This window comes from Serratia sp. OS31 (genome assembly GCF_014164835.1).
Taxonomy (GTDB): domain Bacteria; phylum Pseudomonadota; class Gammaproteobacteria; order Enterobacterales; family Enterobacteriaceae; genus Serratia; species Serratia liquefaciens_A.
This window is the reverse complement of sequence record NZ_JACJFQ010000003.1, coordinates 1-114,219: the sequence shown is the minus strand read 5'-3', so window position 1 is coordinate 114,219 and position 114,219 is coordinate 1. Positions and strand designations below refer to the sequence as shown.

At 55.0% G+C, this 114,219-nt stretch carries 106 protein-coding genes and 5 tRNA genes (1 of these 111 only partly in view); 49 read left to right on the top strand and 62 right to left on the bottom strand.

What is annotated here, in order from left to right; all coding sequences use genetic code 11:
• From mukE to H5P17_RS04380, 5 genes are all read left to right on the top strand, one after another.
• On the top strand, positions 1-299 hold the end of the coding sequence (mukE, locus tag H5P17_RS04400) for a chromosome partition protein MukE (protein ID WP_044549558.1). 430 nt of this gene lie to the left of the window's left edge; the window shows 299 of its 729 coding nt (coding positions 431-729); its start codon lies off the left edge, out of view; its stop codon occupies positions 297-299.
• Positions 296-4,747 (top strand): chromosome partition protein MukB, encoded by a 4,452-nt coding sequence (mukB, locus tag H5P17_RS04395; RefSeq protein WP_182821493.1) that lies wholly within the window; start codon positions 296-298, stop codon positions 4,745-4,747. The genes mukE and mukB overlap by 4 nt, the downstream gene beginning before the upstream one ends.
• 222 nt (positions 4,748-4,969) lie before the next feature.
• The gene (gene ldtD, locus H5P17_RS04390) at positions 4,970-6,811 is read left to right on the top strand and encodes a L,D-transpeptidase (protein WP_044549561.1); all 1,842 of its coding nucleotides are present in this window, start codon (positions 4,970-4,972) and stop codon (positions 6,809-6,811) included.
• 181 nt (positions 6,812-6,992) lie between these two features.
• Positions 6,993-7,541, top strand: a complete 549-nt coding sequence (locus H5P17_RS04385; protein ID WP_020826147.1) for a YcbK family protein — start codon at positions 6,993-6,995, stop codon at positions 7,539-7,541.
• A 66-nt stretch (positions 7,542-7,607) separates the two neighbouring features.
• The gene (locus H5P17_RS04380) at positions 7,608-8,255 is read left to right on the top strand and encodes an MBL fold metallo-hydrolase (protein ID WP_182821491.1); all 648 of its coding nucleotides are present in this window, start codon (positions 7,608-7,610) and stop codon (positions 8,253-8,255) included.
• 70 nt (positions 8,256-8,325) lie between these two features.
• Here the strand turns inward: H5P17_RS04380 and H5P17_RS04375 are convergent, their stop codons facing one another.
• The 5 genes from H5P17_RS04375 to H5P17_RS04355 form a co-directional block, all read right to left on the bottom strand.
• A complete protein-coding gene (locus H5P17_RS04375; protein WP_044549564.1) occupies positions 8,326-9,516 on the bottom strand; it encodes an amino acid aminotransferase in 1,191 nt (396 codons plus the stop codon).
• Positions 9,517-9,761: 245 nt separating this feature from the next.
• The gene (ompC, locus tag H5P17_RS04370; RefSeq protein WP_044549566.1) at positions 9,762-10,886 is read right to left on the bottom strand and encodes a porin OmpC; all 1,125 of its coding nucleotides are present in this window, start codon (positions 10,884-10,886) and stop codon (positions 9,762-9,764) included.
• Between the two features lie 303 nt (positions 10,887-11,189).
• The gene (gene asnS, locus H5P17_RS04365; protein WP_044549569.1) at positions 11,190-12,590 is read right to left on the bottom strand and encodes an asparagine--tRNA ligase; all 1,401 of its coding nucleotides are present in this window, start codon (positions 12,588-12,590) and stop codon (positions 11,190-11,192) included.
• Between the two features lie 226 nt (positions 12,591-12,816).
• A complete protein-coding gene (gene pncB / locus H5P17_RS04360; RefSeq protein ID WP_182821489.1) occupies positions 12,817-14,022 on the bottom strand; it encodes a nicotinate phosphoribosyltransferase in 1,206 nt (401 codons plus the stop codon).
• Between the two features lie 254 nt (positions 14,023-14,276).
• A complete protein-coding gene (locus H5P17_RS04355) occupies positions 14,277-15,977 on the bottom strand; it encodes a GGDEF domain-containing protein (RefSeq protein ID WP_182821487.1) in 1,701 nt (566 codons plus the stop codon).
• A 446-nt stretch (positions 15,978-16,423) separates the two neighbouring features.
• On the opposite strand from H5P17_RS04355, the gene pepN reads away from it, so the two are divergent.
• The gene (gene pepN / locus H5P17_RS04350; protein ID WP_182821485.1) at positions 16,424-19,039 is read left to right on the top strand and encodes an aminopeptidase N; all 2,616 of its coding nucleotides are present in this window, start codon (positions 16,424-16,426) and stop codon (positions 19,037-19,039) included.
• A 31-nt stretch (positions 19,040-19,070) separates the two neighbouring features.
• On the opposite strand, the gene ssuB is transcribed toward pepN, so the two are convergent.
• Genes ssuB through ssuE form a run of 5 tightly spaced genes read right to left on the bottom strand, consistent with a single transcriptional unit; the run spans position 19,071 to position 23,385 of the window.
• Positions 19,071-19,847 carry an aliphatic sulfonates ABC transporter ATP-binding protein gene (gene ssuB, locus H5P17_RS04345; RefSeq protein ID WP_044549577.1) on the bottom strand — a complete coding sequence of 259 codons (777 nt, stop codon included), beginning with the start codon at positions 19,845-19,847 and terminating at the stop codon, positions 19,071-19,073.
• A complete protein-coding gene (ssuC, locus tag H5P17_RS04340; RefSeq protein ID WP_182821483.1) occupies positions 19,844-20,638 on the bottom strand; it encodes an aliphatic sulfonate ABC transporter permease SsuC in 795 nt (264 codons plus the stop codon). Before ssuC ends, ssuB begins: the two co-directional genes overlap by 4 nt.
• Positions 20,639-20,649: 11 nt before the next feature.
• Positions 20,650-21,798, bottom strand: a complete 1,149-nt coding sequence (ssuD, locus tag H5P17_RS04335) for an FMNH2-dependent alkanesulfonate monooxygenase (RefSeq protein ID WP_044549581.1) — start codon at positions 21,796-21,798, stop codon at positions 20,650-20,652.
• A 16-nt stretch (positions 21,799-21,814) separates the two neighbouring features.
• Positions 21,815-22,780 (bottom strand): sulfonate ABC transporter substrate-binding protein, encoded by a 966-nt coding sequence (locus H5P17_RS04330; protein ID WP_182821480.1) that lies wholly within the window; start codon positions 22,778-22,780, stop codon positions 21,815-21,817.
• A 26-nt stretch (positions 22,781-22,806) separates the two neighbouring features.
• Complete coding sequence (ssuE, locus tag H5P17_RS04325; RefSeq protein ID WP_044549586.1) at positions 22,807-23,385, bottom strand: NADPH-dependent FMN reductase; 579 nt, start codon at positions 23,383-23,385, stop codon at positions 22,807-22,809.
• A 259-nt stretch (positions 23,386-23,644) separates the two neighbouring features.
• On the opposite strand from ssuE, the gene pyrD reads away from it, so the two are divergent.
• Entirely contained in the window at positions 23,645-24,655 is a 1,011-nt protein-coding gene (gene pyrD / locus H5P17_RS04320) for a quinone-dependent dihydroorotate dehydrogenase (RefSeq protein ID WP_020826160.1), read from the top strand.
• Between the two features lie 175 nt (positions 24,656-24,830).
• Positions 24,831-25,379 (top strand): cell division protein ZapC, encoded by a 549-nt coding sequence (locus H5P17_RS04315; protein WP_044549587.1) that lies wholly within the window; start codon positions 24,831-24,833, stop codon positions 25,377-25,379.
• Positions 25,380-25,385: 6 nt separating this feature from the next.
• Here the strand turns inward: H5P17_RS04315 and H5P17_RS04310 are convergent, their stop codons facing one another.
• Positions 25,386-26,489: a YcbX family protein gene (locus H5P17_RS04310; RefSeq protein WP_182821478.1), complete on the bottom strand. Its 1,104-nt coding sequence runs from the start codon at positions 26,487-26,489 to the stop codon at positions 25,386-25,388.
• Positions 26,490-26,592: 103 nt separating this feature from the next.
• Between H5P17_RS04310 and rlmKL the strand changes: the two genes are divergently transcribed.
• From rlmKL to rmf, 6 genes are all read left to right on the top strand, one after another.
• Entirely contained in the window at positions 26,593-28,713 is a 2,121-nt protein-coding gene (gene rlmKL / locus H5P17_RS04305; protein WP_104410963.1) for a bifunctional 23S rRNA (guanine(2069)-N(7))-methyltransferase RlmK/23S rRNA (guanine(2445)-N(2))-methyltransferase RlmL, read from the top strand.
• Between the two features lie 5 nt (positions 28,714-28,718).
• A complete protein-coding gene (locus H5P17_RS04300) occupies positions 28,719-30,623 on the top strand; it encodes an ABC transporter ATP-binding protein (protein ID WP_182821476.1) in 1,905 nt (634 codons plus the stop codon).
• A gap of 73 nt (positions 30,624-30,696) precedes the next feature.
• Positions 30,697-32,013 (top strand): membrane integrity-associated transporter subunit PqiA, encoded by a 1,317-nt coding sequence (pqiA, locus tag H5P17_RS04295; protein ID WP_044549595.1) that lies wholly within the window; start codon positions 30,697-30,699, stop codon positions 32,011-32,013.
• Positions 32,000-33,643, top strand: a complete 1,644-nt coding sequence (pqiB, locus tag H5P17_RS04290) for an intermembrane transport protein PqiB (protein ID WP_182821474.1) — start codon at positions 32,000-32,002, stop codon at positions 33,641-33,643. Before pqiA ends, pqiB begins: the two co-directional genes overlap by 14 nt.
• On the top strand, positions 33,640-34,197 hold the full coding sequence (gene pqiC / locus H5P17_RS04285; RefSeq protein WP_044549599.1) for a membrane integrity-associated transporter subunit PqiC: 558 nt from the start codon (positions 33,640-33,642) through the stop codon (positions 34,195-34,197). Before pqiB ends, pqiC begins: the two co-directional genes overlap by 4 nt.
• A gap of 271 nt (positions 34,198-34,468) precedes the next feature.
• Positions 34,469-34,639, top strand: a complete 171-nt coding sequence (gene rmf, locus H5P17_RS04280) for a ribosome modulation factor (RefSeq protein WP_071827009.1) — start codon at positions 34,469-34,471, stop codon at positions 34,637-34,639.
• Positions 34,640-34,703: 64 nt separating this feature from the next.
• Here rmf and fabF read toward each other — a convergent pair whose 3' ends face one another.
• The 4 genes from fabF to H5P17_RS04260 all read right to left on the bottom strand — a co-directional run bounded on the left by fabF (position 34,704) and on the right by H5P17_RS04260 (position 38,970).
• On the bottom strand, positions 34,704-35,978 hold the full coding sequence (fabF, locus tag H5P17_RS04275; protein WP_182821472.1) for a beta-ketoacyl-ACP synthase II: 1,275 nt from the start codon (positions 35,976-35,978) through the stop codon (positions 34,704-34,706).
• The gene (locus H5P17_RS04270) at positions 35,975-36,502 is read right to left on the bottom strand and encodes a helix-turn-helix domain-containing protein (protein WP_182821470.1); all 528 of its coding nucleotides are present in this window, start codon (positions 36,500-36,502) and stop codon (positions 35,975-35,977) included. The genes fabF and H5P17_RS04270 overlap by 4 nt, the downstream gene beginning before the upstream one ends.
• Before the next feature lie 129 nt (positions 36,503-36,631).
• Positions 36,632-37,150: a bifunctional 3-hydroxydecanoyl-ACP dehydratase/trans-2-decenoyl-ACP isomerase gene (fabA, locus tag H5P17_RS04265; RefSeq protein WP_012006178.1), complete on the bottom strand. Its 519-nt coding sequence runs from the start codon at positions 37,148-37,150 to the stop codon at positions 36,632-36,634.
• A 68-nt stretch (positions 37,151-37,218) separates the two neighbouring features.
• Positions 37,219-38,970 (bottom strand): Lon protease family protein, encoded by a 1,752-nt coding sequence (locus H5P17_RS04260; RefSeq protein WP_182821469.1) that lies wholly within the window; start codon positions 38,968-38,970, stop codon positions 37,219-37,221.
• Between the two features lie 209 nt (positions 38,971-39,179).
• Between H5P17_RS04260 and matP the strand changes: the two genes are divergently transcribed.
• Positions 39,180-39,638, top strand: coding sequence for a macrodomain Ter protein MatP (gene matP, locus H5P17_RS04255; protein WP_182821467.1), 459 nt, complete (start codon positions 39,180-39,182; stop codon positions 39,636-39,638).
• A gap of 107 nt (positions 39,639-39,745) precedes the next feature.
• Here matP and ompA read toward each other — a convergent pair whose 3' ends face one another.
• Together ompA and sulA are read right to left on the bottom strand one after the other, a co-directional pair.
• Positions 39,746-40,822 carry a porin OmpA gene (gene ompA, locus H5P17_RS04250; RefSeq protein ID WP_020826172.1) on the bottom strand — a complete coding sequence of 359 codons (1,077 nt, stop codon included), beginning with the start codon at positions 40,820-40,822 and terminating at the stop codon, positions 39,746-39,748.
• Between the two features lie 358 nt (positions 40,823-41,180).
• Positions 41,181-41,687: an SOS-induced cell division inhibitor SulA gene (gene sulA / locus H5P17_RS04245; RefSeq protein WP_044549608.1), complete on the bottom strand. Its 507-nt coding sequence runs from the start codon at positions 41,685-41,687 to the stop codon at positions 41,181-41,183.
• 232 nt (positions 41,688-41,919) lie between these two features.
• Here sulA and H5P17_RS04240 point away from each other — a divergent pair, with 232 nt between their 5' ends.
• Positions 41,920-42,579, top strand: a complete 660-nt coding sequence (locus H5P17_RS04240) for a TfoX/Sxy family DNA transformation protein (RefSeq protein ID WP_182821465.1) — start codon at positions 41,920-41,922, stop codon at positions 42,577-42,579.
• Here the strand turns inward: H5P17_RS04240 and yccS are convergent, their stop codons facing one another.
• Positions 42,580-44,715 (bottom strand): YccS family putative transporter, encoded by a 2,136-nt coding sequence (yccS, locus tag H5P17_RS04235; protein WP_182821463.1) that lies wholly within the window; start codon positions 44,713-44,715, stop codon positions 42,580-42,582.
• A 26-nt stretch (positions 44,716-44,741) separates the two neighbouring features.
• Positions 44,742-45,194 carry a YccF domain-containing protein gene (locus H5P17_RS04230; protein WP_044549611.1) on the bottom strand — a complete coding sequence of 151 codons (453 nt, stop codon included), beginning with the start codon at positions 45,192-45,194 and terminating at the stop codon, positions 44,742-44,744.
• 166 nt (positions 45,195-45,360) lie between these two features.
• Between H5P17_RS04230 and helD the strand changes: the two genes are divergently transcribed.
• Positions 45,361-47,415, top strand: coding sequence for a DNA helicase IV (gene helD / locus H5P17_RS04225; protein WP_182821462.1), 2,055 nt, complete (start codon positions 45,361-45,363; stop codon positions 47,413-47,415).
• A 33-nt stretch (positions 47,416-47,448) separates the two neighbouring features.
• Here the strand turns inward: helD and H5P17_RS04220 are convergent, their stop codons facing one another.
• Positions 47,449-47,907, bottom strand: a complete 459-nt coding sequence (locus H5P17_RS04220; RefSeq protein WP_020826178.1) for a methylglyoxal synthase — start codon at positions 47,905-47,907, stop codon at positions 47,449-47,451.
• Between the two features lie 120 nt (positions 47,908-48,027).
• Complete coding sequence (locus H5P17_RS04215; protein ID WP_182821460.1) at positions 48,028-48,699, bottom strand: DUF2057 family protein; 672 nt, start codon at positions 48,697-48,699, stop codon at positions 48,028-48,030.
• A 261-nt stretch (positions 48,700-48,960) separates the two neighbouring features.
• On the opposite strand from H5P17_RS04215, the gene H5P17_RS04210 reads away from it, so the two are divergent.
• Positions 48,961-49,374 carry a CoA-binding protein gene (locus H5P17_RS04210; RefSeq protein WP_182821458.1) on the top strand — a complete coding sequence of 138 codons (414 nt, stop codon included), beginning with the start codon at positions 48,961-48,963 and terminating at the stop codon, positions 49,372-49,374.
• Positions 49,375-49,440: 66 nt separating this feature from the next.
• On the opposite strand, the gene hspQ is transcribed toward H5P17_RS04210, so the two are convergent.
• Both hspQ and rlmI read right to left on the bottom strand, forming a co-directional pair.
• Positions 49,441-49,758 (bottom strand): heat shock protein HspQ, encoded by a 318-nt coding sequence (gene hspQ / locus H5P17_RS04205; protein WP_044549618.1) that lies wholly within the window; start codon positions 49,756-49,758, stop codon positions 49,441-49,443.
• Positions 49,759-49,819: 61 nt separating this feature from the next.
• Positions 49,820-51,010, bottom strand: coding sequence for a 23S rRNA (cytosine(1962)-C(5))-methyltransferase RlmI (gene rlmI, locus H5P17_RS04200; RefSeq protein ID WP_182821456.1), 1,191 nt, complete (start codon positions 51,008-51,010; stop codon positions 49,820-49,822).
• A gap of 92 nt (positions 51,011-51,102) precedes the next feature.
• Here rlmI and yccX point away from each other — a divergent pair, with 92 nt between their 5' ends.
• Positions 51,103-51,381 carry an acylphosphatase gene (yccX, locus tag H5P17_RS04195; RefSeq protein ID WP_020826183.1) on the top strand — a complete coding sequence of 93 codons (279 nt, stop codon included), beginning with the start codon at positions 51,103-51,105 and terminating at the stop codon, positions 51,379-51,381.
• 4 nt (positions 51,382-51,385) lie between these two features.
• On the opposite strand, the gene tusE is transcribed toward yccX, so the two are convergent.
• Both tusE and yccA read right to left on the bottom strand, forming a co-directional pair.
• On the bottom strand, positions 51,386-51,715 hold the full coding sequence (gene tusE / locus H5P17_RS04190) for a sulfurtransferase TusE (protein WP_020826184.1): 330 nt from the start codon (positions 51,713-51,715) through the stop codon (positions 51,386-51,388).
• 111 nt (positions 51,716-51,826) lie between these two features.
• A complete protein-coding gene (gene yccA, locus H5P17_RS04185; RefSeq protein WP_004942825.1) occupies positions 51,827-52,486 on the bottom strand; it encodes an FtsH protease modulator YccA in 660 nt (219 codons plus the stop codon).
• Between the two features lie 229 nt (positions 52,487-52,715).
• On the opposite strand from yccA, the gene H5P17_RS04180 reads away from it, so the two are divergent.
• Positions 52,716-52,803: transfer RNA gene (locus tag H5P17_RS04180), tRNA-Ser, on the top strand.
• Between the two features lie 123 nt (positions 52,804-52,926).
• Here the strand turns inward: H5P17_RS04180 and H5P17_RS04175 are convergent.
• Positions 52,927-54,921, bottom strand: coding sequence for a choline BCCT transporter BetT (locus tag H5P17_RS04175; RefSeq protein ID WP_182821454.1), 1,995 nt, complete (start codon positions 54,919-54,921; stop codon positions 52,927-52,929).
• Between the two features lie 475 nt (positions 54,922-55,396).
• On the opposite strand from H5P17_RS04175, the gene H5P17_RS04170 reads away from it, so the two are divergent.
• The gene (locus H5P17_RS04170) at positions 55,397-55,612 is read left to right on the top strand and encodes a hypothetical protein (RefSeq protein ID WP_182821452.1); all 216 of its coding nucleotides are present in this window, start codon (positions 55,397-55,399) and stop codon (positions 55,610-55,612) included.
• Positions 55,613-55,708: 96 nt separating this feature from the next.
• Here the strand turns inward: H5P17_RS04170 and H5P17_RS04165 are convergent, their stop codons facing one another.
• From H5P17_RS04165 to H5P17_RS04130, 8 genes are all read right to left on the bottom strand, one after another.
• Positions 55,709-57,118: a cytochrome c gene (locus tag H5P17_RS04165; RefSeq protein WP_182821450.1), complete on the bottom strand. Its 1,410-nt coding sequence runs from the start codon at positions 57,116-57,118 to the stop codon at positions 55,709-55,711.
• On the bottom strand, positions 57,115-58,770 hold the full coding sequence (locus tag H5P17_RS04160; protein WP_182821448.1) for a GMC family oxidoreductase: 1,656 nt from the start codon (positions 58,768-58,770) through the stop codon (positions 57,115-57,117). The genes H5P17_RS04165 and H5P17_RS04160 overlap by 4 nt, the downstream gene beginning before the upstream one ends.
• Before the next feature lie 15 nt (positions 58,771-58,785).
• Positions 58,786-59,346 carry a sorbitol dehydrogenase family protein gene (locus H5P17_RS04155; protein ID WP_044549631.1) on the bottom strand — a complete coding sequence of 187 codons (561 nt, stop codon included), beginning with the start codon at positions 59,344-59,346 and terminating at the stop codon, positions 58,786-58,788.
• 409 nt (positions 59,347-59,755) lie between these two features.
• The gene (locus tag H5P17_RS04150) at positions 59,756-60,553 is read right to left on the bottom strand and encodes a DNA/RNA non-specific endonuclease (RefSeq protein WP_182821446.1); all 798 of its coding nucleotides are present in this window, start codon (positions 60,551-60,553) and stop codon (positions 59,756-59,758) included.
• 165 nt (positions 60,554-60,718) lie between these two features.
• A complete protein-coding gene (locus tag H5P17_RS04145) occupies positions 60,719-62,179 on the bottom strand; it encodes a TrkH family potassium uptake protein (RefSeq protein ID WP_182821444.1) in 1,461 nt (486 codons plus the stop codon).
• A gap of 139 nt (positions 62,180-62,318) precedes the next feature.
• Positions 62,319-62,630 carry a hypothetical protein gene (locus H5P17_RS04140; protein ID WP_020826192.1) on the bottom strand — a complete coding sequence of 104 codons (312 nt, stop codon included), beginning with the start codon at positions 62,628-62,630 and terminating at the stop codon, positions 62,319-62,321.
• Between the two features lie 229 nt (positions 62,631-62,859).
• Positions 62,860-63,459 carry an NAD(P)H:quinone oxidoreductase gene (gene wrbA, locus H5P17_RS04135; protein ID WP_044549635.1) on the bottom strand — a complete coding sequence of 200 codons (600 nt, stop codon included), beginning with the start codon at positions 63,457-63,459 and terminating at the stop codon, positions 62,860-62,862.
• Between the two features lie 77 nt (positions 63,460-63,536).
• Positions 63,537-64,154 (bottom strand): LysE family transporter, encoded by a 618-nt coding sequence (locus tag H5P17_RS04130; protein ID WP_044549636.1) that lies wholly within the window; start codon positions 64,152-64,154, stop codon positions 63,537-63,539.
• 68 nt (positions 64,155-64,222) lie between these two features.
• Between H5P17_RS04130 and H5P17_RS04125 the strand changes: the two genes are divergently transcribed.
• Positions 64,223-65,146, top strand: coding sequence for a LysR family transcriptional regulator (locus H5P17_RS04125; RefSeq protein ID WP_182821442.1), 924 nt, complete (start codon positions 64,223-64,225; stop codon positions 65,144-65,146).
• On the opposite strand, the gene H5P17_RS04120 is transcribed toward H5P17_RS04125, so the two are convergent.
• The gene (locus H5P17_RS04120; protein WP_182821441.1) at positions 65,130-65,600 is read right to left on the bottom strand and encodes a helix-turn-helix domain-containing protein; all 471 of its coding nucleotides are present in this window, start codon (positions 65,598-65,600) and stop codon (positions 65,130-65,132) included. The two genes, H5P17_RS04125 and H5P17_RS04120, sit on opposite strands and share 17 nt — an antisense overlap.
• A gap of 119 nt (positions 65,601-65,719) precedes the next feature.
• Positions 65,720-66,295 carry a helix-turn-helix domain-containing protein gene (locus tag H5P17_RS04115; RefSeq protein WP_182821439.1) on the bottom strand — a complete coding sequence of 192 codons (576 nt, stop codon included), beginning with the start codon at positions 66,293-66,295 and terminating at the stop codon, positions 65,720-65,722.
• A 67-nt stretch (positions 66,296-66,362) separates the two neighbouring features.
• Between H5P17_RS04115 and H5P17_RS04110 the strand changes: the two genes are divergently transcribed.
• Entirely contained in the window at positions 66,363-67,280 is a 918-nt protein-coding gene (locus H5P17_RS04110) for a DMT family transporter (RefSeq protein WP_182821437.1), read from the top strand.
• Positions 67,281-67,304: 24 nt separating this feature from the next.
• On the opposite strand, the gene rutG is transcribed toward H5P17_RS04110, so the two are convergent.
• The 6 genes from rutG to rutA form a co-directional block, all read right to left on the bottom strand.
• Positions 67,305-68,624: a pyrimidine utilization transport protein G gene (rutG, locus tag H5P17_RS04105; RefSeq protein ID WP_182821435.1), complete on the bottom strand. Its 1,320-nt coding sequence runs from the start codon at positions 68,622-68,624 to the stop codon at positions 67,305-67,307.
• A gap of 66 nt (positions 68,625-68,690) precedes the next feature.
• The gene (gene rutF / locus H5P17_RS04100; protein WP_182821432.1) at positions 68,691-69,218 is read right to left on the bottom strand and encodes an NADH-dependent FMN reductase RutF; all 528 of its coding nucleotides are present in this window, start codon (positions 69,216-69,218) and stop codon (positions 68,691-68,693) included.
• Between the two features lie 14 nt (positions 69,219-69,232).
• The gene (rutD, locus tag H5P17_RS04095) at positions 69,233-70,036 is read right to left on the bottom strand and encodes a pyrimidine utilization protein D (protein WP_182821431.1); all 804 of its coding nucleotides are present in this window, start codon (positions 70,034-70,036) and stop codon (positions 69,233-69,235) included.
• Positions 70,037-70,053: 17 nt separating this feature from the next.
• Positions 70,054-70,440 carry a pyrimidine utilization protein C gene (gene rutC, locus H5P17_RS04090; protein ID WP_044549653.1) on the bottom strand — a complete coding sequence of 129 codons (387 nt, stop codon included), beginning with the start codon at positions 70,438-70,440 and terminating at the stop codon, positions 70,054-70,056.
• 46 nt (positions 70,441-70,486) lie between these two features.
• Positions 70,487-71,233 carry a pyrimidine utilization protein B gene (rutB, locus tag H5P17_RS04085; RefSeq protein ID WP_182821628.1) on the bottom strand — a complete coding sequence of 249 codons (747 nt, stop codon included), beginning with the start codon at positions 71,231-71,233 and terminating at the stop codon, positions 70,487-70,489.
• The gene (rutA, locus tag H5P17_RS04080; protein ID WP_182821429.1) at positions 71,233-72,333 is read right to left on the bottom strand and encodes a pyrimidine utilization protein A; all 1,101 of its coding nucleotides are present in this window, start codon (positions 72,331-72,333) and stop codon (positions 71,233-71,235) included. The genes rutB and rutA overlap by 1 nt, the downstream gene beginning before the upstream one ends.
• A gap of 295 nt (positions 72,334-72,628) precedes the next feature.
• On the opposite strand from rutA, the gene rutR reads away from it, so the two are divergent.
• Positions 72,629-73,267, top strand: a complete 639-nt coding sequence (rutR, locus tag H5P17_RS04075; protein WP_044549657.1) for an HTH-type transcriptional regulator RutR — start codon at positions 72,629-72,631, stop codon at positions 73,265-73,267.
• Between the two features lie 51 nt (positions 73,268-73,318).
• On the opposite strand, the gene cycA is transcribed toward rutR, so the two are convergent.
• A complete protein-coding gene (gene cycA, locus H5P17_RS04070; RefSeq protein WP_044549660.1) occupies positions 73,319-74,719 on the bottom strand; it encodes a D-serine/D-alanine/glycine transporter in 1,401 nt (466 codons plus the stop codon).
• Positions 74,720-75,068: 349 nt separating this feature from the next.
• On the opposite strand from cycA, the gene H5P17_RS04065 reads away from it, so the two are divergent.
• Positions 75,069-75,144: transfer RNA gene (locus H5P17_RS04065), tRNA-Lys, on the top strand.
• A 378-nt stretch (positions 75,145-75,522) separates the two neighbouring features.
• Here the strand turns inward: H5P17_RS04065 and H5P17_RS04060 are convergent.
• Positions 75,523-75,894 carry a helix-turn-helix domain-containing protein gene (locus tag H5P17_RS04060; RefSeq protein ID WP_182821427.1) on the bottom strand — a complete coding sequence of 124 codons (372 nt, stop codon included), beginning with the start codon at positions 75,892-75,894 and terminating at the stop codon, positions 75,523-75,525.
• A gap of 83 nt (positions 75,895-75,977) precedes the next feature.
• On the opposite strand from H5P17_RS04060, the gene H5P17_RS04055 reads away from it, so the two are divergent.
• A complete protein-coding gene (locus H5P17_RS04055; RefSeq protein ID WP_182821425.1) occupies positions 75,978-76,760 on the top strand; it encodes an NAD(P)H-dependent oxidoreductase in 783 nt (260 codons plus the stop codon).
• On the opposite strand, the gene H5P17_RS04050 is transcribed toward H5P17_RS04055, so the two are convergent.
• Entirely contained in the window at positions 76,757-77,590 is an 834-nt protein-coding gene (locus tag H5P17_RS04050; RefSeq protein ID WP_044549669.1) for a hypothetical protein, read from the bottom strand. The two genes, H5P17_RS04055 and H5P17_RS04050, sit on opposite strands and share 4 nt — an antisense overlap.
• A 149-nt stretch (positions 77,591-77,739) precedes the next feature.
• Here H5P17_RS04050 and H5P17_RS04045 point away from each other — a divergent pair, with 149 nt between their 5' ends.
• Together H5P17_RS04045 and tolA are read left to right on the top strand one after the other, a co-directional pair.
• Positions 77,740-77,940, top strand: a complete 201-nt coding sequence (locus H5P17_RS04045; RefSeq protein ID WP_182821423.1) for a hypothetical protein — start codon at positions 77,740-77,742, stop codon at positions 77,938-77,940.
• 119 nt (positions 77,941-78,059) lie between these two features.
• The gene (gene tolA / locus H5P17_RS04040) at positions 78,060-78,506 is read left to right on the top strand and encodes a cell envelope integrity protein TolA (RefSeq protein WP_182821421.1); all 447 of its coding nucleotides are present in this window, start codon (positions 78,060-78,062) and stop codon (positions 78,504-78,506) included.
• Between the two features lie 13 nt (positions 78,507-78,519).
• Here tolA and H5P17_RS04035 read toward each other — a convergent pair whose 3' ends face one another.
• Together H5P17_RS04035 and H5P17_RS04030 are read right to left on the bottom strand one after the other, a co-directional pair.
• On the bottom strand, positions 78,520-79,014 hold the full coding sequence (locus H5P17_RS04035) for a DedA family protein (protein ID WP_182821419.1): 495 nt from the start codon (positions 79,012-79,014) through the stop codon (positions 78,520-78,522).
• A gap of 81 nt (positions 79,015-79,095) precedes the next feature.
• Positions 79,096-80,409 (bottom strand): MFS transporter, encoded by a 1,314-nt coding sequence (locus H5P17_RS04030; protein ID WP_269933854.1) that lies wholly within the window; start codon positions 80,407-80,409, stop codon positions 79,096-79,098.
• A gap of 397 nt (positions 80,410-80,806) precedes the next feature.
• Here H5P17_RS04030 and H5P17_RS04025 point away from each other — a divergent pair, with 397 nt between their 5' ends.
• Entirely contained in the window at positions 80,807-81,106 is a 300-nt protein-coding gene (locus tag H5P17_RS04025; protein WP_182821625.1) for a putative quinol monooxygenase, read from the top strand.
• A 104-nt stretch (positions 81,107-81,210) separates the two neighbouring features.
• On the opposite strand, the gene H5P17_RS04020 is transcribed toward H5P17_RS04025, so the two are convergent.
• From H5P17_RS04020 to H5P17_RS04000, 5 genes are read right to left on the bottom strand one after another with little or no spacing between them, the layout of a single operon-like run.
• The gene (locus H5P17_RS04020) at positions 81,211-81,930 is read right to left on the bottom strand and encodes an enoyl-CoA hydratase-related protein (protein ID WP_182821417.1); all 720 of its coding nucleotides are present in this window, start codon (positions 81,928-81,930) and stop codon (positions 81,211-81,213) included.
• Positions 81,923-83,095 carry an MFS transporter gene (locus tag H5P17_RS04015; RefSeq protein WP_182821415.1) on the bottom strand — a complete coding sequence of 391 codons (1,173 nt, stop codon included), beginning with the start codon at positions 83,093-83,095 and terminating at the stop codon, positions 81,923-81,925. Before H5P17_RS04015 ends, H5P17_RS04020 begins: the two co-directional genes overlap by 8 nt.
• Positions 83,092-84,309, bottom strand: a complete 1,218-nt coding sequence (gene hemA / locus H5P17_RS04010) for a 5-aminolevulinate synthase (protein WP_182821414.1) — start codon at positions 84,307-84,309, stop codon at positions 83,092-83,094. Before hemA ends, H5P17_RS04015 begins: the two co-directional genes overlap by 4 nt.
• A gap of 15 nt (positions 84,310-84,324) precedes the next feature.
• The gene (locus H5P17_RS04005; RefSeq protein ID WP_182821623.1) at positions 84,325-85,536 is read right to left on the bottom strand and encodes an acetyl-CoA C-acyltransferase; all 1,212 of its coding nucleotides are present in this window, start codon (positions 85,534-85,536) and stop codon (positions 84,325-84,327) included.
• A gap of 9 nt (positions 85,537-85,545) precedes the next feature.
• Positions 85,546-87,075, bottom strand: a complete 1,530-nt coding sequence (locus tag H5P17_RS04000; protein WP_182821412.1) for a 3-hydroxyacyl-CoA dehydrogenase NAD-binding domain-containing protein — start codon at positions 87,073-87,075, stop codon at positions 85,546-85,548.
• 350 nt (positions 87,076-87,425) lie between these two features.
• Between H5P17_RS04000 and H5P17_RS03995 the strand changes: the two genes are divergently transcribed.
• A complete protein-coding gene (locus tag H5P17_RS03995) occupies positions 87,426-88,142 on the top strand; it encodes an autoinducer binding domain-containing protein (protein ID WP_182821410.1) in 717 nt (238 codons plus the stop codon).
• A 177-nt stretch (positions 88,143-88,319) separates the two neighbouring features.
• Positions 88,320-88,748, top strand: a complete 429-nt coding sequence (locus H5P17_RS03990; RefSeq protein WP_020826219.1) for a universal stress protein — start codon at positions 88,320-88,322, stop codon at positions 88,746-88,748.
• A 52-nt stretch (positions 88,749-88,800) separates the two neighbouring features.
• Here the strand turns inward: H5P17_RS03990 and H5P17_RS03985 are convergent, their stop codons facing one another.
• From H5P17_RS03985 to H5P17_RS03965, 5 genes are all read right to left on the bottom strand, one after another.
• Positions 88,801-89,814: an Ldh family oxidoreductase gene (locus H5P17_RS03985; protein ID WP_255477858.1), complete on the bottom strand. Its 1,014-nt coding sequence runs from the start codon at positions 89,812-89,814 to the stop codon at positions 88,801-88,803.
• An 18-nt stretch (positions 89,815-89,832) separates the two neighbouring features.
• Entirely contained in the window at positions 89,833-91,398 is a 1,566-nt protein-coding gene (locus H5P17_RS03980) for an APC family permease (RefSeq protein WP_182821409.1), read from the bottom strand.
• A gap of 44 nt (positions 91,399-91,442) precedes the next feature.
• On the bottom strand, positions 91,443-93,053 hold the full coding sequence (locus H5P17_RS03975) for an aldehyde dehydrogenase (NADP(+)) (protein WP_182821407.1): 1,611 nt from the start codon (positions 93,051-93,053) through the stop codon (positions 91,443-91,445).
• 57 nt (positions 93,054-93,110) lie between these two features.
• Positions 93,111-94,031, bottom strand: a complete 921-nt coding sequence (locus H5P17_RS03970) for a dihydrodipicolinate synthase family protein (RefSeq protein ID WP_182821405.1) — start codon at positions 94,029-94,031, stop codon at positions 93,111-93,113.
• A gap of 207 nt (positions 94,032-94,238) precedes the next feature.
• Entirely contained in the window at positions 94,239-95,084 is an 846-nt protein-coding gene (locus H5P17_RS03965) for an AraC family transcriptional regulator (protein WP_182821403.1), read from the bottom strand.
• Between the two features lie 388 nt (positions 95,085-95,472).
• Between H5P17_RS03965 and H5P17_RS03960 the strand changes: the two genes are divergently transcribed.
• From H5P17_RS03960 to H5P17_RS03940, 5 genes are read left to right on the top strand one after another with little or no spacing between them, the layout of a single operon-like run.
• The gene (locus H5P17_RS03960; protein ID WP_182821401.1) at positions 95,473-96,420 is read left to right on the top strand and encodes a 4-hydroxyproline epimerase; all 948 of its coding nucleotides are present in this window, start codon (positions 95,473-95,475) and stop codon (positions 96,418-96,420) included.
• Positions 96,420-97,544, top strand: a complete 1,125-nt coding sequence (locus tag H5P17_RS03955) for an FAD-binding oxidoreductase (RefSeq protein WP_182821399.1) — start codon at positions 96,420-96,422, stop codon at positions 97,542-97,544. The genes H5P17_RS03960 and H5P17_RS03955 overlap by 1 nt, the downstream gene beginning before the upstream one ends.
• Complete coding sequence (locus H5P17_RS03950) at positions 97,541-97,801, top strand: (2Fe-2S)-binding protein (RefSeq protein WP_182821398.1); 261 nt, start codon at positions 97,541-97,543, stop codon at positions 97,799-97,801. The genes H5P17_RS03955 and H5P17_RS03950 overlap by 4 nt, the downstream gene beginning before the upstream one ends.
• Positions 97,794-99,056, top strand: coding sequence for an FAD/NAD(P)-binding oxidoreductase (locus tag H5P17_RS03945; RefSeq protein WP_182821396.1), 1,263 nt, complete (start codon positions 97,794-97,796; stop codon positions 99,054-99,056). The genes H5P17_RS03950 and H5P17_RS03945 overlap by 8 nt, the downstream gene beginning before the upstream one ends.
• A 48-nt stretch (positions 99,057-99,104) precedes the next feature.
• A complete protein-coding gene (locus H5P17_RS03940; RefSeq protein ID WP_182821394.1) occupies positions 99,105-99,260 on the top strand; it encodes a hypothetical protein in 156 nt (51 codons plus the stop codon).
• Positions 99,261-99,309: 49 nt separating this feature from the next.
• On the opposite strand, the gene H5P17_RS03935 is transcribed toward H5P17_RS03940, so the two are convergent.
• Positions 99,310-99,666 (bottom strand): hypothetical protein, encoded by a 357-nt coding sequence (locus H5P17_RS03935; RefSeq protein WP_044549709.1) that lies wholly within the window; start codon positions 99,664-99,666, stop codon positions 99,310-99,312.
• Positions 99,667-100,128: 462 nt separating this feature from the next.
• Between H5P17_RS03935 and H5P17_RS03930 the strand changes: the two genes are divergently transcribed.
• Entirely contained in the window at positions 100,129-100,443 is a 315-nt protein-coding gene (locus H5P17_RS03930) for a hypothetical protein (RefSeq protein ID WP_182821638.1), read from the top strand.
• 231 nt (positions 100,444-100,674) lie between these two features.
• Positions 100,675-101,106: a hypothetical protein gene (locus tag H5P17_RS03925; RefSeq protein WP_182821391.1), complete on the top strand. Its 432-nt coding sequence runs from the start codon at positions 100,675-100,677 to the stop codon at positions 101,104-101,106.
• Positions 101,107-101,120: 14 nt separating this feature from the next.
• On the opposite strand, the gene H5P17_RS03920 is transcribed toward H5P17_RS03925, so the two are convergent.
• A complete protein-coding gene (locus H5P17_RS03920; RefSeq protein ID WP_044549716.1) occupies positions 101,121-101,462 on the bottom strand; it encodes a GlpM family protein in 342 nt (113 codons plus the stop codon).
• Between the two features lie 109 nt (positions 101,463-101,571).
• On the bottom strand, positions 101,572-101,796 hold the full coding sequence (locus tag H5P17_RS03915) for a DUF2594 family protein (RefSeq protein ID WP_020826235.1): 225 nt from the start codon (positions 101,794-101,796) through the stop codon (positions 101,572-101,574).
• A 778-nt stretch (positions 101,797-102,574) separates the two neighbouring features.
• On the opposite strand from H5P17_RS03915, the gene uvrY reads away from it, so the two are divergent.
• The 6 genes from uvrY (at position 102,575) to H5P17_RS03885 (ending at position 106,112) form a co-directional block, all read left to right on the top strand.
• Positions 102,575-103,231, top strand: coding sequence for a UvrY/SirA/GacA family response regulator transcription factor (gene uvrY, locus H5P17_RS03910; RefSeq protein WP_041414407.1), 657 nt, complete (start codon positions 102,575-102,577; stop codon positions 103,229-103,231).
• The gene (uvrC, locus tag H5P17_RS03905; protein WP_044549720.1) at positions 103,224-105,056 is read left to right on the top strand and encodes an excinuclease ABC subunit UvrC; all 1,833 of its coding nucleotides are present in this window, start codon (positions 103,224-103,226) and stop codon (positions 105,054-105,056) included. Before uvrY ends, uvrC begins: the two co-directional genes overlap by 8 nt.
• Before the next feature lie 58 nt (positions 105,057-105,114).
• Positions 105,115-105,663, top strand: a complete 549-nt coding sequence (gene pgsA / locus H5P17_RS03900) for a CDP-diacylglycerol--glycerol-3-phosphate 3-phosphatidyltransferase (RefSeq protein WP_020826238.1) — start codon at positions 105,115-105,117, stop codon at positions 105,661-105,663.
• A 145-nt stretch (positions 105,664-105,808) separates the two neighbouring features.
• A tRNA-Gly gene (locus H5P17_RS03895) sits at positions 105,809-105,884 on the top strand.
• 58 nt (positions 105,885-105,942) lie between these two features.
• Positions 105,943-106,016, top strand: a tRNA-Cys gene (locus H5P17_RS03890).
• A gap of 10 nt (positions 106,017-106,026) precedes the next feature.
• Positions 106,027-106,112 (top strand) — tRNA-Leu (locus H5P17_RS03885).
• 607 nt (positions 106,113-106,719) lie between these two features.
• Here the strand turns inward: H5P17_RS03885 and H5P17_RS03880 are convergent.
• Both H5P17_RS03880 and H5P17_RS03875 read right to left on the bottom strand, forming a co-directional pair.
• Complete coding sequence (locus H5P17_RS03880; protein WP_044549721.1) at positions 106,720-106,950, bottom strand: biofilm development regulator YmgB/AriR family protein; 231 nt, start codon at positions 106,948-106,950, stop codon at positions 106,720-106,722.
• Between the two features lie 246 nt (positions 106,951-107,196).
• Positions 107,197-108,339 (bottom strand): MurR/RpiR family transcriptional regulator, encoded by a 1,143-nt coding sequence (locus H5P17_RS03875; protein ID WP_182821389.1) that lies wholly within the window; start codon positions 108,337-108,339, stop codon positions 107,197-107,199.
• Between the two features lie 402 nt (positions 108,340-108,741).
• Between H5P17_RS03875 and H5P17_RS03870 the strand changes: the two genes are divergently transcribed.
• The 5 genes from H5P17_RS03870 (at position 108,742) to eptB (ending at position 114,079) form a co-directional block, all read left to right on the top strand.
• Positions 108,742-109,047, top strand: coding sequence for a PTS sugar transporter subunit IIB (locus H5P17_RS03870; RefSeq protein WP_044549723.1), 306 nt, complete (start codon positions 108,742-108,744; stop codon positions 109,045-109,047).
• Between the two features lie 134 nt (positions 109,048-109,181).
• Positions 109,182-109,484 carry a PTS lactose/cellobiose transporter subunit IIA gene (locus H5P17_RS03865; protein WP_044549724.1) on the top strand — a complete coding sequence of 101 codons (303 nt, stop codon included), beginning with the start codon at positions 109,182-109,184 and terminating at the stop codon, positions 109,482-109,484.
• On the top strand, positions 109,477-110,778 hold the full coding sequence (locus H5P17_RS03860) for a 6-phospho-beta-glucosidase (RefSeq protein WP_182821387.1): 1,302 nt from the start codon (positions 109,477-109,479) through the stop codon (positions 110,776-110,778). The genes H5P17_RS03865 and H5P17_RS03860 overlap by 8 nt, the downstream gene beginning before the upstream one ends.
• A 55-nt stretch (positions 110,779-110,833) precedes the next feature.
• A complete protein-coding gene (gene celB / locus H5P17_RS03855) occupies positions 110,834-112,195 on the top strand; it encodes a PTS cellobiose transporter subunit IIC (protein ID WP_044549727.1) in 1,362 nt (453 codons plus the stop codon).
• Positions 112,196-112,426: 231 nt separating this feature from the next.
• Positions 112,427-114,079: a kdo(2)-lipid A phosphoethanolamine 7''-transferase gene (eptB, locus tag H5P17_RS03850; protein WP_182821385.1), complete on the top strand. Its 1,653-nt coding sequence runs from the start codon at positions 112,427-112,429 to the stop codon at positions 114,077-114,079.
• Positions 114,080-114,219 lie beyond the last annotated feature (140 nt).

The following is a 114,219-nucleotide window of genomic DNA, read 5'->3' as shown; positions in this document are numbered from 1 at the left end:
CGGATCTCGATCGCCAGAAGCTGCACGAAAAAGTGCGCACTTCACTGAACCGCCTGCGTCGTCTGGGCATGATCTACTTCATGGGCAATGACAGCAGCAAGTTCCGTATCACCGAGGCGGTGTTCCGCTTTGGCGCCGATGTGCGCAGCGGTGACGATCCGCGTGAAGCACAGTTACGTATGATCCGTGACGGCGAAGCGATGCCGGTTGAAAACAGCCTGTCGCTGAATGATGAAAGCGATGCTGAAGATTCGCAGCTTGATAACACACCGGACAGTGCAGAGGATGAACAGGAATGATTGAACGCGGTAAATTTCGCTCGCTGACGCTGGTCAACTGGAACGGCTTCTTCGCCCGCACCTTTGATCTCGATGAGTTGGTGACCACGCTGTCCGGCGGTAACGGGGCAGGGAAATCCACCACCATGGCGGCTTTCGTCACTGCGCTTATCCCCGACTTGACGCTGTTGCACTTTCGTAACACCACCGAAGCCGGCGCCACCAGCGGCTCGCGCGACAAGGGCCTGCACGGTAAGCTGCGTGCCGGGGTGTGTTATTCCACTCTCGATGTGATCAACTCACGTCACCAGCGTGTCGTGGTGGGGGTGCGCCTGCAGCAGGTGGCCGGCCGTGACCGTAAAGTGGACATCAAGCCATTCACCATCCAGGGCCTGCCAACGGCGGTACAGCCGACCGAACTTTTGACCCAAACGGTGGGCGAGCGCCAGGCGCGCGTGCTGTCACTGCAGGAGTTGAAAGAGCGCGTTGAAGAGATGGAGGGCGTGCAGTTCAAGCAGTTCAACTCCATCACCGACTACCACTCATTAATGTTCGATCTGGGCGTGATCCCGAAACGCTTGCGTTCATCGTCCGATCGCAGCAAGTTCTACCGCCTGATCGAAGCTTCGCTGTACGGCGGTATTTCCAGCGCCATCACCCGCTCATTGCGCGACTACCTGTTGCCGGAAAACAGCGGCGTGCGCAAGGCCTTCCAGGACATGGAAGCGGCGCTGCGTGAAAACCGCATGACGCTGGAAGCGATCCGCGTGACCCAAACCGATCGCGACCTTTTCAAGCACCTGATTTCAGAAGCCACTTCCTACGTGGCGGCGGACTATATGCGCCATGCCAATGAGCGGCGCATTCATCTGGACGGCGCGCTGGCACTGCGTAGCGATCTGTTGGGCAGCCGCAAACAGCTGGCTGCTGAGCAGTATCGCCATGTGGAAATGGCGCGCGAACTGGCGGAACAGAGTGGGGCAGAGTCCGATCTGGAAACCGATTATCAGGCCGCCAGCGATCACCTTAACCTGGTGCAAACGGCGATGCGTCAGCAGGAAAAGATCGAGCGCTATGAAGGCGATCTGGAAGAGTTGACCTACCGTCTGGAAGAACAGAACGAAGTGGTGGCGGAGGCCAGCGAACAGCAGGCCGAAAACGAAGCGCGTGCCGAGGCGGCGGAACTGGAAGTGGATGAGCTGAAAAGCCAACTCGCCGACTACCAGCAGGCGCTGGACGTGCAGCAGACCCGCGCCATCCAATATCAGCAGGCGTTGCAGGCATTGGAGCGTGCTCGCGCACTGTGCCAACTGCCGGAGCTGACCGCCGAAAATGCCGAACAGTGGCTGGATACTTTCCAGGCGCGCGAGCAAGAGGCGACGGAAGCCCTGCTGATGCTCGAGCAGAAACTGAGCGTGGCCGACGCCGCGCACGGTCAATTTGAACAGGCTTATCAGCTGGTGGGGAAAATTGCCGGCCAGGTCAGCCGCAGCGAAGCCTGGCAGTGCGCGCGCGAATTGCTGCGCGACTGGCCATCGCAGCAACACCTTGCCGAACGCGTGCAGCCATTGCGCATGCGCCTGAGCGAGCTGGAGCAGCGCCTGCGCTCCCAGCAGGATGCCGAGCGTCTGCTGCAGGAGTTTTGCAAGCGCCATGGTCAGCAGTATCAGCCGGACGAACTCGATGCTCTGCAACAAGAGCTGGAAGAGCGTCTGGAGTCGCTGTCGCAAAGCGTCAGCGAGGCCGGCGAACGCCGGATGGAAATGCGCCAGGAACTGGAGCAAATTCAGCAACGCATTCGTGAGCTCACCACCCGTGCCCCTGTCTGGTTAGCGGCGCAGGATGCCCTGAGCCAACTCAGCGAGCAGAGCGGTGAACCGCTGGAAAGCAGCCAGCAGGTGACTGAGTACATGCAGCAGTTGCTGGAGCGCGAACGCGAAACCACCGTTGAGCGCGACGAAGTGGCTGCCAGCAAGCGTGCGGTTGAAGCGCAGATCGAACGCCTAAGCCAGCCGGGCGGTGCCGAAGATCAACGCCTGGTTACGCTGGCCGAACGTTTTGGCGGCGTGCTGCTCTCCGAAATTTATGACGACGTCACCATCGACGATGCGCCTTACTTCTCCGCATTGTATGGCCCGTCGCGTCACGCGATCGTGGTGCCGGATCTGTCGCTGGTGCGCGAGATGCTTGAAGGGTTGGAAGACTGCCCGGAAGATCTCTATCTGATCGAAGGGGATCCGCAGTCGTTCGATGACAGCGTGTTCGCCGTTGAAGAGCAAGACCGTGCGGTGTTGGTGAAAACCGCCGATCGTCAATGGCGTTACTCCCGTTATCCGGAAGTACCGCTGTTTGGTCGCGCCGCCCGCGAAAACCGCCTGGAAGTGCTGCACGCCGAACGTGAAACGCTGGCCGAGCGTTACGCCACGCTGTCATTCGACGTGCAAAAGACCCAGCGTTCGCATCAGGCCTTCAGCCGTTTCATCGGTTCCCATCTGGCGGTGGCGTTTGACGCCGATCCGGAAGCGGAAATTCGTACCCTTACTTCTCGACGTGGGGAAGTTGAGCGCGCGCTGAACAATCATGAAGCGCAAAATCAACAGCAACGTCAGCAATACGATCAGGCGAAAGAGGGCATCTCCGCACTGAACCGGCTGATGCCGCTGGTTTCATTGTTAAACGATGAAACACTGCAAGATCGCGTGGAAGAGATCCGTGAAGAGCTGGAAGAGGCGCAGGATGCCGCGCGTCACATTCAGCAGCACGGCGTTTCCCTGACCAAGCTGGAGCCGCTGCTGTCGGTGCTGCAAAGCGATCCGCAGCAGCATGAGCAGTTACAGCAGGATTACATTCAGGCGCAGAGCGTACAGCGTCAGGCTAAACAGCAGGCCTTTGCCTTGATCGAAGTGGTGCAGCGTCGCGCGCACTTCGGTTATACCGACTCTGCCGGCATGCAAAACGCCAACAACGATTTGAACGACAAGCTGCGCCAACGTCTTGAACATGCGGAAGCGGAACGTACCCGTGCTCGCGAGCAGTTACGTCAGTACCAGACCCAGTTTACTCAGTACAGCCAGGTACTGGCGTCGCTGAAAAGCTCGTATGACGCCAAGCGCGATATGCTGAAGGAACTGAGCCAGGAGCTGGTGGACATCGGCGTACAGGCGGATGCCAATGCTGAAGCTCGTGCCCGTGCACGCCGTGATGAACTGCACGCCGGTCTGAGCAACAACCGCGCGCGCCGTAACCAGTTGGAAAAACAGCTGACCTTCTGCGAAGCGGAAATGGATAGCTTGCAGAAGAAACTGCGTAAGCTTGAGCGTGACTACCATCAGTTGCGTGAGCAGGTAGTGACCGCCAAGGCGGGCTGGTGCGCAGTGATGCGCATGGTGAAAGACAATGGGGTTGAACGTCGTCTGCACCGTCGCGAACTGGCCTATATGGACGGCGACGAGCTGCGCTCGATGTCGGATAAGGCGCTCGGTGCGCTGCGTCTGGCGGTGTCGGACAACGAACACCTGCGCGACGTGCTGCGCCTGTCGGAGGATCCTAAGCGTCCTGAACGCAAGATCCAGTTCTATATCGCGGTGTACCAGCATCTGCGCGAGCGAATTCGCCAGGACATCATTCGTACCGATGACCCGGTCGAAGCTATCGAACAGATGGAAATCGAGCTGGGCCGTCTGACCGAAGAACTGACCGCCCGTGAGCAGAAGCTGGCGATCAGTTCCAAGAGCGTGGCGAACATCATTCGCAAAACCATCCAGCGCGAACAGAACCGTATCCGCATGCTCAACCAGGGGCTGCAGGCGGTTTCCTTCGGCCAGGTGAAAAGCGTGCGATTGAACGTCAACGTGCGTGAAGCGCATGCGACCCTGTTGGACGTGCTCTCTGAGCAGCAGGAACAGCATCAGGATCTGTTTAACAGCAACCGCCTGACCTTCTCGGAAGCGCTGGCCAAGCTTTACCAGCGCCTGAATCCGCAGATTGATATGGGCCAGCGCACGCCGCAGACCATTGGTGAAGAACTGCTGGATTACCGTAACTATCTGGAGCTGGAAGTGGAAGTATTCCGCGGCTCCGACGGCTGGCTGCGTGCCGAGAGCGGCGCGTTGTCTACCGGTGAAGCGATCGGTACCGGGATGTCGATTCTGGTGATGGTGGTACAGAGTTGGGAAGAAGAGTCTCGCCGCCTGCGCGGTAAAGATATCTCCCCATGCCGTCTGTTGTTCCTCGACGAAGCGGCGCGACTGGATGCCAAATCCATCGCGACCCTGTTCGAGCTGTGCGACCGTCTGGAAATGCAGCTGATCATCGCCGCACCGGAAAACATCAGCCCGGAAAAAGGGACCACGTATAAGCTGGTGCGTAAGGTGTTCCAGAACCACGAACACGTACACGTTGTGGGGCTGCGCGGTTTCGCTAACGAACCGCCTGCGGCACTGGGTGTCGCCGCGGCTGAAACGCCATAAGCGCAGAAAAGCCCGCTAATAATCTGAAAATAGCCGCCCTGGGGTGGCTATTTTTTTGTACGCATGGATGATAGTCCTGCTTTTTTATCCGCTTTTAAACGGGTAGCTTAATGAATTACAGTTATTCATTAGTGCCAAAGGGCAAAATGGCTTTTCTGTTCGTATACTGAAACTAATAAGCTGTCTTGGTTGTATTTTTTGTGAGCATACAGGGGGCAATGGATGTTGCTTAGAAATGGAAACAAGGTACGACGTTTGGCGTTGAGTTGCGCAATGGCATGTGGTCTTGCGTCGTCGTTACCCGTATGGGCAACCGTTCCTGCATTCCCGGTGGCGTCTTCCGGTATGTCAGTTGCGCAAAGTCGTTCGGAATTGCTCGCGGCGTTGCCCAAAGGCATTACGCCACATTATCTTTCAACGCTTGCTCCTTTGTACGCAGCGAACCGGATGCAGCTGATGTGGCAGGATCGCGAAGCGGTCCAGCAATTTCAGCAGCAGCTGGCCGAGTTGGCGATGTCTGGCGTGCAGCCGCAGTTTACGCAATGGGTGAAATTGCTGACCAATCCCGCCATTACCGGTGTAGCCCGCGATGTCGTACTGTCTGATGCGATGTTGGGGTATTTGCAGTTCGTTTCGTCGATCGGCGCCAACGGCAACAGCTGGCTGTACAGCAACATTCCCTACAAGCTCGGTTTGCCGCCCAATACGGTGATTAACCAGTGGCAGTTGGCGGTGCGTCAGGGTAAAACGGTGCCCTATGTCACCTCGCTGGCACCGCAGCACCCGCAATACGCCAAGATGCATCAGGCATTACGCGACATGCTGGCCGATGGGCGCCCATGGCCACAGATGGCGAATGGCCCGAGTTTGCGCCCCGATCAACTGAGCGATGATATTCCTGCCTTGCGCGAGATCCTGGCGCGCAACGGTATGCTGACCACTTCCGCCGCGCCGGTAGAGGCGCAAGAGCCGCCAGCGGTGTTGACCGGTTCGCGCAATGAGCCGGATGACGGTGGCTTATCGGTAGATGAAGAGAAAAATCGCGAGGCTCAGAGCGCGGTAGTCAGCCCGGCCGCCGCGCCGGTAAAAGACCTGGCGCCGTCACCACAATCGCCGTTCAGCCAGCAGCAGGAGAGTCCGGTCACGGTCACGGACAATCGCTATACCGCCGATTTGGTTGAAGGCGTTAAGCGCTTCCAGAAATGGCAGGGGTTGAGCGCCGATGGCGTGATTGGCGTACGTACCCGCGAATGGCTTAACGTGACGCCGCGAATGCGTGCTTCGCTGTTGGCGCTGAACATCCAGCGTTTACGCATTCTTCCCGGCCGCGTCGACACCGGAATTATGGTCAATATTCCCAACTACTCGTTGACCTATTACCTGAACGGCAATGAGGTGCTTTCTTCACGGGTGATCGTTGGGCGGCCCAGCCGCAAGACGCCGTTGATGAACAGTGCGCTGAACAATGTGGTGGTTAACCCACCGTGGAACGTGCCGACCACGCTGGTGCGCGAAGATATTGTGCCGAAGGCGATGCGCGACGGCAGCTACTTCCAAAAACACGGTTATACCGTGCTTTCCGGCTGGAGCAACGATGCTGAGGTGATCAACCCGGCCATGATCGACTGGAATATGGTGTCGGCCCGTAACTTCCCATACCGGATCCGCCAGGCTCCGGGGGCGACCAACTCGCTGGGGCGTTTCAAATTCAACATGCCGAGTTCGGACGCTATCTACTTGCACGACACGCCGAACCATAACCTGTTCCAGAAAGACATACGTGCCCTGAGCTCGGGTTGCGTACGTGTCAACAAGGCTTCGGATTTAGCGAATATGCTGTTGCAGGATGCGGGCTGGAACAATACCCGCGTTTCCTCGACCCTAAAACAGGGAAATACCACTTACGTAAATATCCGCCAACATATTCCGGTTAAATTGTATTATTTAACCGCCTGGGTCTCTGATGATGGAAAGCCACAATTCCGTACAGATATTTACAATTACGATGATACGGTGAGATCGGGTGCACAAATTTTGGCTCAGGCCGAAAAATTAATGCAATAAATGCAGTAATTATAAATAAATAACGGTCAGAATATCGGGCCATGGTGCAGGCACTCATTCCGTGAGTGCCTGCAAACCGCGGGATATCACGGGTTGACTCAATCAGTGTGGGCGGTTATGGTTCAGGCAGTGCGCTGTTTTGTGCATATATTTTGATATTCTTGCCGGGTTTAACAGAAACATGGACAAAATTGATCATCATCGCCGTAAGTGGCTGGCGTTAGGTAGCGCCGCTGTGGGCATAGCGCTGCTCCCTGGGCAAGCCTTTGCCAGTCTTTCTACTTCGCGCCCGCGTATTCTTGTCGTCAATAATATGCATACGGGCGAATCCTTGAAAGCCGAATTCTTCGACGGCAAGGGATATAATAAAGACGAATTAGTTCGTCTTAATCATCTCTTCCGTGATTATCGAGCCAATAAAGTCAAGTCAATCGATCCTCGCCTATTTGATCACCTCTATCGCCTGCAGGGGCTGTTGGGCACCAACAAACCGGTACAGTTGGTTTCAGGTTATCGTTCCCTGGACACCAACAATGAGCTGCGTGAACGCAGCCGCGGTGTGGCCAAGCACAGCTATCATACCAAGGGCCAGGCGATGGACTTCCATATCGAAGGCATCCAGTTGAGCAATATCCGCAAAGCGGCGTTAAAAATGAGCGCCGGTGGTGTAGGATATTACCCACGTAGCAACTTTGTACACATCGATACCGGCCCGGTGCGGACCTGGTAATCGCTGTGCACCATAAGTGAGTAGCGCCAGCCCGTCAGGGTGTGGCGCTGTTGTCGTTGGAGCCTTATGAAATACCAAATTATTCCTGTTACCGCTTTTAGTCAGAATTGCAGCCTGATCTGGTGTGAGAGTACCCAACAGGCGGCATTGGTCGATCCCGGCGGCGAAGCGGAAAAGTTAAAGGTCGAAATTGCTCAACAGGGCGTGACGGTCACGCAGATCCTGTTGACGCACGGCCATCTCGATCACGTAGGGGCAGCGGCTGAGCTGGCGGAACACTATCAGGTGCCGATCTACGGTCCGGACAAGGAAGACGCTTTCTGGTTGGATGGTCTGCCTGCGCAAAGCCGGATGTTTGGTCTGGAAGAGTGTGCGCCTCTGACGCCAACTCGCTGGCTGGAAGAAGGGGACAGCGTGCAGGTGGGCGAGATGACGCTCAAGGTACTGCATTGCCCCGGCCATACTCCTGGCCATATCGTGTTTATTAATGAGCAGGCGCGATTGGCGCTGGTGGGTGACGTATTGTTTAACGGTGGCGTGGGTCGCAGCGACTTCCCCCGTGGCGATCACCAGGCATTAATCAACTCGATTCGCACCAAACTCCTGCCACAGGGGGATGACATGGCGTTTATCCCAGGTCATGGTCCGATGTCTACCTTCGGTCAAGAGCGTGAAACCAATCCGTTCCTGCGAGAAGAACCGGCCATCTGGTAAGGTTATTTCCCGGCAGAAATAACTAAGGGGCGCATTGAGCGCCCCTTTTGCTTATTTGGAACCCTGAGCTTTACAGCACGGCGACGATGGCTTCACACAGCGGCGCCATATTGTCTGGCGTCATGCCTGCGACGTTAACCCGGCCGGAGTTAACGGCGTAAACGCCAAATTCGTCACGCAGGCGCAGTACCTGTTCTTTGGTCAACCCGCTGAACGAGAACATGCCGTTCTGGTTGATGATAAAGCTGAAGTCCTGCTCTGCGCCTTTCTCCTGCAGAGTATTCACGAACAGCTGACGCATGCGGTGAATGCGTTGACGCATATCGGTCAGCTCCTGCTCCCACAGCGCGCGCAGCGCATCATCACCCAGGATGGTCGCAACCACCGCGGCACCGTGTGACGGCGGGTTGGAGTAGTTGGCGCGAATGGCTGCTTTCACCTGGCTGAAGGCGCGATCAGCGGTATCCGCATCTGCGGCCACCAGAGTACAGGCGCCGACACGTTCGTTGTATAGGCCGAAATTCTTCGAGTACGAGCTGGCCACGATCAGTTCCTGATGCTTGGCGGCGAAAATACGCAGGCCCTGCGCATCTTCTTCCAGACCTTTCGCAAAGCCCTGGTAAGCAAAGTCAAACAGCGGCAGCCAGCCGTTAGCCACAGACAGCTCGGCTAACTGAGCCCACTGCTCTGGCGTAGGATCGATACCGGTTGGGTTATGGCAGCAACCATGGAACAGGACCACATCGCCTGCCTGAGCCTGTTTCAGGCTGTTCAGCAGGCCATCGAAGTCCAACGCATGATTAGCCGCATCGTAGTAGGCATATTCCAGCACTTCCAGGCCGACGGCGCCGAACACGTTTTTATGGTTCGGCCAGCTTGGGTTGCTGATCCAGATGCGTTTAGCGCTGGTCTGGTTGGCGATGAAGTCAGCTGCCACACGCAGGCCGCCGGTGCCACCAGGCGTTTGCGCGGTGCGCGCACGCTTGTCGGCAATGATTGGGCTTTGTTTGCCGAACAGCAGTTCTTGCGTGCAGTTGGCGAAAGCGGGGATGCCCTCAATGCCGAGATAGTTTTTGGTGGCTTCATTTTCCAGCAGATACTGCTCAGCTTTTTTCACGCTGGTCAGCACCGGCGTTTTGCCGGTTTCGTCTTTGTAAACGCCAATGCCCAAATTGATTTTGTTCGGGCGTGCGTCGGCGCGGAAAATGTCGGTCAGACCCAGAATCGGATCGGCAGGTGCAGCAGTGATTTTTTCAAACATGTCAGGTGCTTCCATGGCTCGGAGTTAAGCAGACAGAAGCATCAGGGTAGCGCCAGTTATGCGCTTTGCCAACCGTTTGCGAGAAAAACACAGCGATCTTGTGAAGGGCGCAGATTCAGCATAAAAAATGAGGAAGAAGGGGGCATTGGCAGGATAAAAATTTACGCGTAGCGCAAAAACAAAAACAGGGCCGAAGCCCTGTTTTTTAACTTACCCGACGGTGAACCGTCGTTAAGTGAGACAACTTAGAACTGGTAAACCAGACCAACACCTACGATATCATCGGTAGCGGTGCCAGTGGCTTTAGTGAACTCGTTGTCGTCCAGCAGGTTGATTTTGTAATCAACATAGGTAGACATGTTTTTGTTGAAGTAGTAAGTGGTACCAACAGAAACATATTTAACCAGATCCTGGTCAGAACCCACGCCTGGGACGTTCAGGTTTTTACCTTTAGACTGCAGGTAAGAAACTTCTGGACGCAGACCGAAGTCGAACTGGTACTGAGCAGTCACTTCGAAGTTCTGAGTTTTGCTGGCGAAGCCGCCGCAATCGGTAGATGCATTACAGGTTGAGCTGAAGTTGCCGCCGCCGAATGGAGTCATGTTACGAGTTTCTGCGTACATAGCTGCCAGGTAAACGTTGTTAGCGTCGTATTTCGCGCCAACGGTCCATGCATCAGCTTTGTCGCCACGTTCGTTAGAACGCAGTTTTTGATCATCGGTGCGGTTGGAAGAAGCGTATGCTGCACCTACGCTGATGCCTTCGCCGATGTCATAAGTAGAAGACAGACCCCAGCCGTCGCCGTTTTGTTTCTTGACGTCACGGCCATCGTTCTGGTTCTTGCCTTGGTACTGAACGGCGAAGTTCAGACCGTCAACCAGACCGAAGAAGTTGTTGTTACGATAGGTAGCAACGCCGTTGGTACGGCCAGTCATGAAGTTGTCGGTGTAGGTATAAGTATCGCCACCGAACTCTGGCAGCATATCTGTCCAGCCTTCCACGTCGTACAGTACGCCGTAGTTACGGCCGTAGTCGAATGAACCGTAGTCAGCGAATTTCAGACCAGCGAAGCCCAGACGAGTCTTGGTGCCTTCGGTGCCTTGAGATTCAGAGTGGTTAGCCTGAACGTTGTATTCCCACTGGCCGTAACCGGTCAGTTGGTCAGTAATCTGGGTTTCACCTTTGAAGCCGAAACGAACATAGGTCTGATCGCCGTCATTGCCTTTGTCGTCTGAGAAGTAGTGCAGACCGTCAACTTTACCGTACAGATCCAGTTTGTTGCCGTCTTTGTTGTAGATTTCAGCAGCGTTAGCTGCACCAGCGGCTAACAGAGCTGGGATTACCACTGCAAGAATATTGCGCTTCATCATTATATTACCCTCATTGGTGTTATTCGGACACCTTTGCCACTGCCGCCAATAATTCTTTTGGAACTATTGTTGATAGATTGGTGTCGTCCTGTGTCTGCACGCAGTGTTCCATTCACGGGCAGGTTTATCTAGAACGAAAATGCTACCAATGTCCTAATGAGGTTTCAAAAAGAAAATATTTGTAACTAAATGTAATATTCACGGAACTTTGTGACGCTCGTCAATATTAAAAAATGCGAAAGGCCAGCTAAGCTGGCCTTGGTTTTGTAACTAAATTAACTAGAAAATGTATTATCTGATTAATTAAAAGGTTGCATTACGTGGTGTGCGTGGGAAAGGGATCACGTCGCGCACGTTTTGCACACCGGTTACGTAGGCGATTAAACGCTCAAAACCTAAACCGAAGCCGGCGTGTGGCACTGTGCCGTAACGACGCAGATCGCGGTACCACCAATAATCTTCTTTATTCAGGCCCATGGCTTCCAGGCGCTGATCCAACACGTCCAGACGTTCTTCACGCTGAGCACCGCCGATGATCTCGCCAATGCCCGGGGCCAGCACGTCCATCGCCGCAACGGTTTTGCCGTCGTCGTTCATCCGCATATAGAAAGCTTTGATGTCTTTCGGGTAGTTTTTCACCACCACCGGCGCTTTAAAGTGTTTCTCGGCCAGGTAACGCTCATGCTCGGAAGACAGATCGATACCCCAGGAAACTGGGTTTTCGAAAGTCTGGCCAGAGGCGATCAGGATTTCCACCGCTTCGGTGTAATCAACCTGAGCGAAGTCGGAAGAAACAAAACGCTTCAGGCGATCAATTGCATCTTTGTCTACGCGTTCTGCGAAGAACTGCATGTCATCCATACGCTCGTTCAATACGGCCTGGAATACATACTTCAGCATTTTCTCTGCCAGTTCCGCGATATCCTCGAGGTCAGCAAAGGCAACTTCCGGCTCGATCATCCAAAACTCGGCCAGGTGACGGCTGGTGTTGGAGTTTTCGGCGCGGAAAGTCGGGCCGAAGGTGTAAATTTTCGACAACGCACAGGCATAGGTTTCGCCGTTCAACTGGCCGGAAACGGTCAGGAACGCTTCTTTACCGAAAAAGTCCTGGCTGAAATCGACCGCGCCTTTATCGGTGCGCGGCAGGTTTTCCAGATCCAGCGTGGAAACGCGGAACATTTCGCCGGCGCCTTCGGTATCGGAAGCGGTGATCAGCGGAGTGGAAACCCAGAAGAAGCCGTTCTCGTGATAAAAACGGTGAATCGCCTGCGCCAGAGTGTGACGCACGCGAGCCACGGCACCGATCAGGTTGGTGCGTGGGCGCAGGTGCGCCACTTCGCGCAGGTATTCGATGCTGTGGCGCTTGGCTGCCATTGGGTAAGTATCAGGATCGTCAACCCAACCGACCACTTTAATCTCGGTCGCCTGCAGCTCGAAACTCTGACCTTCGCCAGGAGAGGCGACCACTTTGCCGGTTACTTCAATCGAGCAGCCGGTGGTCAGATGCAGCACTTCATCCTGATAATTCGGCAGAGAATTATTAACGACGGCCTGTAACGGATCAAAGCAGGAACCGTCATAGACGGCCAGGAAGGAGATACCAGCTTTAGAATCTCTCCGGGTACGCACCCAACCGCGCACGGTGACTTCACTGTCAACCGCAGCACGGCCTTGCAGTACGTCGACTACAGGCACTACGCTCATAGATTTCTCTCTTAATAATTTGGTTTAGAAATAGCTTACAACCCAAGAATATGGGGATGTTGCTATGTTACTTGCCGCGGTGCAGAGCACAAGCAGAAATCGCCGGATTGGTGCAACATTTCTTGGCTCTGAGCGAAAAGGGAGCACGGCGAAGTCTCTTATAAAGAAGAAAAAAGCCGGCATGAGGTCTTCAGCCGGTTTTTTCGCGTTGGCAGGGCTGTGGGGCTTAGCTGGCTTTCTTCACCAGCGGTAAATCGAAGGCCTTGCGCAAGGCTTTCACAAAGGCTTGATCCTGGCAGATGGTCTTGCCCGGGCTGTCGGAAAGTTTAGCCACCGGCTTGCCTTTGCATTCGACCAGCTTGATCACGATGTTCAGCGGTTTAACCCCTGGGATATCGCAGGTCAGACGGGTACCGATACCAAATACCAGATTGACGCGCTGGTGGAAACGACGGTAGAGCGCCATCGCCTTGTCCAACTCCAGATTGTCGGAGAACACCAGCGTTTTGCTCATGGGGTCGATGCCCAGCTTCTGATAATGCGCAATGGCTTTCTCGCCCCATTCGAACGGATCGCCCGAATCATGGCGCAGGCCCTGATAACGCTGGGCGAACTGCGGACCGAAATCACGCAGGAAGGCGTCCATGGTGATGCAGTCGGTCAGCGCGATGCCAAGCTGGTCCGGGTATTCATCCAGCCAGGCTTGCAGCGCTGCGCGTTGGCTGTTGGCCAATACCGGGCTGATCTGCTGGTGCGCCTGGAACCACTCGTGAGCTTGGGTACCCACGGGAGCGAGCCCCAGTTGGTGGGCCAGATCGTAGTTGCTGGTGCCGACCAGATAAGGAAATTCGTCTTTCAAGGTGCTGACAATCGCCTGCTGCACGCTTTGCGAGAAGCGACGGCGGGTGCCGAAGTCCATCAGTTTGAAGCGAGAAATATCCACGTCAGCGCTCATGGCTTTAAAATGCTCGAGTTTGCTACGCAGATGAGCGACGGCCATCTCAGGCGTGACCTCCGGGGAGCGGTGACGGTGCACCACCTCACTGATCACGGCCAGCAGAGGGACTTCCCACATGATCACTTCACGCCAGGGACCGGCAATGCGGATGTGCAACTTGCCTGCATGATTTTCAATCTGAACCTGTTGCGGATCGTAGCGAAACTCGCGCAGCCAGTTCAGATAATCTTCGCGGAAGAAAGGCAGCCCGGAAAGATAGTTGAACTCAGCGTCTGTCAGCGCCAATTGGCTCATCAGTGCGATCTGGGTACGGATCTCGTCGGCATATTCGCCAAGCAGCTCGTCACCGCGGCAGCGGAATTCCGCCGCCACGCTGATAGCAGGATAGCGATGGAACACTGCTTGCTGCATATGAAGCTTATAAGCATCAGTATCAAGCAGTGATGTCAAAATCGGGGAGGCGTATTGAGTCATAGCGCGTTACTGCATCCTCGTCAGGCGCGTGTCCAAATCCGGATAATCATAAAAAGTGGGGGGAGTATACCCGGATTATCCTGTTATTGAAGCTGCATCACACCACAATTCATCGGAGCCGGTCGAGGATTAAACGTGCCTTTATCTCTGCTTGCCATCAAGATACCGACAGAAAAGTCAGATAAGCCTGTAAGGTGAATGACTTAGCCTAATTAGTCATAAAAATTATAATGTTAATTATTTTAAACAACAATTCAGATAAAACCGTTCTGGGTATGAATGCCTATCCGGTCTTTACCGTTTTTCTTGCAAAAATAGAGCGCTTCATCCGCCTGCTTGATCGCCGTTGGCAACAAACGGATATCGCGTACCTGGGCAATGCCGCAACTGGTGGTAAAGCGGACGTTTTGGCCATCGGTTAATGTCAGGCTGAACCTATGAGTGCGTTCGCGTAGCTGTGACATCACTTCCCGCGCATTCTCCAGCGTACAGTTACCGAGGATCACGGCAAATTCTTCACCACCATAGCGACAGAAAATGTCGCTGGATCGGAAGGTGCTTTGCAGCAGCTTGCCAAACGCCACCAGAACCAGGTCACCCACATGATGGCCGTAGGTGTCATTGAGGCTTTTGAAATTATCAATATCAATCAGGCAAAAGGCCAACGGATAGCTGCCTGCGGCCAACGATTCGCATTCGAGGAAGAACTTACGGCGGTTATAGATGTTGGTCAAAGGATCAAGGAACGAGGACGCCTCCAGCTCTTTGATCAGCAGATGTTTTTCATTTTCCAACGTCACTTTTTCCAACTGGTACTGCTTGAGCTGTTTAATGGCGTCGCTGATGGCCATCAATTCTTGAGCGTAGAACACCTCATTGCGGTCGATATTCATATTGCCGCGTGACAGCCGTAAAATATTGTTATGGGTTTTCGTCAGCCAGCGGCTGATATTTGAGCAATACACCAGCGTGGGCAGAAAAATAAACAGCGCAATCAGACCGGCAAGGGAAATCATGCCGTAAATAGCGGTTTGGCTGTGGTAAATCTTATGCTTTGACGCCGCAATTTCCATTTCAAAGGTGCGCTGATAAAGCCGCTGCGAAAGTTCGCTCAGGTTTTTAACATACTGGTAAATCGAGTCGGCGGGATAGGGGGTATGAGTATTAACGGCATGGTATAACCCTTCGGAAATGAATCTGGTCTGGTTGGCGGACAGCTGTGCCAGGATCTCATTGACCAGGGTGGTGGTTTGCACATCGTTATAGGTCAGTTTCATAAAAATCAGCCGGCTGTTTAACGCACTCAATACCCCGGTGAGCTGAACGGCTTTCAGATAAGCATCTTTGCGCTCCCGCTGGTTGGTATTGACGTCAATGACCTGGTCGATCAGCTCGGTGACAGACATATTCAGCCGATTATTCAACCGCATGGCTTCCAGAAACAAAAACGAGTCGGCATCGACCATGCGGTTATCGTAGCTATAACGGTAATAACTTTTGCTGGCCTGGGAAATATAGTAGGCGCTGTTGATGTTAAACAGGTTGGCGTTGACATCGTTCACGTGAGAAAGCTGCAGGTTGTCATTATTTAGCAGTTGTTCCATCAGATTGAGCATGGAAAGCGCGGCGATTTTTTGTCGAATGCCGAGTTGTTGCGATATTTTACTGTCGATGTGTGGGCGAAACTGGGCGATTTTTTCGCGCGCTACGCGGTCGGCATCCTGCCACTGTTGCGGAGTGATATGCGGATCAACCAGGCTCAAGCGTTTTAAACGGTGCGCCAATAACGTGGCCTGAAAAGCCGCTGAAATCTCTTTGGCGCGGGTAATTTTGTACAGGTTAAGTCGGTTGTCGCGATAGTCGGTATTAGCCTCGACTAGCTCATCGGAAATAAACAGAGCAAATGAGGACATCAGGGCAAAGGTAAAAAAATAGATCAGATATTTTACTTTCATATGCGCTATGCGTCCTTGAGCCCGATCTGCTAATTATATCACTGAGTCTCCCAGCCTGTCTTGGCTATACCCAACCGGTGGGATTGCCTGCAAAGTGCCGCCGAACGGGAAAGGCTGCCCCGTGAGATAGGGTAAGTTCGTACTTTTGACGTCAATGTTCTCATCTGGAATACGTGCGACCCCGCAGGGCATCTTTAGCATTTAATGCTGAATTTGATGCCGCATCAGGTGAAGGAGCCTGATGGCGTGGGCAATTCTTCGACAGGATGACGATCCACCTCCGATTTCTCCGCTCCGGCGCCCCGGCATCTCTGGGTTTTTTTTTTAGCTGTGATACAGTTTATTTACAATCGGGCTCATCGAAATTTCTGCTCTTTTCCCATGGCGAAATACACCAAAGATGAAAGCCTGGCACCTGTAACTCACTGAGACGTCAAAGGGTTTTTATGACACAACAGCCACAGGCGAAGTATCGCCACGATTATCGCGCGCCAGATTACACCATCACTGATATTGACCTGAATTTTGAGTTGGATGCAGAGAGCACTCGCGTCACTGCCGTCAGCAAAATCAAACGCCAGGGCGCTGCCGATGCGGCGCTGGTGTTGAACGGTGAAGATCTGACGCTGGTGAGCATTGAGATCGACGGTCAGCCGTGGACAGCCTATCAGTTGCAGGATAACAAACTGGTTATCGAGCAATTGCCGGCACAATTTACCATGACCATTGTCAATGATATCCATCCGGCCAAAAACACCGCGCTGGAAGGGCTGTATCTGTCCGGCGAAGCGCTGTGTACTCAATGTGAAGCCGAAGGTTTCCGCCACATTACTTATTATCTCGACCGCCCGGACGTGCTGGCGCGGTTTACCACTCGCATCGTGGCCGACAAGGCGCGTTACCCGTTCCTGTTGTCAAACGGCAACCGCGTAGGTCAGGGCGAACTGGAAGATGGGCGTCACTGGGTGCAGTGGCAAGATCCTTTCCCAAAACCTTGTTATCTGTTTGCGCTGGTGGCCGGTGATTTCGACGTACTGCGCGACAGCTTTACCACCCGTTCCGGTCGCGAAGTGGCGCTGGAGTTGTTCGTTGATCGCGGCAACCTGGATCGCGCCGACTGGGCCATGACCTCGCTGAAGAACTCGATGAAATGGGACGAAACCCGTTTTGGCCTGGAGTACGATCTCGATATTTATATGATCGTCGCGGTCGATTTCTTCAACATGGGGGCGATGGAGAACAAAGGGTTAAATATTTTTAACTCCAAATACGTGCTGGCGAAAGCCGAAACCGCCACCGATAAGGATTACCTGAATATCGAAGCGGTGATTGGCCACGAATATTTCCACAACTGGACCGGCAACCGCGTGACCTGCCGGGACTGGTTCCAGCTCAGCCTGAAAGAAGGGCTGACGGTATTTCGCGATCAGGAGTTCAGTTCCGATTTGGGCTCACGCCCGGTCAACCGTATCGATAACGTGCGCGTTATGCGCGGTGCGCAGTTCGCCGAAGATGCCAGCCCAATGGCGCATGCTATTCGTCCGGACAAAGTGATCGAAATGAACAACTTCTACACCCTGACGGTGTACGAGAAAGGTTCTGAAGTGATCCGCATGATGCATACGCTGCTGGGCGAAGAACAGTTCCAGAAGGGGATCCAGCTGTACTTCGAACGCCATGACGGCAGTGCGGCAACTTGCGATGATTTCGTTCAGGCGATGGAGGATGCGTCCAATGTTGACCTGTCTCTGTTCCGCCGCTGGTACAGCCAATCCGGTACGCCGCTGCTGACGGTACGCGACGAATACGACGCCGAGCACCAACAGTACCGTTTGCACGTCAGCCAGAAAACCGCGCCGACCGCCGATCAGCCGGAAAAACTGCCGCTGCATATTCCGCTGGATATCGAACTGTACGACGCGCAAGGTAACGTGATTGCCTTGCAGAGAAACGGGTCGGCGATCAATAACGTGCTGAACGTCACCGAAGCGGAGCAGACCTTTGTGTTCGATGGCGTGGCGCACAAGCCGGTACCGTCCCTGCTACGTGAGTTCTCCGCGCCGGTTAAACTGGATTATCCGTACAGCGATCAGCAACTGACCTTCCTGATGCAGCATGCGCGCAATGAGTTTGCCCGTTGGGATGCGGCACAGAGCCTGTTGGCGACTTACATCAAACTGAACGTCGCCAAACATCAGCAACAGCAGCCGTTGTCGCTGCCGCTGCACGTTGTTGATGCTTTCCGCGCCGTACTGTTGGACGAGAATTTGGATCCGGCGCTGGCTGCGCAGATCCTGACGTTGCCTTCAGAAAGTGAAATTGCTGAGCTGTTTGCCACCATCGATCCTGAAGCGATCGCCGTGGTGCACGAAGCGATCGTCCGCTGTCTGGCGAAGGAAATGGCCGATGAGTGGCTGGCGGTTTATCACGCCAACAAGACCGACGGCTACCGGGTTGAACATGCCGACATCGCGAAGCGCGCGCTGCGCAACGTGTGCCTGGGCTATCTGGCCTTTGGCGATGAAACGCTGGCCGATCGATTGGTCACGGAGCAGTATCGCCAGGCGGATAATATGACCGATTCACTGGCGGCACTGGCCGCTGCGGTGGCGGCGCAATTGCCTTGCCGCGACGCGCTGCTGTCGGCCTTTGACGAACGCTGGCACCAGGATGGCCTGGTGATGGACAAGTGGTTTGTGCTGCAGGCGACCAGCCCGGCGGCGGACGTGCTGACCAAAGTGCGTGGGTTGCTGAAACACCGTTCATTCAGCCTGAGCAATCCAAACCGCACACGCTCATTGATTGGGGGCTTTGCTTCCGCCAACCCTGCGGCGTTCCATGCGGCGGACGGCAGTGGCTATCAGTTCCTGGTGGAAATCCTCAGCGATTTGAACCAGCGTAACCCGCAGATTGCGGCTCGCCTGATCGAACCTTTGATCCGCTTGAAACGCTACGATGCTTCGCGCCAGGCGTTAATGCGCAAAGCGCTTGAACAGTTGAAAGGGCTGGAGAATTTGTCCGGCGACCTGTTCGAGAAAATCACCAAGGCGCTCGACGCGTAAGTCTAAAATGGGACGGTATGCCGTCCCTTTTTTAATTTGCTGCACGGCGTGTGGCCTGGTTTAAGGGGGAGGGCGGAGACAATACTCTGTCCAGCACCTCGGCTTCCAGCTCTGCCAGTTTGACCGACCCTTTGCGCCGTGGGCGCGGCAGGTCGACGGTCAGATCCAAGCCGATACGGCCTTCCTCAATCAAAATCACGCGATCCGCCAGCGCAATGGCTTCACTGACGTCGTGCGTCACCAGCAATACGGTGAAACCGTGCTGTTGCCATAACCCTTCAATCAATCCCTGCATTTCAATCCGCGTCAAGGCGTCAAGCGCCCCCAAAGGTTCGTCCAACAGCAACAGGCGTGGACGGTGGATCAGCGCGCGTGCCAAGGCCACTCGCTGTTTTTGTCCTCCGGACAAGGCCGCCGGCCACTCGTTGGCGCGGTCGGCCAGCCCGACGGCTTCCAGCGCTTGCAACGCATCGGCACGCCAGTTGCCGCGCAGGCCAAGGCCCACATTGTCGATCACCTTTTTCCACGGTAGCAGGCGGGCGTCCTGAAACATCAGGCGGGTATCGTCTCTGGCGCTGGCAAGGGGCGCATTCCCGCTCAGCAAGGCGCCGCTGGTGGCTTTTTCCAGCCCTGCCATCAGACGCAGCAGCGTGCTTTTACCGCAGCCACTGCGCCCGACCACGGCGACAAACTGTCCCGCGCTGATGCGCAATTGAATATTGTCCAGCACGGTGCGGTTGCCATAGCGCTTGGCAATGGACTCCAGTGTGACCGGCGTCCCTTGGGGAATTCGAGCGGGAGTCGTCATAGCGTTTCTCCTTGTTTCAGTTGATAGGCCGGGTGCCAGCGCAACCAGACGCGTTCCAGCAACTGTGCGCTGACGTCCGCCAGCTTGCCGAGCAGGGCATAAAGCACAATCGCCACCACCACCACGTCGGTCTGCAAGAATTCACGCGCGTTCATCGCCAGATAACCGATACCTGAATTGGCGGAAATGGTTTCGGCCACGATCAGCGTCAGCCACATAAAGCCCAACGCGAAACGCACGCCGACCATGATCGACGGCAGAGCGCCTGGCAAAACCACCTGAGCAAACAGCTGGAAACCGCTCAGGCCGTAGCTGCGCGCCATTTCAAGCAGGCCGTGATCGATATTCTTGATACCGTGATAGGTATTCAAATAAATGGGGAACAGGGTGCCTAACGCCACCAGAAAAATCTTGGCGGACTCATCGATACCGAACCACAGGATCACCAGCGGGATCAGCGCCAGATGCGGCACGTTGCGGATCATTTGCACGGAGCTGTCCAACAGGCGTTCGCCCCAACGTGACAGACCGGTGATAAAGCCCAGCGCCAGACCAATGCTGCCGCCGATGCTAAAACCGATCAGTGCGCGCCAACTGCTGATCGTCAGGTGTTGCCACAACTCGCCGCTTTTGGTGAGCGTCCAGAAGGCGGTGACGACCGCGCTCGGTGCCGGCAGAATACGGTTTGACAACCAGCCCGCCTCGACGGAGATTTGCCAGATAACCACCAGCGCTACCGGCAATGCCCAGGGGGCCAGCCGGTGCAATATGCGTTGTGTACCCTTCGCCATAAGGGGGCTCCTCAGCTTTGCGACGCTTTTTGCGGAATATAAATATTGGCCACCACTTCTCCCTGGGCCTTGACCGGTTTGCGCTGAGTGGGGATTGGGTTTTCCACCAGGTCAAGATGGGGGAACAGCAGTTCGCCGACGCGATAGGCTTCTTCCAGATGCGGGTAGCCGGACAGGATAAAGGTATCGATGCCCAGATCGGCATATTCCTGCATGCGCGCCGCCACCGTCGGGCCGTCGCCGACCAGGGCAGTACCGGCCCCGCCACGGACCAGGCCCACCCCGGCCCACAGATTGGGGCTGATCTCCAGATTGTCTTTTTTGCCGCCGTGCAGCGCCGCCATGCGCCGTTGCCCTACAGAGTCGAAGCGGGCAAATGCCTTTTGTGCATCGGCGATGGTTTTTTCATCCAGATTGGCAATCAGTCGGTCTGCTGCACGCCAGGCTTCTTCCGTAGTTTCACGCACGATCACGTGCAGGCGAATGCCGAAGCGCACCTTGCGACCTTTGGCCGCGGCTTTGGCGCGGACCTCGGCTATTTTTTCTTTCACCTGCGCCGGGGGTTCTCCCCAGGTGAGGTACATTTCAACCTGTTCGGCGGCCAGATCCTGCGCAGCGGCAGAGGATCCACCGAAATACAGTGGCGGACGCGGTTGTTGCACCGGCGGGTACAGCAGTTTTGCCCCCTTCACCTGAATATGCTTGCCATCGAAATCGACAGTTTCCCCTTCCAACACCTTACGCCAAACGTGGGTGAACTCTGCCGAAGCCTCGTAACGTTCTTCGTGATTCAGATGCAGCCCTTCCGCCGCCAGTTCTTCGGGATCGCCGCCGGTGACCAGGTTGAACAACGCCCGGCCATTGGAAAGGCGATCGAGCGTTGCCGCCTGGCGAGCCGCCAGGGTGGGTGAAATGATGCCGGGGCGTAAGGCCACCAGGAATTTCAACCGTTGGGTGACCGGGATCAGCGAGGCGGCCACTAACCAGGAGTCTTCACAAGAACGGCCGGTGGGGATCAACACGCCGCCGAATCCCAGCCGATCGGCCGCTTGGGCAATTTGCTGCAAATAGCCGTAATCGACGCTGCGTGCGCCCTCCGTGCTGCCGAGATAGTGGCCGTCGCCATGGGTCGGTAAAAACCAGAATACGTTCAGGCTCATCGTCAGTTCTCCAAAATTATTGTGCGCTCGGGCGCCAGATGCGTTGCGAAATATCGACTTTCACCGGCACCAGACGGTTGGCATAAAACAGATCGGCGGTTTGCTGCTGAGCGGCAATGGTGCGTGCGTCCAGAGGTTTGATGGCGGTCGGTGGACGGTGATCCAAATAAGATGAGATCACTTTTTCCGGCAGGCCCATGGCGTTTGCCAGTAGCGTGACGCTTTGCGCCCGGTCGCTTTGGGTCAACGCATCAGCTTTGGTCAACTCATCAAGCACCTGCTGAATGAACGGCCCGTTAGCTTCGGTATAAGTGCGTACCGCCAGATAGAAGGAGCCGGTTTGATTCAAATCGGTGCCGTCACCCAGCACCCGCACACCACCCTGCAACAAGGCCGCGGAATAGTACGGGTCCCAGATGGTCCAGGCATCGACGTTGCCCTGCTGGAAGGCGGCGCGGGCATCGGCCGGTGTCAGATAAATGGGTTGAATATCGGTAAACTTCAGTCCGGCTTTTTGCAGCGATCGCAGCAGCAGGTTGTGGGAGCTGGAGCCTTTCTGGAAGGCGACCTTGTGGCCTTTCAAATCAGCGACGGTTTTGATCGGGCTATTCTCCGGCACCAGGATCACTTCCGCCTTGGGTTTTGGTGGCTCTACGCCGACATACAGCAGATCCGCCCCGGCGGCCTGGGCAAAGATCGGAGGAATATCGCCGGTACTGCCCAGATCGATACTGCCGACGTTCAGCGCCTCAAGCATCTGCGGGCCGGCGGGGAATTCGATCCAACTGATTTTGGTGGTGGGGAAACGCTGTTCCAGCAGGCGGTGGGATTTTGCCAGTACCAGACTGATCGATCCTTTTTGATAACCGATACGAAACTGCGCCGGATCCTGTGCGCTGGCGGAATTGATCCACGCCAGTGAGATGATGCCGGCTAAGGCGCCAGTGCCAAGCCAACGGCCAAATGATGAAAGTCGTGTCATCCTCTTTCCTTATAGAGAGCGTGCTGTCAGGCAGTTTGACGTGAGAACAGGGAAGGGGAGAGCCGTGCCTGCGGTGGCTTACGGCGGCCGAGCGCCAGGTAGAAGCTTTCCAGGGCTTCTTCCAGCCGGGAAGCCAAACCTTCGGACAGGGTAATTTCCTCACCGTCCAGCACCACCTGGCTGTCATCGGCGAACACTCCATGCAGCACTTCCTGCGCTTTCAATGCCGCCAGCACCGGTTTCAGGGCATAGTCCACCGCCAGCATATGGCCAATGGAGCCACCGGTGGCCAGGGGTAACACCACCTTATGGTCCAGCGCACGTTCCGGCAGCAGATCCAGCAGGGTTTTCAGCGCGCCGGAAAACGAGGCCTTATACACCGGGGTAGAGACCAGCAGGCCGTCGGCCAAAGCCAGTTGTTCAGTAAAGGCTTTTATCGCCGGGCTATTGAAATTGGCGTACAGCAAGTCTTCTGCGTCAAAGTCGTGCAGGGTGTAGGAGATCACCTCCACGCCCTGTTGCTGCAACCAATTCTTACTCAAGGAAAGCAGGGCCGCTGAACGTGATGGGATGCGAGGGCTGCCGGACAGTGATATAACGCGCATTACCACTCCTTATAACTAAAAGTTAGGTTTAATTAGAAAATTGTCGAGAAGTGTTTTAAACCTATCAGCAAAGGGGCGGGTTACTTAAATCTCATTTTTTGATTTTGATATGCGTAAATGCGGATTGGCGGGGCTTTGGCTCCCTATCGGGGGAAACGATTGCGTTAAAAACGCTTTTTTTGCTTTTAATCAATTCCAATTGGCCAAGGGATACCGGATAATACGCCCCCGGTTTGCAACCGGGAAATCAGGAGAGTACATGTACTACCCCCTCATCAGAAAAGCGTTGTTCCAGCTCGATCCCGAGCGTGCGCATGAATTGACTTTTCATCAGCTCCGCCGCGTCACCGGCACCCCGTTAGAATTTGTTATTCGCCAGTCTGTGCCGACCAAGCCGGTAAGCTGCATGGGGCTCTCTTTTAAAAATCCTTTGGGTTTGGCCGCCGGTCTGGATAAAGACGGCGAGTGTATCGACGCATTCGGTGCCATGGGTTTCGGCTTTGTCGAAGTCGGCACCGTGACGCCACGCCCGCAGTCGGGCAACGACAAGCCGCGTCTGTTCCGCATCGTGGAAGCGGAAGGCCTGATCAACCGAATGGGCTTTAATAACCAGGGCGTGGATAATCTGGTTGAAAACGTTAAGAAATCTCATTTCGGCGGTATTCTGGGGATTAATATCGGCAAGAATAAAGACACCCCGGTCGAGCAAGGAAAAGACGATTATCTGATCTGTATGGATAAAGTTTATCCGTATGCCGGTTATATCGCGATTAACATTTCGTCACCCAATACGCCGGGGTTACGATCCTTACAGTACGGTGAAGCGTTAGACGATCTTTTGGCCGCCATTAAAAATAAGCAGCAGGAATTGCATGCGCGCCATCACAAATATGTGCCGGTGGCGGTAAAGATCGCGCCGGATCTTTCAGAAGAAGAATTGATCCAAATAGCCGACAGTTTGGTGCGCCATAATATAGATGGTGTGATCGCGACCAATACCACACTGGATCGTAAATTGATCCAGGGGCTGAATTATTGCGAGCAAATGGGGGGCCTGAGTGGTCGTCCGTTGCAGGCGAGCAGCACCGAAGTGATCCGCCGTTTGTCACTTGAACTGCAAGGGCGTCTGCCGATTATCGGGGTGGGCGGAATTGATTCCCTGATGGCCGCGCGGGAAAAAATGGCAGCCGGGGCTTCGTTGGTGCAAATTTATTCCGGATTTATCTTCAAAGGTCCGCGGCTGATTAAAGATATCGTTAACTACATCTAATATTTTTCCTTTCATTTTCCGCCGGGGGTTTATTTCTTCCCCCGGCTCGTCTATATTTTGTCCACTAGCATAAATATCGTTCGCGGAATTATCCGATGTTTAAGCGACTTGAGTGGTGATAAAATCACCTTTTAGGGTAAATACGGCGTGGCATAGGCAGCGAGAAGGATAAGACATGAAGATAAAACCTGACGATAATTGGCGTTGGTATTTTGACGCCGAACACGATCGGCTAATGCTGGATTTAGCCAATGGGATGATCTTCCGCTCGCGTTTTCCTGCCAAAATGTTAACGCCGGATGCTTTCGACGAATGCTCTTTCTGTGTGGACGACGCTGCGCTTTATTTTAATTATGAAGAGCAGTGCAAACAGATAAAGCTCAGCCACGAGCAACGCGCCGAACTGGTATTAAATGCCCTGGTAGCCTATCGCTTCCTCAAGCCACTGATGCCGAAAAGCTGGCATTTCTCGCAGCAACATTATCCATTGCAGCCGAAAAACGGTGAGTTGGCGGCGGTGAAGGTGATGGAGAGCGGCGTTGAAGCCCGCCTGCTGGTGGTGGAAGCCGGCGACAACGCCAGCCTTTGCCTGCTGGCGCAAAACCAACTCTCCGTGGCCGGCCGTACCATGGTTCTGGGCGACGCCATCAAAGTGATGCACGATCGCCTTAAACCCTGCGCGCAAGATGAGGCCTCCGCCCCGGCTTACGACAGGGCGGTATAACGGCGATTACGCCAGCGTCAAATCGCTTTTTGGAATACAGCTGCAGCAAAGGATGGTGCCATTGTTGGCGACCGCACTTTTCTTCAGCGGTGCCACTTCGCCACTGACCAAGGTTATGCGACAACTTCCGCAAATTCCCGCACGGCATGAATAAGGCACGCGCAGCCCTTGCTGTTCCAACTGTTCCAGTAAGATCTGCTGATTATTGCCGGTAAACACCGTTCCCGCGTATTCGATAGTGACGCTATGTTCACTGTCCTGCGGTGCCTGCACGCTCTCAACCACTTTTCCTGCGCCATAAGGGCGCGGTGGTTTGTTGGATAACACTTCCACCGTATCGCCGACGCGGATAATACCGCTGCTGCGCGCCACCATATTCTGGCCAAAATCGATATCGCCGTTGTCCGCCGTGCGGAACTTCTGCAGGGTGCTCAGGGGTTCACCGCTCGGATGCTTGCGGCCACGTTCGGTGCTGACGGTGGTCAACACGCAGCGGCTACAGGGTTTGACCAGATCAAACATCACGTCACCGACGCGGATCACCTGCCAACCGTCTTCGGCCCAGGCTGCCGCACCGGTCACCACCAGATTGGGGCGGAACTGCTCGAGCTTGATGCTACCGGGACAACGCTGCTGCAAATCGTTGAATGAGGCTTCGTTGATCAGCAAATAAGGATAGCCGTCGGCGAAAGAAAGGGGGATTTCCGGGTGTTTTTTCACGCGGCGGGTCAGCTCGGGGCCAAGCCAACGCAACTGCACTTCACGCTGGAAATAACCGCTCAGCCAATTGTTAATCGCTGCCGGTGCAATCAGGGCGGTGAAATGGTTGCCCCAGACTTCGGTCGGTTGCGCCTCAGGGGCGAAATCGCTGAAGCGAATGGCAGCGCTTTCTCCGTCCGGCGCGGTCAGAAATAGCCCATCAGGCAGCAGAGCCGGGGTGAACATCACCATTTGCGGATATTGGCGTGCGGTAATAAAGGTGCCATCCGGTTCGGTGATCATAAAGTTACGGTCGAAAGCCAATCCACTGCTGGAAGCCTGCGCGTGCGAAAGCTGCAAACCACGAAGCGATTTCACCGGATGAACGTAAAGTTTCGAAAGCGTAATCACCCTTATCCCCGTGCGATTATTAAATAGAAGGGAGCAACTTTATGACAAGCGGTCTGGATTAGCTATAATGCGCAACAATTTTCTTTTTGGTGATAAGTACGATATGAACTCTCTGTTTGCCAGCACGGCGCGTGGACTGGAAGAACTGTTAAAAAGCGAACTGGAAGCGCTGGGCGCTCACGCCTGTAAAGTAGTGCAGGGTGGGGTACATTTTCAGGGTGACGATCGTCTTCTGTACCAAAGCTTGCTGTGGAGCCGTCTGGCCTCACGTATTTTGCTGCCGCTGAATGAATTCCGCGTGCACAGCGATCTGGATCTGTATCTGGGTGTGCAGGCGATCGACTGGACCAACATTTTCGGCGTGGATAAAACCTTCGCCGTGCATTTCAGCGGCGTGAACGAAGAGATCCGCAACAGCCAATATGGTGCGTTGAAGGTTAAGGACGCCATCGTCGACAGCTTTACTCGCAAACTCGACCAGCGTCCGACGGTTGCGAAGCAGCAGCCGGATATTCGCGTCAATGTGTTCCTGCAGCGCGATATGGCCAGCGTAGCGCTCGATCTGAGCGGTGAAGGCCTGCATCAACGTGGCTACCGTGATCTGACCGGCCAAGCACCGCTGAAAGAGAGCCTGGCGGCGGCGATTGTGCAACGTTCAGGCTGGCAGCCGGGGACTCCGATGCTCGATCCTATGTGTGGTTCGGGGACGCTATTGATTGAGGCAGCGATGATAGCTTCCGATCGCGCTCCGGGTCTGCACCGTCAACATTGGGGCTTTACCGCCTGGAATGGCCATAACGTCGATCTGTGGCGCGAAGTGATCACCGAAGCGCAGGTGCGTGCACGCCGTGGCTTGCAAGAAACCACCTCACGTTTCTTCGGTTCTGATATCGATCGTCGCGTGATTGAAATGGCGCGCGGCAATGCCCGCCGTGCAGGCGTTGCCGAACTGATTACCTTTAACGTCAACGACGTAGCCAAACTGACCAATCCACTGCCGGAAGGCCCGACCGGCACCGTAGTGTGCAACCCGCCGTACGGCGAGCGTCTGGAAAGTGAACCGGCGCTGATCGCCTTGCACAATATGCTGGGCCGCATCATGAAGAGCGCATTCGGCGGCTGGCAATTGTCATTGTTCAGCGCATCGCCGGAGCTGCTGAGTTGCCTGCAGCTGCGTGCCGAGCGCCAGTTCAAGGCCAAAAACGGTCCGTTGGACTGCGTGCAGAAAAATTATCAACTGGCGGAGAACCCACAGGGCTCCGGCGGCATTCAGGTAGCGGAAGATTTTGCCAACCGCCTGCGCAAGAACCTGAAGAAGCTCGACAAGTGGGCCAAACAGCAGGGCATTGAATGCTATCGCCTGTATGATGCTGACCTGCCGGAATACAACGTGGCGGTAGACCGCTACGGCAGCAAGGTGGTGGTACAAGAGTATGCGCCGCCGAAAACCATCGATGCGCAGAAAGCGCGTCAACGTCTGTTCGATGTGATCAATGCCACGCTGGCGGTGCTGGAATTGCCGTCCAATCAGCTGATCCTGAAAACCCGTGAGCGCCAGAAAGGCAAAAACCAGTATGAAAAACTGGCGCAGAAGGGCGAGTTCCTGCTGGTGGAAGAGTTTAACGCCAAGCTGTGGGTGAACCTGACTGACTATCTCGATACCGGCCTGTTCCTCGACCACCGCATTGCTCGCCGCATGCTGGGTGAGATGAGCAAGGGCAAAGACTTCCTCAACCTGTTCGCCTATACCGGCACCGCCAGCGTACACGCCGGGTTGGGTGGCGCGCGCAGTACCACCACGGTGGATATGTCGCGTACCTATCTCGAATGGGCAGAGAAAAACCTGCGAGTTAACGGTCTGACCGGCAAACAGCACAGATTGATCCATGCGGATTGCCTGTCATGGCTGCAAAATGCCGACGAACAATTCGACGTGATCTTTATCGATCCGCCGACCTTCTCCAACTCCAAGCGGATGGAGAACACCTTTGACGTTCAGCGCGATCACCTGGTGCTGATGCAAGATTTGAAACGGTTGCTGCGTCGTAACGGGACCATCATGTTCTCGAACAACAAGCGCGGTTTCCAGATGGATATGGCCGGCCTGAGCGCGCTGGGTCTGGAGGCGAAAGAAATTACCGCCCAGACGCAGTCGCAGGACTTTGCCCGTAACCGTCAAATTCATAACTGCTGGCTGGTTACCCACGCCGGCGAAGGAAAATAATTACTATGTCGTTAATCAGCATGTCCGGTGCCTGGCTGTCCTTCAGCGATGCGCCGCTTTTAGATAACACCGAAATTCATATTGAAGACAACGAACGCGTTTGTCTGGTTGGGCGTAATGGCGCCGGTAAATCCACGCTGCTGAAGATCCTCGGTAAAGAAATTCCGCTGGACGATGGCCGGGTGATTTACGAGCAAGATCTTATCGTTGCGCGTCTGCAACAAGATCCCCCGCGCAATATCGGCGGGACAGTATTCGATTTCGTGGCCGAGGGCGTGGCTGAGCAGGCGGAACACCTGAAGGCCTATCATGCGATTTCGCATCTGGTGGAAACCGACCCGAGCGAAAAAAACCTGACGCGTATGGCGCAGATTATGGAGATCCTCGATCACCAGGGGCTTTGGCAACTCGACAGCCGCATCAGCGAAGTGCTGTTGCAGCTGGGCCTGAACGGGGACGCGGAGCTTTCCTCGCTTTCCGGCGGCTGGCTGCGTAAAGCGGCGCTGGGGCGCGCGCTGGTCAGTTCTCCGCGCGTATTGCTGCTGGACGAACCGACCAACCACCTGGACATTACCACCATTGACTGGCTGGAAGGCTTCCTGAAAGAGTTCCAGGGCAGCATCGTGTTCATTTCCCACGACCGTTCCTTTATCCGCAACATGGCGACGCGCATTGTCGATCTCGACCGTGGCAAGCTGGTGTCCTGGCTGGGCAATTATGATCTGTATCTTCTGAGCAAAGAAGAAGCGCTGCGGGTAGAAGAGCTGCAAAACGCTGAATTCGACCGCAAACTGGCACAGGAAGAAGTGTGGATCCGTCAGGGCATCAAGGCGCGTCGTACGCGTAACGAAGGCCGCGTACGCGCGCTGAAGGCGTTACGTAACGAGCGTTCAGAACGTCGTGAGGTGATGGGCACCGCCAAAATGCAGGTTGAAGAGGCGGTACGCTCCGGCAAGATTGTGTTCGAGATGGAAGACGTCAATTATCAGGTCGGCGGCAAAGTGCTGGTGCGCAATTTCTCCGCCCAGGTGCAGCGCGGCGACAAGATTGCCCTGGTGGGGCCGAACGGCTGCGGCAAAACGACCTTGCTGAAGCTGATGCTTGGCCAGTTAAAGGCCGACAGCGGTCGCGTACACTGCGGCACCAAACTTGAAGTGGCCTATTTCGATCAGCACCGCGCCGAACTGGATCCGGAACGTACGGTGATGGACAACCTGGCAGAAGGCAAGCAGGAAGTGATGGTCAACGGCCGCTCTCGCCACGTGCTCGGCTATTTGCAAGACTTCCTGTTCCATCCGAAACGCGCCATGACGCCGGTGAAAGCGTTGTCCGGCGGTGAGCGTAACCGTCTGTTGCTGGCCAAGCTGTTCCTGAAGCCAAGTAACTTGTTGATTCTCGATGAACCAACCAACGATCTTGACGTCGAAACGCTGGAGTTGCTGGAAGAGCTGATCGATGGCTATCAGGGCACCGTGCTGTTGGTAAGCCACGATCGTCAATTCGTCGACAACTCCGTGACCGAGTGCTGGATCTTTGAAGGCAACGGCGAGATCAGCACCTTCGTAGGCGGTTATTACGATGCGCACCACCAGCGCGCAACGGCAAAACCTATCCGTCAGGTCGCGGCGGAACAGAACAAGCCGGCGGCGGAGAAAAAGGCTGAACAGTCCAAGAAACCGGCGGCTAAACTGAGCTATAACTTGTTACGCGAGCTGGAACAGTTGCCGCAACGCCTTGAACAACTGGAAGCGGAAATTGAAGCGCTGCAGGCGCAAATGAGCGATGCTGATTTCTTCACGCGTCCTCACAGCGAAACACAGCAGGTGCTGACCGCGCTGGCCACCGCCGAAGGGGCATTGGAAGAAGCCTTCGCCCGTTGGGAAGAGTTGGAAGCGATGAAAAACGGCTAACCGTTGAGATACCGTCCGCGCGCTGCTGCGGGCGGTATTGTCGTACCGGTGAGCGACGTTGTTAAGGAGGATTATGGTGTGTTCCCACGAGAATCACGAGCAGCACAGTCACGCAACACACGCAAAGCAGCAACAGGACAATCTGATGCTGTGTCCACAATGCGACATGTTGGTGGCGTTGCCGCCGCTGGCATACGGTTCGAAAGCGGTATGCCCGCGTTGTAAAACGACCCTCAGCTCCCGCTGGCAGGAACCCCGCAAGCGGCCAATCGGCTATGCCCTCAGCGCATTGTTTATGCTGCTGCTGGCGAATATTTTCCCGTTTATCAATATGCGCGTTGCCGGTCTCGGTAACGAAATCAAACTGATCCAGATCCCGCAGGTGATGGTGGCGGAAGACTACGCCAGCATGGCCACGCTGTTTATGGTGTTCGTGCAGTTGATCCCGGCGTTCTGCATGGTGGCAATCATTGTGCTGTGCGCCAGAGTACGCATTCCCCTTGGCCTGAAAGAGTGGATGGCCAAGATGCTGTTCCAGTTTAAAACCTGGTGCATGGTCGAAATTTTCCTCGCGGGGGTGCTGGTCAGCTTCGTTAAGCTGATGGCCTATGGCGATATCGGCATCGGCAGCAGCTTTGTGCCTTATTGCCTGTTTTGCCTGCTGCAGGTGCGCGCCTTCCAGTGTGTGGATCGCCGTTGGCTGTGGAATGACATTGAACCGGCGCCGCGGCTCGATCGCCCCATGAAAGTAGGGCACATCGGGTTGCGTCAGGGCTTGCGCTCTTGCCAATGCTGTACGGCAATTCTGCCGGCGGAGATGACCCGTTGCCCGCGTTGCCACACCAAAGGTTATGTCCGTCGCCGCCACAGTTTGCAATGGACATTGGCACTGCTTGTCACCTCGGTCATGTTGTATATTCCGGCTAATCTGCTGCCTATTATGGTCACCGAGGCGCTGGGCAACAAAATCACCTCTACCATCATGGCCGGGGTGATCCTGCTGTGGGGCGAAGGATCTTATCCGGTGGCGATGGTGATCTTCATCGCCAGCATCATGGTACCTTCGTTGAAAATGTTGGCGATTGGCTGGTTGTGCTGGGATGCCAACGGCAAGCATAAACCCCGGGCCGACAGCGAAAGGATGCACCTGATTTATGAAGTGGTTGAATTCGTCGGCCGCTGGTCGATGATCGATGTGTTTGTGATCGCCGTACTTTCGGCGTTGGTACGGATGGGACAATTGATGAGCATTTATCCTGCTACTGGCGCGTTGCTGTTCGCCATGGTGGTGATCCTCACTATGTTTGCTGCCATGACGTTTGATCCCCGGCTGTCCTGGGATCGCGTAAATGAAACAATAAAAAAGGAGCCGCAAGGTGACGGAAAATAATCATAGCGTCGCGGACGTTGAAAAGATCAAGCGCTGGTCGCCGGTGTGGATTATCCCCATCGTCACTGCGCTGATCGGCGCCTGGATCCTGTTTTACCATTTCAGCCACCAGGGGCCGCAGGTGACGCTGGTCACCACCACAGCCGAAGGCCTGGAAGCGGGTAAAACCAAAATCACCAGCCGTAGCGTCGATGTCGGCGTGGTGGAGACCGTGACCCTGAGCGACGACCTGAGCAAGGTGGTGGTACAGGCCCGGTTAAACTCCGGCATGGAGAAATTGCTGCGCGAGGATACCGCCTTCTGGGTGGTGAAACCGCAGATTGGCCGTGAAGGCATTTCCGGTCTGGGTACCTTGCTGTCTGGCGCTTACATCGAGCTGCAGCCGGGCAAAAAAGGCAAAGAGAAAAACGATTACCAACTGCTGGATGCACCGCCGTTGGCTTCCCCGGATGCCAAAGGGTTGCGCATCGTCCTGGACAGCGAAAAGTCCGGCCAGCTGAATGCCGGCGATCCGGTGCTGTTCCGTGGTTACCGTGTCGGCTCGGTAGAGACCAGCTATTTTGATCCCAAGATGCGCGCCATGCGCTATCAGCTGTTTGTCTCCGCTCCTTACGATCAACTGGTGACCAGCAACGTTCGCTTCTGGAAAGACAGCGGCGTGGCCTTCGACATGTCCGCGCAGGGCATGCGGGTAGAAATGGGGTCCCTGGCTACGCTGTTCAGCGGCGGCGTCAGCTTTGACGTGCCGGACGGTTGGGATCGCGGCGAGCAGGTGAAAGAGAAGACGGAATATCAGCTGTTTGATAACCAACGCAGCATCCAGGATTCGCTGTACACCGTGCACAAAGATTACCTGATGTTCTTCTCGGATTCGATTCGCGGCCTGCAGCCGGGAGCGCCTGTCGAGTTCCGCGGTATCCGTTTGGGGACCGTGGCGCAAGTGCCATTCTACAAAGAGGGCATGATGCAGCGGCTGGATAACGATTACCGTATTCCGGTGCTGATCCGCATTGAACCGGATCGTTTCCAGAAGCAGTTGGGCGGCAATTTCGATATTGAAGGCCACCTGAAAGATGCTGAATCACGCGGTATGCGCGCTTCTCTGAAGTCCGCCAACCTGCTAACCGGCTCCCTGTATATCGATCTGGATTTCTATCCGCAAGAGAAAGCCTGGAAGGGGCCGCGTGAGCTGTTCGGTTATCCGTTGATGCCGACCACCAGCGGCGGTTTGGCGCAGATCCAACAGAAACTGATGCAGACGTTGGATAAGATCAACTCGATGCCATTGAATCCGATGATCAATGAAGCGACCAAAACCCTGGCAGAAAGCCAGAAGACCATGAAGTCGACGCAGCAGACCATGCAATCGTTGAACGACATCATCGCCAGCAAAGAGATGAAGGCGCTGCCGCAGGATATGCAAAAAACGCTGCAGGAACTGAATCGCAGCATGAAAGGCTTCCAGCCAGGTTCACCGGCCTACAACAAGATGGTCGGCGATATGCAACGCCTCGATCAGGTGCTGCGTGAACTGCAGCCCGTGTTGCGTACCCTGAACGAAAAGAGCAACGCGCTGGTGTTTGAAGCCGCGGGCAGTAACGATCCTCAGCCGAAGAAGGCCAACAAATGATGAAATGGATTCCGGTAGCCCTGGCGTTGGTACTCAGCGCCTGTAGCAGCACCCCACAGAAAACCTACTACCAACTGCCGGCGCTGGGGGCGCCGACACAGGTGAGCGGCGGTGAGACTTCTCGCCAACTGTGGTTGGAACACGTCACCGTGGCGGATTATCTGGCGCAGAACGGCGTGGTTTATCAGACCAATGATGTGCAGTACGTCATTGCCCAGAATAACCTGTGGGCCAGCCCGCTCGATCAGCAACTGCAGCAAACGCTGGTCACCAACCTGAGCAGCGCATTGCCGGGTTGGGTCGTGTCCTCCCAGCCGATGAGCAGCGATCAGGACGTGTTGAACGTGACGGTCAGCGGTTTCCATGGCCGTTTTGATGGCAAGGCAATCATTCGTGGCGAATGGGTGCTGAGTCATCAAGGCAAGCTGACCAAACGGCCATTCAGCCTGGAGCTGAAACAGGGCGAGGATGGTTACGATGCGCTGGTCCGTACGTTGGCGCAAGGCTGGCAGCAAGAGGCACAGTCCATCGCCTCGCAGGCCGGTCGTTTTTAGTCATAATTTGGACTAAAAAGGTCTAATCCCTTCCGATGAAAAATATTAAAACTTTTCGTCGGCAGGGATTTTTATTTTATTTCAATTGGTTAACCTCTTTCCCAGCATATCAGCCACTTAGCATATTCTGCGTGTGTAGCTCACAAATATGACATTGGCGTGAATTTTGCGCATTGATCTTCCCTTCATTTAGCGCTATTGCTTATACGTGGCTGCACAAAAAGCAGCCATTGTTTTCTTTCCACCAGACCAAATATGAGGGAAACGAGGCATGAAGAGACAGAAACGCGATCGTCTGGAAAGGGCGCATTCTAGAGGTTATCAGGCAGGTATTTTAGGGCGTTCGAGGGAATATTGTCCCTACCAATCATCTGTGGACGCCCGGTCTCAATGGCTGGGAGGTTGGCGAGAAGCCATGGAAGACAGGGCTGTGACCGCTTAAGCGGCTCCCTGTCAAAAAAAAGGAATAACCTCCGCTCCAGGCGGAGGTTTTTGTTTAAACAGCCTTACCCCTGCCAGCGTTTCAGCAAGATACTCGCATTCACGCCGCCAAAGCCAAAGCCGTTCGACAGCGCGTAGTTGATGGTCATTGGTTGAGCTTTATTGGCCACCAGATGCAACCCCTCGGCCGCCGGGTCCGGATTATCCAGATTCAGCGTGGCCGGTGCGATCTGATCGCGCAGGGCCAGCGCCGTAAATATGGTTTCCAGCCCGCCCGCAGCGCCGAGTAAATGCCCCGTAGCCGATTTGGTCGAAGTGATGGCTACGCCGCCCCCGGTGCCGAACAGGTGTTTAATGGCGTTGATCTCGCCCAAATCACCGACGGGTGTTGAGGTGGCGTGGGCATTCAAGTGCTGAATTTGCTCCGGTGCGACACCGGCCTGCTTCAGAGCAATTTTCATTGCGCGATAGGCACCGTCGCCGTCTTCAGCACCGGAGGTCATATGGTAGGCATCGGCACTGGTACCGTAGCCGACAATTTCTGCCAGCGGCGTGGCGCCGCGTGCCAGCGCATGTTCCAGCATTTCAATAACCAGCATGCCGGCACCTTCCCCCATGACAAAACCGTTACGCGCGCTATCGAAAGGCCGAGAGGCTTTTTCTGCCTCTTCAGGTGACGTCGTGGACATGGCGCGCGCTGCGGCAAAGCCCCCGAGGCTGACGGTGTCGATTGCGGCTTCTGTACCGCCACACAGCGCGATATCGGCCTCATCGTTACGAATCATGCGCACGGCATCGCCGATGGCCTGAACCCCTGCGGCACACGCAGTAACGGGGGCGCCAATCGGGCCTTTGAACTGGTGCTTAATCGACACATGACCGGCCGCCAGATTGACCAGGAAAGAGGGAATGGTAAATGGCGAAAGGCGTTTGGCGCCCCGGCTGTCGGTAGTACGCACTGCGTGAGCAATCGCCGGGAAGCCACCAATACCTGAGGCAATCACGGTTGCGGTGCGCTCCTGCTTATCTTCCGTATCCGCTGTCCAACCTGCCTGACGAATGGCCTCATCGGCCGCCGCCATCGCCAGCAGAATAAAGCGGTCCATTTTCTTTTGGTCTTTTGGCGGTACAGCACTGTCGGGGTCGAAACCCGCCTCGGGATCCTGTTCCAACGAAGGCACCTGCCCACCGATTTTTACCTGCAGGTCAGCAACGATCTCTTCCGGGAGCGGACGAATGCCGGACTGGCCATTCAGCAGACGCTGCCAGATAGCCTCTACGCCGCATCCCAGTGGCGAAACGGCGCCCATGCCGGTAATGACTATACGACGACTGTTCATAGTGACTCCTTGGATGATTCTGAGGGGAATGCAGAAAGGTTCTGCTGCATCAGGGCCGCGCGTTGGCGCATACCGTCGGTCGCCGCCGGCCCTGGTGCTAAGGTAATATTATGCAGCGCGATAGGCTGCTGAGTAATGCTGTCGATCAGTGCTAAACGTATTGGCTGCCCGGTACGGCGATCGACCAGTTCTGCGCTAATGCCGTCATCGGCCAGATGGGTATTCCCCCAATGGAGAAGGGCCGCAATCACCGGGAAGAAATCTTTACCGCGCTCGGTGAGCAGATACTCATACCGTACTGGCCGGTTTTGATATTGCTGTTTATGTAGAATACCGCTCTCCACCAGGTATTTCAGGCGACGGGTCAATATGGTGGGTGAAAGCCCCAGACTTTGCTGGAACTCGTCAAATCGCGATAGGCCGTGAAATGCATCGCGCAGTATCAGGATGCTCCACCATTCTCCTACGCGATCCAGAGAACGGGCTACGGGGCATGGCACGTTGTCAAAACGGGTTTTCTGCATGGCATACCTCCTGGTTACTACAATAATTGTAGTAACTATTTAGCCGCCATGAACCTGAGGTTTAAAAGCTCAGAGCACAATAATGGCGGGAAAATAAACGGCGACCGGGAAGGGCCGCCGTGACTGCGATTAGAACGCAGCAGTGTCCTTGAACAGGCCCACTTTAAGATCGCTGGCGGTGTAAATCACCTGGCCATCGACCAGAACCTCACCATCAGCCACACCCATAATCAGCTTACGGATGATCACGCGTTTGAAGTTGATGCGGTAGGTGACCTTCTTCGCGGTCGGCAATACCTGGCCGGTGAATTTAACTTCACCCACGCCCAGCGCGCGGCCTTTACCCTCGCCACCCAGCCAGCCGAGGTAGAAGCCTACCAGCTGCCACATGGCATCCAGACCCAGGCAGCCCGGCATCACCGGATCGCCGATAAAGTGGCAACCGAAGAACCATAGGTCAGGATTGATATCCAGTTCCGCTTCCACATAACCTTTGTTGTGGGTGCCACCGTCTTCGGTCATCTTGACCACGCGGTCCATCATCAACATGTTTCCTGCCGGCAACGGCGGGCCGCCGGCGCCAAACAGCTCGCCACGGCCGGATGCTTCGAGGTCTTCTTTCGTATAGGAGTCGCGTTTTTCTACCATGTTCTCAGTAAACCTTATTTTAATGAAGGGCGCAGGTTAGCTTACACGTGTACGCTGAACAAGTCCGATCAGCCGTGGTTGAACCAGTTGAGCCAACGAAGTGGCCACGGCCAGCGCCGGCGTTCCTGCGGATTCACCTGGGCGATCCGTTCCTGAATGGCAGCTAACAGATTAGGTTGCTGTTCATCAGAGTAAGGATAACCGGTGAGTAATGGCAAGGCCTCTGCGGCGCTGTCGACGGCCCACAGATGGAATTGCCCCTCGCGCACCGCATCGACTACGTCCTGGCGTAGACACAGGTGGCGCACGTTGGTGGCGGGCATGATGATGCCCTGTTTGCCTGTCAAACCGCGACGTTGGCAAACCTCAAAAAAGCCTTCGATCTTCTCGTTGACGCCGCCAATAGGCTGTACATTGCCGAATTGGTCGACGGAGCCGGTTACCGCAATCTGCTGGGTAATTGGCTGCGACGAGAGTGCACTGATAAGCGCACATAACTCGGCCAGTGAGGCGCTGTCGCCATCCACTTCGCCGTAAGATTGCTCAAACACGATTGAAGCCGAGAAGGGCAGCGGCTGGTCCAGTTCCAGTTCGGAAATCAGGAACGCCTGCATAATCATCATGCCTTTAGCATGCAGATTGCCGCCAAGTTCGGCCTTGCGCTCAACGTCGGTAAATTCACCATCGCCAAGATGCACCACACAGCTGATGCGAGAAGGCTCGCCAAAGCTGCGTGGGTGGCCAGGATATTCCAACACCGACAGGCCGTTGATCTGGCCGACGACTTCACCTTCGGTTTCAATCAGGATTTGGCCCAGCTCAATTTCATCCTGCATCCGCTCTGCGAGGTAGCTTTCACGCCACTCGCGGGCATTCAATGCGGCTTCGAATGCTTTGGCGGTAATGCACTCTTCCTCGGCATACAGCGCCGCTTCAGAAAGTTGTTGGCTGATCCACAGAGGGGAGAGCGGCAGATTGCCCTGATCGCCGCTGTGACGCACGGCTTGAACCATTAACGGGTACCAGGCATCGGCGGCCAGCGATGGTAATTGCTTCTCGTCGATAAGGGCGTTGACGTAGCCACACCACTGCACCATGTCATCGATTTCGGTGAGTTGCAGATCTTCTTCGTATTCGCCGTAGACCGCCTGCTCGCTCAGCTCCGGCTCGATATCATGGAAATCGGCCAGGCCGTGGCGATCGCCCACAACGATTAGCCGTAATTCCAACGGCATCGGGGGAATGGCAATCGGCAGCGGTCGTGTTTCATCCGGGGAAACCCAATGGAACTGGCGCTGGGTGATCATTTGCTTCAACCGCAGCCACAGTAACGGCTGAGCCAGCAGGGAGCGTGCCGACAGGATCAGCACACCACCGTTGGCTTTATGCACCAGGCCAGGCTGCAGGCTGATTTCATTGTTGTGGATCCTGACGCAGCCAAACAGCTGTTCCGGCTCAATCCACTCCTGAAACACGCAGGCGCCACCGGCCGCAAAGGCTTCATCACCCTGGCTGGCGGGTTCAACGCTGACTTTGCTGCCCTGGATCACATAGTGACTGCCCTTAAACGCGGTATTCTGCGGTTGCAGTTGTTCAACTGCCTGGGCGATCAATGCCAGATACTCACGCGTTTCCTGCGCTTTCAACAACATGAAACGCGGTGGCGACTGTGGATGGCAAAACAGCGTCAGTGCATTTTCCAGCCGAGGCTGAATGGAAGCAAAGGACACGGGCGCCAACTGCGCGGCGGTATCAAATATCGCTTGATAAGGCGTAACGTCCGGCAACAGTGATTGCCATTCAAGTCGGTTATTGGTCAAAGTGTTAGATGCAATCGTCAAAAAGGGAAAGGGCGATTATACAAGAATAACGACAGCTTGATACATGCAGAGTCGTAGTTGGTGTCAGGGAGTTTGACATCGCGCGATGACTGTGCAAAAAACAGTCTAAAAGCGGGGTAATTGCCGGGGAAATTCGGCGTAAAGCTGTTATGCTTAATTAAAGTTACGCGGTCACTAAAGAGCTCATGATGAAATATCAGCAACTGGAAAATCTGGAGAGCGGTTGGAAATGGAAGTACCTGGTGAAGAAGCACCGGGAAGGGGAAACTATTACCCGCCACATCGAAAACAGCGTTGCTCAGGAAGCCATTGACGAGCTGCTGAAACTGGAAAATGAGCCGGTTAAAGTGCTGACGTGGATTAGCCACCATATGAATCCGGAATTGGATAACCGGATGAAGCAAACAATCCGTGCGCGGCGTAAACGTCATTTTAACGCAGAACACCAACATACGCGTAAAAAATCTATCGATCTGGAGTTTTTGGTTTGGCAGCGTTTGGCCGGTCTGGCTCGTCGCCGTGGCGTGACTTTGTCAGAAACCGTGGTCCAGCTGATTGAAGATGCGGAACGTAAAGAGAAGTATGCCAGTCAGATGTCATCGCTGAAACAGGATTTAAAAGCCATTCTCGGTAAAGACGAACAGTAAGTCAGCTCGCCAGTCCCCGTTCGGTGGCAGGCGGCTCGTCGCCAGTTCCGCTGATTTAGAGCGAAAAAAAACCCCGCATAGCGGGGTTTTTTACTAAGAGTGGTAGCTTAGCCTTGTGGCTGAGTTACAACGTCTTTGATACCTTTAACTTCGATCTCTACGCGACGATCTGGTGCCAGGCAGTCGATCTGTGCTTTGGTAGCACGGCCAGCTTTGTAGCCACAGGTGTTGCCAGTGACGGAATCAGCTTCGCCCATACCACGTGCAGAGATTTTGTCTGAAGGAATACCTTTAGATACCAGGTAGTCAACAACGCTTTGAGCGCGTTTTTCAGACAGTTTCTGGTTGTACTGGTCAGAACCAACGGCGTCGGTGTAACCCAGAACTACAACAGAACCATCTTTAGGATCCATGGAGCTCAGCTGGGTGTACAGCTGGTCCAGAGCCTGTTGGCCTTCTGCTTTCAGAGTAGATTTGTTGAAGTTGAACAGCACGTCAGACTTCAGAGTGAAACGCTTGGTTTCAACAACTGGAGCTGGAGCCGGAGCTGGTGCTGGAGCAACAACATCATCCTGACCGAAACGGTAAGAAACACCCAGGCTCAGCATGGTGTTGTCTGGACGTGCGCCGACAGTACCTGCATCACCGATGTTGCTAACGAATTGGTAGTCCAGGCGAGTAGCCCAGTTTTTGGTCAGTGCGTACTCAACACCCACTGCAGCCAGCGGAGAAACGCCAGTGTCGTGGTCGCTCAGACGAGTGCCATTGCCGTAGTTAGCTTTGGAATCTGCACGCCATACCATACCACCCAGACGAGTGTAGATGTCCAGATCGTCGATGATTGGGTAGCTCAGTTTAGCTGCCAGTTGAACGCCCTGTGCTTTGAAAGCACCGTTGTTCACGCTGCCTTTGTAAGGCATACGGCCAAGCCAGTCATAGCCCAGCTCGAAGCCCAGGTATTGGTTCGCCTGGTAACCCAGGAACGCGCCAGCACCCAGTTGATCTTTATGGGTCGGACCATTGCCGATACCATTCTGGTAACCGTTGCCGTAGAAACCAGTGTCATGGTACTGGGACCAGCCCAGTTTAGCACCGGTGTACCAGGTATTATCTTTTGGGGCGGCTTGCGCTACGGTAGCGAAACCAGCCAGTGCCACTGCTAATGCGATAGCTGTCTTTTTCATTTTGCGCCTCGTTATCATCCAAATAGGCAATGAGCTTTAAAGCTGTTTTAAGCCCTTGGTTAAATTCCTTCGCCAAGGTTTGAGCCCTCGTTTGTTACTCGGCCAGTTTATCTGGCGTTATAGAGCAACCTTGGCGATGTAAAGTCTACAACGTGGCGCGAAAGTTACAAGTGTGATGTGATAAAGCTCTAAAAAAAAACGCGGAATCGTACATATTTACTAACATTAACCGGCAAAAAAACGAGCAATTTAGCCTTCGTTTTGGGCCGCGGAACCGCAGCCGCACTCGCTTTTCCCCTGATCCCATAAAGGTTCCCTTGCAGAACGATGAAAATGATGGGAAAAATCCTAAATTTACTTAATGATACAAAGAAGAGTGAATTTTTAGGGTGGAACACTGTCCGTGAATCGGGTTTATGTCACGTTGAGGACGCATAATGAACCCGTAAGCATTACCTAATTCTGCCGCACGTCTTAATTTTAGACGATCTTCTTCCGTAAGATCGGGTAACCAGCCGAGTACGACACTGTAATTTCCCGTCAGTAACGCTTTTTCCATTGCTTCAACCGTGTCCAGCGGACTGATTTGGCTCAGCTGCACCACTTTCCCAACCGGCAGGCCGGACTGCTGCAGCCACCTTTTGCTCAGCTTTTGCTGTGGGGTCAGCCATAACAACCAGCGAGACTGCATGCCCAGCTGCTGTAGCAAAGGCAGCAGCAGTTGCGCCACCGCGGGCTGATGCTCGTTGTAAACAAGTTCACTGATAAGGCCATTTTTGTTGCCGGCATCTGTGTTTTCTGCAGCATTGTTCACCGCAAAAGAGGTGTGGCTGAAATGGGTTTTGTAGAGTGATTGAGTACGCATAAAGTATCCCGCCCGTAGTGTCACTGTATGTTTATACAGTACATCCAGTTGTCAGTAAGATCAACCCAAATCTTCGTAGCACCTCGCATAATTGCGATCATTTTTTATACGGCAGACTTTTGTGATTGGCATGCCCATGGATAGTGCGTATTTTTCTAATTACTTGTTCGCGTTAGTTTTATTTCATTGATACGAGAAATGATAGAACGGAAACTCACACCAGGAGAACGTTATGAAAGGGAAATCAACGGGAAGGATCGCACAAGCCAAGGCTTGTTTTTGCGCATTAGGCACTATCACTACTCGCTCGCAGTTCGGGGGCTACGGGGTACTGGCCGACGGCATCATGTTCGCAGTTATCGCTGAAGGAGAACTTTATCTCCGCGCTACGGAGGGGCTGGAATCGGTCTTTCGCTCACGCGGCATGGTCAATATGGTTTACTCCAAACGTGGTGTGCCAATCACTATGCGCTATTACTGGGTGGATGAGACCCTGTGGCGTGATAGGGATGAGTTGGTTGGGTTAGCCTGGCAGGCTATTCGCGAAGCGCGCCGGGAGCTAGAGGTTAAAGCGGACAACCAGAGTCGGTTAAAAACCTTACCGAACATCGACATCAACATGGAACGTTTGCTGTGGCGAGTCGGTATTTGTAATGTTTATGATTTGCGCTTAAACGGGGCCAAACGCAGTTATCTTCGGCTATTGCAGCAGCAAAAAAATTTAGGGCTGCGGGTGCTGCTTTCGTTGGGCGGGGCAATTGCCGGCTATCATCACGCCGCTTTGCCTTGGGAATTACGCAGCGAGCTGACGTACTGGTTTGAGCGCACCATGATGTTGCTTAGCCACGGCCATAACCCAAGAGTCCAGGGCCTGATGAAAGGCCCCGAATGATTATGCCGATTTACCTATTTGCGCATTGAGCATCGTGAGTTCCGGCAAGAGCTCAATCACCAACCCAATCTGCTGCAACACCAATTGATCTTTGCTTTCCGGTTCCGGCGCCGCGTGTTGAATTCGTTCAGCCAGGCTTTCCAACGCCTGAGTGATGCGCCGACTGTCCTGTTCTTCTTGGTGCAAGGCGCCATCGACATAACAGACAGCATCATTCAGCAGATCCAGGGTCGCAGGATTATTCAGGCGTTCACGGTGTGCCCCCAACGCCGAGATATAACTTAACAAGGTGTGGTTCAAACACAGCAGACGGAAGGCCGCATCCTGAACGTCTTTATTGGCCTTGGGATCGGCAGACATATTTGAAATCACCGATGCCAGCTCCGCGTCACTGTTGTGCGCATCCCGACGAGCGATACGGTAGGCAAGGCCGTTGTCTTTACCCTGATGGTATTGCACCAAAATGGCGTCCAGATAACGGCAGTTGGCGTTCAGCGTCTTGCTGACCACCGTGGGCAATTGCCGGAACTTCCAGTCAGGCCAGATAAAGCTGACTGCGGCCCAGGCGATGGCGCAACCCAGCAGCGTATCGTAAACGCGCGGTGCGGCGACTTCGAAACCTTCGCCCAGCAGGTTAAAGCACAACAATACCAACAGGGTGATAAACATGGTGGCATGTGCATATTGCACGGTGCGAAAAGCAAAAAACAAAACGCCGCTAATCACAATCAGCACCAGTTGGCCTTCCACCGAGGGAACAAAATAGAGAATTGGCAGCCCGACAAGAATACCGGCCAGTGTGCCGATTATCCTCAATGCCAGCCTGCGGCGAGTGGCGTTGTAGTTGGGTTGGCAGACAAACAGGCTGGTTAACAGGATCCAATAGCCATGCTGCATGCCGGTAAATTGAATAAAGGCATAGCCAATACACAGCACCACAGACATGCGAATGGCATGGCGGAACAAGGCCGATTGCGGCGTCAGATGGCGGCTGATGCGCAAGCGAATGTCGCTCCAGCCGGTGAGCCGGTCATCCGACAGGCTGTTCTCTTCCACCTGGCCGTTGGCCAATGCCTGTTCGGATTCGATATTTGCCAACTGTGCGTCAATCGCGCGCAAATTTTTCAACAGGTGCGACAGCGCCTTGGTCAACTCGCGATTTTCCGGGGTAAGGGTAACGCGCGCTAAAGCTTCATCAATGCGCCCAAAGGCCGGTTCGAAGCGAACGTTATGCTGATACTTTTGCCGCATCAAAATCGACTGGGCCAACTGCTGACAGGCACGAGCCTGCATGCTGAGCAAGCGCTGAAAGCGGAACAGGATATCGCTATGACGGAATTGTCGGCTTAGCGCCTGGTATTGAACGTGAGCGGAGCTGGCGCGTTCATGGATGTCCTGCGCAACGAAGTAATAATGCAGTGTCCGGCGGGTGCCTCGTTGACCGCGATCGCCTTTTAATCGGGTCAGCAATGAAGCCTTGGTTTGATTGAGGATGGTCACCAGCGTGCTGTTGGCCATAGCAACGTCCATCCAGGGCAGGTCTGCATCCTGCTCGGCGTCGGGATCAAACAGGTTGGCTTTGGCGTCCAGATAATTGGCCAATTGGTCGTAACAACGCGCCAGGTTTTCCTGTAAAGGACGGATAGGGAAGATCAGATGACCTATCAACGTCAGCAGGTTGTACCACAGGGCACCGATGATCAGCAGCATCGGCTGCTGATACCAGGCGTCATACATTGAGGCGCCGAGCATGGTGTAAACCGCGATCAGCAAGGCGCCAAATGCAATGGTGGCGTAACGTTGCCCCAGAGCACCTAACAAAATAAAGCCGCAGGTGGAGGTCGTCAGGCCGAGAGCGAACAGCCAGGGGTAAGGAAACAGCAGTTCAATGGAGGCGGAGGCAACAAAAAAGCACACCAGCGTGATCAGCAAGTTGCGTAGTCTGCCGGTCAGGCGGTCGTCCAAATCGGTCAACGCCGCAGCCACCACCCCCAACGTCAGGGGAATGGTGAGTTTCGGAATACCGAGCCACCAGGGAACGGCGGCTGCGCCGGCCAGCGCAATAAAAATACGCAGGTCATAAAGCAGGTTGCTGTTGTAGGCGTAACGGCGTATTGCTGGTGCAAAAGAGAGCACAAAAAACTCCTCGGGCGGAGAAAAAATTAACGCTGCTGATACTGACGACGGGCATTTTCAGTTCTGGCCTGTTGCGCCATTTCTACTGAGACAACGCGACGCCCAACCGGCCACAGGGCAATGGCGGCGATTTTGAAATTGGCAATGCCCACCGGAATGCCAATAATAGTTACGCACTGCACAATACCGGCGGCGATATGCGACAGGCACAGCCACCAGCCGAACAGGATCAGCCAAACAATATTCAGCAGCGAGCCACTGGCGGAAAGCAGCACATTACTTTTTTCGGGATACAGTTCATTAACGTGAATCGCTTCGTTGCCGAACGGCAGCAGCGACAGCTTGGTGATCTCCCAGCAGGAGCGGGTCAGTGGCAGGGTGATGATCAGCACTACGCTAAACACCGTTGCGATCAACCAGCCCAGGGTGGTGAAAAAGCCGCCCAACACAAAATTAAGAATATTCAGTACAGTACGCATAGTCGTCATTCTGCTCTAATGATGGCCAAACCGCGATGCGGTTGCGCTTGCTATCAAAACGCAAAATCTATTCTACCCTTTTTTTAGCGCTAGAGTGCCACTGCTTATCGCAGGTAAACTGGCAGATATCCGTTATTTAATCTCAACATAGTCATGGCGCGAAGATATGGAACTTAAAGCGACATCGCTGGGGAAACACCTGGCTCAGCATCCTTATAACCGTGTGCGGTTGCTGCACGCCGGGGTCGAGGTGAGCGGTGAAAAGCATGAATATCTGATTCCTTTCAATCAGTTGATTCAGGTTAGATGCAAGCGCGGCATTGTCTGGGGCGAGCTGGAGTTTGAGTTGCCGGATGAAAAAGTAGTGCGCCTGCACGGGACTGAATGGCAGGAAACTCAGCGTTTCTATCATTATCTCCAGCAGGCCTGGCAGCAATGGAGCGCGGAGATGAGCGAAGTCAGCGCCGGCGTTTTGCAGCAACAGGTCGAGCATATTCTGCGTATTGAGCAGCAGGATAAGTGGTTTAAGAAATCCGAACTGGGCAAATTGCAGCAACAGATTCGCCAGTCTTTCGGTGCCTTGCCAATGCCGGTTGCACGGCTGGAGGAATTTGACAACTGTCGGGAAGATTATCAACTCTGCCGCCAATGGCTGCAGCACGGGTTGCCAAGCGTGGATCAGCGTAACCGGCAGTGGACCGAGCGGATGCTGGAGACGCATCAGGATTTCTTCCAGAGCATAGAAAGTTCACCGCTGAACGACTCGCAAAGTCGTGCCGTAGTTAACGGTGAAGACTCGGTATTGGTATTGGCCGGTGCGGGCAGTGGAAAAACCTCGGTATTGGTGGCTCGCGCGGGTTGGCTGCTGCGTCGTCAGGAGGCTGAACCCGGTCAAATACTGCTGTTGGCATTCGGTCGCCAGGCGGCGGAAGAGATGAACGAACGTATTCAGGAGCGGCTGGGCGGCGTGGCCATCCAGGCCAAAACCTTCCATGCGCTGGCGCTGCAGATTATCCAACAGGGCAACCGCAAGGTGCCGGCAATCAGTAAACTGGAAACCGACAGCAAGGCCCGGCGAGCTTTGCTGATTGCCCATTGGCAGCAGCAATGCGCAGAAAAAAAAGCCCAGGCCAAAGGCTGGCGTCAATGGTTGATAGAAGAGTTGGAATGGGAAGTGCCCGAAGGCGATTTTTGGCAGGACAAGCGCCTGGCGGAGCGGCTGGCCGGCAGGCTAGAACGCTGGTTGGGCCTGATGCGCATGCACGGCGGTAGCCAGGCGGAAATGATCGAACAGGCGGATGAAGAGATCCGTGACCTGTTCTCAAAACGCATTCGCTTGATGGAGCCTTTGCTCAAGGCCTGGAAAGGAGCGCTGAAAGAGGAAGGGGCGGTGGACTTCTCAGGCCTGATCCATCAGGCGGTCAATATTTTGGAGAAAGGTCGGTTCGTCAGCCCGTGGAAGCACATCCTGGTGGACGAGTTTCAGGACATTTCACCCCAGCGTGCGCAATTGCTGGCGGCGTTGCGTAAACAAAATAAACAAACCTGCCTGTTTGCGGTGGGTGACGACTGGCAGGCCATTTACCGCTTCAGCGGGGCCGAGCTGACGTTGACCACCGCCTTTGCCGAAAACTTTGGCGAAGGTGCCCAATGTGCACTCGATACCACTTACCGTTTCAACGATCGTATCGGTGAGATCGCGAACCGTTTTGTGCAACAGAACCCGCATCAGCTGAAAAAACCGTTGAACAGCCTGAGCAAGGGCAATAAGAAATCGGTGGTTTTATTACCGAATGAGCAGCTTGAAAATCTGTTGGACAAGCTGAGCGGTTATGCCAAGCCGGATGAGCGAATTCTGGTGCTGGCTCGCTACCACCATTTGAAACCGCAAGTGCTGGCAAAAGCGGCGACCCGTTGGCCAAAACTGACCCTCGAGTTTATGACCATTCACGCCAGTAAAGGGCAGCAGGCGGAGTACGTAATCATCGCCGGTTTGCACCAAGGCAGCGACGGTTTTCCAGCGGTCGCACGTGAGTCGGTATTGGAGGATGTTTTGTTGCCGCAGCCGGAAGATTTCCCGGATGCAGAGGAGCGGCGACTGCTGTATGTAGCGCTGACTCGCGCCAAGCATCAGGTCTGGTTACTGCAGGATCGTGAACGTCCGTCGGTCTTCGTTGAACAACTGCAGGATCTCGGCGTTCCTGCGCAGAAGAAGCCTTAAGCTTAAGGCCTGGCGGAAACCAGGCCGCGAGCGTTACTTCAGGCGATCCTGCAAATAGCGCTGATAGTCAGGAATGGCGATTTCCACTTCACGTTTGAAGAGCGAAGAATCGATCAGGAAATCCGCCGTTGAGCGGTTGGTGGCGACGGGAATGTTCCAAACCGTCGCCAGACGCAGCAGAGCTTTCACATCCGGATCGTGGGGAACCGCATTGAGCGGATCCCAAAAGAAGATCAGCATATCGATTTTGCCTTCGGCAATCAGCGCGCCAACCTGCTGATCGCCTCCCATCGGGCCGCTTAACATGCTCTGCACCGGAATGCCGCTGGCACGCTGGATCAGGTTACCGGTAGTGCCGGTGGCGTACAGTTGATGGTGTTCAAGGACCGATTTGTTTTCTTCAACCCAGGCAAGCAGGGCTTGTTTACGGTGATCGTGCGCCACCAGCGCAATGTGTTTGCGCGCGGCGATAGTGCGGGTAGTAAATTCCATCTCGATGTCCTTCGCTAATCAGGGGATGTGCGACAGATTACTGAAACTGTTTTTCACTGCCTAGCGTTTACACCTGAAAATGCGAAGAAAGCGCGCCTTTAAATAAAGGCGCCGGCAATCTTAACGCACGGGCTGTTTATTTGCCCAATGGAGGAAACGCTTCTGCGTCTCTTTGTCCGCCTGCTGGAACCAGTATTGCAGCATCTGTTCGGAAACGTTTTCACCCTTTAAAGTTACCGTGGGGGAGTTTAAAGCGGCACTGGCGAGGGGAGAGGAAGGCGTGGCCGCGCGCACCTGGGTGAAAGCCAGCACCGAGGCCGGGCGGTGCTGACTGTTGTAGTCCGCCATGACTTTTTCCAAATCGACGCTGAGCGTGGCACCGTCGGCATGCAGCACGTCGTGTTTCATCGCCAGCGCGTTACCGTCCTTATCAATCACTTGATAGTTGAGCGTTTTATCGAATCTTTGGCCATCCCGTACATTTTCAATACGCGGCAGCTCAATGGCAACGGAGCTGACATTCTGCGTACTGAAGGTCGCGATAAGCGGTGGGGAGGTATAGGCAGTTTGCTCGTGCTGCCCTGAGCGTACAGACTTCGCCACTTTAAACAGCAACTGATGTTGCCCGCCATCCAGCTCCAGGCTGTCGGCACCTTTTAACAACGCTCCTGTCATTTTCTTGCCGTCGACCACCAGCAGATCGATGTCCGGGGAGAGTTTCAGGGTCGTAGCCACGGCAGGCATGCTGATACTGATGCTGAGCAGCCCCGCAACCATCAGACCAAATTTCATGGTTATCTCCTTATAAGTGGCATCGCTATTAGTGTTGAACACGCCATAGACTGTGTCAAAGTTTTTCAGCATTACGGTTTGGTTTACAAATGTACATATTTATTTTCATTTGGACATTTATTCAGGCCGAATATGCTGGCAGTGACAGCATCAGACCGCAAAAGTGGCCGGGAGTTTCCGCGTGGCTGCGTTTAGTCGATTTAAAGCCGATAGAGTACACTGGGAACAGGGAAATCCCCCGTTGATGATTGGGAGCCGAACATGCAAGACCACGAGATTGCCGACCTGCTCAAGCAGGTGAAAACCATTGCGCTGGTGGGTGCCAGCGATAATCCGGCGCGGCCGAGCTATGGTGTGATGGCGTATTTGCTGTCTCAGGGATATCAGGTAACGCCGGTCAGCCCCAAGCTGTCCGGGCAAACGCTGCTTGGCCAACAGGTCTATGCCACGTTGCAAGACATTCCGCACCCGGTGGATATGGTTGATGTGTTCCGTAATTCAGAGGCGGCGTATGGCGTAGCGCAAGAGGCGATTGCGATTGGCGCCAAGGCGCTATGGCTGCAAATTGGCGTTATTAATGAGCAGGCCGAGGCGTTGGCACGTGAGGCAGGATTGAAGGTGGTAATGGATCGTTGCCCCAAAATCGAGATCCCTCGTCTGGGTCTGGAGCGCTAAAAGCCGGTAAAAGAAAAGGCCTGACAAATGCCAGGCCCTTATTGGGTGTTTCTCAGGCCTGGCGAATCAGTTGCGCAGGCGCGGGGCTTGGAGCTGGTGACGGATCGATTCCGCCAACTCGTCCAGTGAAGGTTGTTCAGGGTGGGCGTCCTGGGCTTCGCCATCCAGCTGTGCTTCCGCCAGATAGGTATGCACCGGTTGGCCTTCTTCGTCTTCCATCACCACGTGGTACCAAGGGGCGAAACGCAGATCGCTATTCGCCGCTATTTCATCAGCTTTAGGCTGTTCCATCGAGTATTCAGGGTCGATATCAATCACCACCCCCAAGTACCCCAGCAGCTTATGCCGAACCTGTTGTCCGATACCGAATTTGCTGGCAATCATGATGACCTCCTGAGAAACAGTGCCTTGCTCTCTATATGAGGGCAAAGCAGCGTATTTCAAGTTACATCACCCGACACGCAAACCCTTTCAAATACAGCCCTTCTGGATAAGTTGCGATAACCGGGTGATCGGCAGCCTGACGATACTGCTCTATAAATTGTACATCACGCCCGGCATCTACAGCGGCATCGGCCAAAATTTTCTGGAACAAGTCGGTTGGCATCAGTCCGGAGCAGGAGAAACTCAGCAAAATACCGCCCGGGTTCAGCAACTGCAGTGCCAACATGTTGATATCTTTGTAACCGCGGCAGGCGCTGGCCAGTTGGTTTTTATTCTCGACGAACTTTGGCGGATCCATAATGATCAGATCGAATTTTTCACCCTGCGTGCGGTAGTTGCGCAGCAGCTGGAACACGTCATCGCGCACAAACTCGGCTTTGCTTAGATCCAACCCGTTGAGTTCAACGTTTTGTTTGGCGATATCCAACGCCGCCTGCGACGTATCTACGCTGATGACCTGTGAGCAACCGCCCATCAATGCGGATACCGCGAATGCGCCGGTATAAGAGAAGCAGTTAAGCACGCGGCGGCCGGCGGAATAGTTACGGGCAGCCAGGCGGCTGTCGCGCTGGTCGAGGTAAAAACCGGTCTTGTGGCCCTGCTGAATGTCCACCAGTAGCTTCATGCCATGCTCGGTGATCGGCAACAGAGCAGGGGGCAGATCACCCAGTACCGGCCCTTGCGCCAACGGCAAGCCTTCTTTTTTACGCACCGCGACGTCTGAACGATCGTAGATGGCGCATTCCGGGTAACAATGCTGCAAGGCGGTAATCAGCGCAGCACGCTGATATTCGGCGCCGGCAGACAGCAATTGCAACACCAGGAAATTCTGGAAGCGATCGATAGTGATGCCCGGCATGCCGTCGGATTCACCGGCGATCAGACGGTAACCGTCCAACCCGTCGCGCTTCGCTACCCAATCACGCCAGCTTTGCGCCTGCTGTAAACGGCGGATGAAGAATTCGATGTTAACGTCTTCATCCTGCTGGAAAGTCCAGACACGGGCACGGATTTGCGACTCAGGCGAGTAGGCGCCGCGCGCCAGCCATTTGCCCTGGGCGTCGTGAATATCGATGGTTTCGCCGGACAGGGCTTTACCTTCAATACGTTGAACGGCACCGGAGAAGACCCATGGGTGGCGACGGAGTAAGGACTTTTCACGTCCTTTGGCGAGAAACAGGCGTACGGTCATAATTAAGAATGCTGCCAGCTAGGTAAAAAGAGTGACATTGCCGTGCGAACGCACAGAAAATGCCATAAACGAAATTCGATAAGGGGCCGATTATGACACAAGTTTGTATTGCTGCGTATGTCTATGGCGTGGTGCAAGGGGTAGGGTTTCGCTACAACACCCAGCATCAGGCGACGGCGTTGGGGTTAAGCGGATATGCGCGCAATCTTGATGACGGCAGCGTCGAGGTGGTGGCCTGCGGCGAACAACCGCAGGTGGATAAGCTGGTGGAATGGTTGAAGAGCGGCGGCCCGCGTAGCGCACGTGTCGATCGCGTGCTGGTGGAACCGCGCGGTACGGCAGATTATCAAGGCTTCAGCATTCGCTATTAGCGTCTCAGATGCATTTTACCGGCTTCGGCAAACCGGCGATTTTTGTTGCCTGTTTGGCCGGGCCTTTGGGGAACAGGCGATAGAGGTAGCGGCTGTTGCCTTTCTCTTCGCCGTACTTCTGCGCCATAGCTTTGACCAGCATGCGGATCGCCGGTGAAGTATTAAATTCCAGGTAAAAGCCGCGTACGAAACGCACCACTTCCCAATGCGCCTCGGTTAGCGTGATTTCTTCCTGCTCGGCCAGCAGCGGCGCCAGGGCCTCGTGCCAGTCGGCGCTGTTTTTCAGGTAACCCTGTGCGTCAGTTTCAATAACCTGACCTTGATACTCCAACATACTGCCTCGGTAACGGGTAATTCAGAAAGGCCGCCAGTTTAGCAAACTTTTACCGCCGCAAAAAATAAAGCCCCGCCGGAGCGGGGCTTTGGGTATCACTCAGACGCCGAATCAGTTGCTGCGCGCGAAGCCCAGAATGCTCAACAGGCTGATGAACATGTTGTACAACGAGACGTACAGGCTGACGGTGGCGCGGATGTAGTTAGTCTCGCCGCCGTGAATAATGTTGCTGGTTTCCCACAGGATGGCACCGGCGGAGAACAGGATAAACAGTGCGCTAATCGCCAGGTGCAGAGCAGGGATCTGCAGGAACAGATTGGCGATAACCGCAACCAGCAGCACTACAAATCCGGCCATCATCATGCCGGACAGGAACGACATATCCTTGCGGGTGGTCAGCACGTAGGCTGAACAGCAGAAGAACACCACCGCGGTGCCTCCCAGCGCCAGCATGATCAGGTCGCCGGCTCCGGTATTAATAAATGAACTGAGGATGGGGCCCAGGGCATAACCCATAAAACCGGTCAGTGCGAAGGCCGCCAGGATGCCGGCAGGGCTGTTAGCCAGCTTGTGGGTCAGGAACATCAGCCCATAGAAACCGACCAGCATCAGCAGCAGGCCCGGCGCCGGCAGCCCCAGCATGGTGCTGGCGGTTGCGGTGAGCGCCGAGAAAGCCAGCGTCAGTGAAAGCAGAAAATAGGTGTTACGCAAAACCTTATGCGTACTCAGCAATGAGTCGCGCGAGGAGGATGAGACGACAATACGGTCCATAATGATCTCTCTTAGTCAGGTCATCACAAAATTAGTGACGATGATAGGCAGCGCAAGCGTTTGATTAAAGTTCGTTTACCAATCTTTACCCTTAGTTATCATTGCTGCAACCTTGAGCCGGAGTTGGCGGTTTCTTCAACGCTCAAACGTCAGGTGCTGGTTTTTCGTTCGGTTGAACGGCCTTGGGCTTTACAAGCGGATCAGCTCTGTTTATAGTTCGCCTCGTTGCGGAGGGGTGGCCGAGTGGCTGAAGGCAACGGTCTTGAAAACCGTCGACGGGAAACCGTTCCAGAGTTCGAATCTCTGCTCCTCCGCCATAAATTATGACCCCGCGCTCTCTGAGCGCGGGGTTTTTTATTGGGTTTGAAAAATGGCAATCGCCGCCGTGGGCCCATAAAAAAACCGCCCCGGCTGGGACGGTTTGTCTGGCAAAGCAACCGCTAACGCACCAAATGCAGGAAGTGCAGGTGCTTCTCGTACTGGTCGAGAATATCGTGAATGATCTGTTCTTGCGTCCAGCCCATCACATCGTAATCCTGGCCCCCTTCCTTCAGATGTACCTCACCGCGATAGTATTTATGTTCCTCGTCGCGTTCCTCATCTTTCAACCCCGCCAGAGCAAAGGCCGGTTGAATGTAAGCGCGCAGGCGCACTTCATAGACAAAGTTCAGATCTTCCCCTAAATCGACTTCGAAATGGATGCGATCGTCTTGCGAATCGTCAATCGAGGAGGTGGTATTTTGCTTGGCCAGTTCGGCTTCCACCAGCGCCATCGCCGGTTGAACCACTTCACCGACAAAGCGTTTTACCTGAGAACGTTTCGGGAAATAGGCAATATTACGCAAACGCCGCTGCCATGAGATCGGGTTGCGCGCGGCGGTCGGCGCAATGGTGGTCATCATCTGGCTGTCGCGTTTGTAGGCGTCGATACGTAAGGCTTTTAACAACCCGTAGATTGAGACCAGCAGGATCATCGAAAACGGCAGGGCGCTGGCGATAGTCACGGTTTGCAATGCGCTTAAACCGCCGGCAATCAACAACGCAATCGCCACCAGACCCATCAGGGAAGCCCAAAAGATCCGCTGCCATATGGGTGTTTGATCCGAACCGCCCGAAGCCAGCGTATCAACCACCATCGCCCCAGAGTCTGCCGACGTGACGAAGAACACCACGACCATCGCCATGGCGATAAACGACAGAATATTAGAGAACGGGAAGTGCTCCAGGAAGTTGAACAACGCCAGGGCTACGTCGTTTTGCACCGTATTGGCCAGATCGCGCGCGCCTTCGTTCATGATCAAATTAATGGCGCTGTTGCCGAAAACGGTCATCCACAGCAGCGTAAAGCCCGCCGGAACGAACAACACGCCGGTGACGAATTCACGGATGGTACGTCCGCGTGAAACGCGGGCGATAAACATGCCGACGAACGGCGACCAGGATAGCCACCAGCCCCAATACAGCAGTGTCCAGCCCCCCAGCCAGTTGCTGGATTTCGGCTCGTAAGCGTAAAGGTTAAAGGTTTTATTGACGATATCGGAAAGATAGCCGCCGGTATTTTCCACAAAGGATTTCAGCAACAGCACGGTTGGGCCGAGCGTACCCACCAGGACCAGCAGCAGCACCGCCAGGCCGAGGTTCAGTTCGGACAGAATGCGGATGCCCTTATCCAACCCGGACACCACCGACAGCGTCGCCAGCCCGGTGATCACCACGATCAGCACCACCTGCACCGTTGCATTGATCGGCAAACCGAACAGGTGGTTGAGGCCGGCGTTAACCTGCAACACGCCGTAACCCAGTGAAGTCGCGACGCCAAACACGGTACCTATAACCGCAAAAATATCCACCGCATGACCAATCGGCCCGTATATGCGATCGCCGATAATCGGATAAAGCGCGGAACGCAGCGTCAAGGGCAGGCCATGGCGATAGCTGAAGAATGCCAGGATCAGCGCCACGATCGCATAAATCGCCCAGGCATGCAGGCCCCAGTGGAAGAAGGTTAGGCGCATGGCCTGTTTAGCCGCTTCCACTGTTTCCGGTGTCCCGGTCGGGGGAGAAAGATAGTGCATCACCGGTTCGGCGACGCCAAAGAACATCAGACCAATGCCCATACCGGCGGAAAACAGCATGGCAAACCAGGAAACATAGCTGAAGTCTGGCTGAGCGTGATCGGGCCCGAGCTTGATATTGCCGTAACGCGACAGACCCAGGTAGGTGACGCTCAGCAGGATCAGGGCGACCGCCAGAATGTAAAACCAGCTGGCGTTAGTGAAAATACCCTGCTGCAACGCTTTGAATTTGCGGTCGGCTAACTCAGGATACAGGGCGGCAAAGGCCACCAGGACGATGATTAATGCGGCAGATATAAAAAATACCGGAGGATTGATATGGCTACGACGTGCCACAATTTCAGTGTCGTTTTGGCTCATAGAATACCTTTTTGCTAGTCCGTTAGGGAATGGGATAGTCCGTTAAAACAACTCCATAAAAGGGGGGCAAACAGGCTGCCCAAGAAATTAAACTCTGCGAGTATATAGAAAAACCAGGGTAATTTACATTTTTATGGTCAAAAAGGCTGTTTTAAGTGGTTTTGTTAGACGTTTTAGCTATATAAAAACAATGCGCTAAGAGGGGGTAATTCACTCTTTTTGCAGGGAAAAACCGGCTGAGAGGATCCGACATGGTTTTCGCCATGCCAAAATGCGGGCAAATACAGGATCAGGCTGGGGGAAGGCTTTCTTAGGGGGGCAAGGGGGTTTTAGCGGCGGGTAGAGCAGATCATGACAGAAACCCCTATAACAGTGGCCTGAACCCGGAGGGATCTGCCGTTTACTATTGATCCGATCAAGCCAAGGGTTAAAATAGGTCCATTCGCTCGCGTTTAACGCTTTCATGGAGATAAAGATGAGCTGGTATCAAATAGCGTTATGGACCATGATCTTTCTGAAGTCCGGTGCCTTTCTGGTGTTCGTTTGGTGGTGGATGTTCAAACGCGCAACCAAACCTTATGTCCGCCCGCAAGATGTTGTGATTGACGAAACGCCGGATGATGAAAATCTGACCATGGAAGAAGTGATGAAGAAACACGGTATTACCCGTGTGGAAAATCAAACGCAATAACCCCCGTTCTTTTCAGAATCGATCTGCGAACTATCCCTGTGGAAATGCGGCAATGCCTGCAAGCCGGGGATAGCTCCCCAGCCTGCAGTCATCGATTCAGCGCCGTTTTCTCCCCAACAGCCATGCCATCAAGATCAACGCCACCACCGCAATGCCGATTGCCGGGGCCATATAAGGCTGCAGCATCGCCAGCAGCGGCACCGGGCCACCCAGGCGCAATACGGTCACGTCCGCAGCGCTGACCTTCACTGCGGGATTGCCGTACTGCTGCAGCACATAATTGCTGATAGCGGCGATCTGCTGGTCGTTCAACGGATTGACGTACGACAGCGGGCCAAAGTTCGGCATCAGCACGTGCTGATCGCCCACCTTTCGCTCGACCCCGAACAGTATGGCCGAGATCAGGTTGGCCGGATTGCTTGAACCGGTGGCGGTATTATTGAACAGCGAAGGGTAAGCCTGGTTTTTGCTGCCGCTGCCGTCCGGCTGGTGGCAACTGGCGCAGTTGCCGCTGAACAAGGCCGCGCCGTCGGTAACGGTGTTGTTGGCATTGGCTGGCTGCAACCCGCGCAACTGAGGCTCAACGTTCAATGGTTTACCGTAGCTGTCGGCCGCCTGGCTATCCTTGGCGTCTCTGATCGGCGTGGTGCTTTTCAGGTAAACGGCAATAGCCGCCAGATCGTCATCGGAAAAATATTGCAGGCTGTTTTCGATGGCTTCCGCCATGCCGCCCGCCGCCTGATTTTTGCCGACCACCCGGCCGGTTTTCAAGTACTGTGCCAGTTGCTGTTCGCTCCAGCCGCCGATACCGCTGATCGGGTCTGAAGTGATATTGGGAGCGTACCAGCTGCCGACCATCCCGCCCGCCAGCGCCTGACTGCCGTCCTCAGCCATCAGCAGGTTGCGCGGGGTGTGGCAAGTGTCGCAGTGCCCAGGCCCATTAACCAGATAAGCTCCCCGGTTCCATTGCTCGCTTTTGGTCGCATCGGGTGCAAAACGGCCGTCTTTGAGAAACAGCAGATTCCAGGCGGCCATGCTAAAGCGCAGGTTGAACGGGAAGGGCAGATCGGTCAGCGTATTTTTCTGATCGACCGGCTTCACGCCGTGCATAAAGTAGGCATACAACGCCTTGATGTCCGCATCGCTCAATCGGGTATAAGAGGTATAGGGCATAGCGGGGTAGAGGTGGGTGCCATCGGCACGGATCCCGTCCCTGACGGCACGAGCAAACTGCTCTTCGCTATAACTGCCAATGCCCTCCGCGTTTGATGGGGTGATGTTGGTTGCGTAAATCACGCCCATGGGGGAACTGATACCATATCCGCCGGCAAAGGGAGTACCGCCTTCGGGTTTGGTATGGCAGGCCTGGCAGTCCGAGGCGATAGCAATCTGCTCGCCTTTTTTAATCAACGCCGCACCGCTTAACTCTCCGTTATCCGCCGCCTGCACGGCGCTGCCGCCGAGCAACAGCAGGGACAATAGCGTCAGTTTCGCCTGTTTTTTCATGGTTTCACCGCCAGTGCCCGCGCAATGTCATCGGCGGCCTTGATGCCCAGTGCCGCCATGGTCAAGGTGCTGTTCACCACGCTGGCGGAAGGAATTGCGCCGCCGCCCGGCAACCAAAGGTTGGCATGGTCATGGGTGCGGCAGTTGCCATCGACCACCGAGTCTGCGGGGTTATCGCCCATGATAGTGCCGCCCATGATGTGGTTATTGGCATTCAGACTGGTGGTGATGTTGAACTCTTCGGCGTCGAACAGCTGGCCGATATGTTCCAATTGCTTATGTGCGGCCTCTGCGCCTTTGCGTACGTAATCGCCGACATCGTAATGGATGTCCGGGCAGGGCAAGCCGTGAGCATCCTTGCGGGTTTTACTCAGCGTCAGGCGGTTATTTGGGTCTGGTAACGGTTCCAGGCTGATGGATAAATCGACGCCGTAGGCGGCGCGGCGGCGTATTTCGGCATCCAATTCTTTACCGACCAAGCCTTGTTCCAGCGCCTTTTGGGTGGCAGGCACGACCCGGTTGATGTTGTTGAGGATCATCTTGTTGGCCGAGTAGTCTTTGCGGAACTCACCGTCACGTGGGCCGACCAGGCAGCTGCTCTGCGCCGGGCCACGCCCGAGCCACAGCGGCTCTTTTGCCAGGAAAGTACAGTGAAAACCGGAGTGATCCATCATGTTGCGGCCAACCTGGTCGGAAGCGTTGGCGATGCCGTTCGGGTTGCGCTCATTAGCCGCCATCAGCAGCAGGCGCGGCGTTTCTATGCCGTTACAGGCCAGTGCGAAAGCCTTGGCCGTCGCCTGGTGAGATTGCTTCTTGCTGTCGAGCCAATGCACCGCAGTGACCCGATTCTGCTCATCGGTATCAATCTTGTAGACCACCGCTTCCGCCAGTACCACCGCACCTTTCATTTCAGCGCGTTCAACATGATGAATGCCGTTGTACATGGCGCCGATGGGGCAAATCGGCTGGCAGTTGTTGTTGCCGCAGCAGGTTGGACGGCCCTTCCACGGGTGGGTACTGCGCCCCTGTGGGATCGGGACTGAACGGTAGCCGTGCGGGTTAACCACTTCGGCAAAACGAATATCGCCATGCGCCCAGGGCACCATATCCATCGGGTAGGGTTTGCTGCGTTCAACCGGCGACTGTTGCTGCGGATCGTTGGGGCCCGCCACGCCAATTTCCTCTTCGGCCCGGCAATAGTACGGCTCAAGTTCATCATAGGAAATCGGCCAGTCGCGGCCAACGCCGTACAGGGTTTTCATTTGGAAATCGCTGGGCAGGTGGCGCCAGCAAGACGCAGCCCAGTGCCAGGTGGTGCCCCCGACGGTACGCAGATACCCTTGCTTGAAGCTGCTTGCGCTCGGGCCGCTCAGGGCGACATAGTTGTTTTCAGGAAAATAGAGGGGAGCGGTGGCGAACTCGGATTGCGGGTACAACCCTTGGTAATCGGAGCCGGCGCGATTATCAAAAGGCATATTGCGCCAGTTTTCTACGGCCTGGGCGCGTTCAATACGCAGGCCCGCTTCCAGCACCAACACAGAATAACCCTGGCTGACTAATTGATCGGCCATCATGCCGCCAACAATGCCGGAGCCCACGATCACGATATCGGCCGAGGCGTTGCCATCGGCAGTAAATTCAGGTTTTTTCATCAGAAGACTCTCAGATCACAGGGAAGCGTTGACCGCTGGAGGGGGCGCAGTCCACCACAGCGGGCCATTGCCGCAGTAGGTGGGAACGATCAGCGCGTCGCTGGCGGGGCGGTACATCAACGCGTCTTTATAGGCAATCAGCTCAGCCGTTTGGCCGTGGCCGACGGTGCCGGTATACCAGGCGGTGATAATGGCGGTCACCAGGGCCTGCAAGCCGGCCTGAATGGCCAGTTGTTGCAGCTGTTTTGCGCTTTGGCCCGGCTGCAACAGACCACCAAGCTGCTCAACCTGCGTGGCGAACTGATCATTCTGATTATGTAAGGCCGTAAAAATACGCGCCGACATTCCCTGATCGATATCCTCATGTTCGCTCAATGTCTGGGATATTTTGAAGAAACGAGCAAACTGCAGCGGGTTGGCCGCCGCGGTATGTTGTTCTGCCAGACTGAGGAACGGGTAACTGAGCAATGACGTTGCCAGCAGGGTTGAGGCCAGCCCCAGCAGCACTTCCCGCCGACTGAAACCGGTTCCATTTTTGGTCGGTAACTCACCATCGTCTGATAACAAATTTTCCATGTGTTTTTCTCACAAAACAGGTGTTATTGCCAAAGCAGGCAAAAGAGAAGGGGTAAAGAGAGATAAAAAATAATCAACAATGGGATAAATGCATTGTTTACGGTTCTGTATCTAATAATTTGGCGGGATATTAACTTGCCGATAACTTTTCGGCAATAAACTTGCTCAAACGCCCTGATAAAAAAGCACAGAAAGAATAAAAAAGACCGGAGGTGTGGCCGCTTGGTAGGAAAGTGAACGGTGCCGTGGCGGGTATTTAAAGATAATTAATGACGGTAAATAACATTACTTCCGCTATTAGGACGGGTTTAAAACGGGGTATTAATAAGTAATATTTATATTTAACTCACAGATGCCGTTATTATATTGACCAATAAAAACCCGCCGTAGCGGGTTCCTGGTCATTATTTTAGCTCTTGCAACCCATCAGCTCTGGCAGCACGCCCGGCTTGGCTTTCAACGAAGCCTGTACGTCGTCGGGCAGACCAGCCCAAATAATCAGCCCGGTGCGTTTCTCGATTTCATTCACCGTGACGCGATATTGGCAGAAATCGGCATTTTTCGGGGTGTTTTGGTCAAACAGAAACGCCGCATAGTGGTTCACTTCCGGGCTGTTATTGATAAAGATGACCTTCCAGTAAGCGCTGGGAATGGTGTGCGCTTTCTGGGTGCCCGGCAATTTTCCCATATTGCGTTCGTACAGTGGGCCGGTCACGGTATACACCGAACTGATATCCGCCCGGTCAATCAGCTTGCGTTCCTGATCTTCCAGCCGTGCCCAGGAGCCTTGGTTAAGATCGGCCATCTGCGGGGTGATATTGGAAAGGTAGTTCAGTGATTCCCAGTCAGAGACGCCCGCCAGTGAGGCCAGCGGCGCTTGATGCCCGCGGTCAACTTTCAGTGCCGCGTTGGCACCGGTGTAATCTGCCGGTACCAATGTATCTGCCGGGTTCAGTGCCGGATCGGCCTTCCAGTTACGGGTTTTCCCGCTGGCCGGCGTGTCTTTGGTGATGTGATAAGCCACCCAGTTGGCGAACTTGGTGGTGCTGTTGTTGTTCAGCGTATAAGCATGGCGAACGATGGACACGTTACTGCTGCCGCCGGTGGGGCAACCGACCGCGCAGTTGTCGATAGATTCCAATGCTTCGGCGGAGGCCTGGGCGGTAAACAGCAGGGCTGCCAGGGCTAACATCTTGTTAAATCGCATATTCATATCCTCAATAAGTTTTAATAATACTGTATGTATTTACAGTATTTGTAACTTATCGCAATGAAACGAATACAACAATGCAACACATTCACGTTACGAATGTGTCAGCGTGGGCACAGCAAAGCGGGTTATAAAAGCCGGTAACGGGCGGGCAGCAAAGCCTTAAAAACGCCAAAAGGCACGCGAGCACAATATCAGCATGGGGTAGATCTCAAGGCGGCCGAGCAGCATCGCCGCGCACATCAACCATTTCGCCGCATCGCTAAGCGTGCCAAACCCCGCCGCGGTTTCGCCGAAACCCAACCCCATGTTATTGATACAGGCGGCCACGGTGGCGAAAGAGGTCACCAGATCATAGCCCATCAGGTTCAGCAGCCAGATGAAGAAGCAGCTGAAAAAAACGTACAGAAAGAAAAAGCTCCAGACCGACCGTAACACCCGATCGTGAATCGGCGCGTTGCCGACCTTGATGGTGTAAACGGCATTAGGATGCACCAACTGGTTGATCTCATGCCGGCTCTGTTTGTACATGATCAGAAAACGCAGCGCCTTGATGCCGCCGCAGGTGGAGCCCACGCAGCCACCGAAAAAGCTCGCCGCCAATAACAACATAATGGTGTGAGAGGGCATTTTGGCATAGTCGGCGGTGGCCAAACCGTTATCGGTCATCATCGAACTGGTGAGAAAGAAGCCATGCACGAAGGAGTCCTTGGCGCCGTACATGCCGGAACGGTAGAGCTCGAGGCAAACAATCGCCACGATAATCGACAGCACCAGCAGGAAGAAGCGCAGCTCCGGGTTTTTATATAGGGGTTTCAGGCTACGACGGCCGACGGCGACGAAATACAGAGTGAAGTTCACCGCCGCCAGAATGGAGAAAATACCGCCGACCATCTCCACCGCCGAACTGTCGTAATAACCCAGGCTCTCATTGCGGGTGGAGAACCCCCCGAGCGATACGGTGGAAATCCCATGGCAAAGGGCATCGAACCACGGCATGCCCGCGATGCGGAAAGCGACCGTACAGGCCAGCCCCAGACCGAGGTAGATCAACCACAGGTTTTTCGAGGTATCGGCCAGCCGTGGCGTCAGTCGTTCTTCTTTGAATGGTCCGGGCATTTCCGACTGATAAAGCTTGGCACCGCCGATACCCAGCAGCGGCAGCACGGCCACGGCTAACACAATGACGCCGAGACCGCCGATAAAGTTGAGCTGGGAACGGTAGTAGAGAAAGGATTTAGGTATGCCGGAGACATCGTTAAGTACCGAAGCGCCGGTGGTGGTGATGCCGGACACGCCCTCGAACATCGCGTCCGTCAGGCTGACGTTCAGCGTGTCATCCAGCCACAGCGGCAGGGCGCAGATCATCGAAAACAGCAGCCAGAACATGACGATAATCAGAAAACCGTCCTGGGTGCGCAATTGCACTTTGGCCTGACGGGTGCTGAACCAGCCTAATCCGCCGAGCGAGCCGGCAATCACCAGGGTATAAAAAAAGGAGAAAACGCTTTTTTCTTTATAGAGCAGCGCCACCAACAGGGGCGGGATCATTGACAGGCTGTAAAGGAAAACTAAAAAACTGCAAAGATGAATAACGACCAATATCTGCTTATTCTTGACCATAATACTTGCGCCCGAGTTGCCTGACGGCAATGAGTCAATTTATTCTTTAAGCCAGAAAGAATAAGGCAGGCGATATAAAAATAACGTAAAAATTCATATCGCCTGAAAGGGTTGGCACGTTTTTTAATCGCAATGGCGATTATTCCAACAGGGTATTCACGGTGCGACGCACGTATTGCGTCATTTGCGCCAGATCCTCGGGGGACACCGGCCCACCGCCGGCACGTACCACCTGCTGTTCTATTTGAGCAATTTCCTGCTCGACCTTATTGGCAATCTGTACCTTGACGATCTTATCCACCGACGAGAGCAGCACCTTCAACACCACTTTCAGCGCCACATTCTCGCAGAACGAATCGTAGTGATGAACCGCAGGCGGTGCTGCGGGGGGCTCGGGTGCGCGCGGGGCCATAGCCTTGAAACTGTCTACATTTTCAATAATAAGATCCATGTCTCTTATTAGTTCATCAAAATCTTTAGACACTGACTTATTTCCCTTCGCTATGCGCAAAAACAGAACGCCCGTCATCAGGGCCAAGGCCGGTGATTGGCGGGCAGAACGAATTTCGACCGTGACGTTCAGGTAGTGAATGGCAGGCTGAGCGGCATTTTAACCTTGCCGGGGGTTGGCAACAAGATGGGGCCGCAGGAATCCGCGGCCCCATCGGGCAGGTGATAGCTTAACTTTTCAGCTTGGCGGTGATTTTCGCCACGTGTTCGCCCTGGAAGCGGGCAATGGCCAGCTCTTCCGCACTGGGCTGGCGCGAACCGTCGCCACCGGCAATGGTGGTTGCTCCGTAAGGCGTGCCGCCGCGGGTTTGTGAAACGTCAAACAGCTCGGGTGCTCCGTAACCGATAGGCACAATAATGAAACCATGGTGCGCCAGCGTGGTCCAGGTGGAGCTGATGGTGTGCTCCTGGCCACCGCCGGTGCCGGTAGAGGAAAAGACGCTGCCCACTTTGCCGTACAGCGCGCCGGAAGCCCAGAGCCCGCCGGTTTGATCGAGGAAGGTCCGCATTTGGCCGGCCATGTTGCCAAAGCGGGTTGGGGTACCGAAGATGATGCCGTCGTAGTCGGCCAGCTCCTGCGGGCTGGCGACAGGAGCCTGTTGATTTTGCTTGCCGCCGGCTTTGGCAAAGGCCTCAGCCGGGATGGTTTCCGGTACCCGTTTCAGGGTGACTTCGACGCCACTGACCTTGCGTGCGCCTTCCGCTACCGCGTTCGCCAGGGTTTCAATATGTCCGTACATTGAGTAATACAGGACCAGAATTTTCGCCATGTTCCGTTCTCCGCTGTGGTGGATGAAAGAGATGCCTCCTAAGCATAGGAGTGAATGCGGAACTTAGCCTTGTGGCCTTATCTCATCCCGGCTATCGCCAGCAGTGCGCCGAAGGTAATCAGCAGGCCACCGAATACCCTGTCTATACCTTTGCGCAGGCGCAGCAGTCGCGCATTGATGCCCGGCGCGGAAAACAGCAGCGCAACGGCGCTGAACCACAGGATATGGGCCAGGGCGATAAACAAGCCGTAGCCGATTTGCACCGCCAGCGACGTTTGCGGATTCACCACCTGCATAAACAGGCTGACGACAAAAATGGTGGTTTTCGGGTTCAGCGCATTGGTTAAAAAGCCGGTTTTCAGCGCGGCGAAATCGCTGGCGGCGGTAGGGGCTGCGCCGGCAGACACCGTGGGAGCACCGGCATTACGCAGCATGCTGACACCCAGGTAAATCAGGTAGGCAGCGCCAATCATCTTCAACAGGGTGAATAGCCACAGCGATTGCTGGATCAGCACGCCGACGCCGATCAGGGTGTAGCTCACGTGGATCAGCACTCCGGCGCCGATACCGCAGGCGGTCACCACACCGGCACGACGGGAAAGCAACAGGCTGTTGCGCGACACCATGGCGAAATCAGGCCCTGGGCTAATGACGGCAAGTAAAGTGATGGTGACGACAGCGATGAGTTCGGTCATAGTAATCCTGTAAATGAATCAGAAGAGAGTGGCTGATTTATAAAGGGAATGGCCGACGGTGACAAACGATGAAAACTGACGATTTCGGTGAGAAAAACTCACGCAAAATAAACCGCCCACTGTCATTGGGCGGATTGCGATGTTTTGAAGCGGCGGCCAGGCTGGAAAGTTTCACCCAGGCGGCGAACAGTTTAAACCTGACGCACGGGGCGGTTAGCCGTGCGGTCAGGGCGCTGGAGGATGAGCTGGGTATTGCGTTGTTTGAACGCCGTCATCGGCGGGTATATCTGACGCCCGCCGGGCGGACTTTGTTTCAGGCGTCGCAGCAGGCATTCGGCATCCTGGAGCAGACTGCGCAAAAGCTGCGGCAACAGGCGCAGGATGCACCGCTGGTATTGTCCTGTGAGCCGACGCTATTGATGCGTTGGCTGATACCTCGCCTGCCTGCGTTTCAGTTGGCGCACCCGGACATCCATCTGCAGTTGGTCGCTGGCGGTGGGCCATTTTCGTTCCACGACGGCATCAGCGCCGCCCTACGACGCAACGATTTTGACTGGGGCGATAAACTGCACAGACAGTGGCTGTTCAACGAGCAAGTCGGGCCGGTATGCAAGCCTGAAATGCTGCCGCGTTTTATCGCCCTGCACGCCGGTCAGCCGCAGCTGAGCCGCGATGCGGTGCTGCTGCACTCCGCCACCCGGCCTGATGCCTGGCGACATTGGGCTCAGGATCAGAATGTGTCGCTGGAAGGGCGGCCAGAGCAGCGTTTCGATCACTTTTACTTCAGTTTGCAGGCGGCGGTGGCGGGGATAGGCGTCGCTATCGGCCCCTGGCAGCAGGTGCGGGATGACGTGGACGGCGGGCTACTGAGCGCCCCTTTTGGTTTTACGTCGGACGGCAGCGGTTATTGTCTGCTGACACCGCAAGAAATCAGGCCGGGCAGCGCGCTGGCCCGGCTGGCGGACTGGCTGAAACTCAGTTCAGACGCTTGAGCTTTTGTTCCAGGCGCTGGCGTTGCCAACGGCTGAAGAAGTCGCGTAACAGCAGGGTGCGCGTTGCGCGCATAATCACTGCGATACTCATACCGGCCATGGCCCACAGCGACCAGAGATATTGCGGATGAGTAAACCAGTTAATGGCGAACAACAGCACCGCGATGAATGCGAACCTCACCATCATGCGCAGTAGCCTGCCTTCTTCTTCCACCTGTCGGCGAATCGCCTGCTCGGCTTGGCTGCTGTCGCTGTTTTCCTGTGGCGGCGGCTGGTTAAGATCGCCGATCCGCAATTCCAGCGCCGCGGCTATCGCAGACAGGGTTTCCAGACTGGCCTGCTCGCCATTTTCAAGGCGCTGAACGGTACGGGTGCTGAGCCCGGCAATGCTGGCCAATTGTTCCTGAGACCAGCCTTTTTCCAGCCGTAATTGCCGGATGCGGTAAGTTTGCATTGCACGCTCCAAAAATGAACCTTCATTGAGGCCAAGTGTAGGAGTTGAGGCCGCGGACCGCCACGACAGGCGTATGACATCTGTACGACAGGCAGGCGACAACCCGCTGAATACGCGGGCTAGAAGGTGACGTTACGGATAAAGCGCAGAGGGCTATCGGTGCGGTTGGCGTACGCATAGCGCTGATCGCTGTTGAACACCTGGGTTTGGCCGGCGTCCAGCGTCAGGGTGTGTTGCTCCAGCACCAACGTCAGGCTGCCGGTGATCACATAGATTATTTCACTCCAGCCTTCGGCGTCCGGCACCGAGTCGTAGTGTTCGCCAGGCATCAGCGTCCATTCCCAAAGCTCAACCCGCTGACTAGCCGGTACGCTGGCGGCGAACAGCGCCTGACTTGCCGGTTGAACGCCTTGCCAGGCCAGTTCGCCGACCAAATGGCTGCCGCGCGCTTCGGGGGCCTGGATCAGATCGGTGAAGGCGATATTCAATGCCTCGGCCAATTTGTCCAACACCGCCAGGCTGACGTTGCGATCGCCGGCCTCAATGCCGGCCAGCATGCGGCGGCTGACGCCGGATTTTTCCGCCAGCATGACCTGGCTTAGCCCCGCCTGCTGGCGAAAGCCGCGCAGGTTGCTGCTCAGGTATTGCAGCACCTTGGGGGCTTCAAGTTTACCGCTGTTCACTGTATTGCTCATCCCAGGGCTTTACCTCATACTGGCAGGATCTGTGCATTATATTGCACCCAGCAGGAAGGGCAAGCCGGTGTCTGCAGTAAAAAAATCCTTTATTTCCACCTTCATTCCCAGCATAAAGCGCCAGGAAGCGGTGTTGATTTTCATCACCATGATCTGGGGCGGAACCTTTCTGGCGGTGCATCTTGCCATGCAGGTCAGCGGGCCGTTTTTCTTTGTGGGTTTGCGCTTCGCTGCGGCTACGCTGGTGCTGATGTTGTTCTCCCTGCGCAGCTTACGCGGATTGACCTGGTATGAGCTGAAAGCGGGCGTGTTTATCGGTATCGCCATCATGTTCGGTTACGGCCTGCAAACCGTGGGCCTGCAAACCATCAGCAGCAGTCAATCGGCGTTCATCACCGCCATGTATGTGCCGATGGTGCCGTTATTGCAGTGGCTGGTGCTCGGGCGTTTCCCCGGCGTGATGGCCTGGGTCGGCGTCTTGTTGGCCTTCAGCGGCCTGATGCTATTGGCCGCGCCAAGCAGTGCCGATATGGCACTTAGCATCGGCGAGATCCTGACGTTGGTTGGCACGCTGGGGATGGCTGCCGAGATCATTTTGATTGGCGCCTATGCGGGCAAGGTCAACGTTAAGCGGGTGACGGTGGTGCAATTGGCGACCGCCTCGCTGGCGGCGTTCCTGATGATGGTACCGACCGGCGAATCGGTGCCGCCTTACAGCAATTACCTGCTCTACAGCGCGGTGGGATTGGGGCTGGCCAGCGCCATCATTCAGGTGACGATGAACTGGGCGCAACGAAGCGTTTCGCCGACGCGTGCCACGGTTATTTATGCCGGCGAGCCGGTGTGGGCCGGGCTGGTGGGGCGCATTGCAGGCGAGCGTTTGCCGGGCGTAGCGCTACTGGGGTGCGCGTTGATCGTATTGGGCGTGCTGGTCAGCGAAATGCGTATTCGACGTAAAGAAAAAGCGGCGGCGTTGGCTGAATAAGGCCCGGCAAGCCGGGCCGCGGTGCTAACGGGTAGCGCTGTCTGCCAGCGGCAAGATTTTACGGTTGCGCAATAGCGCATTGAGGATAATGGCACCGAAAGTGGCGGTGCCAATCCCGCCCATAGTGAAGTTGCCGAGGGTCAGCGCAAAATCCCCCGCGCCCAGCACCAGGGTTACCGCCACCATAATCAGATTGCCGTTGTCCCCCAGATCCACCTTGTTCTGCACCCAGATGCGTGCCCCGGCTACGGCAATCAAACCGAACACCACGATCGAAGCACCGCCCAGTACCGGACCGGGAATAGTGTGGATCAACGCACCGAACTTGGGTGAAAACCCCAGCACAATCGCCACCGCTGCGGCGGCGACAAACACCAGCGTGGAGTAGATTTTGGTGACCGCCATCACCCCGATATTTTCGGCATAGGTCGTCACTCCGGTGCCCCCGACAGAGCCGGAAAGCATTGTCGCCAATCCGTCGCCGACGAAGGCGCGACCGATATAAGGGTCAAGATCCCGGCCGGTCATGCCCGCTACCGCTTTCACATGCCCGAGGTTTTCCGCCACCAAAATGATCGCCACCGGGGCAATCAACAGCATGGCATGCAGGTTAAATACCGGTGCGGTGAATTGCGGCAGACCGAACCAAGGGGCCAGGCTCAGTGCGCTGTAATCTACCGGTTTGCCGAGGCCGAAACCGTTGGTCGCCACGACGTAAATCAAATAGGCGGCGATCAGGCCAACCAGGATCAGCAACCGCTGTATCAGCCCGCGGGTAAAAACCGCCACTGAACCGATACACAAGATAGTGACCACCGCCATCCAACTGTCAAAATGGGAGGCTGAAACGCTGCGCACCGCAATGGGCGCCAGGTTGAGGCCGATAGCCATGACCACCGCCCCCGTCACTACCGGCGGCATCAGCCGCTCTATCCAACGGGTGCCAACGCTCATCACCACGAAACCGATCAGCACATACACCAGCCCGCAGGCGATGATGCCACCGAGCGCCAGGGCAATATTGGGATTGGCGCCCTGGCCGCTGTAACCGGTCAGGGTGATGACCAGCCCGACAAATGCCGCGCTCGAGCCGAGATAGCTCGGCACCCGGCCGCCGACCACCAGAAAGAACAGTAGCGTGCCGATGCCGGACATCAGAATGGCCAGATTGGCGTCAAAGCCCATCAGCAATGGCATCAACACCGTAGCGCCAAACATCGCCACCGCATGTTGCAACCCCATCACCAGCGTTTGGCTCACCGGCAGCCGTTCATCGGGCGCAACAACCGCACCGTCCAGATTGCCTTGCTTGATGCGCCATTGGGGAAACCAGGTATTCGCCATCGTCATCTCCAAAATATTGAGGTGCAGGTTAGGGGTACAGATGCGAGCGTTGCGGCTGCGCGCCGATCATTGTTTCAACAGCGAGTGATAACGCCGGTCGAAATAGGCCAGGCCGTGGCTGTGGTCATTACGCGCCAATGCCACCGCCTGACAGAACAGAATGTCGTGGGTGCCGACGCTGACAATCTGGCTGATTTGGCAATCGAAAGAAGCCAGCGCGCCGTGCAAAATCGGGGCGCCGGTCACCAGCGTAGACCAGCGAGCGGCGGAGAATCGCATGTCCATCGGCGTTTTGCCGCCGAACAGATTCGACAACGATTCGTGCTCTGCCGCCAGCGTATTGACGCACAGCGTTTGGTTTTGCTTGAACACCGAATGCACCGACGCTGAGCGGTTCAGGCACACCAGCAACGTGGGGGGCGTGTCGGTGACGCTGCATACCGCCGAGGCGGTAAAACCTGCGCGGCCTGCGGGGCCGTCGGTGGTAATGATATTCACCGCCGATCCCAGGCGTGCCATGGCATCGCGGAAGTCCTGTTTTGTTACGGATGGCGTTTGCAGCGGTGCATCGGCAAACCCTGTTTGGCTTTGCATAAGGTCTCTCCGGGTCAGGGGGCTATGTGGCTGTTGGCGTTCGGCGCTTGCAGCAGCCAGCTCAGCAGAATGCGGTTAAAATTCTCGCTGTCGGTCACGCTCATGGCGTGGCCGCCATAGGTCATCTGCGCCAGCTCGCCATTGGGCAGGCTTTCCGCCAGCTGATGCGAGCAGTGATAGGGCACCAGCAGATCGTCACGAGAGCACAGCACCAGGGTCGGCGTGGTGATGTCCGCCAGGTGAGGGCGAAAATCGGTGTTGATCAACGCATTCAGGCGGCGCAGCAGGTTTTCTGTGCCCTGAAAATGCGCGGTTTGGTGCTGCAACTCTTCACCTAGCAAGGCTTCGTGCTGCGACAGCCAATCAGCGGGGAACAGAAATAAAGGTTGAGCGCGCACATAGGCTTCGACGCCGCTGTTGAGCAGCAGGTCCTGTCGGACATGGAAGCAGCGTCGGGTCTGGCTGTCCAGCGCCGGCCAGCCGTTGACCACCACCAGTTTTTCAACCAGCTGCGGCTGGGTGAGTGCCAACTGCAGGCCAATCATGCCGCCAAGTGCGTGACCGACGAAACAACAGCGTTCAATGCTGAGCGAGTGCAGTAGCCGCGCTACCTCATCCGCCATATCGGCCATGCTATAGCCGTCCGGTACCACGCCTTTGCTGCGGCCGGTGCCATAGTGATCGTAAATTACTACCCGGAAATGCCGGGTTAGCGCGTCAATCTGCGGTTGCCAGAAGCTACCCGAGCCGCCGAGGCCTGCGGACAGCACCAGCGTCGGCGCCAGTGGCGTATCTTTTCCTAAAATCTCAAAATACATGCTCGATCCTCAATGGCTTAGCGGCCGATATGGGCCACGGAGGCGATTTCAATCAAGGCGTCCGGCTTCACCAACCCGCACTGAATGCAGTAGCGGGCCGGTTTATCGCCGGGGAAATACTCGGCATACACCTGATTGATAGCGGCATAGTTTTGCCAGTCGGTAAGGAAGATCGAGTTAAAGGTCACGTCGTCCATGCTGCCACCGGCGGTTTCGATCACGCTTTTGATGGTCTCCAGCACGTGGCGTGTTTGTGCCGCGGCATCACCCACGTGAACGACGTTATTGTCTTTATCGAAGGCCAGCGTACCCGAGACGTACACCACGCCGTCGGCCAGGGTGCCCGGAACAAAGGGAGCCAGCGGTTTACCGGTGCCCGGCGGAGTGATCACTGTTTTTGGCATTGTCGCGCTCCTGGTGAAGGTTCTTTTGGGTTTAAACAGGCAAAATTCATGCCGTCTGGCTAAGCGGGGCAGCGAGAACGTCACAGAAACTGTCGACGTCCGACACCCAGCCGAAAAAGGTTTCGATGTTATACAGCGCCGCCTGCTGGGCGAACGCCGGGCCGGCCTGGTGGGTGGCGTCGGCCAGCACAACGCCGAAATACTCGAGGAAAAAGCCGTCGCGCAGCGTGGACTCGACGCAGACGTTGGTGGCGATGCCGGTAAACACCAAATGGTGAATGCCGTAAGAGCGCAGCAGGCTGTCGAGCTGGGTGTTGAAAAAGCCGCTGTAGCGCGGTTTCGGCAGCAGGATATCGCCCGGTTGTGGTTGCAGTTCATCCACCAGGTCGTAGTCCCAATCGCCTTTGGCCAGCAGCTTGCCCATCAGTTCCGGGCGCTGGCGCATGGTTTTCAGCGCGTTGGACTTGTGCCAGTTAGGTGAACCTTCACCGCCGGCTTCGACGTACTGGTTGTCCCAGCCGTTCTGGAAAAAGATCACCTTAATGCCCGCGGCGCGCGCGGCAGTGATGGCGCGCTTGATGTTGGCTATCACCGGCGCGGTGGTCGAAACGTCGAACCCGGCCAGATCCAAATATCCTCCCTGCGAGGCGTAGGCATTTTGCATATCGACCACGATTAACGCGGTTTCCTGCGGAGCAAAGGCGATGGCCTCCGGCCGGGCGGGCAGGGTGACCGTCGTTGCGCCTTGCGGTGACTGGCGGCGTACCACAGCTTGTGTTTCAACAATTTTCATCATGCCACCTCACGGCTTGCTGCGGTTTGCGGGCAAACGTCAGCCCGGCTTTTCATCAGGGGTTGAATGCGTTCGCCGAAGTCTTCTACGCCTTGCACGAAGTCATCGAAGGTCAGCAGCACGCCTTCGGTGCCGGGCACGGTGGCGATTTCATCCATCATGCGCGCCACCTGGGCGTAGGAGCCGACCAGCGTGCCCATGTTGATGTTGACGGCGGAAGTGGGGTCGGCCATTTGGCGCACATTGGTGTCGGCGCCGGACTTAGTGTCTTTGCCGCTCTGCTCGGTGAGCCAGGCCAGGGCTTCGGTATCGGCCCCGGCTTTATAGCTTTCCCATTTGGCGCGGGCAGCCTCGTCGGTTTCATCCGCAATGATCATAAACAGCACATAGCAGGCCACGCTGCGGCCTTCGGCGTCGGCGGCAGTTTTCAACCGGGCAGCCGTCGGCGCGAAAGCGGTGGGGGTGTTGACGCCTTTGCCGAAGCAGAAGTTGTAGTCGGCGTATTTGGCCGAGAAAGCCATGCCCGCATCGCTTTGGCCGGCGCAAATCACCTTGATGTCCGCTTGGGGTTGCGGGCTGACGCGACAGTCATCCATCTGGAAAAACTCGCCCTTGAAATCGGATTTTCCGGTGCCCCACAGATCGCGCAGCACTCTGACGTATTCCGCCAGATAGTCGTAGCGACGGCCAAAGTAATCGTCGCCCGGCCACATGCCCATCTGCTCGTATTCCGGTTTCTGCCAACCGGTCACCACGTTCAGGCCAAAGCGCCCGCCGGAAATAGAATCAATGGTGGAAGCCATACGCGCTACGATGGCCGGCGGCATGGTCAGGGTGGCGGCGGTGGCGTAGATCTTGATGCGTGAGGTCACGGCAGCCAGCCCGGCCATCAGGGTGAAAGACTCCAGGTTGTGGTCCCAGAATTCGGTTTTCCCGCCGAAGCCACGCAGTTTGATCATCGACAGGGCGAAATCAAAGTTGTAGTGCTCGGCCTTCTGCACGATGGTTTTATTGAGTTCAAACGTGGGTTTGTACTGTGGGGCATTGCTGGAAATCAGCCAGCCGTTGTTGCCGATCGGAATAAATACGCCAATTTTCATTTGAATACCTCGGGTCAGTGAAGGGGACAATCACAGGCTGCTTGCCTGAACCAAAGCAAACCCGATGCCATGTTTTAAAATGGGTTATTTATCAATTTTTTATGATTTTTTTGGCGCCCGGTTATTGAGTGGATGGTCCAAAACAGACCATTTGGTCAAAATTAGCTGCACAAAAAACAGGCGCGCCTGCTCATTAAAGGTGCAAAAGATCCCCCGGAAGGGGTAGGTAAAAGCGTGGGTTTCATCGAATGGCTTTGCTATGCTGGCCAGAATCAGATAGTGCCAAGGAGCCGCAGTGAAGCCACAAGCCGTTAAACCGCCCACGCGCCGCTCGCGTGCGGTAGCTGCAAAACGCAGTACCATCATGGATGCGGCGCTGGAGTTCTTCTCGCTGTACGGTATTCACGGCACCAGTCTGGATCAGGTGGCGGAACGCGCCGACGTTTCCAAAACCAACCTGTTGTATTACTTCCCTTCCAAAGAAGAGCTTTACGTGGCGGTGCTGAAAGGCATTCTCGATGTCTGGCTGGCGCCGCTGAAAGCGCTGCGCGCCGATCAGGAGCCGTTGCAGGCCATTCGTGAATATATACGGCTGAAGCTCGAGGTCTCGCGCCATCATCCGCAGGCTTCACGGCTGTTTTGCCTGGAAATGATCCAGGGTGCGCCGTTGCTGAAACAGGAATTGCAGGGTGGGTTGAAGACGCTGGTGGACGAGAAGTCCGCCATGATTGAGCGTTGGATTGCCGAAGGCCATATCGCGCCGATAGAGCCACATCACCTGATTTTTATGCTGTGGGCGACCACCCAGCACTACGCCGATTTTTGGGTTCAGATAGAGGCGGTAACCGGAAAAACGTTAGAAGATGAGGCGTTTTTTCAGCAGACGGTAGAGAACGTGCAGAGGGTGATTATCGACGGGATACGCCCACGCTAGGCGCCAGGAGAGGGGATATTCAGGGGGATAGCGAACTATCCCCCTGCGGCGTTAAGCGGCTTTCTTCTTACGCAGGAATACGTAAGACAGGCCCAGGATCACAAACCACAACGGCGTGACGATCAGCGCCTGGCGGGTGTCATCGCGCAGCGTCAGCAGCACCAACACAAACACGAAGAACGCCATACAGACCCAGCACATCAACTTGCCGGCCGGCATCTTGTAAATCGATTTCTGGTGCAGCGCCGGACGCTGCTTGCGATAAACCAGGTACGAACACAGGATGATGGTCCAGACAAACATGAACAGGATCGCCGAGACGGTGGTCACCAGCGTGAACACGGTCATGACGTTCGGGATCAGGTAAATCAGCACCACACCGCCCAGCAGGCAGATACAGGAGAAGGTCAGCCCGTTAGCCGGCACTGCCCGCTTGGACAGGTTGGCGAACGACTTGGGCGCATCGCCCTCCTGCGCCAGACCGAACAGCATGCGGCTGGTGGAAAACACCCCGCTGTTGGCGGAAGAGGCGGCGGAGGTCAGCACCACAAAGTTAATCACGCTGGCGGCCGCCGGCAGGCCAATCAGCACGAACAGTTCCACGAACGGGCTCTTGTCGGCGACCACTGAACTCCATGGCGTAACCGACATGATCACGATCAGGGCAAACACGTAGAACATGATGATGCGGATCGGAATCGAGTTGATGGCGCGCGGCAGCACTTTTTCCGGATCTTTGGTTTCAGCCGCGGTGGTACCGACCAGTTCGATGCCGACAAAAGCGAACACCGCAATCTGGAAACCGGCGAAGAAACCGCTGATGCCTTTCGGGAACATGCCACCGTCATTCCACAGATGCGAGAACGACGCGACGGTACCGGTAGGCGACTGGAACTGCATGGCGATCATGACCAGTCCGGCGACGATCAGCCCGACAATGGCAACGATTTTGATCATCGCAAACCAGAACTCCATTTCGCCAAACATCTTCACCGTCGCCAGGTTAAGGCCCAGCAACAGCAAGACGCACAGCAACGAGGCGATCCATTGCGACAATCCCGGGAACCAGAACTGGGCATAGGCGGTGATCGCCACCACGTCGGCAATGCCTGTGACCACCCAACAAAACCAGTAGGTCCAGCCGGTAAAGAAACCGGCCCAGGGGCCGAGCAGATCGGCGGCGAAATCGCTGAAAGATTTGTATTCCAGATTGGAGAGCAGCAGCTCGCCCATCGCGCGCATCACGAAGAACAGCATAAAGCCGATGATCATGTACACGAAGATGATGGAGGGGCCGGCCAGGCTGATGGTTTTGCCGGAGCCCATAAACAGACCCGTACCGATGGCGCCACCGATGGCGATCAGTTGAATATGTCGGTTGGTTAGGTTTCTCCGTAGATGATCTTCTGACGCGGGGGCAGCGTCTGCGGCTATTTTAGAGTGATCTACCATCTGATGATGTCCTGTTTTACCTGTCATGAGTGAAATAGCGAGCTCTGAAGTGGCTCTTTTTTATACGATTATCCGGTTGGCCCGGCTTTAGTAAGGTAGTGCAATAACGCCACCTTTGTGCAACATGTTTACAACATTTATGCGAGGGATAAAAGTCGATCGTGCTTTACACCGAGGAGGCAAATCGGACGTCTTGGGGGCGGAAGATTACTCCTCGCCGTAGCAGATTAACAGCCCTGATCTGACTTATCTTGTTGATATAACAGGAGCTTGAAAATATCGCATGAGAAAAACTAATGAGTGTAAACGTTTGACATCGAGGGGGCAGAGGAGAATAATTTACTCCGTTGGGTCGTTAGCTCAGTTGGTAGAGCAGTTGACTCTTAATCAATTGGTCACAGGTTCGAACCCTGTACGACCCACCAACAAATCATGCGGTTAGCCGTGATTTTTATTTTTCGGTTTTTTTCAAACGCACAGATTTGAGACGCGCTTCGCAAAAACCGCATCAATTTAGCGTGAATGTTCAGTTGAGTGATCTGGCGCAAGCTGGGTCCGTCCCCGCCTATTTTTTTCGGCTTCATCCCGCCCATTTCCTGCAAAATTGATAATGGGACTCTTGCTTGAATTAACCCTCTCCCCCATGTGTGCCTTAAAGCATAAGGCCGGAAGCTTTCGATGATTACGCGTTTTTTCGCCAGTCACCATTGGCAGCAACCTATGTTTGCGCAATTTCCCTGCATCACTTTTGGCAATGTCGACACCGACGGGTATGAGTTCTGCTTCTGACCTCGTCTGCGTGGCTAAGCATTGTCGCTTTCTCGATCGTATCTGATTCTTGCAGCATCAAGTTCGGGAAAGTTAATTTCGGCCCACCGGTCAAGGGCAGCAAGTGTGTTTACCAGTGAGCCAGCAACCCCGGTCAGGCTGTATTCCACGCAGGCAGGTTTCTCACCATGATCAATCCTGGTCACTAAACCATGCCGCTCAAGTTGGCGCAGGGTCTGAGTCAGAACCTTTTGAGAAATGCCCTCAATTTTCCTCATCAATTCCCCGTTTCGCATAGGGTGCTCCGCCAAAGCAGGCAGAATAAGCATTACCCATTTGCCGGAGATCAGCGCCAGCGCATCACGTGCAGAACACTTATCTGAGTAAACATTACCTGGATATGCCATGTGTGGTTACCTGAAGGTGCGTAATTGAATCCTGAGTTTAAAGAAAACATGATGACAGTGGAAAACCCTTACGGAGAATTATCATGAACGTACTGATTATCACTGCTCATCCCGAATCGGATTCATTCAACACGCATCTGGCCTCCATAGCCGCCAGGACATTCGAAAAGCAGGGCGCTAGCGTGCAGTCGGTAAATTTATACGGTGAAAATTTCGAACCGCGTGAAGGGAAAAGCTTTTACCCTGACAAGCAGGGATTCGAGAGGTTTGATCCCCTGCGAGAACAACGGCATCACTGGAATAGGCATAAGTTGCCCGATGACGTTATGAGACATATTTTTTTACTGAAAAACTCGGACCTTTTACTGCTGCATTTCCCCTTCTGGTGGTTTGGTATGCCGGCAATTTTGAAAGGATGGATGGATCGGGTATTTGTTTATGGCGGACTCTATGACAGCACGCACCGGCATGAAAATGGAGTGATGAAGGGGAAGCGGGCTTTACTTACAGTATCCGCCGGTGCTTCTGCAAATGCCTGCGCGTTTAACGGACGTGATGGTGACATGCGTTTAATGTTATGGCCGCCCATCCATGCCCTGCACTATATAGGTTACACCCTGCTAGAACCGTATTTGATCCACGGTGTACGCGGCGGGCTTGATGGCTCAGGGAAAGAAAAACAGCAGCAATTTCTTGATGAAAAAGTAAAGGATTTCGAAAGCAGACTTATAAATATCAGTGAATGGCCGGTTATTCCTTTTAACAGACAAGAAGACTTTAATGATGACCTCACATTAAAACCCCAGGCACCAGAGTACAGCCCGTTCGTCCGTCACAGCCCCAACCGGTGGACGCCGGGCAGCTAGCAGGGGGCAGGGGGATCAATCAAGTGAATGTGCTCACGGCTTTCATGGAACAGTCTTCGACAAAGAATGCGGTAACAGTCTCGGTCGAACTCATCGGCCGGGAAACTGAGCTTTTCGGCGGCAGACAGCGACGGTGCAGTACCGAGGTAGAACCAGTTGCTGATGACGTGGAAGGCTTTTAGTTGACCTTGTCGTTCCTCGATGGCGATCCTGCCGGGGAATGGCCAGTGCCGCACCTGGGCCTGCTCCAGGGCGCCAAGCAGTCTGCTCTGGTGCGCTTGCGGGGTCTCTTTGCCACAGCATACGCCCGCGCATTTGCCTAATTGATGGCGAAAGCAGGGTTGTCCGGGGCGTCCTTTTTCAATATCCAGGTACGTCAGGCAGAGCTGTTCCCGATCGGCAATGTCGATCAGAAAATCGACGGCCGCCGCACGCCGCAGGAACAGGCCGTACAAATTAGGCGTTCGGGAAAAGTCTAGCGCATCGCTGTATACGATACGCGTTTGGGAGTCCTGCACCTGCAGCGCGCATAACCGGCGGATTTTACGCAGCCGCTTGTTGTAGAGCGGGCTTTGCTGTTTAACCAGGGAGGATTCAAGCAGCAGCGCACCAATCTCCCCCACGGTTTCGATGCAGGTTATGCGGCGGGTGGCGGCCAGCAACCGAGCTTCGCGCGGATTGCGCAGATGAGACTGAACGCGGCGGCGAATGTTGACGCTCTTACCTATGTAGAGGGGATGGGCGCCGTTGTCGCCGTGAAAAAAATAAACCCCGCAGCTCTGCGGCAGGTTGGCGACCTCTCCGGTCAGATGTTCAGGGTATTGATACATGGGCTATCAGAAACTCACGGCTTATAAGAAAGTGGGGCATCACGCCAATGATAATATTTTCTTATTATAATTCACACCCGGCTTTCGGCTAACGCTAAGAGTTGAGATTTGTTATCATTTGCAAAAATTTTATCTATAGGGAGATAGAGATGCGTAAAGCGCTAATAATGGCTCTGGGTGTGATGGTACTGTCAGGCTGTGCAGGTCAACAAGACGACTATGAGTCACGTAACAAGGCCTCTGCAGATCCTTCGGGCGGCAAAGAGTGGAAGGAGTTTGTCGCGCCTTTGTCCGTCAAAACACAAACGCCGGGCGAGCGGGAAATGAAGCGCGCAACCCGCCAGAACTGATTTACTATAAAGCCCACTTGCGTGGGCTTTTTGCATTCTGAACAGGCTACGGGCAAGCGGATTGGTATCGCCTGCGATACCCCATCAACGAATAGGTCTGTTTTAAAAGGAAGGGAATCATGAGAAAAATTCATTCAGGATCCGAAACTCGCCTGTCGGCAGTATTGCTTGTTATCGCAACGCTGTTGTTAGCAGGCTGCTCGGGGACGGACACTGCGGCTAAACCTGAGGTAGCTGGAGGCGAAGTCGATGACCTTTTTGCTGGATTGGAAGGTAAAACGGCGCCAGCAGCACCTGGGCAAGAGATCAACCGATATCTCATGCAGATCACAGCGGCTATACAAAATCATTTTCACTATGACAGCGTTTACGCCGGCAAGGAATGCTCATTACGACTCAAGTTGGCTCCGGATGGCATGCTGTTAGATGTCCGGGCTGAAGGCGGTGACCCCGCGCTTTGTCGAGCGGCTATAGTGGCAACCGCAAATGCCACCTTTCCCAAACCCCCGACACCGGCAGTTTACGCTGTGGTTAAGAATGCCGCGCTGGAATTTCGTCCCCAATAATCGGGAGCCGCTGTTAAAACAGCTGACCGACGGACATCAGGGCCACGGCCCAAACCCCGGCAGACAGCGCACTGGCACAATAGACCTGTTTGCGCGGCAGGGCGATCATGCCGGCAACCAATGGCACGGTATAGCGCATCACGGCCAGAAAGCGCGATATAAACAGCAGCGGGATGCCGTTGTTGTGTAACGCGGATTGCGCCTTGTTTAATGCGCCGTGGTATCTGGCCGGTAGCCAGTTCCCGCTTTGGCGTTTTTGCAGCCATGCGCCGCAATGGAAAGACAAAACGGAGCCGAGCAGGGCACCCAGGGTTATCGCCGCCCAGACATGAGCGTCGGCCAGCACCGGCTTGCCGGCGACAATGCCCAGCATCAACGTCACCGATGCGGGCGGCAGAACCGAAGAAACGAAAATGACCGACTTGCCCAACGCAAACAGAAAAATCAGCAGCAACAGGAAGCCGGGCTCCGGGCTGTATTGGGTGATAATAGCGGTTAATGTCTCCATGGATGACCCCCAGAAAATATGGGGTCAGTGTCTCATTCACCGCTTCAATATAAGCTAAATCGAATGGGCTTCAGCTCAGGCTTACCCACTCACCTGAGCCTGACGCTCGGCGCTCTGCGTAGCCCATCCTTTGAGTGCAAAAATCAGCGCGGCGCACAGCAAAGAGAAAATCGCCAGTACGATCAGGCCTGCATGCGGGCTATCGAAGCGCAGTTCTGCCTCGGTGCGGATTAGTGGCGCCAGGAAACTGAACAGTGCGCCCAGCGTGGTGCAAAAACCGATGCCGGCCGCCAGCGCCGGGCCTGAAAGTATCTGCGCCGGTAAGGTCCAGAATATCGGCTGTACCGCCAGGAAGCTGACGGCGCAAAAGCACAGCGCAATAATGGCAATAGTCGGACCGGCATAGGACGAGACAACCAAACCCAGTGCGGCAATCACCATACAGCCGATGGCGATGGGCAAGCGGCGGGAGGTTTTGCGATCGGCATAACGCGGGATGTAATAGACCCCAAATGCAGAAACGGCCCAGGGAATTGCCGCTACCAGCGATGCCTTAAACCCGATAGTGGTGCCCATCAGTGAAGCTACCTGCGAGGGCAGGAAAAACAACAGGCCATACACGCCGACCTGAATGGTGCCGTAAATAAAAGCCAGGTGCCAAACCTTGGTATTTTTCAACGCCTCTCTCACGCTGCTGGCCTCGGTATTTTTTTGCTCCAGGGCCAACTGTGCCACCAACGCCTGCTTCTCTTCCGGGTTAAGAAATCGCGCCTTGGCCGGGCTGTCGTCAAGATAGAAATAGGCGAAGATCCCCAACACGACGGCCGGTAAGCCTTCCAGAACAAACATCCAGAACCAGCCTGGCCGCCCCAGCACACCGTGCATTTCGAGCAGCGCACCCGAAATGGGCGAGCCGAGCGTCAAGGCTGCGGGAACGCCAAGCACAAAAATACCAATCACCGAAGCCCGGACCTTGTTGGGGAAATAAAGGGAGGCCAGCAACAGAATACCGGGGTAGAAGCCGGCCTCCGCCAATCCCAGCAGGAAGCGCAGGGCAATAAATTGATATTCGTTGCTGACGAAACCGGTGCAGGCGGACAAGGCCCCCCACACTGCCGTGGTGGCGCTAAGCCAGACTTTTGCCCCTAGTTTGTTCATCATCAGATTGGCTGGAATGCCGAAGATGGCGTACGCCGCGAAGAAAATCCCTGCACCCAATGCGAAGGCGGATTGCGACAGGGCAATATCCACCGACATCGCTTCCTTGGCAAAGCCCACGTTTACCCGATCGATAAAGGCGACGAAATACAGAGAGAACATCAGGGGGATCAATCTGCGCCACGTTTTTTTAATCGCCGAATTGAGCGCGGAACTGGTGTTGGTCGTATTACTCACGGGTTACCCTCTCAAACAGGTTGAACGACTGGGGCCGGCGTAATACCGGCAGCTTGCCTGCACCCATTGCCACTGCGGAACATTCATCTTCGGTTTTGGCTTTCACTAAAGGCCTAAAGGACTAATGGTCAGGCCTTTAATGGTAAAAAAAACGGCGATGAACGCCATCCTGGCCTATGCAGCCACGGTAAATCTGTTGATGGAAACCAAAAATTGACAATTGGTTAACCTGAAATTCACACATGGCCGGTCGTGATTCAAGCCTGCTGATGAATATCTGTGCGCGTAATCACTGAATGACCCGCTTTGAATTATCACTGCGATTAAAGAAGGCAAAGTCTGTTCTTCAAAGGTAGAGTGGCTCAGGATGACAGATAAACTGAAAGGGAAAGATGCCATGCTAAAGGTGATTGCTGAAGATTTTATCAAGCACGACCGCATTGAAACGGTGATGCCGCTGTATCAGGAATTGGTAGAAAAAACCCGTCAGGAGGCACTCTGCCTCTCTTATGAGTTGTTTATTGACCATCAGGATCCGGGGCATTTTATTTTCGTCGAGGAGTGGCCCGACCGGGCGGCGTTGGACGTGCACTGCCAAACCGAACATTTCACACGCCTGGTGCCGTTAATCAATCAGCACCAGAGCAAACCTTGTACCTTTTTGTTTATGCAGCCTTTTCCCTCAGAGAAAAATTAACCAGGCAAAAAATCCCCGCACAGCGGGGTCAATGGCTTCTCAAACACGGTCTTGTAGTGATTAAAAATTAGACAGAGAATGATTGCCATTCCTTCAGAATGCTCTTAAAAGCCTTTTGCCGCCAACCGTACCTGATCGACCCAACCTTGTTGGTAATCAAAGCTGGGGGCCTCATGGTGCGCCATCCCATAACGAACTATGGCTTTTACCGCCTGGGTAGCCAACGGGTTTTTCTGGGCAATTTGCTGGGCGATCAGCCGTGCCTCTTCCAGAGCGCTTCCCTCGCTGATCCGTGAAATAACCCCGTGCCGCCAGGCTTCCTCCACGCCGATAACGCGACCGGTCAGCAACCAGTCGAGGGCGATATAGGGGGAGATGCGCGCCGGCAGGCGTGAACATCCTCCTTGTGCCGCAATCAGCCCCAGCCCGGTCTCCGGAAAACTGAATTGCGCATCTCGCCCGGCTACGATCAGGTCGCAGGCCAGCGCTATTTCAAACCCTCCACCGAAGGCGATACCGTCCACGGCGGCGATAATCACCTTGGTGAGCTGCGCATGCACCAGGCCGGCAAAGCCTTCCGGCTCGACCACCGGAAGTTCGCCCTGTTGAAATGCTTTGACGTCCATCCCGGCAGAGAACACCTGTGGCTGACCGGTCAACAGGATCACTCGAACCTTGTCATCCTGCTCGGCCTGTTGCAGATAGCGTTGGATCAGGCGAGCCATCGCCAAATTGATGGCGTTCTTTTTTTCCGGCCGGTTCAGGGTAATCACGGCGATGCCGTCCTGTTGCTCATACAGCACCGGTGGCGGCAGGTCAGTCATGGGCTTTTTCTCCCTGGAAGAACACCAGCGTCAGCAGCAGGGCGATGGCCCCCAGCGGCAATGAAAACAGCGGCAGGTAATAGGCAGGCAAGGTATACAGCGTCAGGCCGCCGAGCATGCCCCCCGCCGCAATGCCGGCATACAATACCGAGCTGTTCAGCGACACCGTCAGCGCGCCAAAACGTTTGGACAGCGACAACAAGTGGTGCTGAATAGGCACCAGATACATCCAGCCGGTAATCCCCCACACCAGAAATATTGCCAGCACCCACCAGGGGGAAGTGACGTAAAAGGCCAGCAGGAACAGCGAGAGGGTTTGAATCGACACGGAAAACAGCAGGACAAATTTACTGCCGAAGGTATCGGTCAATAAACCGGAAACGAAATTGCCGATGACGGCCCCAATACCGAATATCAGCAGCGCGATGGGCAAAATCGCCTCCGGGCCCAACTGAGTATTCTTCAGCAATACGCTCACATAGCTGTAAACAATATGTTCGGAGCAGACCGCGAAGAAAGTGATCAGCAGCGTGGTCAGCACTGCCTTTTGCCGTAACGGGGCCAACCGCTCTTTCAGCGTATGTTTCCCCGGCGCGGCGATGGCGTTCAGCGCTAGTGAAAGCCCCAGCAGTGCAACGGCACCTAACAGGGCGATCAGCAGGAAGATCTCCCGCCAGCCGATCAGCTTGGCCAGGAAGGTGCCGAAGGGAATGCCCAGCGCGATAGCCAGCGTCATGCCGCCATACACAATCGATATCGCCAGCCCGCGGCGTTTTTCCGACACCAACCCGACCGCGGCGGCGGCGGCCTGCGGCGTGTAGCAAGCCGCCCCCAGCGCCGCCAGTACGCGCCCGGCAGAGATTTGCAAAAAGCTGTCGGCGTAGGCGCAAACCAGGTTACCGGCGATAAACAACAGCAGAGCCAGCTGCAAGATATGTTTGCGGTTGAGGTTGCCCAGCAGCCAGGCGGTCAGCGGAGCGAACATCATATAGGCCAGGGCGAAGACCGAGATTAACTGCCCCGCCTGCGCGGGGCTGACGGCAAAGGTGCCGGAAATCTCGTCAAGTATGCCGGCGACGATAAACGCATCGGTACCGATGGCAAAGGTGCCGGTAGCCATCAGGCACAGCGTAAGAAAATGGCCGTTATAGTCCGTCAACTTCATCCTGCTCTCCGTAACGTATTGGCGGCCCAGACTTTGCTCAGCGCCGCCAGGAAATACTCCACATCCTCATGAGTATGGGCCGAGGTCGGCGTAACCCGCAAACGCTCTCTGCCGGCCGGCACCGTCGGGGCATTGACCGGTTGCACGTAAATATCGTACTCATCGAGCAGTTGTTTGCTGATGTGTTTGTTCCTGTGTGGATCGCCGACCAGCACCGGCAGAATATGGCTGTCCTCCGAGACCAGTGGAATACCGGCGGTGCGCAGGCCGGATTTCAGGTGATCGATTATCGCCAGCAGATGTTTGCGTTGGTTGTCATGCTCAAGGTTGTATTTGAAGCTGGCCAGCGCCGCCGCCGCCGCCACCACCGGCGCGGGGGAGGAGGTGCTGAAGACGAACGCCGGCGCCCAACTGCGCACGGCTTCGACCACCACGCGCGGCGCAGCGATATAACCACCGGCAGCGCCGTAGGACTTACCAAAGCCCCCCTGAATGATGGAGATCTTGTCCAGCAGGCCCAGTTGTTCGGCATAGCCCAGGCCCCGCTGGCCGTAAACGCCGGCGGAGTGGATTTCGTCCAGATAGGTCAGCGCCTGATGTTTCTCCGCCAGCGCGACAATCTGCGCCAGCGGGGCAAAGTCGCCGTCCATCGAATAGAGCGATTCGAAGGCGATCAGCTTGGGACGTTGCGGGTCGGCTTCCTGCAGCAGCTCGGCCAGGTGCGCAACGTCATTGTGGCGAAAGATTTTCTTCTCCGCTTTGCTGTAGCGAATGCCGTAAATCATCGAAGCATGGTTCAGCTCATCAGAAAAAACGATCAGATTGGGAATGGCGTCGCACAGCGTCGAGAGCGTGGCGTCATTGGCCCCAAAGCCGGTGGTGAACAACAGCGCGGACTCCTTGCCGTAGGCTTTGGCTAGCAAGCTTTCCAACTCGCTGTGGTAGATCGAAGTGCCGGAAATACTGCGTGCCCCGCAGGTACCCAGCCCGACACGGTTTACCGCCTCGGTGGTGGCCAGAATAACCTTGGGGTGATGGCTCATCGCCAGATAGTCATTGGAGCACCAGACGTTCAGACGACGCTCACCCTGTTGTCCGTGGCTGGTGGCCCAGGGTTTATCCAATACGCTGCGTTCCAGGTTGAGGAACTCGCGGAACCGGCCCTGTTTTTTGGTTTCGGCCAGTTTTTCTTCAAGAATGTTCAATACGCTCATAAGGAATTCCTTGCATTAGAGGGCTTTAATCACCAGTGAAACACCCTGGCCGACACCGACACACATTGTCACCAGCGCATTGCTTAATTGCCGGGTATGCAACTCCAGCGCGCTGGAAAGCACCAGTCGCGCGCCGGACATGCCCAGCGGATGCCCGAGGGCGATGGCACCGCCGTTCGGATTGACTCGCGCATCGTCGAAGTCGATGTGCCAGCTTTGCAGCGTCGCCAACACCTGCGCGGCAAACGCCTCATTAATTTCAATGATGTCGAAATCGTTCAGCGTAAAACCGGTTCGAGTCAGCAGGCGCTCGGTCGCGGCGATTGGCCCAATCCCCATCAACGAGGGGGCAACGCCGGCGCTGGCGCTGTCGCCAATTTCCGCCAGCGGCTGGAGTGACTTGCGCTTGACATAGCGACCGCTGGCCAGCAACAGCACGGCGGCGCCGTCATTGATACCGGAAGCATTCCCGGCGGTGACCGAGCCTTCGGCGGTGAAGGCCGGTTTCAGCGCCTGCAGTTTTTGCAACGTGGTTTGGCGCGGGAACTCATCTTGAGCGAAGGATTGGCGGGTTTTGCGATCGATCTGCACATCCAGCGCGGTGATCTCACTGGCCAACCGACCATTTTCGATAGCCCGCCAGGCCTTTTGCTGCGACGCCAGGGCAAAATTATCCTGATCCTCGCGGGATATGCGGTATTGCTGCGCGACGTTTTCGGCCGTAATGCCCAACGGATCGCTGCCATAGCGTTGTGCCAACTGCGGATTGACAAAACGCCAGCCCAGCGTGGTATCGAACAGTTTGATCCCCTTGTCGAAAGGCGTTTCGCTTTTGCCCATTACATAGGGCGCGCGGCTCATGCTTTCGACACCGCCCGCCAACACCAGATCGCTAAGGCCGCTTTTGATTTTTGCGCCGGCATAAATCACGGCGTCCAGCCCGGAGGCGCACAGCCGGTTAAGGGTAATCGCCGGTACTCCCTGATCCAAACCGGACAACAACGCCGCCATGCGTGCGACGTTACGGTTGTCTTCACCGGCCTGATTGGCGCAGCCCAGCACCACCTCATCGATATCCGGCTCGCTTTCCGGGTGTCGTTGCAGCAACGCCCGAATAATCGAGGCCGCCATATCGTCCGGGCGGGTTAATGCCAGACTACCGCCGTAGGCGCCGATCGCCGTGCGCGTACCGTCGATCAGATAGACCCCATCGTCTTTAATCGTCATCATTTTTCCTCAGGGCGCGACGGCCAGCTCGGGCCGGGGGGCGTGGAGCAACGAGTAGTGCGGGTAATAGCGGGCGGAATGCAGCAGTTGCGCCATATTATCCAGCGTCGATTTCACGTTTTTCTGCCCGAGCTGCGCCAGCCAGGCAAAAATGCCGTCGGCATAGTTGACGCCCGCCACGGCGGCGATATCGATGTCTTCTCGGCTACAAACCCCGCTCTCCACCATGATCACCGACTCATTGATCAGGCTGCTCAGAACCCGGGCGACGATCAGGCCTGGGGAATCTTTAACAAACTCCACCTGCGGGATCACCGTTTGCAGCAGCGTGAGGAACAGCGCTTTATTCGCCTCGGTAGCCTGTTGGCTGTGGGCCGCCACCAGAAAAGCGGTGTTGGCATAGTTCAGTGCAACGTCGACCACGAAGGTATCGAGACCCGCCAGCTCGGCAAGCTGATTGGCCGTTCGCCCGTCGGTGATTTTGACTGCCAGACTGTCATTCACCTGGATAAAACGGCCCAGAACCGGGTGTTCCGGCTGACGTGTTATTGCCAGGGGCACCGAGGTCGCGAAGGCGTGCTGTTGCAGCAGATCGAACAGCGGATGTTCGCCAAAAAAATGCAGCGAGCTCAGCGTACCGCCGCCGGTAGCCGGTGGGTTGGCGGCGTCAGCCGAGGGGGAAAAAAAAGAGCGCCCGTTTTTCTTCCCCAACAGCCCGGCATCCACCAGCGAACGTTGCAAATGGCCGGGGGTATAGCGGGGGTCATACTGCATGTCCTGCCAAATCTGGCTGCTGACCTGATAATTAATGTCCTGACCAATAAAATCAGTCAGCTCCAAAGGCCCCATGCGGAAGTGGCCTCCGGCCTTCAGTGCGCGGTCGATTTGCGGTGCCAGCGCCACGTTTTCCTCCAGCAGGCGAAAACCTTCCAGATAAAAAGGCCGCGCCATGCGATTGACGATAAAGCCCGGCGTGGCTTTGCAGACCACAAACTGTTTGCCTATCGCCGTGACCAACTGCTGGCAGCGTAAGGTTGTGACTCGGGCGGTAAAATAGGACGGGATAATTTCGATCAGCTTCATCAGCGGTGCCGGGTTGAAGAAATGCAGGCCGATAAAGCGCGAGTTATTTTCTATGCCCGCGGCCAGTTTATTCAGCGACAGCGAAGAGGTATTGGTGGCGATAATCGCCTCTTTTTTTACCGTGGCGGCAATGGCCGCGAGGATCTCATGCTTGGTGGGTTCATGTTCCGCAATGGTTTCAATCACCAGGTCACTGTCGGCGATAGCGTCGAAAACTGGCGAGAAAACCAGATTGGCCAGGATCTCGCCCTTTTTCTGTTGGCTTATTTTTCCGTTATCAATTTTTTTATTCAGGTCACCGACAATATAATCACGTGCCTGATTCAAAGAATGAGCGCTGCGATTATAAAGCAGGGTTCGTATGCCGTTCAGTGCCAAAAGATAGGCAATACCTCTGCCCATGGTTCCGGCGCCAATCACGGCGACCGAATCTATTGCCGTATTATTCTCTGCCATAAAAATCCCCGTGAGTATTCTTCTGCTTTGCAAAATTCGCAAATGCTTATATTTTATTCGGATTTAAAAAGCACCAGGTGCCTATGGCGAAGGTAATTGGCGGCGGTGTGACTGTCTAACGGTAGAAATGACAGGTTTACAATAAATAGGCTTTATGTTATTCGCGTAATTCGTGGCGCCGGTGAAATATAAATTCGTTATTTATTAATAATGGCAGGGCAGGGGAATAGCTTTTTTTGTTATAGCCATGGTATTTTTTATTATATGAAACGGCTGTTGTCGTTCTGAGCCCTCCACTATAGTTAACCTCACTTAATGATTGCGGCGCTGTGCTCTGGAGAACCTGCGTTATGGACACTCATTTTCAGCCTTTGATGGATGATCTGCTTAGCAGCCTGTCTGACCGCGATCTTTTTTTAAGCCGTCTGGCACCTTGCGCCCAGGCGCTGGGTTTCGAGTACTTCTCTTATACGGTCTTTTCCTGCTACCCGGCCAGCCGACCCAAAATGCTGATAGAGGGTAACTATCCAGCGCAGTATCTGGAAGATTACCGCAAACTGCGGATCTATCTGCAGGATCCGATGATCGAGCAGGCCCACCACTCTACGCTGCAATTCTATTGGGACGAGCCGTTCTACCGGGACAAACCGGAGCTGTGGTGGCGTATGGCGCAGTACGGTATCCGCGAGGGATGGTCACAGTCCGTCAAGGATTGCTACGGTCGGCTGGGCATCCTTACCTTTGCCGGTAAGAGTATCCCCGCTCAGTCCCCGCAGGCCGGGGCTCGTAACGAAACTTTCTTTCTGTGGCTGGCGCAGATCGCCCACAAGACGCTGCGCGAAGCATTAATATCGGTAAACGACGAGGCGATAAAGGATGTGCTGACGCTGCGTGAGAAAGATATTTTACGCTGGTGCAGCGAAGGCAAAACTTCGGAAGAAACGGCATTGTTAATGGGGCTGAGTGAGCGCACCGTAAATTTCCACATCGGTAACTCGATTAAAAAGCTGTCGGTGGCCAATAAAACCGCCGCCACCGCAAAAGCGGTGTATTTACAGCTGATTTAATCGACTTTGAAATAATTATTCGGCTAGCCGTTAGACAGGTTGTGTTTATATTTTGTTAAATAAGGAAATATCCCACTCAGTATTTACCGCCGATCACAAAAGCGTGACAAAGCGGTTCACCCTTATCCTTCCCGGCAGTACCCTGTGGGCACCACGGTTACATAGAAGGGATGTAATATGTACAAGACCATATTAGTGCCGATAGATATTGAAGAAGATCTGTTGACCGAGCATGCGCTGGAGCATGTGGTGTACCTGGCGAAAATGTCCGGTGCCAAAGTGCACTTTTTCCATGCGCTGCCGGACGCCTCGGCATTCGTGACCGCTTACTCTTTCGGCATCAAAGAGTTTGAGAACAAGGCGGAAGTGAAGGCGGTGGATAAGCTTAAGCAGATCATGGCGGAAATCGACCTTCCGCTGGAGCGGCTGGATTACACCGTCAGCTTCGGTTCGCCGCGCGATCAGGTACTGGAACTGGCAGAGGAGATCGAAGCCGATCTGATCATTATCGGCTCGCGCCGTCCGAGCGTGAAAACCTACCTGCTGGGTTCCAATGCGGCGGCCATTGTTCGCCATGCCAATATTTCGGTGATGGTCGTTCGGTAATCCTTTCAAATCAGGCCCGCAGTTTAACGCTGCGGGCCTGCCTCATTTTGCTTTAGCGGCACAGCGCCATAATCTCCTCATACAGCGTCTGCGGTAGGGTGACGCCGTGCTGCTCACTGTGTTGCCGCTGTTGAAAGCGCCGTTCCCCCGGGATGCGCGCGCCTTGTTCGCTCATATCAGCAAACAGGGCTTCCGCCCTGGCCAAATGCATCGCTTTATCCGGCCCCAGAAAACGTTCGGGATCCATGGCGATGATCAGCTCGCCGCCGTAAGGCGAAGAGCCGGTCTGCCGATCGTAGGCCAGCGACTCCTTGCTGGTCATGTCGCCGATCAGGGGCCCGGCAATCAGTTCCACCATTGCTGCCAGCGCTGAACCCTTATGACCGCCGAAAGTCAGCATTGCGCCCTGTAACACGCTTTCGGCATCGGTTGAGGGCTGCCCTTGCCGGTCGATGCCCCATCCTGGCGGCAGCGGGGTACCGGCACGGCGATGCAGTTCAATCTCGCCGCGTGCGGCGGCGCTGGTGGCCATATCAAAAATAAAGGGTGGCAGCTGTGGGCGTGGCCAGCCGAAGGCGATAGGGTTAGTGCCGAACAGCGGTCGGGTTCCCCCTGCCGGCGTGACCCAGGCATGGCTGGGCGTGCAGGCCAGCGCCACCAGACCTTGATCGGTTAAAGGTTCGATATCGGCCCATAATGCCGAGTAATGCACGCAATGATTAATGGCCAGCGCGGCGATGCCGTTGGTGTGCACCTTTTCGATAAAGGCCGGCAGTGCCGTGCGATAGGCCAACAGCGAAAAGGCCCCGTGGGCGTCTACCCGCAAAATCGCCGGGGCTTGATCGATTAGCGTCGGTTGGGCATCGGCGGACACTTTACCCGCCAACAGCGAACGCACGCAGCCAAGCACCCGATACAAACCGTGCGAGGCGCAGCCATCGCGTTCGCCGGCGGTCACATTCTGCGCGACGGCTTCGGCGTGCTCAACGCTAAAACCGTTGCTGCGTAATGCGCGTAGTGCGAGTTCATAGGCTTGGTCCAGCGTCAGGCTCTGGGTTGGCATCATCGAATATCTCCTCTGGGTTTACTCTTCTTCATCACCGGCAAAATTCGCCCGAGGCAAACAGGTATTGGCGCCCCAGTAGTAAATCGCCAGCGCAATGACCGCCACGGTTATGGTGTCCCACGGGTGACCAATAGCGTTGATACCGCCAAAACTGCCGAGGTAGGAAGCGATGATAATCAGCGCATAGAAGGCAATCAGCCACAGCGAAGACCAAACCTGCTGCCTGAGGCTGACGGCGTGGGTCGGCACCTTGTTTTTGAACAGGATATAAACCACGAACATCAGAATTTGCAGGCCGAGCAGCCAGGACACGGTGTTCCAACCGGACCAGTAGACGATCAGCGCCGAGATGATAAATGACACCGGGCCGAGCACGCAGAAACCGCGCACGAAAAATGGCCGAGGCAGATCAGGGGCGTTGCGGCGCAGGCCGGCGGCGGTGACCGGCGCAATGGCGTAACTCAGGACCAGCGCGGCGGAAACCACACCGATCAGCTTCTCCCATGAAGGGAAGGGCAGCGTCCAGAAGATCGACAAGCCGAAAGTCAGCCAGAGAGCAGGACGCGGAATGCCGGACTCGCCGTCGACGCGAGTGAATATTTTAAAGAAGGTGCCGGCGCGCGCCCAACCGTATACCACCCGTGGTGTGGCGTTCATGTAAATGTTGCCGGTGCCGCTCGGCGAGATAATCGCATCACTCACCACCAGAAACGCCAGCCAGCCCATGCCCAGGGTGATGGCGATATCACGGTAGGGCAGCGAAAATTGCTGGCTGATCCCGGCCCAGCCGCCGCTCAGCATCTCGCTGGGAATACTGCCGAGGAAAGCCACCTGCAGCAGCACGTAAATGAGCGTGGACAACACGACCGACAGGATCAGCGCAATAGGAATGGTGCGCTGCGGGTTTTGCACCTCGCTGGCAACCGAGATAATCGGCGTCAGGCCCAGGTAGGCGAAAATAATCCCCCCGGCGGATATAGCGGCCTCGACGCCGGCGGAGCCAAAGGGAGCAAACCCCTGGCTATGGAAGTTTTCGGGTTTGAAGAAACTGAACAGCACGACGATCACCAACAGCGGCACCACGAATTTAATCACGCTGATCAGGTTGTTGGATTTGGCAAAGGTTTTGACGCTGTAGTAGTTCAGCGCAAAGAAAAAACACAGCAGCAACAGTTGGACCAGCCAGCCGATCAGCGTCGGATCGCCGGATCCCGGTTGGCTCAAAAAAGGAAACCAGGCCGCGGCGTACTGGCGGGCGGCCACGATCTCAATAGAGATCAGGCTGGAGAACGCTATCAGGGTAATAAAGCCCAGTAGATAGCCCATCAGTTCACCGTGGGAAAACACTGGGTAGCGGATAATACCGCCGGCGCGCGGCAGCGCTGCGCCCAGCTCACAATAGACAATGCCGAGCAGCAACACGGCCAGACCGCCGATCAGCCAGGAGTAAATACCGGCCGGGCCGGCAATGGAAGAGACGTGGCTGGCGGCGAACAGCCAGCCGGAACCAAAGATTGCGCCCAGGCCGATAAACGTCAGATCGGTGAGCGTAAGCTGCTTCTTGAATTTGCCTTGGGTTGTCATGGAATGACCCTTTTGTTATTAGGTGGCAGACAGATGCGATTTGGTTAGTCGTTGGCAGGTGAGCGAAGAGGATCACGGGTATAAATCCCGTTAACCAGCCGCAGCAGGCCCAGTGGATTGCTGTCTTGCAGCTGCGGCGGCAGCAACGCTGGGGGGTAATTCTGCAAACAGACCGGGCGCAGAAAACGTTCAATAGCCAGCGTACCCACCGAGGTTCCGCGTGCGTCGCTGGTGGCCGGATAAGGGCCGCCGTGCACCATGGCATCGCAGACCTCTACCCCGGTCGGATAGCCGTTGAACAAGACCCGTCCCGCTTTTTGGGTTAGCCGTTGGGCCAGCGGTTCTGCATCGGTCAGATCCTCGTTTTCTGTCAGCAGCGTGGCGGTCAGTTGCCCCTGCAGGCTGTCCAGTGCGGCGACCAACTGCCTATGATCTTCCACTGCCACCAGAATGGCTGCCGGGCCAAACACTTCCTCTTGCAGCAGCGGGTTTCCGCTGAGCAGCAAATCGATATCGGCTTGATAGAGCTGCGCCGTGGCTAAATGCGGGCGCTGTTCGCGGTGACCGGCCAGGTGACGGATACCGTTTTGTTCATCAAGGGAGGCTAACCCGTGGCGATAATTGGCCAGCGTGCTGGCATTGAGCATGGCTTGCGCAGGCGCGGCGTTGACCTGCGCGCTCAGTTCGCGCACAAATTCGCTGAATGCTTCGCCGCGTTGCCCGATGATAAGCCCTGGTTTAGTGCAGAACTGGCCGCAGCCTAGGGTGAAGGATGCGACCAGCTCGTGGGCGATCTGCTGCCCACGGCGAGCTAAAGCCTGCGGCATAATGATCAGCGGGTTGATGCTCGACATCTCGGCAAATACCGGGATCGGTTGGGTGCGCCGCTGGGCCAAATCGAACAAGGCCCGGCCGCCCCGTAGCGATCCGGTGAAACCCACTGCCTGAATGGCCGGATGCTGCACCAGCTCCGCGCCAATGCGCTCTCCGTAAATCATGTTGAAAACCCCTGCCGGGATCTGCTGTTGTTCTCTTGCCCGTTCGATGGCCAGCGCGGTCAGTTCTGCGGTGATCATATGGCCGCTGTGCGCCTTGAACACCACCGGACAGCCTGCGGCCAACGCGGCCGCGGTGTCTCCGCCTGCGGTGGAGAATGCCAATGGGAAATTGCTGGCGCCAAACACCGCCACTGGCCCTAGGGCGGTGCGATACTGCCGCAGATCCGGGCGGGGCAGTGGCGTTCGTTGAGGTAATGCGCTGTCTATGCGCACGCCATGTACATCCCCACGGCGCAGCAGGGTGGCAAACAGTCGCATCTGGCCGCTGGTTCTGGCCCGTTCACCGCTCAGTCGGGCTAACGGCAGGGCGGTTTCCTGCATGGCGTAGCCGAAGAAATCCTCATCCAGAGCGTCTAATTGGTCGGCAATGCCCTCAAGAAAGTCGGCTCGGCGTTCGGCGCTGAGCTGAGAATAGGCCGTGAATGCTTGTGCGGCGGCATCGGCGGCGGCGGCGGCTTCTTCGTGACTGGCCGAGAAAAAAACGTGGCCGGTCGGCAGGCCGTTGTCGGCGCGCAGGCTGACAAGCTGGGCCTCGCCGCTGGCACGGCGTTGACCGCCGATAAACTGTTGGCCGCTGATGGTATGGGTGTTGGGCATGGGATCCCCCGTTGGTTTAGTGACAGAGCCCGGCAGGTCGCCGGGCGTGAGTGGCGATCAGAGGCCGACATCCGGCAGCGCAGGGCGGTTGGCCAGCGCTTTATTGACCACTGCTGAGACCTCGGCCAGGGTATCGCCCTGCAATGCCAGGCGTGGCGGACGGGTAATGGCACTGCCGCGACCCACCAACTCTTCACACAGCTTGATGCACTGCACCAGATCGGGGCGCGCATCCAAATGCAGTAGCGGCATAAACCAGCTGTACAACGCCAGCGCCTCCTCGAAGCGTTTTTGCTTCGCCAGACGGAACAGGGTTTCGCCTTCACGCGGGAAGGCGTTGGACATGCCGGAGATCCAGCCTTCGGCGCCGACGGCGATGCTTTCCAGCACCACGTCATCCAACCCGGCGAACAACACAAAGCGATCGCCCACTTCATTGCGCAAATCGATAAAGCGACGGGTGTCGCCGGAGGAGTCCTTGAAGCAGACGATATTTTCGCAATCGACCAATGACGTCAGGATGTCCGGCGTCACGTCGTTTTTATAAATTGGCGGGTTGTTGTAGACCATGATCGGCAGATCGGTGGCGGTAGCGACGCTGCGAAAATGCGTTGCGGTTTCATGGGGTTTGGCTGAATAGACTAACGCCGGCATTACCATGATACCGTCGACGCCGACTTTTTGGGCTTCGCGCGCCATATTGCGCGCAAAGGCGGTGGTGAACTCGGCGATACCGGCAATCACCGGGACCTGACCCTGAGCTGCGTCGCGTGCCACTTCAATCACCGACAGTTTTTCCTGAACGGTCAGCGAGGTGTTCTCACCCACGGTGCCGCACACCACCAGGCCCGAAACGCCGTCTTTGACCAGGTTTTTGATCACCGTATGGGTGGCGTCGAGATCCAGAGAAAAATCGCTGCGGAACTGAGTGCTGACCGCCGGGAATACGCCGCTCCAGCTAATGGCTTTATGGCTCATAGTGTTTTTCCTGTCGTCCAAGTTTGTTAATCAATGGTGAATTATTGGTAAAATCCAATCACAGATTGACCTGTATTGTTCGCAGGGGCTTGACGGTTTTCGCCGAATGCCATGACGAAATTGGCACAGTGAGGCGGAGCTGCAGACGAGAGGGAACCTGATGCACAAGGCACCATGGCGAATTTTTTAATAATATAAATCAGCGCGTTAAAGAGTGATGGTGGTGCGGAAATCGCGCGGTGTTGAACCGGTCATGGCTTTGAATTGGCGGCTGAATGCGCTGTGATCGGTGTAGCCGCACTGCAAGGCGATGTCGGTAATAGGCATATCACCGGCCAGCAGTTCGGTGGCTTTTTCCAGCCGCACCTTGTGGATCATCTGGCGCGGGGTGAGATGAAAAATACGTTTGCAGTAACGTTCAATCTGCGCCACAGAAAGTGCCGTGAGCGCTGTCAGTTCCTCAAGTGCGATCGGTCGGGCGTAATGCTGGCGAATGTAGACATCGATGGCCGCCAGCCGCTGATAGGCTGGGTGATTGGCCTTGGCTTCCTGCAGATCGTGCGAAATGCCGGCCATGCCGATGATTTTGCCCTGCGCGTCGTACAACGCCAGCTTTTGCGTCAGACACCAACCGGTCTCGCGGCCGTTATACAAGTGCATTTCCAGTTGATCCTGGATCAGCTCCCCGTGGCGCAGCACGCGCAGATCCTGCTCGGTATACCCCGATCCGAGCTGGGCCGGGAAAACGTCCGCCGAGGTTTTGCCCAGCAACGGCGAGACGGTTTTAAACCCACAGCGTTTGGCCAGCGTCAGATTGGCGAACAGATAACGGGCTTGCACGTCTTTGATGAAGAACACCACGTTGGGTATGGCATTGAGCAGCGGGGCGATCAACGCCAGTGAATTCAGCAGATCGCGCAGAGTATTCGGCCGTTGCTGTGCCAGGCCATCACACCAGCGGGAAAGCTGTTCAACGGCGAACGCATCATCTTCCTGTTCATCGAAAGCGGGCCGGGTGTCAGTGATAACCTGGTGGTGTTGAGTTAATCGCATGGCAATACCTTTTCCCGCTGAATGGCACAGAATCTGGAGTGGCCAGGTCGGCCATCTTTAACGCGCCTCATCAATATTAACTTTCCTATAACTTTTCAAGCGAAGCCTTCAATTATGCGGATCACCGCAAACTTTTTCCCTCCGTGACGTATTCCATACAGAAAAAATGACCTCTTTCGTACCGGTCTAGAGATAGCATGAAAGTAACAAATTGATAAATAACTCATTCTTATGGTTACTCACTTTTCTCTGTTCGGCGCTAACCGGATATCCAATTAAGGACTGTGCTGATTTCTGCATGCGCCGAGCCGAAATGCATCAAGCGGCGATCGGCAGATTCGGTCAGGCTAATGTCATCGGTAACATTTCATTAACTCAGGAGGCTCCGATGGCACTTTCTTCGCATTTCACCGCGCTGCGGGCGATCGATTCCCATACCGCCGGTGAACCCACCCGGTTGATCATCGATGGGTTTCCCGATTTGGGTACCGGCAGTATGGCGGAGCGCAAAATCCGATTCGCCCAAGAGTATGACGACTGGCGCAGTGCCATCATTCTGGAGCCGCGCGGCAATGATGTTCTGGTCGGGGCTCTACTCTGCCAGCCCTGTTCGCCACAGGCCGCCGCCGGGGTGATTTTTTTCAACAACGCCGGCTATTTGGGCATGTGCGGCCACGGCACCATTGGCCTGGTGGCCTCATTGGCCTATCTGGGGCGAATTGGCGTGGGGGATCACCTGATTGAAACGCCTGTCGGCACGGTCAATGCCAGACTGCATGAGGATGGCAGCGTGACGGTGGAAAACGTACCGGCCTATCGTTACCGCCGACAGGTAAGGGTGGAGGTGAGCGGTTATGGCCCGGTGGTGGGTGATATTGCCTGGGGCGGGAATTGGTTTTTCCTTATCGGTGAACATCAGCTGGCGATCGATACGCAAAACCTGGACGCGCTCACCGCTTTTTGTTGGGCGGTGCGGGTGGCGCTGGAGTCTGCGGGGACTTATGGCGAAGACGGCGGGGTTATCGACCATATTGAACTGTTCGCTGCCGATCCGCAGGCGGACAGCCGTAACTTCGTGCTTTGCCCGGGTAAAGCCTATGACCGCTCGCCGTGCGGGACGGGCACCAGCGCAAAACTGGCCTGTCTGGCGGCCGACGGCAAGCTGCAACCGGGTGAGATCTGGCGTCAGGCGAGCGTGATCGGCAGTCAGTTCAGCGGTTATTACCAACGCAACGGCGATCGCGTGACGCCGTTTATCCGTGGGCAAGCCTATGTGTGCGCTGACAGCCAACTGCTGTTGGATGAGCGTGACCCTTTCGTTTGGGGTATCCGCTGATGGCTGCTGACAGGCCTGCTGAAGCGATTGTGGTGGGGGCCGGTATTATTGGTGCCGCCTGTGCCTGGCGTCTGGCGCAACAAGGACTGCAGGTGCTGCTGGTGGATAATCAGCGCGCCGGTGCGACCGCCGCAGGCATGGGCCATCTGGTTTGTATGGACGACAACCCTGCCGAGCTGGCCTTAAGCGCCTACTCGCTGCAGCTGTGGCGCAGCCTGGTGGCGCGAATGCCGGAAAACTGCGCCTGGCGTGGCTGTGGTACGCTGTGGCTGGCAGAGCGGGACGATGAAATGGCGATTGCCGAAGCCAAGCTCCGGCGTATGGCGGAGTATGGCGTGACCGGCGAAATGCAAAGCGCCGCACAGGTGGCGGGCCTGGAACCTATGCTACGCACCGGTTTGGCGGGCGGACTGCGAGTGCCGGGCGATGGCATTGTTTATGCGCCTAATGTGGCCCGCTGGCTGGTGAGCGACGCCGGGTCGGCAATCAGAGTCATTATCGGGGAGGCTTGTGCGTTGGAAGATCGGGCCGTCGTGCTGGCGAGCGGTGAACGTCTGACGGCACCTGTAGTGGTGTTGGCCTGCGGTCTGCAGGCCAATAGGTTGCTGGAACAGCCCCTACTGCGGGCCAAGAAAGGGCAGTTGGCAATTACCGATCGCTATCCGCACAGAGTTCATCATCAGTTGGTTGAATTGGGCTATGGGGCCAGCGCCCACGCCAGCGACGGGACTTCGGTGGCGTTTAACGTTCAGGCGCGCCCAACGGGCCAGTTGTTGATCGGCTCTTCTCGCCAGTTTGATGCTCCCGACAGTGACATCGATTTGCCGTTGCTGGCCGCAATGTTGGCGCGCGCCAACGCTTTTCTGCCCACGCTGGCGCAGATGAACGTCATTCGCTGTTGGACCGGCCAGCGTGCCGCCTCCGCCGACGGTTTGCCGCTGTTGGGCCCGCATCCGCAACACCGCTGGTTGTGGCTGGCGCTGGGGCACGAAGGGTTAGGCGTCACCACCGCGTTGGGCAGTGCTGAGCTGATTGCCGCGCAGATCCTCCATCATCGCCCGGCGATTGACGACACGCCTTATTTGGCTGCACGCATGTTCAGTACGGAGGCGTTAGCGGTATGAGCCAAAAACAGAATCAACTGAGGGTGACCCTTAACGGTGAAAGCCTCTGGGTTCCGGAAGGGGTTAGCGTGGCGGCGGCGCTCAGTCTGAGTGGTGCGGACAGCTGTCGTGTTTCGGTCAGCGGACAAGCGCGCTCGCCGTTTTGCGGCATGGGGGTTTGCCAGGAGTGCCGCGTGACCGTAAATGGCTTGCGCCGGCTGGCATGCCAGACACTCTGCCAGTCGGGAATGCAGATTGAGAGGACGGAAAATGAGTGACCTCGTGTGCGATGTGCTGGTTATCGGTGCGGGCCCGGCCGGGCTGGCGGCGGCCCGCGCGGCGGCAGAAAGTGGCCAGTCAGTGCTGGTACTTGACGATAACCTGCGGCCGGGCGGGCAGATCTGGCGTGACGGACCCAACGTGGTATTACCGGCGTTGGCGCATCGGTATCGGCAGGCCGTGGAGGCCTGGAGTAACCTGACCTTGCTTAATGGGGTGAAGATTATCGCTCAGTGTGGGCCGCAGAAAATGCTCTACGAAGATGCGACAGGCAGCGGAGTGGTGGACTATCAAACATTGATCTTGTGCTGTGGCGCACGTGAGTTGCTATTGCCGTTTCCCGGCTGGACGTTGCCTGGTGTGACCGGTGCCGGTGGGCTGCAGGCACAGATCAAACAGGGATTACCGATCAAAGGGGAGCGGGTGGCGATTGCCGGCAGTGGTCCGTTACTGCTGGCGGTGGCCAACAGCGTGATCAAGGCCGGGGGAGAAGTGGTGAGGGTGGCAGAACAGGCCTCCGCCACGCGCCTGGCGGCGTTTGCTGGCGGGTTGTGGCGTTGGCCGGCCAAGTTACGCCAGTCATTTACCCTGTTGAACCGCCATTACCGCCCTGGCAGCTTTGTGCTGGAAGCCATAGGTGATGAACGGTTGACGGCGATACGGCTGCAAACGGGCACTCGCGTGACGACGCTGGCCTGCGAACGCCTGGCCTGCGGTTTTGGCCTGGTGGCGAACGTCGAACTGGCGATGCTGCTGGGCTGCCGCCTTTGTGATGACGCCGTTGCCGTGGACGATAACCAGCAGACCAGCCAGCCGAAAATTTATGCCGCCGGTGAATGCACCGGAATCGGGGGCAGCGAGCTGGCGCTGACGGAAGGGGCGATTGCCGGGTATGTCGCCACCGGCAATCAACAACGGGCGAAGGGATTGATGCGGCAACGTGATAAATGGCGGCGATTCGCCGATGCCGTGGCTCAGACTTTTGCGCTGGACCCCGCGTTGAAAGCGTTGGCGCAGCCGCAAACCCTGGTGTGCCGTTGTGAAGACGTTTCCTTAAGCCAGCTAAGCGGTTTTTCTGACTGGACGACGGCCAAGCTGAGCAGTCGTTGTGGCATGGGGGCTTGTCAGGGGAAGATTTGCGCGACGGCGGCGCGTCATTTGCTTGGCTGGCCGCTACCGGCACCGCGGATACCGCTGGCACCGGTAAGGGTCGAAACCCTGGCGCGATTGAACGGCATCGAGACTGACCAATAAGCCTGCTACACTCAGGCAAGATGACCGGACAAATCGGGCGGATAACGGATGACGAATGCACTGATCACGCTGGGGCTGTGCCTGCTGTTGATGCCGCTATTGTTGTGGTTGATTGGCCGGGCGCTATCGGCCGCAAAAGATAAAAAGCCGGAAGGGGACAAGCGTAAACCCAGGACCGGCATGCCGCACGGTGATGATGAGTGAACTCAGTGGCGCGTGAGGCGATGTGCCGGCCGCGCCGCTGTTATTACGGCTACTGCGGCCAATAATAGGTTTTCTCGTGCCAGCCTTTCCCATACATACATGCCTGAATGGTTGCCGATCGTGCATCTTCGTTACGATCGTTCTGCACTGTTTTAAACGAAGGCTGCTTATCGTAACGGTAGCCTGCCGGGCAGTCCTTCTTGTTTTTCTCGCAGGTCTGGTATTGGTTCTCGTAGCTAAATTCAAAATCTCTCACCACATCGGGCGGAAAGCGTTCATAACCACGCCCTTTGCATTCGGCATAGTCGGCCTCGCGAGTGGTGCTGCTTGCACCAGGCTTTTCCCACTGGGTACAGGCAGTCAATGTCATTAATGGCAACATAATCAAAAAGCTAAACGTCTTCATGGTATCCCTAACTCTTCCTTTCATCCTGTATTCACACGCTAAGAATCTTCCTAGGCGAGAGAGGGCATGAGTGTAATAAACTGATGTTAAAATTGGAAATGATAATAGTTATTGTTTAGGCGAGGTTGATGTAATACCGACAGGACAGGGCTGAAAACGTCATTTCTAATAATGAAATAGTACCCATTGTTATAATGTACCTGCTAACTTTCATTGGGTGAGTATTGATTCTATTTCTTTAAGATATTTACCTAAAGATTAATTCTTATTATTGGTAACGCAAGGGTATTTGAAGAGTCATGAATTAGAATAGGGTTTCTTCTATTGCTTTTTATAAATTATAGAAAATAAAACTATTATTCAATTTGCCGGTAATACGATTGCAATTCATGTGTAAATTTTTTAGATTCAGGATCGAGAAGTGATTGTCATGATGATGAAGATGTTAAAGGGAGTTTTATTTTGGCGAATAAATCTGAAGTACCTAAAGACAGTGCTGATTTACCTTCATTATCAGAAGATTGTGACAGGTTAAGAAACCTTTCCGATGTCGGGGATTCATTTGGTTACGGTCGTACTCGTTTTTATCAATGGTGCCGGGGACGCGGTTTTCTCACGCTGATGAATGCGCCTTCAGCAGAGATGATCAGCGCGGGTTACATGGTGACGACGCTATCAGAGAATGGTTACTCACGCGTTTATGTGACCGAGGAAGGTTTTAATTTTGTGGGCGATGCCTTTCGCGAAGACATTCAAAAACGTATGGTCAAGCTTTAAAGAAATCATAAAAATCTTATTCATTTCAATATACTAACTACGGAATTTTCTTATGTCGGCCGACCGTCCTGCCTGAACGGCATCACGGCCGGCGAAGGGGAGTTCACGGTTTTTACTATTAGCTCGTGCATGCGGGAAGTTATCCTATTTTTTCATTGATGATGCTCTGGCGCTATAGCCGCAGGCTATTGTGTTGCTACTATAAAAGTTGGTTTTCCCCAGGAGCTCAGGATGAAGCATTACGCCGCGTTACTTGTTACCACCGTGCTGTTGTCTGGCTGCGCCACGCAGTCCGTTCCGCTGCAGCAGGCCGAATCACCGCCCCCTAGCCGGCTGCTGCTTTATCAGAATGTGCCGCAGACCCCTTTTGCCACGATAGTGGTGGTACGTGACAGTGGGATGTTGGCGGGCAGTTGCCGAACCGGGGTTTATATCAACGGCGAGTTTGCTGCGTCGCTGGCGGCGAAAGAAAAGGCTGAGTTCCGGGTGCCGGTCGGCAATAATGAAATCAGCATTGGGCAGGATATGATCGAAAACAGTCTGTGTATCTGGCGCGATACCAGCGGCCGGTTACCGATGACGTTGCGTGCCGGTGAAAGCCGCTATTTCCGCGTGGCGGGAGATATGCAACGCGGGTTCGTTCTGCAGGCCGGCAGGCCGTAATTCTGGCGGGGCTGTCAACGCCCCTGCCACCATCCCCATAGGGTAATCAAAAGCCAGGCCGCCGCGATCCAACACAGTACCGCAGCGGCCAGCGCCCAGGACAACCTCATGCTGTTGATAAAGAAATACAGCGAAATCAGATACACCAGATAGGGTAAAACGGCCCACATGCCGAAAATCAGCGTGGTTCTCAACGCTTCGATTGAGCGTTCGCTGCCGACGATGTAATGGGCAATCAGTGCGAAGGTCGGGAACAATGGCACCAGACCGGCGATATAGTAGCTGCGGCTTTTGGCAAGCAGGCCAATGAGTACCACCACCAGTGCGCCAATCAGCGCTTTTACCACGATGCCCATATGTCTCTCTGGCGTAAATAAAAACACATTGCCTGAAATAACCAGGGTGATCAATCATCAGGAGGCTGGGGGAACGGGCCCGCGGTAACGGCAGGCCGGAGGGGATAGCTTATTGGCGGTAGGCGTGCTTAATCTGCTGAATGCTGTTTTTAAAGATTTCGGCCTGGGTCGGATCTTCAATCTGCGCGATAAAGCGTTCCATGTTGATAATGACTTTCCCGGCGTCGGCCTGGCCGATCGACTTCAGGATCAGCGTCAGCGTGGCTTTAAGACAGGCGACTTCTGTCGCCAGCGTTTCCGGGTTTGCAGACGTAGTAAAGTCAACGTTGCTCATTTTCTCTCCTGATTTTGAGGCCGAAGCCTGAAACAATGTGCTTTGTGGTGCGCACCCGCACCGGATTCATTCAACCAGACGTGCAGATGCGTATTTAACTGGGCGCGGAGTATAGCATAGCATGCAGATATCCATCTGCACCGATAGCGCGATATCCGTGTCGGTGTGGCTAACGCGGCATCGCTCTTGGTTTTATCAACTTCCACATTATAGTGCATAGTCACTAGTGATTATTGAATAGACTGTTGGTAGTTTGGTCCCGGGGCCGCCAGGGAATAATAGCCAAGTTATTTTTTTCGAGTTAATAAGTATTTGCCCGTCGGGTTATTGTTAACGTGTTAGGGTTATTTAAATGATCAACCCCGGCTGCGAGCAGACGCCCGAAGCAAGTAATTTCTTTGCGCAATGATTGTTGCCAGGGAAGAGAAAGAACAATCTGTCATATTGTTTTATTTCAATGGATTACAATCTTGTTGTATTAGTGTTAATATTATCCGTGTTGCGATTGCTTACACTGATTTTACCTTCGCTTCGGGATTGTCGCAGTATCATGGGGCCCGGTTCACTCAGGGTAATATTTACATCGAAGATTTTTTATCTGCAGACAAGGGTTTTATCGGGTGGCCTCAGTGACTAAAATTCAAAAATCAGGCCCACTGCGCAAAGTTAATCGGAAGTAAGTATTAATCTGTGTTCATTCTTGGCTGAAAAACAAGTAATATCTCAGGCTATAACAGAGGCTGATTGCGTTACTCCCTTCTTTTTTGGAGATTTTTCCTTGATTAGCGTTCTTCTTGTTGATGACCACGAACTGGTGCGCGCAGGGATACGACGCATTCTTGAAGATATCAAAGGTATAAAAGTTGTCGGGGAGGCCCAGTGCGGTGAGGACGCCGTGAAATGGTGCCGTGGCAATGCCGTAGATATCGTTCTTATGGATATGAACATGCCGGGTATTGGCGGGCTGGAAGCCACGCGCAAAATTGTACGCTATGCGCCCGACGTTAAAGTCATCATGCTGACTATTCACACTGAAAATCCCTTGCCGGCTAAGGTGATGCAGGCCGGAGCCGCAGGTTATCTCAGCAAAGGTGCGGCGCCGCAGGATGTGGTGAATGCCATTCGTACGGTGCAGGCCGGGCAGCGTTATATCGCGTCCGATATCGCACAGCAGATGGCATTGAGCCAGTTGGAGCCGCAGACGGAAACCCCGTTCAGCTGCCTGTCCGAGCGCGAGCTGCAGATCATGCTGATGATCACCAAAGGCAAAAAAGTTAACGAGATCTCGGAACAGCTGAGTCTCAGCCCGAAAACGGTGAACAGTTACCGTTACCGCATGTTCAGCAAGCTGAATATCAGCGGTGATGTCGAACTGACACACCTGGCTATCCGACACGGATTGTTCAATGCGGAGACGTTGTTAAGCAGTGAGTGACCGTTTTGATGCCAAAGCATTTCTCAGTACCGTAACCAGCCAGCCTGGCGTCTACCGTATGTATGACGCTACTGGCACGGTTATCTACGTCGGTAAAGCCAAAGACCTGAAAAAACGCCTCGCCAGTTACTTCCGCCAACAGGTTGGCAGCAGGAAAACGGAGACGTTGGTTAAAAATATCGCTCAAATAGACGTAACTGTTACTCATACCGAAACAGAAGCGCTATTACTGGAACATAACTACATAAAGTTATACCAACCGCGATATAATGTTCTTTTGCGAGACGATAAATCTTACCCGTTGATCTTCCTGAGCGCGGATAGCCACCCACGTCTGGCGGTTCATCGCGGCGCCAAACACGCCAAAGGGGAGTATTTCGGGCCTTTCCCCAATTCTTATGCCGTGCGTGAAACGCTGGCGCTGTTGCAGAAATTGTTCCCGATACGCCAGTGCGAGAACAGCGTGTATCGCAACCGTTCACGTCCTTGCCTCCAATATCAGATTGGGCGTTGCCTGGGGCCTTGCGTCGCCGGATTGGTGAGTGAGGAAGAATACCGGCAGCAGGTGGATTACGTACGCCTGTTCCTGTCCGGTAAAGATCAGCAGGTGTTGCACCAGTTGATCGAAAGGATGGAAAACGCCAGCAAGGCATTGAACTTTGAAGAAGCGGCGCGCATCCGCGACCAGATCCAGGCGGTACGCAGGGTGACCGAACGTCAGTTCGTTTCCGGCAACAGCGACGATCTGGATGTGATTGGCGTGGCTTTCGAGTCCGGCATGGCTTGCCTGCACGTGCTGTTTATCCGTCAGGGGAAAGTGTTGGGCAGCCGCAGTTACTTCCCGAAAGTGCCGGGCGGCACCGACATGAGCGAAGTGGTGCAAACCTTTGTCGGGCAGTTCTATCTACAGGGCAGCCAGATGCGCACCTTGCCGGCGGAAATTCTGTTGGACTTCACCCTGCCGGAAAAAGACCTGCTGGCCGAGTCGCTTTCAGAACTGGCCGGCCGGAAAATCCAGATCCAGAGCAAACCGCGAGGGGATCGCGCGCGCTACCTTAAACTGGCTCGCACCAACGCGGCAACGGCGCTAACCACCAAGCTTTCCCAGCAGTCGACGATCCATCAGCGGTTGGCAGAATTGGCGAAGGTGCTCAATCTGGCTGAAATTAACCGCATGGAATGTTTCGACATCAGCCACACTATGGGGGAGGAAACCGTGGCCTCCTGTGTGGTATTTGACTCGAATGGTCCGCTACGTTCCGAATATCGGCGCTATAATATCACCGGTATTACCCCTGGGGATGACTATGCCGCGATGACGCAGGTGTTGAAGCGTCGCTATGGCAAAGCCCTGGAAGAGAAAAAAATCCCTGACGTTATTTTTATCGACGGCGGTAAAGGCCAGCTTGGTATGGCGATTGACGTATTTAATTCGCTCAACGTGACCTGGGATAAAAACAAGCCTTTGCTGATTGGCATCGCCAAAGGCGCCGACCGCAAAGCCGGGTTGGAGACGCTGTTCTTTGTGCCGGAAGGCGAGGGTATTGCCTTACCATCGGATTCGCCGGCGCTGCATGTGATCCAGCATATCCGCGATGATTCGCATAACCATGCGATCACCGGGCATCGGCAGAGAAGGGCAAAAGTAAGAAACACCAGCGCGTTGGAATTGATCGACGGCGTTGGACCAAAACGGCGACAGGTGCTGTTGAAGTATATGGGCGGACTTCAACCATTATTGAACGCCAGCGTTGAGGAAATTGCAAAAGTGCCGGGTATTTCACAAGCATTGGCAGAAAAGATCTACAATGCATTGAAACACTGAGGGCAATGTAGCAACATACTCTTAATTCCCACTCCAGCCAGATAGTTACCCTAGCATTATGCAATTGAATATACCGACTTGGCTTACTCTGTTTCGCGTAGTTCTGATCCCATTCTTTGTTCTGGCATTTTACCTGCCGTTCACCTGGGCTCCGATGGTTTGCGCCGTCATCTTTGTGTTTGCTGCCATAACCGACTGGTTTGACGGTTTCCTGGCCCGTCGCTGGAAGCAAACGACCCGTTTCGGGGCGTTCCTCGACCCGGTGGCGGACAAAGTGATGGTGGCGGTAGCGCTGGTGCTGGTGGCGGAACACTATCACACCTGGTGGATTACCTTGCCTGCGGCAACCATGATTGCCCGTGAAATTATCATCTCGTCGCTGCGTGAGTGGATGGCGGAGATTGGCAAGCGCAGCAGCGTGGCGGTGTCCTGGATTGGCAAAGTCAAAACCATGGCGCAAATGATGTCGCTGGTCGGGCTGCTGTGGCGTCCCGATCGTACCGTCGAGTATGTGTCTTTCGGTTTGCTGTACATCGCGGCGGTGCTGACTTTCTGGTCAATGTTCCAATATTTGAACGCTGCGCGGAAAGATTTGCTGGAACCCTGATCAAAGCGATGCAAAAATCGTCAAACGAACGTAATGAGACAACAATTTTATTGACTCATTACGTCAGGTAAGTAGAATGCATCGCATCAGACGGCAGCAGTGATTTGCCGAAAGATAGCAAAAAAATCAGTAAGTTCTGATTAATGCGGGAATAGCTCAGTTGGTAGAGCACGACCTTGCCAAGGTCGGGGTCGCGAGTTCGAGTCTCGTTTCCCGCTCCAAATTTGATGAAGCTGGTGTTTCACGAGCTTTAGCCTGATAAAGGCAAACAAGAATTTAGGCGCGTTAACAAAGCGGTTATGTAGCGGATTGCAAATCCGTCTAGTCCGGTTCGACTCCGGAACGCGCCTCCAATTTTCCCGAGCCCGGGTGGTGAAATCGGTAGACACAAGGGATTTAAAATCCCTCGGCTTATGGCTGTGCGGGTTCAAGTCCCGCCCCGGGTACCAGGAAAATAAATTCCAGAATAATCAAAGCAATAAGCAGTAATGTCGTGACCGCCGGAAGGCGGTTTTTTTGTGCCTGAAATTCCATTTCGTCATATCACATCATAATATTCTTCTGCTATCACTGTTATCCTGTTGTCGGGTAAAGACCCTTTTTCAAGACGCTTGGTAAGAAGTGATCTATAACCAAAGAGTGCAATAGATAAGGAGTGTTGGATGAAAGGGGGATTATTTTTATTGGCGATTGTCATGCTGTCTGGCTGTTCAGGGTCTTTTGGATCGATTCTGGGTGTGATCCCGCAAAGCTCCGATGTTTGCCCTCAAGGGAAAAATGCAATAACCGGCGAATGCCGTTAGCTCGCATTGTCGGCTTTTTTCAGCCTAAACCCTGCGGCCAGCCTGAAACTATGGCTGGCAACCCAATCAAGACATATCCGGCTGGTAGATCGCTGTGCCGATCGCCGGATACTGCCTGTTCCAGGCGTTAGAGCCTAGCCTCCACTTCCCAGTAGCGGAAGCCTATCCGCACTGCAGTTTGCCACCCACATCACTGCCACGACGACAGCGATGGAAATGATCGCGCACAGATCCGATTTGCGCATGCTTCTCCTTAGCGAGCATTGATTCCAATAACCTCGATTGCTGCTCTGTGCAGTTTCTGACCGTACTCGTCGGGTTGCCTTTCGATTTCAGCGATGAGGTAGGCGAGAATATTTTGCTTGCTGATGGGTTTGTTAGCGGAAAGCACCTGAATAACGCCTTTGCCGAGCAGGCTGTATATTTGTTCACGGTATGTCTCGATATCTCTATCGTGGAGACCGTAAAGGGAGTAATCGATCATAGAATTTTACCGCTGGTGAAATTTAAAGTGCCAGCCGAAGCTGGCAGAGAAGCCATTAAAAAAATAAAGTCGTGCAAATTTCACTTAGGTTGATAGCTAAGTGGAATGTTAACGATAACGTAGTAAGAATATTCCTATCAATAGGCAGTGGCAGCCCAGACCGCGAATTAGGAAAAACCTCAGGCCACCGCTGCGGCGGCGGAGTTTGCCGCTGAAGGCCCTCGCAACCGGTGCAGTGGCAGAGGCTCAATCTTCCGTCTGTGTCCCCAGGCTTTCGGGCAATAGCTGTGCCAGCAGCAGGTCTAGGGTCAGCATCAGTCCATAGCGTGCCGTACTGCCACCGCTAAGCGGCAACACTTTATCCGCCAGCCCGGCCAGCGTGGTACCGGCCGGGGTCAGGGCGATACGATACGCGCCGGTGGCACCGGCCAGTTTGGCGGCGTTAAGCAAATCGCTGTTTTCCCCACTCATCGACAGCAGGATCACGCACTGTTGCGTGCTGAGCGTGGAGGCCGTCATGCGCATCAGCGCAGGCTCCTGGCAGACAAAAGCGGGGTAACCCAGACCCACCAGGCGCTGTTGCAGCTCATTGGCATAAAGCGCCATGCTGTTTACGCCAAAAATATGCACGCTTTTGGATTGGCTCAGTTGCTGGCAAGCATCGATCAGCGCTGCATGTTCTACTTGCTGCAGCTGTTGATGCAAGCTGGTTTCCACGTCGTTGACGCGCTGTAGCCAGAGCCGTGGTGGGCCATTAGGCGTAGTCTGGGCGGTCAAATAGCGTGAGCCGCTCACGCTGGCCTGAGCCAGTTTCATGCGCAGATCGCGAATATCGTCGCAGCCAATGGTTTTGGCAAATCGGGTAATGGTGGCTGGGCTGACCCCAGCCTGGCTGGCCAGCAATTCGATGGTGGCGGAGGAAGCGAAGGCAATATCGTCCAAAATGGTCTGTGCGACTTTGGCTTCCTGCTGACTGAACTGGTTTTGCCGTGCACGGATCTGATAGACGATGTCGCCAATATCTTCACAACCGATGGATTTAGCAAAACGGCTGAGGATGGCGGAGCTGACGCCAGGCAGTTTGCCGATGCCGGCAGCAGAGGCAAAGGCGATATCCATGCCGCCGAGCACGGGTTGGGCTACCTCTGTCGGGGTGGTTGCCAGCGCAGGCTGGGTGCGCATTAGCGCGATAAAGTCGTTAAGATCCTCACAGCCAAGGGATTGGGCAAAATGAGCGACGATCTCGGTGCTGACACCTGCTCGCTCTGCCAATTGCTCAATGGTTGCTGTTGAAGTAAACCCCGGGTTGTTCAGTATGGCTCGGGCAACTTTTGCTTCCTGGCGGCTGAACGGATCCTGGCGAAACTGAATGTGGTAAACGAGATCCATGACTGCAGTGTCCCTTCTGTAATGCCAACCGGCGATCTGTGCTTCAAACTAGCCTGTTTTTCACACGGCATAAAGCGATAACCAGAAGAATAGGCTAATGAAAATAATTTTCAATCCGTACAGATTTAAAACGAGATACTCTTCGCATTGTTTATTGGTCAATGATTTATCACTCTGTTTTTAAACATAAAAGGCCATTTTTAAATTTTATAGTTATGAAAAATTAGATCGTCGATCACAGTGTTGAAAAAAATTTTCATGATGAAAATTGTTTAATGCATTGTTTTTAAACGATTAGCCAAAAGTCATAATCAAATCATATGGAATCAAGGTATTTACAAGCGTGTTACGGAACTGTTTTATATTTGCATCGCCAAGTGGCTAACAACCGGGATACTGAAAATGCAAACCATCGTCTTATGCTGCGCAGCAGGCATGTCGACCAGCATGCTGGTGCAAAAAATGAAAGCCGAGGCGCAAAAACGGGCGCTGGATATCGTGATTGAGGCCGTGCCGGTGGCGGATTTTGAGCGCATCGTCGAGCGTGCGGACATTGTGCTGCTGGGGCCGCAGGTGAAATATGAACATGCGCGTCTTAGCGAACTTGCTGCGCCAATGGGTAAAACTGTCGCGGTGATCGACATGATGGACTACGGCACCATGCGTGGAGACAAGGTGCTGGACAAGGCGCTGGGCTTGCTGGCCTGATAACACCCTGAGGGGCTTGGCCCCTTAAATCCTTTTATTTATTCATCGACCGTGGGTTATTTCATGACTCTCGGCGGGATCACTGTGCCTGAAATCAGGCCGGGGAGGCGAAGGTGGATTTGGAAACTAGCGTTATGGAGTTGCTTGTTCATGCCGGCAGCGCGCGCAGTTCGCTGCTTTCGGCGCTGCAACTGGCACGTCGCGGTGAGTTCGTGGCCGCAGAGGCTAAGTTGGAAGAGGCAAAGGCCGGCATCGGGAGGGCGCACGGCATGCAGACGGAGCTGATTGGCATGGATGAAGGGGTTGGGAAAATACCGGTCAGTCTGATTCTGGTGCATGCGCAGGATCATTTGATGAACGCCATGCTGATTCAAGATCTGGCCACCGACATGATCGAGCTTTATCGCCGTTTACCGCAGGGGCAAAGCAATGACTAAGATAACCGTAATTGGCGGGGGCAGCAGCTACACGCCGGAGTTGGTCGAGGGGCTGATCGCCCACTATCAGGATGTTCCATTAACCGAACTGGCCTTGGTGGATGTAGAGTCCGGCCGCGAGAAAGTGGGCATCATTGCCGAACTGACTAAAAGAATGCTCAAGCGCAACGGGCTGGAGCAGGTGGTGGTGTCGGTGCATTTCGCATTGGAACCGGCCATTCGTGGTGCCAGCTTTGTGCTGACTCAGCTGCGGGTCGGGCAACTGGCCGCCCGTGCTGCCGATGAGCGTCTGGGGTTGAAATACCAGCGCCTGGGGCAAGAGACCACCGGTGTCGGCGGTTTCGCCAAGGCACTGCGCACCATTCCTGTCATGCTGGAAGTGGCGCGTACCGTAGAAGCGGTGGCGCCGGACGCCTGGATCATCAATTTCACCAATCCTGCCGGTATTGTCACGGAAGCGGTCTCCCGTTACAGCAAGGCGAAGATTATCGGTTTGTGCAACGTGCCGATCACCATGCACCACATGATCGCCGACATGCTGAAGGCTCCCTACGATCAGGTGGACCTGCGCTTTGCCGGGCTGAATCATATGGTATGGGTGCATCAGGTTACGCAAAGCGGTAAGGATGTGACCGCCCAGGTGCTGGAGATGCTGAGCAATGGTGAAACGCTGTCGATGAACAACATCAAGGACTTGCCTTGGCCGCCGGCATTTTTGCAGGCGCTGGGGGCGATCCCTTGCCCGTACCACCGCTATTTTTATCAGACGGCCAGCATGCTGGACGAAGAGCTGGAAGCGGCCGCCGCGCAGGGAACCCGTGCTGAGCAGGTGATGAAGGTTGAGGCAGAGTTATTTGCCCTCTATGCCGATCCGACGCTGGACAAAAAACCGGAGCAGCTAAGCTTTCGTGGCGGTGCCTTCTATTCAGAAGTTGCGGTCGAACTGATCCGCGCCATTCACAATAACAGCGGCAAGGTGCTGGTGGTGAACACCCGCAATAACGGCGCGATCCAGGGCTTGCCGGATGATGCGGTAATTGAAACCAACTGCGTGATCGACGCGCAGGGCGCTCACCCGCTGAGCTTCGGACCGCTGCCGCTGGCCATGAACGGGTTGACTCTGCAGGTAAAAGATTTCGAACGCTTGACCATTGAGGCCGCGGTGCATGGCGATCGTCAGAGTGCGCTGTTGGCGCTGGTGGTGAATCCGCTGATTGGCGGCGTCGGTATCGCACAACCTTTGCTGGATGAGGTGCTGAACCTGAACCAAGCCTATTTGCCGCAGTTCAACTAAGTCGATATTCCATAATAATAATCATGCTAGCCGGCTTGGCCGGGCAGGGGGAATGATGGCGGGTTTAAATAGCATTCTGGAACGTTACGTATTGCCGACGGCGTTAAAAATCGCCGGGCAAAAACACATTTTATCGGTACGAGACGGCATCATTCTCAATATGCCGTTTATGTTGATCGGGTCATTTTTCCTGATCTTCGCCTACTTGCCGATCCCGAGCTATGCCAACCTGATGGGGGAGGTATTCGGTGCGGCCTGGCGAGACAAGCTGTTGTATCCGGTCAAGGCGACCTACGACATCATGGCGATTATCTCCAGCTTCGGCATTGCCTACCGGCTGGCGGAAAAATACCGCGGCATGGATCCGCTCAGTACCGGTGCCGTTTCGCTCGTGGCCTTTATCATGACCATTCCCCAGCACACGCTGTTTGCGCCGGTGAAGGGCGCTGCGGAGCAGATTGTCAAAGGCGTACTGCCGATGAATTTTATCGGCAGCCAGGGATTGTTCGTGGCGATAGTGGTGGCGCTGTTGTCGACGGAAATCTACCGGTTCGTGCATAACCGCAATCTGGTGATCAACATGCCTGAAGGGGTACCGCCGGCGGTGGCGAAATCCTTCCTGGCGCTGATCCCGGGGTTTTGCGTGCTGGCAGTGATCCTTCTGCTGCGCCTGATCGTCGAAGCCACGCCGTTTGGCGATATCAACACCATGATCGCCACGCTGATCGGTATCCCGATGCACCACGTGGGCGGAACGCTGCCGGGGATGATTTTCTCGGTGATCCTGATTGGCCTGCTGTGGACGCTGGGGCTGCATGGCGATGCTATCGTACTGGTGTTCATTCAGCCGGTGTGGTTGGCGAATATGTCGGAAAATCTGGTGGCTTTTCAGAACAACCAGCCTATCCCGCACATTATTACTCAGCAATTTTACGACTTATGGATAGCGCCCGGCGGAACCGGCGCCCTGTTGGGGTTGGTGATCTTCATGCTGGTGCGCAGCCGTAGCGCGCAGATGAAACAGCTGGGGAAAATCGCCGCACCGGGGTGCCTGTTTAATATCAGCGAGCCGATGGTATTTGGTATCCCGCTGGTGATGAACCCGTACTTCTTCCTGCCATTTATTTTGACGCCGGTGGTGCTGGTGATCGTGACCTACACCGCGATGGCAACCGGTTTGGTGACGCCACCGGTTGGTATAGCCTTGCCATTTACCACGCCGATTTTCATCAGTGGCTATCTGGCGACCGGCGGCCATATTTCGGGAACCGTGATCCAGGTGGTCAATCTGCTGATTTCAATGGCGATTTACTACCCGTTCTTCCGTGCCTGGGATAAGCAGAAATACCGCGAAGAAAATCAGGCCGCAGCATCAGTACCAAGCGCTGCGGTCGGTGAACAACCCCTGACGCCGTAAAGATAAAGGCCCCCTCCTGCGGTAGTGAGCATAACTGCTGCCGCAGGAAGGATAAAAACCGCTTCACACACGAATTGTTACATCATAACAACGTTATTTTTCTCCTCCTTAGCAACGCCTGCCTAAATTGCCTGTCAGATAACCACCCAGCAGCAGGGGGAGAGAAACTCTCACAACAACCTGTATCTGGCAGATGGCTATGAACTCACTTTGGCGGGAATGGTATTAAAAATGCAGAAGTTCCGACGTTGGACCCAGTTGCAGGTCTCTTTCTTTATCGCTTTTTATCTCGGTGTTTTACTCAATATCCCTATATTTTATCGACGCTATCAACAACTCCACAACGACAACCTGTTGTCGATTGGCATTGAAGTCGTCGCTGCCTTTTGTCTGGTGTGCTTTATTACCTTGCTGATCTCGTTTTTGGGGCGCCGTTTGTTTCGGGTTTTGGCCTCGCTGCTGGTACTAAGCTCGGTTGCCGCCAGCTATTACATGGTGCTGTTCCACGTTGATATCGGTTACGGCATTCTGGCGGCGGTAATGACCACCGACGTTGATTTGTCCAAAGAGTCGGTCGGCTGGCATTTTGGCGTGTGGATGGTACTGGTGAGCCTGTTGCCGCTGCTGCTGATCTGGCTGGCCCCCATGCACGAAGCCGCATTCAAGCGCGGTAATCGGCTAGCATGGGGTAAAAAAGGCGGCATTATGTTGGCCGCAGGGCTGTTCTGCTGGCTACCGCTTCAACTGATGGGCCAGGTGCAGGATCAACACGATCGTGAAAATAATCAGATGATGGCCAGCTATGGCGGGGTAGTGGCCGGCAGTTATTCGCCGTCCAACTGGCTCTCGGCATTGGGTTTGTTGACTTACAGCTCGTACAGCCAGGCGGAAGACAGCCGTAATTTGTACGATCCGGCGGCGCATTTCACCTACCAGCCGCCAAAGGATGTTAACGATCTCTATGTGGTATTCGTGATTGGCGAAAGCGCCAGGCGCGATCATATGGGAGTCTACGGCTACCAGCGCGACAATACGCCGAATCTGGACAAAGAAGCCAACCTGGCGGTGCTGCAAGGCTATTCTTGCGACACGTCGACCAAGCTCAGTCTGCGTTGCATGTTCGTCAGAGAAGGCGGCGCCTCGGAAGAGCCGCAGCGCACACTGAAGGAAATGAACGTTTTCTCGGTGCTGAAAAAGCAGGGTTTTTCCTCCGAGCTGTTTTCCATGCAAAGCGAAGCCTGGTTTTATAATAAGACCCAGGCGGACAGCTATTCTCTTCGAGAAAGCATTCAGGCGGAAAAACGCAATGCCGGCAAACCCGTTGATGATATTGCGTTGATCGATGAACTGAAGGATTCACTGGACCGTCATCCGCAGGGCAAACATTTGGTCATTTTGCATACCAAAGGCTCGCATTATATGTACACCGAGCGCTATCCCCGGGCTTTCGCCCGCTACCAGCCGGAGTGCCAGGGCATTGATGACACTTGTTCAACGGAATCGATGATCAACTCTTACGATAACAGCCTGTTGTACACCGACTATGTTCTTGAGCAGGTGTTCAATCAGTTGCGAAATCGCAACGCTATCGTGTTTTACGCATCTGACCACGGCGAGTCGATCTCGGAAAATATGCATTTTCACGGCACGCCGCGCGATCATGCGCCGAAAGAGCAACGCACCGTGCCTATCATGGTGTGGGCATCTGACAAATTCCTCAGTCAGCCCGATCACCAGGCGGCGTTTAACCAGTTAAAGGCGCTGCAACAGGCTAAAACACCGGTGTTTCATGAAAAGCTGTTCGACAGCATTCTGGGCTGCATCGGTTATACCTCACCGGACGGCGGCATCGTGAAACAGCGTAACTGGTGTCAGGTCAACTGAGTCCCAAAACGCACCACCAACCGCCGTAATGAAGTGAACCCCGAAAGTTGGACACCCAACAAGTAGGGGTTTTACGCTTAAATGGGCAGAAAAAAGTACACAACAGAATTCATCCGCAAGGTTGTCCTCCACTACCTCAA

Excerpts from the sequence above, each read along its gene's own strand:
- mukB (WP_182821493.1), top strand. The coding sequence starts at position 296 with ATGATTGAACGCGGTAAATTTCGCTCGCTGACGCTGGTCAACTGGAAC.
- fabA (WP_012006178.1), bottom strand. The coding sequence starts at position 37,150 with ATGGTAGAAAAACGCGACTCCTATACGAAAGAAGACCTCGAAGCATCC.
- H5P17_RS04060 (WP_182821427.1), bottom strand. The coding sequence starts at position 75,894 with ATGGCATATCCAGGTAATGTTTACTCAGATAAGTGTTCTGCACGTGAT.
- pqiC (WP_044549599.1), top strand. The coding sequence starts at position 33,640 with ATGATGAAATGGATTCCGGTAGCCCTGGCGTTGGTACTCAGCGCCTGT.
- H5P17_RS04015 (WP_182821415.1), bottom strand. The coding sequence starts at position 83,095 with ATGAAGTTGACGGACTATAACGGCCATTTTCTTACGCTGTGCCTGATG.
- ldtD (WP_044549561.1), top strand. The coding sequence starts at position 4,970 with ATGTTGCTTAGAAATGGAAACAAGGTACGACGTTTGGCGTTGAGTTGC.
- H5P17_RS04240 (WP_182821465.1), top strand. The coding sequence starts at position 41,920 with ATGAAAGGGAAATCAACGGGAAGGATCGCACAAGCCAAGGCTTGTTTT.
- hemA (WP_182821414.1), bottom strand. The coding sequence starts at position 84,309 with ATGAGCGTATTGAACATTCTTGAAGAAAAACTGGCCGAAACCAAAAAA.
- H5P17_RS04330 (WP_182821480.1), bottom strand. The coding sequence starts at position 22,780 with ATGACACGACTTTCATCATTTGGCCGTTGGCTTGGCACTGGCGCCTTA.
- H5P17_RS03955 (WP_182821399.1), top strand. The coding sequence starts at position 96,420 with ATGGCTGCTGACAGGCCTGCTGAAGCGATTGTGGTGGGGGCCGGTATT.
- pepN (WP_182821485.1), top strand. The coding sequence starts at position 16,424 with ATGACACAACAGCCACAGGCGAAGTATCGCCACGATTATCGCGCGCCA.
- yccA (WP_004942825.1), bottom strand. The coding sequence starts at position 52,486 with ATGGACCGTATTGTCGTCTCATCCTCCTCGCGCGACTCATTGCTGAGT.
- H5P17_RS04155 (WP_044549631.1), bottom strand. The coding sequence starts at position 59,346 with ATGGAAAATTTGTTATCAGACGATGGTGAGTTACCGACCAAAAATGGA.
- rlmI (WP_182821456.1), bottom strand. The coding sequence starts at position 51,010 with ATGACCGTACGCCTGTTTCTCGCCAAAGGACGTGAAAAGTCCTTACTC.
- H5P17_RS03990 (WP_020826219.1), top strand. The coding sequence starts at position 88,320 with ATGTACAAGACCATATTAGTGCCGATAGATATTGAAGAAGATCTGTTG.
- H5P17_RS04055 (WP_182821425.1), top strand. The coding sequence starts at position 75,978 with ATGAACGTACTGATTATCACTGCTCATCCCGAATCGGATTCATTCAAC.
- matP (WP_182821467.1), top strand. The coding sequence starts at position 39,180 with ATGAAATATCAGCAACTGGAAAATCTGGAGAGCGGTTGGAAATGGAAG.
- H5P17_RS04230 (WP_044549611.1), bottom strand. The coding sequence starts at position 45,194 with ATGCGTACTGTACTGAATATTCTTAATTTTGTGTTGGGCGGCTTTTTC.
- helD (WP_182821462.1), top strand. The coding sequence starts at position 45,361 with ATGGAACTTAAAGCGACATCGCTGGGGAAACACCTGGCTCAGCATCCT.
- H5P17_RS04170 (WP_182821452.1), top strand. The coding sequence starts at position 55,397 with ATGAGCTGGTATCAAATAGCGTTATGGACCATGATCTTTCTGAAGTCC.
- ssuE (WP_044549586.1), bottom strand. The coding sequence starts at position 23,385 with ATGCGCGTTATATCACTGTCCGGCAGCCCTCGCATCCCATCACGTTCA.
- tolA (WP_182821421.1), top strand. The coding sequence starts at position 78,060 with ATGAGAAAAATTCATTCAGGATCCGAAACTCGCCTGTCGGCAGTATTG.
- H5P17_RS03965 (WP_182821403.1), bottom strand. The coding sequence starts at position 95,084 with ATGCGATTAACTCAACACCACCAGGTTATCACTGACACCCGGCCCGCT.
- H5P17_RS03865 (WP_044549724.1), top strand. The coding sequence starts at position 109,182 with ATGGAGTTGCTTGTTCATGCCGGCAGCGCGCGCAGTTCGCTGCTTTCG.
- H5P17_RS03935 (WP_044549709.1), bottom strand. The coding sequence starts at position 99,666 with ATGAAGACGTTTAGCTTTTTGATTATGTTGCCATTAATGACATTGACT.
- H5P17_RS04115 (WP_182821439.1), bottom strand. The coding sequence starts at position 66,295 with ATGAGCAATACAGTGAACAGCGGTAAACTTGAAGCCCCCAAGGTGCTG.
- rutG (WP_182821435.1), bottom strand. The coding sequence starts at position 68,624 with ATGGCGAATACCTGGTTTCCCCAATGGCGCATCAAGCAAGGCAATCTG.
- H5P17_RS04175 (WP_182821454.1), bottom strand. The coding sequence starts at position 54,921 with ATGAGCCAAAACGACACTGAAATTGTGGCACGTCGTAGCCATATCAAT.
- pncB (WP_182821489.1), bottom strand. The coding sequence starts at position 14,022 with ATGACTCAATACGCCTCCCCGATTTTGACATCACTGCTTGATACTGAT.
- H5P17_RS03870 (WP_044549723.1), top strand. The coding sequence starts at position 108,742 with ATGCAAACCATCGTCTTATGCTGCGCAGCAGGCATGTCGACCAGCATG.
- rmf (WP_071827009.1), top strand. The coding sequence starts at position 34,469 with ATGAAGAGACAGAAACGCGATCGTCTGGAAAGGGCGCATTCTAGAGGT.
- H5P17_RS04315 (WP_044549587.1), top strand. The coding sequence starts at position 24,831 with ATGAAGATAAAACCTGACGATAATTGGCGTTGGTATTTTGACGCCGAA.
- H5P17_RS04215 (WP_182821460.1), bottom strand. The coding sequence starts at position 48,699 with ATGAAATTTGGTCTGATGGTTGCGGGGCTGCTCAGCATCAGTATCAGC.
- ompC (WP_044549566.1), bottom strand. The coding sequence starts at position 10,886 with ATGATGAAGCGCAATATTCTTGCAGTGGTAATCCCAGCTCTGTTAGCC.
- H5P17_RS04125 (WP_182821442.1), top strand. The coding sequence starts at position 64,223 with ATGAAAACTGACGATTTCGGTGAGAAAAACTCACGCAAAATAAACCGC.
- H5P17_RS04020 (WP_182821417.1), bottom strand. The coding sequence starts at position 81,930 with ATGACTGACCTGCCGCCACCGGTGCTGTATGAGCAACAGGACGGCATC.
- H5P17_RS03950 (WP_182821398.1), top strand. The coding sequence starts at position 97,541 with ATGAGCCAAAAACAGAATCAACTGAGGGTGACCCTTAACGGTGAAAGC.
- H5P17_RS04005 (WP_182821623.1), bottom strand. The coding sequence starts at position 85,536 with ATGACGATTAAAGACGATGGGGTCTATCTGATCGACGGTACGCGCACG.
- H5P17_RS04145 (WP_182821444.1), bottom strand. The coding sequence starts at position 62,179 with ATGGTCAAGAATAAGCAGATATTGGTCGTTATTCATCTTTGCAGTTTT.
- H5P17_RS04120 (WP_182821441.1), bottom strand. The coding sequence starts at position 65,600 with ATGCAAACTTACCGCATCCGGCAATTACGGCTGGAAAAAGGCTGGTCT.
- rutA (WP_182821429.1), bottom strand. The coding sequence starts at position 72,333 with ATGAAAATTGGCGTATTTATTCCGATCGGCAACAACGGCTGGCTGATT.
- H5P17_RS03980 (WP_182821409.1), bottom strand. The coding sequence starts at position 91,398 with ATGACAACCCAAGGCAAATTCAAGAAGCAGCTTACGCTCACCGATCTG.
- H5P17_RS03925 (WP_182821391.1), top strand. The coding sequence starts at position 100,675 with ATGAAGCATTACGCCGCGTTACTTGTTACCACCGTGCTGTTGTCTGGC.
- wrbA (WP_044549635.1), bottom strand. The coding sequence starts at position 63,459 with ATGGCGAAAATTCTGGTCCTGTATTACTCAATGTACGGACATATTGAA.
- H5P17_RS04375 (WP_044549564.1), bottom strand. The coding sequence starts at position 9,516 with ATGTTTGAAAAAATCACTGCTGCACCTGCCGATCCGATTCTGGGTCTG.
- fabF (WP_182821472.1), bottom strand. The coding sequence starts at position 35,978 with ATGAACAGTCGTCGTATAGTCATTACCGGCATGGGCGCCGTTTCGCCA.
- rutC (WP_044549653.1), bottom strand. The coding sequence starts at position 70,440 with ATGCCAAAAACAGTGATCACTCCGCCGGGCACCGGTAAACCGCTGGCT.
- H5P17_RS04140 (WP_020826192.1), bottom strand. The coding sequence starts at position 62,630 with ATGGATCTTATTATTGAAAATGTAGACAGTTTCAAGGCTATGGCCCCG.
- pqiA (WP_044549595.1), top strand. The coding sequence starts at position 30,697 with ATGGTGTGTTCCCACGAGAATCACGAGCAGCACAGTCACGCAACACAC.
- H5P17_RS03920 (WP_044549716.1), bottom strand. The coding sequence starts at position 101,462 with ATGGGCATCGTGGTAAAAGCGCTGATTGGCGCACTGGTGGTGGTACTC.
- pyrD (WP_020826160.1), top strand. The coding sequence starts at position 23,645 with ATGTACTACCCCCTCATCAGAAAAGCGTTGTTCCAGCTCGATCCCGAG.
- H5P17_RS03960 (WP_182821401.1), top strand. The coding sequence starts at position 95,473 with ATGGCACTTTCTTCGCATTTCACCGCGCTGCGGGCGATCGATTCCCAT.
- H5P17_RS04385 (WP_020826147.1), top strand. The coding sequence starts at position 6,993 with ATGGACAAAATTGATCATCATCGCCGTAAGTGGCTGGCGTTAGGTAGC.
- sulA (WP_044549608.1), bottom strand. The coding sequence starts at position 41,687 with ATGCGTACTCAATCACTCTACAAAACCCATTTCAGCCACACCTCTTTT.
- pgsA (WP_020826238.1), top strand. The coding sequence starts at position 105,115 with ATGCAATTGAATATACCGACTTGGCTTACTCTGTTTCGCGTAGTTCTG.
- rutF (WP_182821432.1), bottom strand. The coding sequence starts at position 69,218 with ATGCAAAGCCAAACAGGGTTTGCCGATGCACCGCTGCAAACGCCATCC.
- celB (WP_044549727.1), top strand. The coding sequence starts at position 110,834 with ATGGCGGGTTTAAATAGCATTCTGGAACGTTACGTATTGCCGACGGCG.
- rutD (WP_182821431.1), bottom strand. The coding sequence starts at position 70,036 with ATGTATTTTGAGATTTTAGGAAAAGATACGCCACTGGCGCCGACGCTG.
- H5P17_RS03880 (WP_044549721.1), bottom strand. The coding sequence starts at position 106,950 with ATGATCGATTACTCCCTTTACGGTCTCCACGATAGAGATATCGAGACA.
- H5P17_RS04220 (WP_020826178.1), bottom strand. The coding sequence starts at position 47,907 with ATGGAATTTACTACCCGCACTATCGCCGCGCGCAAACACATTGCGCTG.
- H5P17_RS03860 (WP_182821387.1), top strand. The coding sequence starts at position 109,477 with ATGACTAAGATAACCGTAATTGGCGGGGGCAGCAGCTACACGCCGGAG.
- tusE (WP_020826184.1), bottom strand. The coding sequence starts at position 51,715 with ATGTTGGAGTATCAAGGTCAGGTTATTGAAACTGACGCACAGGGTTAC.
- rlmKL (WP_104410963.1), top strand. The coding sequence starts at position 26,593 with ATGAACTCTCTGTTTGCCAGCACGGCGCGTGGACTGGAAGAACTGTTA.
- H5P17_RS03915 (WP_020826235.1), bottom strand. The coding sequence starts at position 101,796 with ATGAGCAACGTTGACTTTACTACGTCTGCAAACCCGGAAACGCTGGCG.
- H5P17_RS04165 (WP_182821450.1), bottom strand. The coding sequence starts at position 57,118 with ATGAAAAAACAGGCGAAACTGACGCTATTGTCCCTGCTGTTGCTCGGC.
- H5P17_RS04025 (WP_182821625.1), top strand. The coding sequence starts at position 80,807 with ATGCTAAAGGTGATTGCTGAAGATTTTATCAAGCACGACCGCATTGAA.
- eptB (WP_182821385.1), top strand. The coding sequence starts at position 112,427 with ATGCAGAAGTTCCGACGTTGGACCCAGTTGCAGGTCTCTTTCTTTATC.
- H5P17_RS03975 (WP_182821407.1), bottom strand. The coding sequence starts at position 93,053 with ATGCCCAACACCCATACCATCAGCGGCCAACAGTTTATCGGCGGTCAA.
- H5P17_RS04380 (WP_182821491.1), top strand. The coding sequence starts at position 7,608 with ATGAAATACCAAATTATTCCTGTTACCGCTTTTAGTCAGAATTGCAGC.
- H5P17_RS04050 (WP_044549669.1), bottom strand. The coding sequence starts at position 77,590 with ATGTATCAATACCCTGAACATCTGACCGGAGAGGTCGCCAACCTGCCG.
- ssuD (WP_044549581.1), bottom strand. The coding sequence starts at position 21,798 with ATGAGCCTGAACGTATTCTGGTTTTTACCGACCCATGGCGACGGCCAC.
- hspQ (WP_044549618.1), bottom strand. The coding sequence starts at position 49,758 with ATGATTGCCAGCAAATTCGGTATCGGACAACAGGTTCGGCATAAGCTG.
- H5P17_RS04000 (WP_182821412.1), bottom strand. The coding sequence starts at position 87,075 with ATGGCAGAGAATAATACGGCAATAGATTCGGTCGCCGTGATTGGCGCC.
- H5P17_RS04160 (WP_182821448.1), bottom strand. The coding sequence starts at position 58,770 with ATGAAAAAACCTGAATTTACTGCCGATGGCAACGCCTCGGCCGATATC.
- H5P17_RS03970 (WP_182821405.1), bottom strand. The coding sequence starts at position 94,031 with ATGAGCCATAAAGCCATTAGCTGGAGCGGCGTATTCCCGGCGGTCAGC.
- asnS (WP_044549569.1), bottom strand. The coding sequence starts at position 12,590 with ATGAGCGTAGTGCCTGTAGTCGACGTACTGCAAGGCCGTGCTGCGGTT.
- ompA (WP_020826172.1), bottom strand. The coding sequence starts at position 40,822 with ATGAAAAAGACAGCTATCGCATTAGCAGTGGCACTGGCTGGTTTCGCT.
- H5P17_RS04150 (WP_182821446.1), bottom strand. The coding sequence starts at position 60,553 with ATGCGATTTAACAAGATGTTAGCCCTGGCAGCCCTGCTGTTTACCGCC.
- H5P17_RS04355 (WP_182821487.1), bottom strand. The coding sequence starts at position 15,977 with ATGAAAGTAAAATATCTGATCTATTTTTTTACCTTTGCCCTGATGTCC.
- H5P17_RS04300 (WP_182821476.1), top strand. The coding sequence starts at position 28,719 with ATGTCGTTAATCAGCATGTCCGGTGCCTGGCTGTCCTTCAGCGATGCG.
- H5P17_RS03985 (WP_255477858.1), bottom strand. The coding sequence starts at position 89,814 with ATGATGCCAACCCAGAGCCTGACGCTGGACCAAGCCTATGAACTCGCA.
- yccX (WP_020826183.1), top strand. The coding sequence starts at position 51,103 with ATGACACAAGTTTGTATTGCTGCGTATGTCTATGGCGTGGTGCAAGGG.
- ssuC (WP_182821483.1), bottom strand. The coding sequence starts at position 20,638 with ATGGCGAAGGGTACACAACGCATATTGCACCGGCTGGCCCCCTGGGCA.
- H5P17_RS03875 (WP_182821389.1), bottom strand. The coding sequence starts at position 108,339 with ATGGATCTCGTTTACCACATTCAGTTTCGCCAGGATCCGTTCAGCCGC.
- ssuB (WP_044549577.1), bottom strand. The coding sequence starts at position 19,847 with ATGACGACTCCCGCTCGAATTCCCCAAGGGACGCCGGTCACACTGGAG.
- H5P17_RS03945 (WP_182821396.1), top strand. The coding sequence starts at position 97,794 with ATGAGTGACCTCGTGTGCGATGTGCTGGTTATCGGTGCGGGCCCGGCC.
- H5P17_RS03995 (WP_182821410.1), top strand. The coding sequence starts at position 87,426 with ATGGACACTCATTTTCAGCCTTTGATGGATGATCTGCTTAGCAGCCTG.
- H5P17_RS04035 (WP_182821419.1), bottom strand. The coding sequence starts at position 79,014 with ATGGAGACATTAACCGCTATTATCACCCAATACAGCCCGGAGCCCGGC.
- rutB (WP_182821628.1), bottom strand. The coding sequence starts at position 71,233 with ATGAAAATTGTTGAAACACAAGCTGTGGTACGCCGCCAGTCACCGCAA.
- cycA (WP_044549660.1), bottom strand. The coding sequence starts at position 74,719 with ATGGTAGATCACTCTAAAATAGCCGCAGACGCTGCCCCCGCGTCAGAA.
- H5P17_RS04130 (WP_044549636.1), bottom strand. The coding sequence starts at position 64,154 with ATGACCGAACTCATCGCTGTCGTCACCATCACTTTACTTGCCGTCATT.
- H5P17_RS04045 (WP_182821423.1), top strand. The coding sequence starts at position 77,740 with ATGCGTAAAGCGCTAATAATGGCTCTGGGTGTGATGGTACTGTCAGGC.
- H5P17_RS04270 (WP_182821470.1), bottom strand. The coding sequence starts at position 36,502 with ATGCAGAAAACCCGTTTTGACAACGTGCCATGCCCCGTAGCCCGTTCT.
- H5P17_RS04210 (WP_182821458.1), top strand. The coding sequence starts at position 48,961 with ATGCAAGACCACGAGATTGCCGACCTGCTCAAGCAGGTGAAAACCATT.
- H5P17_RS03940 (WP_182821394.1), top strand. The coding sequence starts at position 99,105 with ATGACGAATGCACTGATCACGCTGGGGCTGTGCCTGCTGTTGATGCCG.